The sequence below is a fragment of the Tabrizicola sp. genome, assembly GCF_030694085.1.
Taxonomy (GTDB): Bacteria; Pseudomonadota; Alphaproteobacteria; order Rhodobacterales; family Rhodobacteraceae; genus Tabrizicola.
In genome coordinates, this window is sequence record NZ_JAUXZE010000073.1 from 1 (window position 1) to 110478 (window position 110478).

General features: G+C 65.0%; 114 protein-coding genes, 3 tRNA genes and 2 pseudogenes (1 of these 119 only partly in view). 62 read left to right on the top strand and 57 right to left on the bottom strand.

Going from position 1 to position 110478, the window contains the following annotated elements:
- A partial coding sequence (locus Q8M85_RS16825; protein ID WP_305546707.1) for an MFS transporter occupies positions 1-574 on the top strand: 574 nt, incomplete at its 5' end.
- 369 nt (positions 575-943) lie between these two features.
- Here Q8M85_RS16825 and Q8M85_RS16830 read toward each other — a convergent pair.
- On the bottom strand, positions 944-2218 hold the full coding sequence (locus tag Q8M85_RS16830) for an Hsp70 family protein (protein ID WP_305546709.1): 1275 nt from the start codon (positions 2216-2218) through the stop codon (positions 944-946).
- 304 nt (positions 2219-2522) lie between these two features.
- On the opposite strand from Q8M85_RS16830, the gene Q8M85_RS16835 reads away from it, so the two are divergent.
- From Q8M85_RS16835 to Q8M85_RS16850, 4 genes are all read left to right on the top strand, one after another.
- The gene (locus tag Q8M85_RS16835) at positions 2523-3311 is read left to right on the top strand and encodes an AraC family transcriptional regulator (RefSeq protein WP_305546710.1); all 789 of its coding nucleotides are present in this window, start codon (positions 2523-2525) and stop codon (positions 3309-3311) included.
- Positions 3312-3393: 82 nt separating this feature from the next.
- Positions 3394-3840, top strand: coding sequence for a FixH family protein (locus Q8M85_RS16840; RefSeq protein WP_305546712.1), 447 nt, complete (start codon positions 3394-3396; stop codon positions 3838-3840).
- Between the two features lie 13 nt (positions 3841-3853).
- Complete coding sequence (locus tag Q8M85_RS16845) at positions 3854-5077, top strand: cytochrome-c peroxidase (RefSeq protein ID WP_305546714.1); 1224 nt, start codon at positions 3854-3856, stop codon at positions 5075-5077.
- Complete coding sequence (locus tag Q8M85_RS16850; protein WP_305546716.1) at positions 5074-5829, top strand: hypothetical protein; 756 nt, start codon at positions 5074-5076, stop codon at positions 5827-5829. Before Q8M85_RS16845 ends, Q8M85_RS16850 begins: the two co-directional genes overlap by 4 nt.
- Before the next feature lie 98 nt (positions 5830-5927).
- Here the strand turns inward: Q8M85_RS16850 and Q8M85_RS16855 are convergent, their stop codons facing one another.
- A complete protein-coding gene (locus Q8M85_RS16855; RefSeq protein WP_305546718.1) occupies positions 5928-6878 on the bottom strand; it encodes an alpha/beta fold hydrolase in 951 nt (316 codons plus the stop codon).
- A 56-nt stretch (positions 6879-6934) separates the two neighbouring features.
- Positions 6935-7912 (bottom strand): NAD(P)-dependent alcohol dehydrogenase, encoded by a 978-nt coding sequence (locus Q8M85_RS16860; RefSeq protein WP_305546720.1) that lies wholly within the window; start codon positions 7910-7912, stop codon positions 6935-6937.
- 206 nt (positions 7913-8118) lie between these two features.
- Between Q8M85_RS16860 and Q8M85_RS16865 the strand changes: the two genes are divergently transcribed.
- The 5 genes from Q8M85_RS16865 (at position 8119) to Q8M85_RS16885 (ending at position 12878) form a co-directional block, all read left to right on the top strand.
- A complete protein-coding gene (locus tag Q8M85_RS16865; protein ID WP_305546722.1) occupies positions 8119-8700 on the top strand; it encodes a hypothetical protein in 582 nt (193 codons plus the stop codon).
- Positions 8701-8705: 5 nt separating this feature from the next.
- Entirely contained in the window at positions 8706-10067 is a 1362-nt protein-coding gene (locus Q8M85_RS16870) for a GAF domain-containing protein (RefSeq protein ID WP_305546724.1), read from the top strand.
- Between the two features lie 368 nt (positions 10068-10435).
- Positions 10436-11839: an FAD-binding oxidoreductase gene (locus Q8M85_RS16875; protein ID WP_305546726.1), complete on the top strand. Its 1404-nt coding sequence runs from the start codon at positions 10436-10438 to the stop codon at positions 11837-11839.
- 22 nt (positions 11840-11861) lie between these two features.
- The gene (locus Q8M85_RS16880; RefSeq protein WP_305546728.1) at positions 11862-12407 is read left to right on the top strand and encodes a cytochrome c; all 546 of its coding nucleotides are present in this window, start codon (positions 11862-11864) and stop codon (positions 12405-12407) included.
- 234 nt (positions 12408-12641) lie between these two features.
- Positions 12642-12878: a hypothetical protein gene (locus Q8M85_RS16885; RefSeq protein ID WP_305546730.1), complete on the top strand. Its 237-nt coding sequence runs from the start codon at positions 12642-12644 to the stop codon at positions 12876-12878.
- Positions 12879-12948: 70 nt separating this feature from the next.
- On the opposite strand, the gene Q8M85_RS16890 is transcribed toward Q8M85_RS16885, so the two are convergent.
- From Q8M85_RS16890 to Q8M85_RS16905, 4 genes are all read right to left on the bottom strand, one after another.
- Positions 12949-13464, bottom strand: a complete 516-nt coding sequence (locus Q8M85_RS16890; protein ID WP_305546732.1) for an MATE family efflux transporter — start codon at positions 13462-13464, stop codon at positions 12949-12951.
- Positions 13465-13467: 3 nt separating this feature from the next.
- On the bottom strand, positions 13468-14367 hold the full coding sequence (locus Q8M85_RS16895) for an MATE family efflux transporter (protein ID WP_305546734.1): 900 nt from the start codon (positions 14365-14367) through the stop codon (positions 13468-13470).
- A gap of 104 nt (positions 14368-14471) precedes the next feature.
- On the bottom strand, positions 14472-15863 hold the full coding sequence (locus Q8M85_RS16900) for a hypothetical protein (protein WP_305546736.1): 1392 nt from the start codon (positions 15861-15863) through the stop codon (positions 14472-14474).
- A 17-nt stretch (positions 15864-15880) separates the two neighbouring features.
- On the bottom strand, positions 15881-16108 hold the full coding sequence (locus tag Q8M85_RS16905) for a DUF1127 domain-containing protein (protein WP_305546738.1): 228 nt from the start codon (positions 16106-16108) through the stop codon (positions 15881-15883).
- A gap of 120 nt (positions 16109-16228) precedes the next feature.
- Between Q8M85_RS16905 and Q8M85_RS16910 the strand changes: the two genes are divergently transcribed.
- The 3 genes from Q8M85_RS16910 (at position 16229) to Q8M85_RS16920 (ending at position 17968) form a co-directional block, all read left to right on the top strand.
- Positions 16229-16711, top strand: a complete 483-nt coding sequence (locus tag Q8M85_RS16910; RefSeq protein WP_305546740.1) for a DJ-1/PfpI family protein — start codon at positions 16229-16231, stop codon at positions 16709-16711.
- A gap of 17 nt (positions 16712-16728) precedes the next feature.
- On the top strand, positions 16729-17259 hold the full coding sequence (locus Q8M85_RS16915) for a GlxA family transcriptional regulator (protein ID WP_305546742.1): 531 nt from the start codon (positions 16729-16731) through the stop codon (positions 17257-17259).
- 310 nt (positions 17260-17569) lie between these two features.
- Positions 17570-17968, top strand: coding sequence for a helix-turn-helix domain-containing protein (locus Q8M85_RS16920; protein WP_305546744.1), 399 nt, complete (start codon positions 17570-17572; stop codon positions 17966-17968).
- A gap of 250 nt (positions 17969-18218) precedes the next feature.
- Here the strand turns inward: Q8M85_RS16920 and Q8M85_RS16925 are convergent, their stop codons facing one another.
- The 5 genes from Q8M85_RS16925 to Q8M85_RS16945 form a co-directional block, all read right to left on the bottom strand.
- Positions 18219-18440, bottom strand: a complete 222-nt coding sequence (locus Q8M85_RS16925; protein ID WP_305546746.1) for an AlpA family transcriptional regulator — start codon at positions 18438-18440, stop codon at positions 18219-18221.
- Between the two features lie 221 nt (positions 18441-18661).
- A tRNA-Ser gene (locus Q8M85_RS16930) sits at positions 18662-18751 on the bottom strand.
- Between the two features lie 81 nt (positions 18752-18832).
- Entirely contained in the window at positions 18833-19546 is a 714-nt protein-coding gene (locus Q8M85_RS16935; RefSeq protein WP_305546747.1) for an alanyl-tRNA editing protein, read from the bottom strand.
- Positions 19543-21978 (bottom strand): DUF3772 domain-containing protein, encoded by a 2436-nt coding sequence (locus tag Q8M85_RS16940; RefSeq protein ID WP_305546749.1) that lies wholly within the window; start codon positions 21976-21978, stop codon positions 19543-19545. Before Q8M85_RS16940 ends, Q8M85_RS16935 begins: the two co-directional genes overlap by 4 nt.
- Positions 21975-23009 carry a cysteine synthase A gene (locus Q8M85_RS16945; protein ID WP_305546751.1) on the bottom strand — a complete coding sequence of 345 codons (1035 nt, stop codon included), beginning with the start codon at positions 23007-23009 and terminating at the stop codon, positions 21975-21977. Before Q8M85_RS16945 ends, Q8M85_RS16940 begins: the two co-directional genes overlap by 4 nt.
- Positions 23010-23250: 241 nt before the next feature.
- Here Q8M85_RS16945 and Q8M85_RS16950 point away from each other — a divergent pair, with 241 nt between their 5' ends.
- The gene (locus Q8M85_RS16950) at positions 23251-23571 is read left to right on the top strand and encodes a hypothetical protein (protein WP_305546753.1); all 321 of its coding nucleotides are present in this window, start codon (positions 23251-23253) and stop codon (positions 23569-23571) included.
- Between the two features lie 37 nt (positions 23572-23608).
- Here the strand turns inward: Q8M85_RS16950 and Q8M85_RS16955 are convergent, their stop codons facing one another.
- From Q8M85_RS16955 to Q8M85_RS16980, 6 genes are all read right to left on the bottom strand, one after another.
- Positions 23609-24625: a GlxA family transcriptional regulator gene (locus Q8M85_RS16955; RefSeq protein ID WP_305546755.1), complete on the bottom strand. Its 1017-nt coding sequence runs from the start codon at positions 24623-24625 to the stop codon at positions 23609-23611.
- Between the two features lie 244 nt (positions 24626-24869).
- A complete protein-coding gene (locus Q8M85_RS16960) occupies positions 24870-25952 on the bottom strand; it encodes an ABC transporter ATP-binding protein (RefSeq protein WP_305546757.1) in 1083 nt (360 codons plus the stop codon).
- Between the two features lie 3 nt (positions 25953-25955).
- Complete coding sequence (locus Q8M85_RS16965) at positions 25956-26777, bottom strand: ABC transporter permease (RefSeq protein ID WP_305546759.1); 822 nt, start codon at positions 26775-26777, stop codon at positions 25956-25958.
- 16 nt (positions 26778-26793) lie between these two features.
- Positions 26794-27639, bottom strand: a complete 846-nt coding sequence (locus tag Q8M85_RS16970; protein ID WP_305546761.1) for an ABC transporter permease — start codon at positions 27637-27639, stop codon at positions 26794-26796.
- An 82-nt stretch (positions 27640-27721) separates the two neighbouring features.
- Positions 27722-28846, bottom strand: a complete 1125-nt coding sequence (locus tag Q8M85_RS16975) for a spermidine/putrescine ABC transporter substrate-binding protein (protein ID WP_305546763.1) — start codon at positions 28844-28846, stop codon at positions 27722-27724.
- A gap of 127 nt (positions 28847-28973) precedes the next feature.
- Positions 28974-29867 (bottom strand): LysR substrate-binding domain-containing protein, encoded by an 894-nt coding sequence (locus Q8M85_RS16980; RefSeq protein WP_305546765.1) that lies wholly within the window; start codon positions 29865-29867, stop codon positions 28974-28976.
- A 99-nt stretch (positions 29868-29966) separates the two neighbouring features.
- Between Q8M85_RS16980 and Q8M85_RS16985 the strand changes: the two genes are divergently transcribed.
- Positions 29967-30743 carry a creatininase gene (locus tag Q8M85_RS16985; RefSeq protein WP_305546767.1) on the top strand — a complete coding sequence of 259 codons (777 nt, stop codon included), beginning with the start codon at positions 29967-29969 and terminating at the stop codon, positions 30741-30743.
- Between the two features lie 162 nt (positions 30744-30905).
- On the opposite strand, the gene Q8M85_RS16990 is transcribed toward Q8M85_RS16985, so the two are convergent.
- A complete protein-coding gene (locus tag Q8M85_RS16990; RefSeq protein WP_305546769.1) occupies positions 30906-31295 on the bottom strand; it encodes a VOC family protein in 390 nt (129 codons plus the stop codon).
- Between the two features lie 63 nt (positions 31296-31358).
- Here Q8M85_RS16990 and Q8M85_RS16995 point away from each other — a divergent pair, with 63 nt between their 5' ends.
- A complete protein-coding gene (locus Q8M85_RS16995) occupies positions 31359-31916 on the top strand; it encodes a TetR/AcrR family transcriptional regulator (RefSeq protein WP_305546771.1) in 558 nt (185 codons plus the stop codon).
- Positions 31917-32137: 221 nt separating this feature from the next.
- Here the strand turns inward: Q8M85_RS16995 and Q8M85_RS17000 are convergent, their stop codons facing one another.
- The gene (locus Q8M85_RS17000; RefSeq protein WP_305546773.1) at positions 32138-33352 is read right to left on the bottom strand and encodes a M24 family metallopeptidase; all 1215 of its coding nucleotides are present in this window, start codon (positions 33350-33352) and stop codon (positions 32138-32140) included.
- Positions 33353-33487: 135 nt separating this feature from the next.
- Positions 33488-34381, bottom strand: coding sequence for a LysR family transcriptional regulator (locus Q8M85_RS17005; RefSeq protein ID WP_305546775.1), 894 nt, complete (start codon positions 34379-34381; stop codon positions 33488-33490).
- A gap of 113 nt (positions 34382-34494) precedes the next feature.
- On the opposite strand from Q8M85_RS17005, the gene Q8M85_RS17010 reads away from it, so the two are divergent.
- The 11 genes and pseudogenes from Q8M85_RS17010 to Q8M85_RS17060 all read left to right on the top strand — a co-directional run.
- Complete coding sequence (locus Q8M85_RS17010; RefSeq protein WP_305546777.1) at positions 34495-34902, top strand: DoxX family protein; 408 nt, start codon at positions 34495-34497, stop codon at positions 34900-34902.
- Between the two features lie 53 nt (positions 34903-34955).
- The gene (gene ygiD, locus Q8M85_RS17015) at positions 34956-35783 is read left to right on the top strand and encodes a 4,5-DOPA dioxygenase extradiol (RefSeq protein WP_305546779.1); all 828 of its coding nucleotides are present in this window, start codon (positions 34956-34958) and stop codon (positions 35781-35783) included.
- 1 nt (position 35784) lies between these two features.
- Entirely contained in the window at positions 35785-36750 is a 966-nt protein-coding gene (locus Q8M85_RS17020; RefSeq protein ID WP_305546781.1) for a glutathione S-transferase family protein, read from the top strand.
- Positions 36747-37307 carry a dienelactone hydrolase family protein gene (locus tag Q8M85_RS17025; protein WP_305546783.1) on the top strand — a complete coding sequence of 187 codons (561 nt, stop codon included), beginning with the start codon at positions 36747-36749 and terminating at the stop codon, positions 37305-37307. The genes Q8M85_RS17020 and Q8M85_RS17025 overlap by 4 nt, the downstream gene beginning before the upstream one ends.
- A 230-nt stretch (positions 37308-37537) precedes the next feature.
- Entirely contained in the window at positions 37538-38788 is a 1251-nt protein-coding gene (locus Q8M85_RS17030; protein ID WP_305546784.1) for a sugar ABC transporter substrate-binding protein, read from the top strand.
- 63 nt (positions 38789-38851) lie between these two features.
- The gene (locus Q8M85_RS17035) at positions 38852-39724 is read left to right on the top strand and encodes a carbohydrate ABC transporter permease (protein WP_305546787.1); all 873 of its coding nucleotides are present in this window, start codon (positions 38852-38854) and stop codon (positions 39722-39724) included.
- Entirely contained in the window at positions 39721-40590 is an 870-nt protein-coding gene (locus tag Q8M85_RS17040) for a carbohydrate ABC transporter permease (protein WP_305546789.1), read from the top strand. The genes Q8M85_RS17035 and Q8M85_RS17040 overlap by 4 nt, the downstream gene beginning before the upstream one ends.
- Positions 40587-41597 (top strand): LacI family DNA-binding transcriptional regulator, encoded by a 1011-nt coding sequence (locus Q8M85_RS17045; RefSeq protein ID WP_305546791.1) that lies wholly within the window; start codon positions 40587-40589, stop codon positions 41595-41597. The genes Q8M85_RS17040 and Q8M85_RS17045 overlap by 4 nt, the downstream gene beginning before the upstream one ends.
- 11 nt (positions 41598-41608) lie before the next feature.
- Positions 41609-43495 carry a glycoside hydrolase family 127 protein gene (locus Q8M85_RS17050; RefSeq protein WP_305546793.1) on the top strand — a complete coding sequence of 629 codons (1887 nt, stop codon included), beginning with the start codon at positions 41609-41611 and terminating at the stop codon, positions 43493-43495.
- Between the two features lie 3 nt (positions 43496-43498).
- Positions 43499-44503 (top strand): ABC transporter ATP-binding protein, encoded by a 1005-nt coding sequence (locus Q8M85_RS17055; RefSeq protein WP_305546795.1) that lies wholly within the window; start codon positions 43499-43501, stop codon positions 44501-44503.
- Positions 44504-44814: 311 nt separating this feature from the next.
- Positions 44815-45274, top strand: a pseudogene (locus Q8M85_RS17060) (IS5 family transposase); the annotation flags it as partial.
- A gap of 132 nt (positions 45275-45406) precedes the next feature.
- Here the strand turns inward: Q8M85_RS17060 and Q8M85_RS17065 are convergent.
- From Q8M85_RS17065 to Q8M85_RS17095, 7 genes are all read right to left on the bottom strand, one after another.
- Positions 45407-46198, bottom strand: coding sequence for an SDR family NAD(P)-dependent oxidoreductase (locus tag Q8M85_RS17065; RefSeq protein WP_305546797.1), 792 nt, complete (start codon positions 46196-46198; stop codon positions 45407-45409).
- Positions 46195-47439: a Tm-1-like ATP-binding domain-containing protein gene (locus Q8M85_RS17070; protein WP_305546799.1), complete on the bottom strand. Its 1245-nt coding sequence runs from the start codon at positions 47437-47439 to the stop codon at positions 46195-46197. The genes Q8M85_RS17065 and Q8M85_RS17070 overlap by 4 nt, the downstream gene beginning before the upstream one ends.
- On the bottom strand, positions 47436-48401 hold the full coding sequence (locus tag Q8M85_RS17075) for a phosphotransferase enzyme family protein (RefSeq protein WP_305546801.1): 966 nt from the start codon (positions 48399-48401) through the stop codon (positions 47436-47438). The genes Q8M85_RS17070 and Q8M85_RS17075 overlap by 4 nt, the downstream gene beginning before the upstream one ends.
- A complete protein-coding gene (locus Q8M85_RS17080; protein ID WP_305546802.1) occupies positions 48398-49675 on the bottom strand; it encodes an aspartate aminotransferase family protein in 1278 nt (425 codons plus the stop codon). The genes Q8M85_RS17075 and Q8M85_RS17080 overlap by 4 nt, the downstream gene beginning before the upstream one ends.
- On the bottom strand, positions 49668-51167 hold the full coding sequence (locus Q8M85_RS17085) for a tripartite tricarboxylate transporter permease (protein WP_305546804.1): 1500 nt from the start codon (positions 51165-51167) through the stop codon (positions 49668-49670). Before Q8M85_RS17085 ends, Q8M85_RS17080 begins: the two co-directional genes overlap by 8 nt.
- 7 nt (positions 51168-51174) lie before the next feature.
- Positions 51175-51714 carry a tripartite tricarboxylate transporter TctB family protein gene (locus tag Q8M85_RS17090; RefSeq protein ID WP_305546806.1) on the bottom strand — a complete coding sequence of 180 codons (540 nt, stop codon included), beginning with the start codon at positions 51712-51714 and terminating at the stop codon, positions 51175-51177.
- 114 nt (positions 51715-51828) lie between these two features.
- Positions 51829-52764, bottom strand: coding sequence for a tripartite tricarboxylate transporter substrate-binding protein (locus Q8M85_RS17095; RefSeq protein ID WP_305546809.1), 936 nt, complete (start codon positions 52762-52764; stop codon positions 51829-51831).
- A 119-nt stretch (positions 52765-52883) separates the two neighbouring features.
- On the opposite strand from Q8M85_RS17095, the gene Q8M85_RS17100 reads away from it, so the two are divergent.
- The 5 genes from Q8M85_RS17100 (at position 52884) to Q8M85_RS17120 (ending at position 57844) form a co-directional block, all read left to right on the top strand.
- Positions 52884-53675: an IclR family transcriptional regulator gene (locus Q8M85_RS17100; protein WP_305546811.1), complete on the top strand. Its 792-nt coding sequence runs from the start codon at positions 52884-52886 to the stop codon at positions 53673-53675.
- Positions 53676-53802: 127 nt separating this feature from the next.
- On the top strand, positions 53803-55284 hold the full coding sequence (locus tag Q8M85_RS17105) for an aldehyde dehydrogenase family protein (protein WP_305546813.1): 1482 nt from the start codon (positions 53803-53805) through the stop codon (positions 55282-55284).
- Positions 55269-55931: an HAD-IA family hydrolase gene (locus Q8M85_RS17110; RefSeq protein WP_305546815.1), complete on the top strand. Its 663-nt coding sequence runs from the start codon at positions 55269-55271 to the stop codon at positions 55929-55931. The genes Q8M85_RS17105 and Q8M85_RS17110 overlap by 16 nt, the downstream gene beginning before the upstream one ends.
- A gap of 4 nt (positions 55932-55935) precedes the next feature.
- A complete protein-coding gene (locus Q8M85_RS17115; protein WP_305546818.1) occupies positions 55936-57288 on the top strand; it encodes an aminotransferase class III-fold pyridoxal phosphate-dependent enzyme in 1353 nt (450 codons plus the stop codon).
- Between the two features lie 58 nt (positions 57289-57346).
- The gene (locus tag Q8M85_RS17120; protein WP_305546820.1) at positions 57347-57844 is read left to right on the top strand and encodes a MarR family winged helix-turn-helix transcriptional regulator; all 498 of its coding nucleotides are present in this window, start codon (positions 57347-57349) and stop codon (positions 57842-57844) included.
- On the opposite strand, the gene Q8M85_RS17125 is transcribed toward Q8M85_RS17120, so the two are convergent.
- Together Q8M85_RS17125 and maiA are read right to left on the bottom strand one after the other, a co-directional pair.
- A complete protein-coding gene (locus Q8M85_RS17125; RefSeq protein WP_305546822.1) occupies positions 57786-58250 on the bottom strand; it encodes a MarR family winged helix-turn-helix transcriptional regulator in 465 nt (154 codons plus the stop codon). The two genes, Q8M85_RS17120 and Q8M85_RS17125, sit on opposite strands and share 59 nt — an antisense overlap.
- A 58-nt stretch (positions 58251-58308) precedes the next feature.
- Positions 58309-58938 carry a maleylacetoacetate isomerase gene (gene maiA, locus Q8M85_RS17130; RefSeq protein ID WP_305546824.1) on the bottom strand — a complete coding sequence of 210 codons (630 nt, stop codon included), beginning with the start codon at positions 58936-58938 and terminating at the stop codon, positions 58309-58311.
- A 126-nt stretch (positions 58939-59064) separates the two neighbouring features.
- Between maiA and hmgA the strand changes: the two genes are divergently transcribed.
- The 5 genes from hmgA to Q8M85_RS17155 are packed head-to-tail and all read left to right on the top strand — an operon-like array spanning position 59065 to position 64538.
- On the top strand, positions 59065-60426 hold the full coding sequence (gene hmgA / locus Q8M85_RS17135) for a homogentisate 1,2-dioxygenase (RefSeq protein ID WP_305546826.1): 1362 nt from the start codon (positions 59065-59067) through the stop codon (positions 60424-60426).
- Between the two features lie 59 nt (positions 60427-60485).
- Positions 60486-61742, top strand: a complete 1257-nt coding sequence (gene fahA / locus Q8M85_RS17140) for a fumarylacetoacetase (RefSeq protein WP_305546828.1) — start codon at positions 60486-60488, stop codon at positions 61740-61742.
- 3 nt (positions 61743-61745) lie between these two features.
- Positions 61746-62696, top strand: coding sequence for an MBL fold metallo-hydrolase (locus Q8M85_RS17145; RefSeq protein ID WP_305546831.1), 951 nt, complete (start codon positions 61746-61748; stop codon positions 62694-62696).
- 21 nt (positions 62697-62717) lie between these two features.
- Positions 62718-64334 (top strand): FAD-dependent oxidoreductase, encoded by a 1617-nt coding sequence (locus tag Q8M85_RS17150; RefSeq protein WP_305546833.1) that lies wholly within the window; start codon positions 62718-62720, stop codon positions 64332-64334.
- Positions 64335-64337: 3 nt separating this feature from the next.
- Positions 64338-64538 (top strand): DUF2783 domain-containing protein, encoded by a 201-nt coding sequence (locus Q8M85_RS17155; RefSeq protein ID WP_305546835.1) that lies wholly within the window; start codon positions 64338-64340, stop codon positions 64536-64538.
- Positions 64539-64551: 13 nt separating this feature from the next.
- On the opposite strand, the gene hpaH is transcribed toward Q8M85_RS17155, so the two are convergent.
- From hpaH to Q8M85_RS17175, 4 genes and pseudogenes are all read right to left on the bottom strand, one after another.
- Positions 64552-65349, bottom strand: coding sequence for a 2-oxo-hept-4-ene-1,7-dioate hydratase (gene hpaH, locus Q8M85_RS17160; RefSeq protein ID WP_305546837.1), 798 nt, complete (start codon positions 65347-65349; stop codon positions 64552-64554).
- Positions 65346-66200: a fumarylacetoacetate hydrolase family protein gene (locus tag Q8M85_RS17165; RefSeq protein ID WP_305546839.1), complete on the bottom strand. Its 855-nt coding sequence runs from the start codon at positions 66198-66200 to the stop codon at positions 65346-65348. Before Q8M85_RS17165 ends, hpaH begins: the two co-directional genes overlap by 4 nt.
- A gap of 11 nt (positions 66201-66211) precedes the next feature.
- A complete protein-coding gene (gene hpaD / locus Q8M85_RS17170; RefSeq protein WP_305546841.1) occupies positions 66212-67192 on the bottom strand; it encodes a 3,4-dihydroxyphenylacetate 2,3-dioxygenase in 981 nt (326 codons plus the stop codon).
- A 52-nt stretch (positions 67193-67244) separates the two neighbouring features.
- Positions 67245-67561 (bottom strand): annotated as a pseudogene (locus Q8M85_RS17175) (aldehyde dehydrogenase family protein); the annotation flags it as partial.
- A gap of 11 nt (positions 67562-67572) precedes the next feature.
- Between Q8M85_RS17175 and Q8M85_RS17180 the strand changes: the two are divergent.
- Positions 67573-67902, top strand: a complete 330-nt coding sequence (locus Q8M85_RS17180) for a MarR family transcriptional regulator (protein ID WP_305546843.1) — start codon at positions 67573-67575, stop codon at positions 67900-67902.
- A 15-nt stretch (positions 67903-67917) separates the two neighbouring features.
- Here the strand turns inward: Q8M85_RS17180 and Q8M85_RS17185 are convergent, their stop codons facing one another.
- Both Q8M85_RS17185 and Q8M85_RS17190 read right to left on the bottom strand, forming a co-directional pair.
- Complete coding sequence (locus Q8M85_RS17185; protein WP_305546845.1) at positions 67918-69156, bottom strand: Tm-1-like ATP-binding domain-containing protein; 1239 nt, start codon at positions 69154-69156, stop codon at positions 67918-67920.
- A 10-nt stretch (positions 69157-69166) separates the two neighbouring features.
- The gene (locus Q8M85_RS17190; protein WP_305546847.1) at positions 69167-71623 is read right to left on the bottom strand and encodes an FAD-dependent oxidoreductase; all 2457 of its coding nucleotides are present in this window, start codon (positions 71621-71623) and stop codon (positions 69167-69169) included.
- A gap of 101 nt (positions 71624-71724) precedes the next feature.
- Between Q8M85_RS17190 and Q8M85_RS17195 the strand changes: the two genes are divergently transcribed.
- The gene (locus Q8M85_RS17195) at positions 71725-72516 is read left to right on the top strand and encodes an IclR family transcriptional regulator (protein ID WP_305546849.1); all 792 of its coding nucleotides are present in this window, start codon (positions 71725-71727) and stop codon (positions 72514-72516) included.
- A 349-nt stretch (positions 72517-72865) separates the two neighbouring features.
- On the opposite strand, the gene Q8M85_RS23435 is transcribed toward Q8M85_RS17195, so the two are convergent.
- Both Q8M85_RS23435 and Q8M85_RS17210 read right to left on the bottom strand, forming a co-directional pair.
- Entirely contained in the window at positions 72866-72934 is a 69-nt protein-coding gene (locus Q8M85_RS23435) for a hypothetical protein (protein WP_371135301.1), read from the bottom strand.
- A 290-nt stretch (positions 72935-73224) separates the two neighbouring features.
- Positions 73225-73314, bottom strand: a tRNA-Ser gene (locus Q8M85_RS17210).
- 295 nt (positions 73315-73609) lie between these two features.
- On the opposite strand from Q8M85_RS17210, the gene Q8M85_RS23440 reads away from it, so the two are divergent.
- Genes Q8M85_RS23440 through tmk form a run of 3 tightly spaced genes read left to right on the top strand, consistent with a single transcriptional unit; the run spans position 73610 to position 76574 of the window.
- Entirely contained in the window at positions 73610-74785 is a 1176-nt protein-coding gene (locus Q8M85_RS23440; RefSeq protein ID WP_371135296.1) for an SPOR domain-containing protein, read from the top strand.
- 10 nt (positions 74786-74795) lie between these two features.
- Positions 74796-75950: a D-alanyl-D-alanine carboxypeptidase family protein gene (locus tag Q8M85_RS17225; protein WP_305546850.1), complete on the top strand. Its 1155-nt coding sequence runs from the start codon at positions 74796-74798 to the stop codon at positions 75948-75950.
- On the top strand, positions 75951-76574 hold the full coding sequence (tmk, locus tag Q8M85_RS17230) for a dTMP kinase (RefSeq protein WP_305546851.1): 624 nt from the start codon (positions 75951-75953) through the stop codon (positions 76572-76574).
- Positions 76575-76857: 283 nt separating this feature from the next.
- Here tmk and Q8M85_RS17235 read toward each other — a convergent pair whose 3' ends face one another.
- Entirely contained in the window at positions 76858-77277 is a 420-nt protein-coding gene (locus tag Q8M85_RS17235; RefSeq protein WP_305546852.1) for a VOC family protein, read from the bottom strand.
- A 348-nt stretch (positions 77278-77625) separates the two neighbouring features.
- Between Q8M85_RS17235 and Q8M85_RS17240 the strand changes: the two genes are divergently transcribed.
- From Q8M85_RS17240 to Q8M85_RS17255, 4 genes are all read left to right on the top strand, one after another.
- Entirely contained in the window at positions 77626-78756 is a 1131-nt protein-coding gene (locus tag Q8M85_RS17240) for a DNA polymerase III subunit delta' (protein WP_305546854.1), read from the top strand.
- A gap of 5 nt (positions 78757-78761) precedes the next feature.
- Entirely contained in the window at positions 78762-79574 is an 813-nt protein-coding gene (locus tag Q8M85_RS17245) for a TatD family hydrolase (protein ID WP_305546856.1), read from the top strand.
- The gene (locus Q8M85_RS17250) at positions 79574-80377 is read left to right on the top strand and encodes an MBL fold metallo-hydrolase (protein ID WP_305546859.1); all 804 of its coding nucleotides are present in this window, start codon (positions 79574-79576) and stop codon (positions 80375-80377) included. The genes Q8M85_RS17245 and Q8M85_RS17250 overlap by 1 nt, the downstream gene beginning before the upstream one ends.
- Before the next feature lie 72 nt (positions 80378-80449).
- Positions 80450-81388, top strand: a complete 939-nt coding sequence (locus Q8M85_RS17255; protein ID WP_305546861.1) for an AEC family transporter — start codon at positions 80450-80452, stop codon at positions 81386-81388.
- 157 nt (positions 81389-81545) lie between these two features.
- Here Q8M85_RS17255 and Q8M85_RS17260 read toward each other — a convergent pair whose 3' ends face one another.
- The 5 genes from Q8M85_RS17260 to Q8M85_RS17280 all read right to left on the bottom strand — a co-directional run bounded on the left by Q8M85_RS17260 (position 81546) and on the right by Q8M85_RS17280 (position 86440).
- The gene (locus Q8M85_RS17260) at positions 81546-82517 is read right to left on the bottom strand and encodes an ABC transporter permease (RefSeq protein ID WP_305546863.1); all 972 of its coding nucleotides are present in this window, start codon (positions 82515-82517) and stop codon (positions 81546-81548) included.
- 11 nt (positions 82518-82528) lie between these two features.
- On the bottom strand, positions 82529-83782 hold the full coding sequence (locus Q8M85_RS17265) for an ABC transporter permease (protein ID WP_305546865.1): 1254 nt from the start codon (positions 83780-83782) through the stop codon (positions 82529-82531).
- A gap of 59 nt (positions 83783-83841) precedes the next feature.
- The gene (locus tag Q8M85_RS17270; RefSeq protein ID WP_305546867.1) at positions 83842-84909 is read right to left on the bottom strand and encodes an ABC transporter substrate-binding protein; all 1068 of its coding nucleotides are present in this window, start codon (positions 84907-84909) and stop codon (positions 83842-83844) included.
- A 55-nt stretch (positions 84910-84964) separates the two neighbouring features.
- Positions 84965-86065, bottom strand: coding sequence for an ABC transporter ATP-binding protein (locus Q8M85_RS17275; RefSeq protein ID WP_305546869.1), 1101 nt, complete (start codon positions 86063-86065; stop codon positions 84965-84967).
- A 288-nt stretch (positions 86066-86353) separates the two neighbouring features.
- Positions 86354-86440: transfer RNA gene (locus Q8M85_RS17280), tRNA-Leu, on the bottom strand.
- Between the two features lie 118 nt (positions 86441-86558).
- Here Q8M85_RS17280 and lipB point away from each other — a divergent pair.
- Together lipB and Q8M85_RS17290 are read left to right on the top strand one after the other, a co-directional pair.
- The gene (gene lipB / locus Q8M85_RS17285) at positions 86559-87269 is read left to right on the top strand and encodes a lipoyl(octanoyl) transferase LipB (protein ID WP_305547127.1); all 711 of its coding nucleotides are present in this window, start codon (positions 86559-86561) and stop codon (positions 87267-87269) included.
- A gap of 93 nt (positions 87270-87362) precedes the next feature.
- Positions 87363-87773 carry a cytochrome C gene (locus Q8M85_RS17290; RefSeq protein WP_305546871.1) on the top strand — a complete coding sequence of 137 codons (411 nt, stop codon included), beginning with the start codon at positions 87363-87365 and terminating at the stop codon, positions 87771-87773.
- A gap of 59 nt (positions 87774-87832) precedes the next feature.
- Here the strand turns inward: Q8M85_RS17290 and Q8M85_RS17295 are convergent, their stop codons facing one another.
- Positions 87833-88282 carry a nuclear transport factor 2 family protein gene (locus Q8M85_RS17295; protein WP_305546873.1) on the bottom strand — a complete coding sequence of 150 codons (450 nt, stop codon included), beginning with the start codon at positions 88280-88282 and terminating at the stop codon, positions 87833-87835.
- Positions 88283-88353: 71 nt separating this feature from the next.
- On the opposite strand from Q8M85_RS17295, the gene Q8M85_RS17300 reads away from it, so the two are divergent.
- The 3 genes from Q8M85_RS17300 to Q8M85_RS17310 all read left to right on the top strand — a co-directional run bounded on the left by Q8M85_RS17300 (position 88354) and on the right by Q8M85_RS17310 (position 91907).
- On the top strand, positions 88354-89067 hold the full coding sequence (locus tag Q8M85_RS17300; RefSeq protein ID WP_305546876.1) for a YafY family protein: 714 nt from the start codon (positions 88354-88356) through the stop codon (positions 89065-89067).
- A gap of 134 nt (positions 89068-89201) precedes the next feature.
- Entirely contained in the window at positions 89202-90884 is a 1683-nt protein-coding gene (locus Q8M85_RS17305) for a cytochrome c oxidase subunit 1 (RefSeq protein ID WP_305546878.1), read from the top strand.
- Positions 90885-90959: 75 nt separating this feature from the next.
- Complete coding sequence (locus tag Q8M85_RS17310) at positions 90960-91907, top strand: alpha/beta hydrolase (RefSeq protein ID WP_305546880.1); 948 nt, start codon at positions 90960-90962, stop codon at positions 91905-91907.
- Here Q8M85_RS17310 and Q8M85_RS17315 read toward each other — a convergent pair.
- Positions 91904-92593, bottom strand: coding sequence for a gamma-glutamylcyclotransferase (locus Q8M85_RS17315; protein ID WP_305546882.1), 690 nt, complete (start codon positions 92591-92593; stop codon positions 91904-91906). The genes Q8M85_RS17310 and Q8M85_RS17315 overlap by 4 nt on opposite strands.
- A gap of 99 nt (positions 92594-92692) precedes the next feature.
- Here Q8M85_RS17315 and Q8M85_RS17320 point away from each other — a divergent pair, with 99 nt between their 5' ends.
- A complete protein-coding gene (locus tag Q8M85_RS17320) occupies positions 92693-93178 on the top strand; it encodes a DUF2244 domain-containing protein (RefSeq protein ID WP_305546885.1) in 486 nt (161 codons plus the stop codon).
- 64 nt (positions 93179-93242) lie between these two features.
- Positions 93243-93647 (top strand): hypothetical protein, encoded by a 405-nt coding sequence (locus Q8M85_RS17325; RefSeq protein ID WP_305546887.1) that lies wholly within the window; start codon positions 93243-93245, stop codon positions 93645-93647.
- 4 nt (positions 93648-93651) lie between these two features.
- Here Q8M85_RS17325 and Q8M85_RS17330 read toward each other — a convergent pair whose 3' ends face one another.
- The gene (locus Q8M85_RS17330) at positions 93652-94005 is read right to left on the bottom strand and encodes a hypothetical protein (RefSeq protein ID WP_305546889.1); all 354 of its coding nucleotides are present in this window, start codon (positions 94003-94005) and stop codon (positions 93652-93654) included.
- Positions 94005-94463 carry a GatB/YqeY domain-containing protein gene (locus Q8M85_RS17335; protein ID WP_305546891.1) on the bottom strand — a complete coding sequence of 153 codons (459 nt, stop codon included), beginning with the start codon at positions 94461-94463 and terminating at the stop codon, positions 94005-94007. Before Q8M85_RS17335 ends, Q8M85_RS17330 begins: the two co-directional genes overlap by 1 nt.
- Positions 94464-94643: 180 nt before the next feature.
- On the opposite strand from Q8M85_RS17335, the gene carA reads away from it, so the two are divergent.
- Together carA and Q8M85_RS17345 are read left to right on the top strand one after the other, a co-directional pair.
- The gene (gene carA / locus Q8M85_RS17340) at positions 94644-95795 is read left to right on the top strand and encodes a glutamine-hydrolyzing carbamoyl-phosphate synthase small subunit (protein ID WP_305546894.1); all 1152 of its coding nucleotides are present in this window, start codon (positions 94644-94646) and stop codon (positions 95793-95795) included.
- 63 nt (positions 95796-95858) lie between these two features.
- Positions 95859-97730 (top strand): glycosyltransferase, encoded by a 1872-nt coding sequence (locus Q8M85_RS17345; protein ID WP_305546896.1) that lies wholly within the window; start codon positions 95859-95861, stop codon positions 97728-97730.
- Positions 97731-97792: 62 nt separating this feature from the next.
- Here Q8M85_RS17345 and Q8M85_RS17350 read toward each other — a convergent pair whose 3' ends face one another.
- Positions 97793-98428, bottom strand: coding sequence for a GntR family transcriptional regulator (locus Q8M85_RS17350; protein WP_305546898.1), 636 nt, complete (start codon positions 98426-98428; stop codon positions 97793-97795).
- A 95-nt stretch (positions 98429-98523) separates the two neighbouring features.
- On the opposite strand from Q8M85_RS17350, the gene Q8M85_RS17355 reads away from it, so the two are divergent.
- The 4 genes from Q8M85_RS17355 to Q8M85_RS17370 all read left to right on the top strand — a co-directional run bounded on the left by Q8M85_RS17355 (position 98524) and on the right by Q8M85_RS17370 (position 101294).
- Entirely contained in the window at positions 98524-99171 is a 648-nt protein-coding gene (locus tag Q8M85_RS17355) for a pyrimidine 5'-nucleotidase (protein ID WP_305546900.1), read from the top strand.
- Between the two features lie 72 nt (positions 99172-99243).
- Positions 99244-99486, top strand: a complete 243-nt coding sequence (locus Q8M85_RS17360) for a hypothetical protein (protein WP_305546902.1) — start codon at positions 99244-99246, stop codon at positions 99484-99486.
- Positions 99487-99562: 76 nt separating this feature from the next.
- Positions 99563-100786, top strand: a complete 1224-nt coding sequence (locus Q8M85_RS17365) for a UbiH/UbiF family hydroxylase (protein WP_305546904.1) — start codon at positions 99563-99565, stop codon at positions 100784-100786.
- Positions 100787-101042: 256 nt separating this feature from the next.
- The gene (locus Q8M85_RS17370; protein WP_305546906.1) at positions 101043-101294 is read left to right on the top strand and encodes a hypothetical protein; all 252 of its coding nucleotides are present in this window, start codon (positions 101043-101045) and stop codon (positions 101292-101294) included.
- A gap of 69 nt (positions 101295-101363) precedes the next feature.
- Here Q8M85_RS17370 and Q8M85_RS17375 read toward each other — a convergent pair whose 3' ends face one another.
- From Q8M85_RS17375 to Q8M85_RS17390, 4 genes are all read right to left on the bottom strand, one after another.
- Entirely contained in the window at positions 101364-102488 is a 1125-nt protein-coding gene (locus tag Q8M85_RS17375) for an aminotransferase class V-fold PLP-dependent enzyme (protein ID WP_305546908.1), read from the bottom strand.
- Position 102489: 1 nt separating this feature from the next.
- The gene (locus Q8M85_RS17380) at positions 102490-103593 is read right to left on the bottom strand and encodes a mandelate racemase/muconate lactonizing enzyme family protein (protein WP_305546910.1); all 1104 of its coding nucleotides are present in this window, start codon (positions 103591-103593) and stop codon (positions 102490-102492) included.
- 102 nt (positions 103594-103695) lie between these two features.
- Positions 103696-104190: an Lrp/AsnC family transcriptional regulator gene (locus tag Q8M85_RS17385; RefSeq protein ID WP_305546913.1), complete on the bottom strand. Its 495-nt coding sequence runs from the start codon at positions 104188-104190 to the stop codon at positions 103696-103698.
- Positions 104187-104645: an Lrp/AsnC family transcriptional regulator gene (locus Q8M85_RS17390; RefSeq protein WP_305546915.1), complete on the bottom strand. Its 459-nt coding sequence runs from the start codon at positions 104643-104645 to the stop codon at positions 104187-104189. The genes Q8M85_RS17385 and Q8M85_RS17390 overlap by 4 nt, the downstream gene beginning before the upstream one ends.
- Before the next feature lie 128 nt (positions 104646-104773).
- On the opposite strand from Q8M85_RS17390, the gene ilvC reads away from it, so the two are divergent.
- Positions 104774-105796, top strand: coding sequence for a ketol-acid reductoisomerase (ilvC, locus tag Q8M85_RS17395; RefSeq protein WP_305546917.1), 1023 nt, complete (start codon positions 104774-104776; stop codon positions 105794-105796).
- 45 nt (positions 105797-105841) lie between these two features.
- Here ilvC and Q8M85_RS17400 read toward each other — a convergent pair whose 3' ends face one another.
- Entirely contained in the window at positions 105842-106108 is a 267-nt protein-coding gene (locus Q8M85_RS17400) for a hypothetical protein (RefSeq protein ID WP_305546919.1), read from the bottom strand.
- 207 nt (positions 106109-106315) lie between these two features.
- Here Q8M85_RS17400 and Q8M85_RS17405 point away from each other — a divergent pair, with 207 nt between their 5' ends.
- Both Q8M85_RS17405 and Q8M85_RS17410 read left to right on the top strand, forming a co-directional pair.
- Positions 106316-107098, top strand: a complete 783-nt coding sequence (locus Q8M85_RS17405) for a hypothetical protein (RefSeq protein WP_305546921.1) — start codon at positions 106316-106318, stop codon at positions 107096-107098.
- Positions 107099-107206: 108 nt separating this feature from the next.
- Positions 107207-108247 carry a glycosyltransferase 61 family protein gene (locus Q8M85_RS17410; RefSeq protein ID WP_305546923.1) on the top strand — a complete coding sequence of 347 codons (1041 nt, stop codon included), beginning with the start codon at positions 107207-107209 and terminating at the stop codon, positions 108245-108247.
- Positions 108248-108255: 8 nt separating this feature from the next.
- Here Q8M85_RS17410 and Q8M85_RS17415 read toward each other — a convergent pair whose 3' ends face one another.
- The 3 genes from Q8M85_RS17415 to glmM form a co-directional block, all read right to left on the bottom strand.
- On the bottom strand, positions 108256-108726 hold the full coding sequence (locus Q8M85_RS17415) for a hypothetical protein (RefSeq protein WP_305546925.1): 471 nt from the start codon (positions 108724-108726) through the stop codon (positions 108256-108258).
- Positions 108723-109535 carry a hypothetical protein gene (locus tag Q8M85_RS17420; RefSeq protein WP_305546926.1) on the bottom strand — a complete coding sequence of 271 codons (813 nt, stop codon included), beginning with the start codon at positions 109533-109535 and terminating at the stop codon, positions 108723-108725. Before Q8M85_RS17420 ends, Q8M85_RS17415 begins: the two co-directional genes overlap by 4 nt.
- A 173-nt stretch (positions 109536-109708) precedes the next feature.
- Positions 109709-110478, bottom strand: the 3' portion of a protein-coding gene (glmM, locus tag Q8M85_RS17425; protein ID WP_305546928.1) for a phosphoglucosamine mutase. 574 nt of this gene lie beyond the right edge of the window; only the last 770 of its 1344 coding nucleotides appear in the window; its start codon lies beyond the right edge, outside the window — the gene reads right to left on this strand; it ends in the stop codon at positions 109709-109711.

The window sequence follows — 110478 nt, forward strand, 5'->3', positions numbered from 1 at the left end:
GGGTGCCGCCTGGATCCCGCTCTGGTTCTTCCTGAACCTCTATCTGCAGACCGTGCTGAACCTGTCGGCCTTCGGTTCGGGCCTGGCACTTCTGCCGATGACGCTGGTCATCATGGTCATGATGGTCCGGCTGACCGGCCCGCTGATCGGCCGTTTCGGGGTCATGCCGGTGCTGGTCACAGGCCTTCTCGCCCTCGCGATATCGCTGGCCCTGTTCTCTGCCCTGCCGGCTGATGGGACCTTCGTCGCGAACGTGCTGCCGGTCTCTCTCCTGGCCGCAGTCGGCATGTCGATGGCCTACATCCCTGTGACGATGACCGGCATGGGCGGAGCGGCCCCAGAGGACACCGGTCTCGCCTCGGGCCTGATCAACACGACCTACCAGGTCGGATCGGCCCTTGGTCTGGCGGTGATGGTCTCACTGGCCGCCTCGATGCAAGGCGAACCCGAGGCCATGCTGGCGGGCTATCAGACGGCGTTCCTCGGTGGGGCTGTGGTCGCCGCTTTGGCCGCCCTTGCCTCTCTGGTCCTCGTGCGCGGCGGCGCTGCAGCTGCCGACGTGCCGGTCGGCTGAACCGAGTTTCCCGTGTCCGGGTCCTGCCTGGCACGGGGTCTTCCGAAACCTCCATCCAGACACCGACCGCCTATCCGCGGCTTGGTCAACCCCATCGAAAGGACACCAAAATGCTGACCTCCCTAGCGCGCGCCTGGCGCAACTACTCGGACGAAAAGGAGAAAACTGCGCTTGCCAACCGGCTCGGCCCGCATCTTGCCCGCGACATTGGACTCGACGGTGCGAGGGCCCCGCGTGTCCTGCCTACTCTGCGAAGCTGAGCGACCACGAAGCCTTGGGGTGCCCTTTCGAGCCGGGGCATCCCACCCTGCAAGCACCCGGACGGAAGTCAGAAATGCTCGACGATCAGCCTGCGCTCGCTTCTGATTGCTAGGGATCAGGGCGATTGATCGACCTCGCGTCACCCGCAGCGATGGCCAGCCCGTCCGCAACAGCCGTGAACACTTCGCTGTAGGAGTGCACTGCCTGCGGGAACTGGATCTTCATGGTCTGCGAGACGAGTGCCATCAGGCTCGACCCACCCACATAGACCACTTTCTCGACGCTGCTGACATCCAGACCGGCGATCCGCAGCGTTTCGCGGGCCCCCAATGCCAGCGCGTCGGCATGGCGGGCAAGACTTTCGGTCAGGGCATCTGCCGAAAGGGGAATGACAAGGCCAGGCTCGATCCGGTCCAGTTGGATGGACGCCCTCTCCGCCCCGCCATTGGCCGCGATCTTGCCCCGCTCGACGGCAAAGCTGAGGTCATGCCCCAATTCACCCTCCAGCACCTTCGCCAGACGGGCCAGCTTTTCCGGCTGATGGGCCAGCCGCACCATCTCGGCGGCCAGCCGACGGTTCTGCGGCTTGTAGAGGAACGCGATCTTCTCCCAGGTCGCCAGATCGTTGAAGATATGGTTCGGCGTAGGCGTGCTGCCGGAGCCCAGGGCCTTGCGCAGCTCGGTCCCCTTGCCCAGATGCGGCATCACCCAGTCGATGTTGATGGCGCGGTCGAAATCTGTCCCGCCGATGCGGACTCCGTGATTGGCTAGGATCGTCACTCCGTCGCGGCCCGAGCGGAACAGCGAGAAGTCCGAGGTTCCGCCGCCGACATCGACGATCAACCCGGTCACGCCCTGTTCCTCCAGCGCGCCGCTGGCGATGGCGGCGGCCTGGGGTTCCGGCATGAACTCCACCTCTCGGAAGCCTGCAGCCAGATAGCAGGCGCGCAGATCGGCCTCGGCGGCGGCTTCGCGGGGGTCGCCCGCGCCATGAAACACCACCGGCCGTCCCGACAGGACGTGATCGAAGGTCACCCCAGCCTCGGCCTCTGCCCGCGCCTTCAGCTGGGCCAGGAAGCGGGCGATGATTTCGACGAAGGTGACCTGCTCGTTCAGAAGCTGCCGTCGCTCGTGCATGAGAGGGGTGCCCAGGATGCGCTTGAGCGCCCGCATGAAACGCCCCTCGGTGCCATCAAGCAGCGCCTGATTGGCGGGTTCGCCGATCAGCATCCTGCGCGTGTCGAAGTCAAAGAAGAAGGTCGTCGGGATCGTGGTCTGGCCGGGCGCAAAGGAGATAAGGCGCGGCCGGCCGTCCAGCATGAAGCCAGCGGCGGTGTTCGACGTGCCGAAGTCCACCCCAAGCCCAGGTGCCAATTGCGCCATGCCCATTTTCCTTGTGCCCTGCTGGGTTGGCGTCAGTAGGCGGCGCGCAGAAGGGTGTCAAGCACGCGGTGTGGAGCCAGCTGCCGATCCCGGGGGGCATGCTGCCATACGCCTGAGCGATCGGTTTGGAGCAACTGGAATGCCCACCCCCAACTACTCAGCGGGTCGTTGTTCATCACCATACCAGGTGAGAACGGGCGCGCTTTAGTGGTTGCCGCCCTCTGCAGGCTGCAGCGTGCTCGTGGACTGAACGCTTCCCCTGAATCCTGTTTGACGAAATCCAGGCTTGCCGTAGCATTTTCCGATGGAAGCGGCAGGCATTGGCAGGGTCTTGTTCTGGGAAGGTGGCAGCCTTTGGCTGGCGCTGGTCACCGGAACCATGGGCTGGCATGAGCATCATGCCATCCAGCTTTGCCTGCCGATCCGCGGGACTGCCCAGTTCAAGACAGATCCGGAGGGTGAGTGGATCACCTGCGAAGGCGCGGTGATTGCGCCGGATGTGCCACATGTGTTTCATGCTCCCGGCAGCGTGGTTGCAAACATCCTCTTCGAACCTGAGTCCTTTGTCGGCCGGGCCGTCTTGGCAAGGTTTGGCAACACCGGTCTCCATCTCCTGTCCGGATCAGAGGCCAAGGCGCTCGCACAGCCGATAGGCCAAGCCTACTTCGCCGGTGCCGATGACGCGTCGATGATCGCGCTGGCTAGGCAGGCGGTGACCAGGTTCTCAGGTGTCGATGCGCCACGCGACGTGGCCGATGTGCGTGTTCTGCGGACCATTTCCGAGATTCGGGCGCATCTGGACGAGCCTGTGACCCTGCCTGCGCTGGCACGCAAGATTGGCCTGTCACCGGGACGACTGCGCCATCTGTTTGTGGCCGAGACCGGAGTATCCTTCCGCCGTTACCTTCTTTGGGAACGGCTGAACCTTGCATTGTCCCTTGGCTTTGGCGGGACGTCCTGGACCGAGGCGGCCTATGCAGCGAACTTCGCCGATTCCGCTCATCTGTCCCGCACCTGCCAGCGGATGTTCGGCCTTGCTCCGACACGGGCAAGGATCGAATCCCCGCAAGCCCACGGCTCTCTGACGGCCTGAAGTCAAGATTAGCCCCTTCGTTCAAGCGATGTACTCGACACCTGCGTAAGTCTCTGGTCATCGCAAACGTATGGAGCCCTTCATGTCAAACCTCATCACCCGTCGGCGCCTCTTATGGTCCGTGCCGGTTGCCCTTCTTGCAGTCGGTGGCATTGCCGTCGCGAAAATGATGCAGCCCCCACCGGCCGACCTTGACCTGTCGCTTGCCAAGCCCACCGAACAGGGTCTTTACACGGCATCGGTCGAACCGGGCCTGTCGCCCATCACTGTCGGAACGATGCATGGCTGGGTGGTGCAGATCACCACTCCGGATGGGCGTCCTGTGGACCAAGCCAGCATTACCGTTGATGGCGGGATGCCGCAGCACGGTCATGGCCTGCCGACCGAGCCGGACGTCAGCGCCGATCTTGGCGCGGGTAGGTATCAGGTCGATGGCATGAAATTCAACATGCCCGGCTGGTGGGTGGTCAACCTGTCGGTCGACGGCCCGGCCGGGCCCGACACCGTAACCTTCAACCTTGTCCTGTAGGGAGGGTCAGGCAATGCGCACCTCGACCGTAATCGTTGCGGCCCTTGTCATCGGATCGGCAGCGGCTGCCTGGTGGACACTGGCCAAGCCGCAGCCGTGGACCGAGGAGGAGACCAGGCTTGTCCAGTCGCTTGGGCTGGCAAGCCTGCCGCCGCTGCCTGCCGACCCGTCCAATGCCGTTGCCGTTGACCCGGATGCCGCGTCGCTGGGCAAGGCCCTGTTCTTCGACACCCGGCTCAGCGCGAACAACAAGGTCGCCTGCGGAACCTGCCACCTGCCCGACCGCCAGTTCCAGGACGATCTGCCGCGCGCGAAGGGCGTGGGTGAGACGGCGCGCCGGACGATGCCGATTGCAGGCACCGCCTACAGCCCCTGGGTGTTCTGGGACGGGCGCAAGGACAGCCAATGGGCCCAGGCCCTTGGACCCCTGGAAAGCGCGGTCGAGCATGGCACCGACAGGGCCTACATCGCGCATCTGATCGAGGCGCACTATGCCGATCAATATGCCGCCCTTTTCGGACCCTTGCCGACGCTTGACGCGGTGCCTGACCACGCCAGCCCGAACGGTCTTGGCGCGGTGCTGGAGGACTGGCTTGCGCTGGACGAAAGCCAGAAGGACGCGATCAACCGCGTCTTTGCCGATGTGGGCAAAGCAATCGCCGCCTATGAACGCACGATCACCCCGCAACCCTCGCGCTTTGACGCCTATGTCGACCACCTGGCCGCGGGCGAGGACACCTCGGGCATCCTGAGCGACCAGGAAGAAGACGGGCTGCGCCTCTTTGTCGGTAAGGGCGAATGCACCAAGTGCCACAACGGTCCGCTGCTGACCGACAACTTCTTCCACAACACCGGCGTCACCGCCGTTCCCGGCCTGCCTGGTGATCTGGGACGAAGCGTTGCCGTCGAACAGGTCCTTGCCGACCCTTTCAACTGCCTCGGCCCCTACAGCGATGCGGGTCCCGGCGACTGCGCCGAACTGAGGTATCTGGGTCAGGCCGGACACGAGATGATCCGGGCCTACAAGCCGCCGTCGCTGCGCGGGGTTGCCAGCCGCCCGCCCTACATGCACGCCGGTCAGATCGCGACCCTGGGCGAGGTGCTGGTCCACTACAACACCGCGCCTGCCGCCCCGGACGGCCATAGTGAGCTTGCGCCCCTGAACCTGAACCCCACCGAGCTTGCAGCCCTGGAGGCGTTCCTCGGCGCGCTTGATCCGATCGAAGGCCAGCCATGATCAGCCGCACTGTCATCAAAGAGCATCTCGCGCTTGACCGTCGGACCTTCACCGAACTCGCCGCCGGGTTCACCGCCATCGCAGTTGCCGGGGCCACGCTTTACAACCTCGGCTTCTTCGCACCGATCGAATGGAGCCTGATTTCCCTTCTCACGGTCCAGGACCTGCTGATCGGGTCAGCCATTGGCGCGATCCCGATGTTGGTATCGGCCGCCGTGGCAGTGGTCTTCGGCCGTCTGATCATCCTTGCACCGTCGCACAGGGCCACCGCGTTGGCTCTGGGTATCCCGGCGTTGGCGGTCTCCGGTTTCGGGTTCTTCCACTTCTACTCTGGCCCCAGTCAGTCAACCCTTGGACACATGGCATGCGGATACCTTGTGCTTGGGCTGATCGCTGCAGGCGCAAATGCCGTGATCAATTGGCGACACACGGCGAACGTCTGGCTGGTGGTGTCGCTTCTCTATATCCCGACGGTCCTAGGGATGACCGACAGCGCCACCGCGACCGATCCAGCCCGCGCCATGTCGGAAATCGAAACCGATCGCGGCGTCATCCAGGGTCGGATCGTGCGGGTGACCTCCGCCTATGTGCTGATCGCGCAAGACCATGCCATCGTCACCATGCCGATGAACAAGGTGCGCGAGATCCGCTGGTTTTTCGTCGACTCCCCAGCGGCAGACTTCCTGGATGGAACTCCGCAGTCTGCCGATCAAGTTCCGGCGACGGACACGCCGGGTAAACCCCAATCCTGATCGCCGCGCCCGTTACATTCATGCAAACGCGGGACTTCAATCCCGCGTTTTCCATGTCGCCTTTCTGTCTGTCAGGTGCGGCCAGGTCTCTGCACCGCTCACTCACCTTTGCGCGCCACGTCCAGCACCGAGAGGACTGCGTCGATCACGATCTCGGGCTGATCGATCTGCACCAGATGCGAACTGCCTTCCGCCACCACCAACCGCCCCTCGCGGCTCAACGCCGCAAGCTCCGCCTGCGCCTCGGCCCAGCCTGGGATGCTCGCCATGCTGTCTCCCGCCGCAATCACGACCAGAGGGATTGCTCCCAGGGAAGCGCCGTTGAGTGCCGCATCGTCCAGTGATCGCGCCAACCCTTCGGCTATGGTGGCCCGCAGCGATTGCGGCTGGGTCTGCAACAGCGCCATTTCCGTCGCAACGCCCGGCGGCAGGCGCGGCTCATCCGTCAAGATCGACCCAAGGAGCCGCACCAGCCCCAACTTGCGCGCCAGCGTCAGCAACATGGCCTGCCGCTTCAGGGCCGCAGCAAATGCCTCGGTCTCTTCCGGAGGCTTCGCGGAGTCGATCTTCTCGCTTCGCGTGTCCACCAGGACCATGCCCGCTACATCTTCGGGATGTGCGGCGGCAAACAAGCGTGCGCTCTTGCCGGACAAAGAGTGCGCCAGAAGGACGTAGGGGCCAGGGACACCGGCAGACTTAAGAAGCCTGCGCAGTTCGTCTGAGATCCGGGCGGGTGAGCGTGGCTCCGGCCCCGGATCGCTGTGACCCATACCCGCCCTGTCGTAGGCGCAGACCCGCGTCTGGGCCGCAAGCCTGGCCTGGACCAGCACCCAATCCCGCGACGTGCCGCCAAGCCCCGCGTCCACAATGACAGTGGGGCTCCCCTGGCCGAGGCAGGTGATATGCAGGCTAAGGCCGTCGATATCCACACTCAGTCCGGGCACGGGATAGCGCTCCGCATCTCCGGCCTCTGCAAGCAACTCATACACCGCACCAGCGGAGGACAGGGCCGCCACGGCAAGGGTTGTGCCCTTCAATATCCGAAGCATCCTGCGCCACCGACGCTTGGGACGGGGAAAGTCGACGGTGCTTCCGACCCCAGTCATCAACCCGCCACCCGGAGCACGACGCTGCCGCGTTTGCGGCCGGTATCGACATAAGCATGGGCCTTGGCCGCATCTGCCAAAGGATAGGCGCGGTCGATCACCGGCTTCAGCTCGCCCTTCGCGGCAAGGTCTGCGATGGTGCGAAGATCATCGGGCGTTGGTGCGGCAACACCGGTGATCACGCGCTTGCCGCTCTTCCGTGACGGCCTGCCCAACCCAAGCCACAGCCCTAACGATCCTTGCACCGCGACCAGTCGCCCCCCGGGCTTCAGCGACATCTCGCACCTCTTGAACGGAACGGTTCCCGTTGTATCGAGGATGATGTCCCAGGTGCCTCCGGTCGTCGCGAAATCGACCTTGGTGTAGTCGATCACCCGATCAGCCCCGATCGACTGGACAAGAGCGGCATTCCCCGTGCTTGTGACCCCCGTCACGACCGCGCCGATATGCTTGGCAATCTGAACGGCCGCGGTCCCGACAGCACCCGAAGCGCCGACCACCAGAACATGATCCCCGCGCCTGATCCGTGCCTTGTCGCGCAGAAAGGGCAGCGCATTCATTGCACCGAACGACAGCGACGCGGCCTCTTCAAAGCTCAGGTTCGCCGGCTTGAAGGCAATCATCCCGTCTTCAGCTATCGCGCGGTATTCGGCATGGCAACCGAACCGGCCACCGGCAAACGCAATCACCTCATCCCCCACCCGAAAGCGCGTCACCGCAGAACCGATGGCGTCGATAATCCCCGCCAACTCCGTTCCCAGGATCGGCTGGCGCGGTCCAAGCAGTCCGAACACCAGGCGTCCAAGCAGACCGAAGCCACCCGGCATGCTCAGGCTTCGCGCCCGCCAGTCGGCAGTGGTCACGGTCGTGGCGAGGATGCGGACCAGAACCTCGTTTGGCTTGGGAGTTGGCTTCGGGACGTTGGCGAGTGTCACGACATCAGGGCCGCCATACCTACGATAGATCATCGCCTTCATTTCGCTCTTCCTGGTCTTGGCCCGTCGCCCGTCGGGGGCCATGGGATGTGGAACGGGGCGAAGGAATAGTCACGAAGCGCAGTCCAGGCTTGAACGAAGAGGCTATTCTTTGTCCGCAGCGCCGTAAGGTCGCTGGGGGCTTTCCCGGCGGATATTGAGGTGATCAGGAAAGAGTTAGCGGTCGGAATTGGATGCTACGACAGTGTTTGCGATTTCCGGGCAGTGTCGTAAATTCCGGCGATCCACGGGGCGCTGTCACGATGCACCACAAGACTGAGGAAGGCATAAACCAAACCATGGTATCGGCCGAGACACCCGGCACCATATTGCTGTCGGATGAGGTCGTGGACTTCATCGAAAGCGGCGTCAGCATCATTGTAGGCGTGGTAGGTGCGGATGGACGGGCACGGGGCGGGCGGGCGCTGGCATCGCGGGTTCTGGCGGGCGGTGCGATCCGCCTGATCTATCCCGCCGAGGGCAATTCTGCGATCAGCGACACGGCGCAGTCGGGCGGGCCTATTGCCGTGACATTCAGCGCGCCGATGTCGCACCGGACGATCCAGCTGAAGGCAATGTCCACCCGGGCCGAAGAACCTGAAGCAGATGACGTGAACAGCCTGACGCAACAGACCGATGCCTTCGCAGCTGTTCTTCGTGCAATCGGTTATGCGCCATCGTTCGTCAGGGCGTTCTGCGCGCGCAGATCTCAAAGCTTCTGCGTGCTGAGCTTCTTGCCGAATGCGGCTTTTGAACAGACGCCGGGACCGGGTGCGGGGCGCAAACTGTGATGGAAATGTCTGGCAGGTCCGAAGACGACGCCACGCCGGTCCTGACGCTGGATGCCCTGCGCGATTGCTTTGAGGGTGCAGTGCCCGCTGTGCTGGCAACCGTTGATCCCGGCGGCACTCCGAACGTGTCCTACATCAGCCAGATCCAGTACGTCGATCCGGGCCGCGTGGCACTAAGTTACCAGTTCTTCAACAAGACGCGGCGCAACATCCTGGCGACCCGCACCGCCGCGGTCGAAGTTGTCGACACTCTGACCACGGCGTTCTACCAGCTTGATCTCGATTTCGAGACCACCGAAGCCCAGGGGCCGCTCTTTGAGACGATGAAGGCAAAGCTGGCAGGCATCGCCTCGCATACCGGAATGGAGGGGGTGTTTCGCCTGATGGGTGCCGACATCTTTCGCGTCCGGGCGATCCGTCAGATGCTGCCGCCGGTGGTTCCGCGTCCCGTGCCGCAGGTTGCCGTACTTCCCGCGTTGTGCCGCGTGCTTGCCGACATGGCGCGGGCGGGCACATTGGGCGAGCTTTACGACACTGCGCTCGATGCCATCGCGCGTCATCTGGGGATCACCAATCTGATGATCCTCGTCCCCGACAATACCCGTGGGGCACTGGACGCTGTTGCAACATGGGGCTACGCGGCGTCGGGCATTGGGGCCGAGGTGCGGCTTGGTGATGGGGTCATCGGTGTGGCCGCGCGCGAAAGGGTGGCAATCCGGATTGACCACATGTCGACCGATTATCTTTACGGGACGGCAGTCCGCGACCGCGTTCGGGCCGAGGCGGGACCGGGCGCGCCCGAAAGCCGGGGTGTCGCCTTCCCGGGCCTGGTGCATCCGGAAAGCCAGATCGCGCTGCCGATAATTTGGCAGGGCAGGCTGACCGGCGTCCTTTTCGCGGAAAGCCCACTTCCCTTGCGGTTTCGGCACGAAGAAGAGGACACGCTTTCCTGTATCGCCGCGGCGCTTGCCGCCCATGCAGCGGCGCTTGCGGCGGATGACGACCCTGCCGAAACACCCAAGGCACTCGCGCCCGGTAGCTTCGACACCACTCTGATGATGCGGCATTTCGCGGCCGATGACAGCGTCTTTGCGGGCGGCGACTATGTGATCAAGGGTGTCGCCGGGGCGATCCTGTGGAAGTTGCTGCGCGCCTATGTCGCGACGGGTGCCTGTGAGTTTTCCAACCGGGAGCTTCGACTTTCGCCGGAACTGCGCTTGCCAACCCATGCCGAGAACCTTGAGGCCCGGCTCGTGCTACTCGAGCGGCGGCTGCGTGAGAAGGCCTTGCCGATCCAGATGGAGAAGACGGGGCGCGGGCGGTTTCGACTGGCTGTTCAGGCGAACATCAGCATGCAGGAAGAGTGACAGGCTGACTGTCCCGGACCCAGTATCCGCATTTTAAGAAGCTTTTACGATTCCGCGAGGGAACACTTAGCGAGCGTTCGACATCTGCGCACAGTAGATGTGCACTCGTTCACTAGAACACCAAGATGCGGACAGCGAACTGCCAGAAGGGAAAGACCCGGCTGGCGATGGCTCCCTCCGTTTCCAAAGTCTGCGTCCGACGAAAAGCGGACAATTTTTAAGTGATCCGACGCCCCGATGGGCGCTTTCGGCGGTGTGTTTGATTTTGCGGTGATGGTGAGCCTGTGGCCGACAAAGGTTGCAGACACAGCAAGCTGGCCGGAGCGATCTCGCCCGGCACCAAGAATTTGAAACGAAGGAACAAGACCATGCATATCGAAGATCTCCGCATTCAGGTCAGCGGTCGCGTCATCGCTGAGGGAGAGGCGGGTTTCACCGCCGCACGTGAGGGGTTCGTCTGGAACGGGCGCAAGCCCGAGGCGACCCCTCGCGTGATCGTCCAGGCGGCCTCGTCTGCCGACGTTCAGGCCGCCGTGCGGTATGCCGCTGCGAACGGTTATCGCGCCTCGGCCCGGTCAAGCGGGCACAACTGGTCGGGCATTGCCCTGCAGGACGGCGTCGCAATCGACCTGAGCGCGCTGAACACCGTGTCCATCGACCGCCTGGCACGCATCGCGGAAGTGCAACCTGCGGCAAAGAACCTTGCGCTGGCCGTCGCCTTGACCGCCGAGGGTCTTGCCTTCCCAGTTGGCCATTGCGGTGACGTGGCGATGGGCGGCTATCTTCTGGGCGGCGGCTTTGGCTGGAACGAAGGCACCTGGGGTCCGGCCTGCCACCTGATCGAGAAGGCCGAGGTCGTTCTGGCGGACGGTCGCATCATGATCGTCAGCGAAACAGAACATGCCGACATCTTCTGGGCGCTGCGTGGTGCCGGTCCGCTCTTCTTCGGGATCGTCACGCGCTACTGGCTGCGCCTGATGCCGCTGCCCCCGGCGATGGCAGTCACGACCTGGACCTACCCTCTGGCGCGGGTGGCCGAGGTGACGGCCAGCATGAAGCGGCTGGCGAATGTCCTGCCCAGCTTTGCCGAAGCCTCGCTGTCGCTTGCCGCAGCGCCGCCCCATTTGGGCATGGGCGACGCGAAGTTCGCAACGGTGATCCTGACCGTCTACGGCGGCTCGTTGGCCGAGATTGCAGGGATTGCCCGCAATGTCGGTGATCTGCTGCCTGACGGCGCAGTCGTCCACACGCCGACCACGCCCATCACCTTTGCGGCGCTTTACGGCATCGTCGACCAAAGCTTCCCCGATAGTGGACGCTACGGCGTGGACTGTGTGTGGAGCGAGGATGCCGACGCAACCTTTGCCGGCCTTGCCCGGATGGTCGCCGAGGCCCCGTCGGTCCAGTCCAACGCCATCTGCGTGATCTACGGCCGCAACTCTGCCATCCATCGCGAACTGCCGGATGCCGCCTTGTCCGTCATCGGTCCGGTCTGTGGGATCATGCACGGGACCTGGACCTTGCCCGAGGACGATGCGCAGAACCTGGCCTGGTTGCGGGCCGGAATGGACACGCTCGATCCTGTGACCAAGGGCCGCTACGTCGGCCACGCCGATCTGGCCCGCCCCGGACGGATCGACGACTGCTATAGCGCTGAAGCCCGCAGCCGCATCGCATCGCTTGCCGCGACCCATGACCCGCAGGGCATCTTCGGCAATCGCACCGTGCAGGACGCTGCCACCCACGGCTCCGCCGCACTAGCAGCTGAGTGAGCCAGAGAAGGAGGCTAAAGCCATGAACAACAGACTGAAAAGATCCCTCCGTGGCGCGATGGACATGCGTCCCGAACTGACCGCCACGCTGATCTCGGTGCTGCTCGCGACGCTGGTTCCCGCCAGCGCCCGGGCCGACGAGACGCAAATCGAGCGCGGTCGCTACCTTGTCCAGATCGCCGGGTGCAGCGATTGCCACACGCCGGGCCACTTCCTCGGCAAGCCGGATCAGGCCCGCTTTCTTGGCGGGTCGGAGGTCGGGTTTGAAATCCCGGGTGTCGGTGTTGTCTACGGGCCGAACCTGACCCCTGACGACGCTACCGGCCTTGGGACCTGGAGCGAGGATCAGATCGTCGCCGCGATCCGCACCGGGGCAACACCCGAAGGTCGCGGCCTGGTGCCGGTCATGCCCTGGCCGAACCTCTCGGCGCTGAGTGACGACGACGCCTACGCCATCGCGGCCTACCTGAAGTCACTCGATCCGGTGGCCAATGATGTTCCTGGGCCGGTTCCACCAGGCGAGCCAGCGCCATCCTTCGTGATGCGAGTCGTCCCTCCGGGCGGATGAGCAGCTGGCGGCCCGTTCGTCGATGATCGGTCGGGCCGCTGGATCTACTGGATCGACCGGAAGTATGGTAGCAAGGACCGAACTGTCTTTGACCGGCACGTAGCCTTTCCAACAAAGGCAAATCCAAGCTGGAAAAGATGTTCCGGTGCACAGATTCGTGAACCGGAACCGCCCTTCGAAATGGTATCCTCGTGGAACTCGTTCTCCGACCCAGGACTAGAAGGAGTATGCCCCATGAAAATCTTGATCGCTGCCAGTCTTCTTGCCGTTCTCGCGTCGCCCGTGCTTGCTTTCCAGTGCCCGGCCGACATGAAGGCTATCGATGCCGCTCTGGAAGCTGCCGACCTCACCGATGAAGAACTTGCTCGCGTGACGGAGCTGCGCGCCCTTGGTGAGAGCGAACATCAGGCAGGCAACCACCAAACTTCAGTGGACGCGCTTGCCGAGGCGAAGGCCCTGCTCGGTATCTAGAGGAATTGTGGCCGACTGGATTGGTCCCGACAGGCTGGGTCGCCTGCCGGGTGAGCTTGGCTAAATTGCTTCACTCTTGACCCTGAGATGCAGGTTGCGACTGCGGATGTTGATTTGCTCCGGCCAGCCTTGCCAGCATCAGGCAAGTCGTGACCAGTGTCCCGACAGTCAGACCTGTCCAGACGCCAGCAATGCCGAGGTGCAGCACTTCGCTCAACCAAAGACCAAGTGGCGCGCCGACACACCAGTAACCTGCCAGCGTGTAAAGCATCGGGACACGGGTGTCTTTCCGTCCGCGCAAAAGACCCGCCGCACCCAGACCCGGGTTGGCGACAAGTTCCATCACTCCCAAAAGGACAAGAAGCGTAACCGCAAGGCCGGCCGCTACGGCACCAGCGGCGGTTGGCTCAAAGAAGGCCTGAGCCAGCGGCGCGGCGGCCGCGCAAAGGCAGACGAACAACAGCGTGCCAGAGGTTGCCGCAAGTGATAAGGCACTGGCAATCACCCGGCGGCAAATGACCGGGTCGCCGGTCGGCTCTGCCCGCGCCATCCGCACCATCGCGGCCTGCAGCAGTGCGGCAGGCACGGCCTAAGCAACGCCTGCCACTCGCAAGGTCAGGGTATGGGCCGCCACGTCTGCCGAACTTAAGGTTGCAGCATATAAAGTCGCTCCCAGAAAGATGCCGAGTTCAGCTACGGTCGCGATCCCGATGGGCAGGCCCACGCGCAGGACCGGGGCGAGATCGCTCCAGGCGATGCGGCCAGTCCCCGGTCGCGCCTGCGGTGCGGACCGGCTGGAGATCACCTTAAGAGCCGCAAGACTGGTGACTGCAACGATCAGTGTCGACAGTCCTGCTCCGGTTGGACCAAAAGCAGGGATCGGGCCGAAGCCGTGCATCAAAAGGTGGTTGCCGACAGCGTTCAGCGGCAGCATCGCCGCAGTGACATAGAGAAACACCTTGGGGCGCTCGGCCGCCATCAGGATCGTGCGGTAAAGCGTCATTCCAAGCATCGGGACCAGCGTCAGCGCCATCGCGCGGGTATAGCCGCGCCCCGCGTCGAGAAGGCCCTGGTCAAGACCGAGGAACACCAACCAGTCCGGCGCTGTCCAGACAATCGGCACCAGCACGGCGGAGAGGAGAAGGACGATGGCGCGGCCCACCTGCACCAGCCGCGCCCGTTGGAAGTCGTCGGCTCGGGCAATGGCGGCCGTATAGAACGGGACAAGCCCGCCGATCGTGCCTGCCCCAAGATAGAAAAGGATCGAGTAGAAATCGCTGCCAACGGCCACAGCCGCAAGTGCTTCTGGACCAAAGCTGGAGGCGACCATGAGCGTGTCGGTGATGCTCATGCCCATGTTGATGAGGGCGATGAGCATGATCGGCACGGCCAGCCGCAGCATCGCGATAGGTTCGGCGAGGACGTCCCGAAACGGGGCGATCCGTGCTGGATTGCGCCCACGCACGGGGGGAAGGGTTGTGTAGGTCATGGCTAAGGTCCTGAATGAGAATGCCCCGGGGCCTGCCCCTTGGAGACAGACCGGATCAGGGGAAGCGCCCGGCGCAGGCATGCCGCCCGCGCCGGTCCGTTGGGTCAGCCCCAGTTCTGGTCGTGGTTTGCGTGGGTCCGCAGATAGGCACCCGGTTGGAAATGCGTGTCGTAGAACCCGGTATCCAGCCGGTGCGCCTGCAGGTAGGTGTTGATGAACACCGCCGGAGCCGTGGCCGGAAACCGCCCGAAGGTCGAGAACACATAGCCCGCCATGATCGTGGCGATCTCGACCGCTTCATCGTCGATCTCGGCCCCCGAACTACGCACCGCGGCATTCTCGCGGTATTGACCGCCCTGTCCGGGGTCGAAGGGTCCGCCCTTGCCGAACTTGCGCGCGACGACGGCCCTCACTGCTGCGCCCATGTCCGCGTGATGCGGCGGGACATGCGCCTCGAACACGCCGGGCAGACCGGTGACGTAAGGCAGCGGGTTGCCTTCCAGCATCTGGAACTGGAAGCCGAGGCCTGGAACAGCCGGGTCGCCGCTGGCACCAAGGACGACGAAGGGGTCTATCCCGGTATACATCCATCCACCCAGGCCCAGGGCCTGAAGCATCAGCGCCCCCGCGTAGCACGCCGTTCCCGTCTCGGTCGCCACATCGGTCATCGCGACCTGCTCCAGGAAGGTCATCGGATAAGCGACGGACATGTCCAGTCGGTGCGAGAACTTCTCCAGCCCCGGGATCTGCCGGCCGTTCACGTCGTCATAGATCCCCGTCCCGTTCTGGATCAGATACAAGAGCAGCAGGATCACATGCTGCGCTACGTCGGCCACCGGCCAGATCAGGGTCGAACCCGGCACGTTCGCGCACCAGGTGTTGTGCCCTTCCATGAAGGGCATCGCCGCCGGAATGTTCAGCCGCCCGTCCGCCAGCTTGACGATCCGTGCCCGATGCGTCTCGGTCCAGGCCTTCAGGTCGATGCCATCGGTGGGGGCCGGGGTCATGTCACGCGTCGGCAGGAAGTAGACCCCGCTGTCATCGGTGAAGAAGAACTCGGTCGTGTTGAACCCCGCCGACGACGGAAAGCTGCGCCCGCCTGCTGCCGCCGTGTAGTTCGGCAGCTTGCCCGCATAGCTCGGGTGATGGGCGAACAGGTTCACCCACCCGGTGTTTCCCGCGACAGTCGAGATCAAGAGCATCTGTTCGGTCGGGTCCAAAGCTTCCGGCGCCTCTTTCGAAGTATAGGCCAGCGGTCCGTTCGGAATGCTGGCCCCCTTCGCAAAGCGACGGGACCGGCGGCCTTGGATCGCTTCGATCAACGGGAATGTTGCAGCCTCGACAAGGCCGCGGGACAGGGGTGAGTAGGAATCAAGCATGATCTTGCCTTTCGAGGTGAGGGTCTGGCCCTGGGCGAAGCCAAGGCCGGTCAGGATCGCGCCGGTCGCAGCAAGGGTGCTGCCGAGAAGGCGACGCCGGGTGAATGGAAATGTCATGATCGCTGCCCGGCCGCTCAGCCGGAGTAGCGCATGGCGTCGTGCAGCGTTCTTATCGCCATCCGGTCAAGCGGATCGCGCTCGATGCCGATGCCGATGCCGATGCCGATGTCGCGCAGCATGTGATCGGACAGGGTGTCAAGGTCCGCAGCAGGTGTGCGGCGACGGCCCAGCGAAGCCAGCCAGAGCCGAAGGCGCTGTGCAAAGCGGCGCTCGTCGCGAAGTGTCAGAGTGATGTCAGTCATGGATCAAGCCTTTCGATGGATGCGGCCCCAGTGGCCGTGTGGCAGCCTGATCGCATGTGCAGCCTTCCGGCGTGAGGCACGGACTCGACAGAAACGGTCCAAATGTGCCACTCTTTGGGAATGCCCACGCCTTATGCTCCGACGAAGATCTCCGTCTGCCTGCTTGCGGTGCCCGAGACGGCTACCGGAGTGCTGCACGGCCTTTATGAGGTCTTCACCTATGTCGGCTCGGGCTGGGAGATGCTGACCGGCTGGCCTCCGGGACCGCGCCGCTTCAAGCCACATATCGTCGCCGAAACTGATGAGCCGTTTCGCAACTCGGCGGGCATTCCGATCGCGCCGGACCTGTCACTGGCCGAGGCAAAACGGGCAGACATCGTGATCGTAGCTGACCTTGCAGTGGGGCGCGACGAAGAAACCCTCGGCCGCTGGCCGGAGGTGGCCGATTGGCTACGGCAGCAACATGCGCAGGGCGCACTGGTCTGCTCGGTCTGCACCGGGTCGCTTCTCCTCGCCGAGGCCGGGTTGCTGGACGGCGAAGAGGCGACCTGCCATTGGGCCGCAGCCGACCAAATGCGCAGCCGCTACCCTGCGGCCGCCTGAAGCCGGAGCGTGTGCTCGTGTCATCCGGCGTGGATCATCGCCTTGTAACGTCAGGCGGCAACGCCTCATGGACTGACCTTGCATTCTATATCGTAGCCCGCTTCTGCGGTGAGGATGAGGCTCGGCGCACTGCCAAACTGTTCCTGTTCGGTGATCGCAGCAACGGCCAGGCCCCCTTCGCCGCGCGCGTGCGCCCTCCGCTGCATGACGATGCTGCCATCGCCGCGGCGCAAGTCTGGATCGCCGAGAACTATGCGGCCCCCAATCCCGTAGCAGGAATGACGGCCGTTTCCGGGTTGACCGCGCGGACCTTCAAGCGTCGTTTTGAGGCGGCAGCGGGCTACGCGCCGCTCGACTACGTGCAGTCGCTGCGCATGGAAGAAGCGAAGCAGATGCTGGAAGCTTCCGACACGCCAATCGACGCAGTTGCCGAAGAGGTTGGTTACACCGAGCCAGCCGCCTTCCGACGCCTGTTCAAGCGATCAACTGGCATCTCTCCGCTGCAGTATCGGCAGCGCTACCGGCAGATGACTGTTCCGAAACAGTGAGGCCGCAGAGCGTTAGTATCGACAGGTCTTTCGCAAAGTGGACTAGAGACCACATTGTTCGGCGGGAAAGATGGCTCCCAAATTCGTTCAAACAGCTCCCAAGATTTACGACCAAAGGTTCAGCGCTGAAGGCAGTGGAAAGTTCGGACATCCCCGACCGGCTGGGGCAAAATGCATCCCCATCGAGGTAAGCACCTTTCTCTAGGACTTTGCGTTCGCAGAAGTCCCAAGGCTCAACATCTAGGCCCCACCCGACCGCACCGATGCGCTCAGGTAAATATCTCATGTGACCAACCACATGAGAGAACACATGACCAACCCCTATCAAAACACCGCAACCGCACGACTCATCGCCGAACGTATCCGCGACCTTTCCCACAAAAAGACCCAGGCCGAAATCGCCAGCGAGGCGGGCTTCCCGAACGCGAACATGATGACCTTCCTGAAGAACGGGCGGAACAAGGTGCCGATCGACCGCGTGCCCTCACTCGCGAAGGCGCTGGAAGTCGATCCGGCGTATCTCATGCGTCTTGCACTTGACCAAGCGGTGGGCGCGACGGCGGCGAAGGCGATCACCGACATCTTTGGCACGCCCGCCACCGAGAATGAGTGCGGATGGCTAAACGAACTTCGCGATGCGTCGGAAAACAGCGATCCACGGATCACCGCGCGATCACGTGCAACACTTCGGGGTATCTTCGGTAAATGAGTGCGGAGGAGGACAAAACGGTCTTCACGTTGCCCACCGCCCCGGCGGGACAGTGGGACCACCTAACGAGGAACGAGCAGACTTGGATCGAGTTCATCCGCGTGATCTCCTGCGGCGGTGACCCTCGCCTCACCCCGAACCATGTTCGCGCGCTGCGCGAACTCTTGGACACGGGATGAGGCGTCGGATGTGGATAGTCAGCCGTTCCCCTTTTCGCTACGGCGACCCACAGTCGGACAGGTGAAATTGGTCAGGCTGCGAACATGCCTTCAGCAAGGCAGGCCTTCAACTGGCCCTCGTGCGCGATCAGATCCGAAAGCCGCCAGCGGGTGCAGTTAGGGCCGATGGCGAAAGCTTTCGGGAAATCACCCTGGCGCTTCCAGCGCCAGATACTGTCGGTGGAAACGCCGTAACGTTGGGCGACCTGATCGACCGAGAGGTAGAGGCTGTCTTGGTTGGCAATAGTGTTCATGGTTGTGCTTCTCATGCTGATGTGGCGCGCGACCATCGCGTCCGTCACTGCCTTTACGCACGAGATCAGAATCTGTCGCTTGGCATTTTCAGAAAATCAGGCGTCACTGTCATCATCATTATCGACCAGATTTCCAGCGCTCTGAGGAAGTTGGTTTCTATGTTGGTCTTGATCCGAAGGCGAAAATTATGGCAATAAAATCAGCTAGATATGAGACGATATGGCGGACAGTGAGGGATTCGAACCCTCGAGACGGTTCCCCGCCTACACACTTTCCAGGCGTGCGCCTTCGACCACTCGGCCAACTGTCCGTCGGAGGGCTGATACCCCGGCTTAAGTGGCCTGTTCAAGGGGATATCTTGCCGTGCCTCGAAAAACCGGATGGATCGGGCTCAGGCCAGAGTGATCGTCACCCGGCGGTTCTGGCGCCCCTTGTTCTCGATCTTGCCGATTTCGATCCGACCGATCTCGGAGGTTCGACGGACATGGGTGCCGCCACAGGGTTGCAGATCCACCAGAGTGTCGCCGTCCGTAATCCGAACCAGCCGCACCCGGCCCTGCCCCATTGGTGGACGGACGGACATGGTCTTGACGAGGCCCGGATTTGCCAGCAGTTCTGCGTCGGTGATCCATTCGTCACTGACGATCAGGTCGCGGGCGATCAGGCTGTTCAGCGCCTCTTCCAGCGCAGCCGCATCGCCAGGCGGTTCAGGCATGTCGAAGTCGAGCCGCCCCTTGTCAGCGCCAATCTGGCCGCCCGTCACCGGCAGAGGGATCACCACAGACAAGAGATGCAGCGCCGTATGGATGCGCATGTGGCGGTGACGACGGGTCCAGTCAATCAGCTGGCGGGCCGCAGCACCCACGGGAGGCATTGCCACCGGCTCGGCCGGGACCAGCGCGATACCGGCGTCGACCTTCAGGGCCGTGGCGATCGGCACCCGCGCAGCCCCCCAGTCAAGTAGGCCACTGTCGCCCGGCTGTCCCCCGCCCGTGGCATAGAAGATCGACCGGTCTACCACGATCCCGCCTTCGGGTGTGTGGCCGATGACGCAGCAATCAGCGGCGGTCTGGTAGGCATCGTCACGAAAGAGCAGCTCGGTCACCGTTCGGCCCCTTTCACATCGACCGCAGGCGCCTGCGGCTTGGGTTTCCTGGTATTCAGCAGATCCCGCTCCTGTGCTACCAGCTCGGACAGCGCCAGCACCGCGTCAGCCGCCTTCATCGGGTCGGGCGGCGCCGGGGGTGCCGGAGGCGGGACGATGTGGATGCCCTCTTCGGCCAGCCGTTGCAGCAGACGGTGATTGATGTCGCTGCGCACCTGCACGCCGAAGTTCACGTCGCGCAGGATCACCCGCATCTCGAAGGTCAGCTGGGTGGCGGTATAGCCGGTGAAGACGATGACCGGCGGCGGATTCAGAATGGCAAGCGGCTGCTCCTCTGCGATCTCGCGCAGAAGCTTCTCGACTTTCCGCGTATCCGATCCCAGCGCCACCGCCACCGGCACGATGATCCGGCCAGAGAGGTTGAAGCGGGTCCAGTTGGTCACGCGGCCGGTGATCAGGTCGGCGTTCGGGACGATGACATCGTTGCGGTCGAAAGTCTCGATCCTGGTCGAGCGAACGCTGATCGACCGGACCTTGCCTTGCACTGTGCCGACCTCGATCCAGTCGCCCTCGCTAACCGGGCGTTCGACCAGAAGAATGATCCCCGAGATGAAGTTCGAGACGATATTCTGCAGGCCGAAACCGATACCGACCGAAAGGGCACCGGCGACAATCGCCAGGCCGGACAGGTCCAGCCCGGCCGCGTTGATGGCGATCAGCGCGGCGAGAAAGACGCCGACATACCCGACTCCCGCGACAAGGGCGGTCTGCCCGCCCGGTTCCATCTTCGTCTTTGGCAGGATCGTGGTGCGCAGCGCCCCCTGGAACAGTCGCGTCAGCATGTAGCCGATCACGAAAACCGCCGCGAAGATCATGAAATTCGACGGCGAGATCGTGGTGCCGCCGATGCGGAAGCCTTCGGTGAACCGGTTCCATATCTCGGTCAGGTCAGAGAACCGCGCGCCCCAGATCAGCGCCAGTACCGGCAGCGCGGCAATCGCAAGAAAGAAGCCCGCCAGGACCGGAACCAGGGCGTCCTGGGCAGTCTCCTCGGACCGGGTGATCAGCGCCCAGGCATCTCCGATCAGGCGTTGAAGGATGAACAGGAAGGCCACCAGCGCGAAAGACATCATCGCAGGATAGATCACCGCCTCGGCAGCCTGGACATAGCCCAAGGCGGCCAGAACCGGCCCGAGTATGCCCAGCACCGTCAGCGCGCGCGCCAGAAGCTGGATCAGCCGCAGCGAATAGCTGGAGGACCGGTCCTCGGCCTCGCGCGTTCTGCGGAGTGTTCGGCCCAGACGTAGCAGCACAAGTCCACCAGTCAGCAGGATCGGGAAGGACATGACCGAGGTCGTTGCGTCGGAGTAGGCCTGCGCATCCATCGCCGCGCTGCGCAGCATGTCGGCGGCGATCACCAGGCCCATCATCACCGACAGGAAGCGTCCCTCGGCCCGGCGCTCCGGCGACAGGGGCAGTACCGCTCCATCGCCCTGGATACGTGGGAATGCGCGCGCTCCAAGCCACGCGGCTGCAAAGGCGACGAAACCCGCAGTTGGCAATGTCACCGCGATCTGGCTTCCAACATCGCCCAGCATGCCACTGGCGATCAGCGCCCAGGACAGCAGGACGACCCCGATCGTTGGCAAGACAATGCCGCCCATCGAGGCAATCAGCGCCCAGAAGTGCCGCCCCCGGACCGAAGCGCCTTCCTGCAAACGTTCGGCAAAACGCTCGATCCAGCGGCGGACATAGATCACCAGGGCCAGAGCCACGATGACCAGGCTGACGATCAGCGGCAGGTTGTCGAACAGCTCTTCCCGCGCCTTTGGGTCATCCCACGCCTCGATGGCCTCGTCCCAGAGGCGTTGCACCGTGTCGGCGAAACCGATGGCGGCCTCGGGCCAGTTGCCGGGGTTCAACGGTGAGGGCCAGAGCTGCAGAAGCTGGTCGGCCTGACGTTCGCGCAAGGTGCGGTCGATCTCGTCGATCAATCCGTCGGCGCGGCGATAGGCCTCTTCGGCGGCGATGCCGGGGGCCTGGAGCTTGACCAGTTGGCTCGCCAGTTCCTGTCGGCGGACCGATATCTCGTCGGCCTCGGTCGCTCCGTCCGCAGGCGGAAGCCCCAGCGCGTCGATCTGCTGACGCACTGTCGCTATACGTGCGGAGTTGGCACTTTGCGCGTTCAGAAGGGCTGCGCGCCACTTCGCCAGCTGCGCCCGGATTTCCTCCATCCGCTCGGACGAGGTGTAGCGGTTGCCAATCTCGGCCTCGGCCCGCTGGGCCATCCGCTCCCACAGCGCATAGTCAAGTTCGCCCCCGTCCGCGACCGGTTCCACGGCCGGGACCGGCGTCCCTGTCTGGTCCTGGGCCAACCCTGGCGCAGCCGCCAGCGCAAGGGCCAGGCCCAGCCAGAGAAGCAGCCGCCTCATGCGTCTTCGTAGACCGGCGGGATCGGACGGGCGGGACGGTCCAGCCAATCGGGGACCGGCAAGCCCTTCTCGCGCAGGAAGGTCGGGTTGTAGATCTTGGACTGGTAGCGGCTGCCGTAGTCGCACAGGATCGTGACGATGGTCTTGCCAGGCCCCATGTCCTTGGCCATCCGCATTGCGCCCGCGATGTTGATGCCGGTCGAGCCGCCCATGCAAAGACCTTCGTCAGTCAGAAGATCGAAGATGATTGGCAGCGCCTCGGCGTCCGGGATGCGGTAACTGAAATCGGGGGTGAAGCCTTCCAGATTCGCCGTGATCCGCCCCTGCCCGATCCCTTCGGTGATCGAGGTGCCGGGGCTTTCCAGCTTGCCGGTGGTGTAGAACGAATGGAGCGCCGCGCCTTCGGGGTCGGCCAGACCGATCTTGACGCCCTTCGACTGCAAGGCCTCGGCCACACCGGCCAGCGTGCCGCCCGACCCAACCGCGCAGATGAAGCCGTCGACCTTGCCGCCAGTCTGCTCCCAGATCTCGGGCCCGGTGGTTTCGATGTGGGCCTGACGGTTCGCCACGTTGTCGAACTGGTTTGCCCAGATCGCGCCGTTGGGTTCGGTCTTGGCCAACGCCTCGGCCAGACGGCCCGAATAGCGGACATAGTTGTTCGGATTGCGGTAGGGTGCCGCCGGGACCTGCACCAGTTCGGCCCCTGCCAGCCGCAGCATGTCCTTCTTCTCCTGAGATTGTGTCTCGGGAATGACGATCACCGTGCGGAAGCCCATCGAGGCACCGACCAGCGCAAGGCCAATCCCTGTGTTGCCCGCCGTCCCCTCTACGATGGTGCCGCCCGGTTTCAGAAGACCCTTCGCCACCGCATCCTTGATGATGTACAGCGCCGCCCGGTCCTTGACCGACTGGCCGGGGTTCATGAATTCAGCCTTGCCGAGAATGGTGCAACCGGTCAGTTCCGAAGCCTTCTTCAGCTTCAAGAGCGGCGTGTTCCCGATCGTGTGGGCCAGATCCTGATGAATGCGCATGGGCAGGTCCTTCCTTGGTCCCTGATGGTGTATTGGGGTCGGGGGGCAAACTCAAGGCGTGAGGGAAGCCGCCGGCAGCCGCGTGCAGCCACTTGTTGACAGACACTTCTCTCCGTCCGAAGCTCCTCCTGTCATCTCTGGAAAGATCCCGGCCACCGCCAGTCCCCCTTCGACCATTTGCAGCGCGTCTGCACGGCCTTCGGGCCGAACCTCGCAGAATGGTCAAACGAAGGAGATTACCATGATCGATGACGATGACATCCCCGCCGAAGGCGTCTTCACGGACCAACGGATCTGGGGCCTCCCCGCGAAGCTCTGGTGGCAACAAGAGGTGATGCGCGCCTTCCCGAAGGTTGAGGACCGGCTGAAAGTGCTTGAACCGCTGGAGGCCGCGATGATCAGATACGGGACAACGACGCTTCTCTACCATCTCGAAGAGGTTGCAGGGCACTACGTGACCTTCGATTCCGCGGAGGATGAAGAGTTCATCTACGTCAATGTCAGCCTCGGCGGGCCGATCCTCATCGACTTGCCCGAGGAGCTTCTGCGCGAGCTGAACTAGGCCATCACTACCGGGTGGGGCCATCGGCCCTACCCTCCTATCTCAGGCTGGACGGGCTGACCTTGAAGCGGTTCTTGTATGCCTTCGAGAAGCTGGACCGCGAATTGAAGCCGGTCGCGATGGCAATTTCCAGGATCGACAGCGTCGTCTCGCTTAGAAGGTTGCGGGCTTCCTGCAGGCGCAGGCCAAGGTAATAGCCCTTGGGCGTTTCCTGCATCACCGTCTTGAAGATGCGCTCCAGATGGCGCGGCGTCCGACCGAAGATCGCGGCCAGCTCTTCCTGGGTCAGCGGCGCGGAGATGTTCTCCTTCATCGCGGCGATCACCTTGGCAACTCCGGGGTGCCGGGTCAGCATCGCCTTCGGATAGATCGCCTTTTGCACGACGTCCGCCTCGCGATGACGCCCGTGCAGGCACATCTCGGCGACCGCGTCGGCAAGCTTCTTCCCGTGATCTTCCGCGATCAGGGCCAGCATCATGTCCACGCCGGCTTCGCCCCCTGCGCAGGAAAAGTGCTTCTTGCCGATGACGTAAAGCTGTTGCAGCGGCTCGACATCGAAAAGTTCGCGGAAGGCGGGGCGGTTCTCCCAATGCACGGCAGGGCAGTCTTCGCCCAAAAGACCCGCCCGCGCCAGCGTATAGGCCCCGGTACAGATCGCGCCGATCCCCCCACCCTGCCGGACATGAGCACGCAGCCAGCTCAGCACGCTGCGGTCGGCCGCCTGCGCATCGGTGCCGGAACAGACGATCACCGTCGTCTCGCGCCGCAAGGGCATCAGGCCGTGATCCACCTCGATCCGCACCCCAGCCGAGCTTTCCACCGGCGCGCCATCCATGCTGAAGAGGCTCCAGCCGTACAGAGGCTGCTGGGTCAGCTGGTTGGCGATGCGCAAGGGTTCGATGGCCGAGGAGAAGGCCAGAAGCGTGAATTGCGGCAGGGCAAGGAAGGCGAACTCGCGCGTTTTGACCGTGCCGGACACCGGTACATAGGCCACCCCGCGCGGGATGACCGCTCGTGCCTCATGGAAGCGGCGTCCATCGACGTAAAGTGTCATGGTGCGTTCCTTCTGGATAGCCAGTGGTCAGTCATCTACTGGAACCCTGCGCTGCTGCGTCAAGATTGCCACTATCCGCTTCGCAACCCGCGACATTGCATTTCGGCATAGCGGCACCTGGTTCAACTGCTGCGACGACAGGCCACCACCCTGAAGGAGTACAAGGCGCATGGTGCAGTGCTCAGTGGCAAGATCGACGGCGACCGGCCCGAGACGGGCGCTTGGAAACGGATAGACCCCGGGATCAGGCTTCGGCGACAAGGTGGCCATCCTGCGGGTTCCACCAGGCATAAAGGCTTTGGCCGATGTCCGTGGGCAGATCGGCGATCTCGTCATGCCCTTTCTGGACGCGGATTTCCTGGCCCTGCGCAGTTTCCAGATACAGCGTCGCGGTTGCGCCGACGAATTCCTCGCCGATGACCCGGACCGGGACGACGTTGACCGCGCCCGCAGGTTTTTCCACGCTAAGATGGGTCTTGGTGTCCAGAACGGTCAGGGTGGCGGCCTCGCCCACCGCAGCAACTTGCCCGTACAGCACGAACTGTCCCGTCGGCGTCTCCAGAACCTGGCCCTGCCCGCCCGCGCGGACCTTGCCACTGAACAGGTTCGACGACCCCAGGAAATCGGCCACAAAGCGCGTGCGCGGAGTGCGGTAGATTTCCTGTGGCGTGCCGATCTGCTCGATCACGCCCCGGCTCATGATGACGACCCGGTCGGCCATCGAGAAGGCTTCAGACTGGCTGTGGGTGACATAGACGAAGGTGATCCCTGTCTCGCGCTGGAGGTTCTTCAGGACCGACTGCATCCGCACCTTCAGCGCGGCGTCCAGTGCCGACAGCGGTTCGTCCAGCAGCAGGATTTCGGGTTCCACCACCAGCGACCGGGCCAGTGCCACGCGCTGCCGCTGGCCGCCGGAAAGCTGGCTGATGTTGCGCTCGGCGAATTCTGTGATCTGCATCCGGTCAAGCCATTGCTCGGCGCGCTTGCGACGTTCCGCCTTTCCCACCCCGCGCATCTTCAGCGCGAATTCCACGTTTTCGCGGACGTTGAGGAACGGAAACAACGCCAGGCTTTGCCAGACCATCGGGGTGTCCCGGCTCCAGGTCGGCAGGTCGTTGATCGGCTTGCCCGACAGGCGGATCACCCCTTCCGTCGGAGCCTCAAGCCCGGCAAGCATCCGCAGCGTCGTGGTCTTGCCGCAGCCCGAAGACCCCATGATCGCCAGGAACTCGCCCTTCTTGATCTCGAAATCCAGCTTCTGCACGGCCACGAACGAGCCGAAGGTTTTCACCACACCTTCAAATGAAACGAGTGTGTCGCGGCTCATGGCTTACTCCTTGTCGGCGGGCTTGGCGCCGCGACCGGACAGCAGAAGCTGCGCCAGGATCACAAGCGTCATGGAGAGGATGAAGACGAAGGTGCCGATCGCATTGATCCGCGGGCTGACCTGGCCTTGCAGGAAGCCCAGAACCTTGACCGGCAGCGTCTCGTTCAGACCCGAGACGAACCAGGCCACGGCGAATTCGTCGAACGACACGGCCATCGTGATGAAAAGGGCACCGAAGATCGCCGGAGCGCAGAAGGGCACGATAACATGGCGCATCGCCATCCATTCGGATGCGCCCAGGTTCCAGGCCGCAGGTTCGAGCGCCGGGTCCATCTGGCTAAGGCGCAGCCGGATGATCGCCATTGCAAAGGGCGCGCAGACAACGACGTGGCTGATGATGACCGACAGCGCATTGCCCGACAGGTTGATGCGGCTGAGGTAGGCCAGCATGGCGAGACCCAGGATGATGACCGGGATCGTCGGCGGCAGCAGCGCCAGGGCCAGGTAGACCTGCTTGCCCGCGAACTTGTAGCGGTAGTCCGTATAGGCCGCCCCGAAGCCAAGCGCGGTCGAGACGATGCCGACGATCAAGCCGACGAAAAGGGTGTTGCGCGCGCCGTCCCAGACCAGCGGATCGGTGGCGACGGCGCGGTACCAGTCAAGGGAGAACTCGCCCAGCGGGATCGAGGGGAAGCGGTCCGAGTTGAAGCTGAAGACGAAGCTGGCCGCGATGGGCGCGAAGACGAAGGCATAGGCCAAGACGACGTACAGCATCAGCGCCCAGTCAACGGTCCGGCTGCGGTTCAGTTCGGCAGAGCCGCTCATTTCGACTTCCCCCAGATCATTTCGACTTCCCCTTGTAGGCAAACTTCACCGCTGCGAAGGCCACGACCATCAGTGTGCCGATCATCGTCAGCGCGATGACGGCCGCTCGGGGCCACTGCTGGCCGGATTTCGTGGTATCGGTGATCAGGATCGACAGCGTCGTCGGCTCACCCCCGCCCAGGTAGACCGGGCTGACGAAGTCACCGAACGCAAGGATGAAGCAGAACAGCGCCGCGATCACCAACCCGGTTCGGGCCGAGGGGATCACCACCTCGAACACGGTGCGCAGCCGCCCGCAGCGCATGTTGTGCGCCGCCTCGATCAGGGTGCGGTCGATGAAAACCAGGCTGAAGAGCTGCAACAGGACCACCAGCGGGAAGGCCAGCGTCAGGTAGCCGATCATCGTGGCACCCACGGTGTTCAGCATCTGGAACGGCCCCAAGCCGATCCCGCCTAGGATCACGTTGATGATCCCGTTGTCGGACAGGAAAATCTGCCAGGAATATATCCGCACAAGGTAGCTGGTGAAGAACGGGATCACCATCAGGAACACCGCCCAGCGCCGCGCGGTGTCGCTTAGCTTGAAGGCGATGGCGTAGGAGGCCGGGAACGCCAGCGCGCTGGTCAGCACCGCAGCAGCAGCAGCCAGCGTCAACGTCGTGCCGTAGGCCTGCCAGAAGACGGCACGTCCATAGATCGTGGTCCAGTTCACCGGGTCGAAGTCCGGCTGCATCACGAAGTTCTTGACCGTCCAGAACGACAGCGCGACCAGGAACAGCAGCGGGAAGACGAAAAACAGGACCTGCCAGATCAGAAGCGGCAGCGAGAAGGTCAGACCATAAAGGGTAATCGGACGTCTCATCTTCAGACTGCGCTCCGGATGGGGGCAGATCGGCAGCAGAAGCGCCGCCGGTCTGCAAAGTCATTGGATCGGCAAGGCTCCGTCAGGACCCTTTGTACTCGGACCAGAAGTCGTTCCAGGTCTCAAGGTCCTGCTGGACCGGCCACTGACGATACTTGATCCGGCCCGCGCGGATCATGTCCATCGCGTTCCCGGCATCCTTGGTCATGCCCTGGCGCTTGGCTTCGTCCGGGTTCTCGGACTGCAGGACCTCCCAGCCCTTCGCGTTCGGGATCAGCGCCGGATAGGCTGCCATCTGCGCCGACTTCGCCTGACCCTTGGCCGAGGTGATGTACTGGATCCACTTCTTCGCGAGATCCGCCTTGGCCGAGCCCTTGCCGATCGAGAAGCATTCCGACCACTGCAACCCGCCCTGCTCCGGGATGACCGACTTCACCTTGGCGCCGGACTTTTCCAATACGCCGGTGATCCAGTCGCCGATCCCGCAGAACGCCAGCATCTGCCCGTCGTTCAAGGACGAGAAGGTGCCACCATAGTCGAAGAACCCGCCGACTTGGCTGCGCAGCGACATGGTCTTTTCCTGCACCGCAGCCCAGGCGGCCTCGTCGATGTCATAGGGGCTGGCGTTGCCGGTCAGAAGGCTCATCTGCCCCAGGTTCGGCAGGTGCCAGTCGAAATGCCCGACCTTGCCGGTCAGTTTCGGGTCCCAGAAGACGTCGTAGCTGGAGGCTTCCGCTTCGGTCAGAGCGTCGGTGTTGTAGGCGACACCCAGAAAGCCGAAGCGGGTGACCAGCGAGAACAGCTTTCCGTCAGCCCAGTTGCCGGGAAACTGCTGGAACTCGGGGAAATAGTCGTCCAGCGCATAGTCGGCGGGGTCCAGTTCCTCGACATATCCGGCTGCGTTCAGTGCCTGGACGTATTCGGCGTCGGACAGGATCACGTCAAAGGTGCCGGGCGGAGACTGCGAGATCAGGCCCAGCATGTTGTCGCCGCCGGTATAGTATTTCGGCACGAACTTGACGTTCATCTCGGCCTCGAACTCGGCGACGATGTCCGGCTCGGCATGGCCATACCAGGCCAGCATGGTCAGCTCGGTCGGCGCAGCGAAGGCGCGGCGCGACAGCATGGGCGTGGCCAGCGCGGCCGCCCCCGTGGCAAGCAGCGAGCGCCGGGTCAGGCCCTTCGCAAGCGGATCGATCCTGGTCATCTTTGCATTCCCTATCGTCGTTGTGTTGGCTTTATTCTTGCCGCGACGTTAGGGGAATGTATCAGGCAGACAAAATCGGTTCTTGAAATCCATTGATAAGCACCCGTTATGCCTGCCTGCATCTTGATCAGTTTGGTAACGGCTTCACCCCTGAACCGACACTTTCCAGGCTTGCCACAAGGTCGCTGACCAGTTGCAGACCTGCAGGCGACAGGCGGGGATGCTTGTAAAACAGACCCACGCGCAGAGGTTCCAGGTTGGGCAGTCCGTCCGCTTCTCCTAGTTCGCGCATCCCGGGAAGCAGCGTGGCGCGGGTCAGCGCCGTCACGCAAATCCCGTTCAGGACCGCGTTCTGCAAGCCCGAGATGCCCGGACCTGTATAGACGATGCGCCAGCGCCGGGCTGCGCCATCCAGCGCTTCGATCATGCGGGATCGATAGTCGCAGCCTTCTAGGTGCGCTCCCAAGGGAACCGGCCTGTCGGGGGCCAGGACCATCGACTCGGCCGCCGCCCAGATCGGCTGCTCTGTCCAGGACCGCGACAGGTAGGGCATCCGCGCCGACGGCATGGTGGCGACGATGATGTCCAGATCGTCGGAGCGCATCTGCTGGTGCAACTCGCGGCTGAGGTCGCAATGAATTTCCAGGTCGACGTCTGGGTGGTTGCGCAGAAAGCCGGTCAGCGTGTTCTGCAGGAAGGCAACGGCATAGTCGGTGGGCAGGCCGATCCGCAACACGCCGGTCATGTCCGAGCGATGGAAATACCGCACCGCCTCGTCGTTGATCCGCACCATCTCGCGCGCATAGGACAAAAGCGCCTCGCCAGCCGGGGTTGGGTGGATCGCCCTGCCCTCCTGTGCCAGCAGCGGCGTTCGAACAAGCTCCTCAAGTCGTCGGATCTGCAGCGAAATCGCGGGTTGGCTGCGACCCAGTACAGCCCCGGCCTTGGAGTGACCGCCAAGCTCCACCACCGCGATGAAGGTGCGCAAGAGGTCGGTCGGAAGGTTCGTCAGAAGTGCCATTGCATTTGCCCCGCCAATGGAGCCATTGCGACTATATATTTTCCTTATGCACCTCTGGCAACGTAATTTCGATCATCCCCTTTGCAGGTTATGGTCCAGATGAAACATACCACCGCCTTCGCGTCAGAACTCACCTGGCCCGACTACGATACCGCCGTACGCGGCGGGCAGACACCGATCCTGATCCCCATCGGGTCGATGGAGCAGCACGGCCACCACATGCCGTTGCACGTCGACGTCCTGCTGCCCACCGAATTCGCCCGCCGCGTCGCGCTCGAGATAGGCGCCCTCGTGGCCCCCCCATTCACCTACGGCTACAAGTCGCACCAGAAATCGGGCGGCGGGAACCATCTGCCGGGGACCACCAGCCTGGACGGCGCCACGCTGGTTGCGGCGCTGAAGGACGTGGTCAAGGAGTTTGCCCGCCACGGCGTGCGCAAGATCTGCCTGGTGAACGGCCATTTCGAGAATTCGTGGTTCATCGTCGAAGGCATCGACCTTGCCCTGCGTGAGCTGCGCTGGGACGGGATCACCGATCTGAAAGTGGTCGTGCTGTCTTACTGGGATTTCGTCCACAAGGAGGCGATCGCCAAGCTTTACCCCGGCGGCTTCCCCGGCTGGGATGTGGAACATGGTGGTGTCCTTGAGACGTCGCTGATGCTGGCACTTTATCCTGAACACGTCCACCTTGACCGTGCCGTTGACCACGCGCCCGCGACTTTCCCGCCCTATGATGTCTACCCGGTCAAGCCGGAATGGACGCCCTGTTCCGGCACTCTCTCCTCGCCCAAGGAAGCCTCGGTCGAAAAGGGGCATATCCTCCTGGATGTCTGCACGACGGGAATCGTCAGCGCCTTGCGGGCCGAGTTCGGCTGATAAGGTTCATCATTGCCTCCCTGCGACTAGAGGGGCCGCTTCCGGCCCCTTTTTCTTGATCCACCACCCCCGCCGCAAGGAGAGTGGGGATCGCGGTCTTGTAGGGGCCGATGGGCAGACGGAGCGCATGGACGCATAGTCTGTGGTGCAATGGCGGGGCTGTTACCTGATCGGCGAGCTTACATCGACCAAGGTGCCAGCGGGATCGCGCAGCAACAGGCGTCTTTGTCCGTAAGGCAAATCTGTCGGCTCTTGAAGGATCTCGACCTTCATCGCAGTCGCCTGACTATAGGTCGCTTCGACGTCGGTCACGACGAAGGTCAGCATGACACCGGACGGGCCGCCAGACACCCCCGCAGGACCAGACACCCCCGCAGGAATTGTGTCGTGATCCTGGTCCAGCACACCCAGCTCGAATCCGGGCATGTCATGGTGTGACAGAATGACGAACCAGCCGAATTCACCCGTCCGCTTCATCCCGATCAGATCCTGATAGAACTGGGCCGTCCCCGCGACATCAGTGCAAAGTATGTTCGTGAATGCTCTGTTCATGTGCTCTCCTGATCTGCGCCCGGCGCCACATACACTGGTGTATGTTGCCTATCGCATGCACTGGTGTATGTCTACCTGATGGATTCGCCCCCGCTTACACCCGCCGACTGGCTGAACATGGCGGTGAAGGAACTGAAGGAGCGTGGCCACGGTGCGCTCAAGGCGCAACCCTTGGCGAAAGCGCTCAACGTCACGCGGGGAAGCTTCTATCACCACTTCGACAACCTCGAAAGCTTTCACGCCAAGGTGATTGCACACTGGTCTGAGATTTCGAGCGGGCAGATCATCCGCACCGCGCGGGAAATGGCACCGCCCGAACAGGCGCTTGATGACCTCTTGCAGAAGACTTTTCAGTCCGGTGAGGCCTTGGAACGCGCGGTCAGGGCATGGTCAACTGTCGATCCTGCCGTCGCCGCGGCAGTCGCGAAAGTAGATGTGGCGCGCATCGGAGTTGCCGAAAATATCCTGATCGATGGCGGGGTTCCGCAATCTGCAGCCAAATCTCGGGCACAACTGATGTATTGGGCAGCAATTGGACGGCTGATGATGCCATTCCCGGCTGAAAACGTTCTATCGCAAGCCGAGATTACAGAGCTTGCGCGCCTGATGTTGCGGCCTTGATGCCGGGCCGATCACTCAATTCCTGAACAGTTCGCTGCGGGCTTGATCCGGCCTTGTGATCATGTCCTGCGCGCGTTTCAGACAGGTTGCCCGAGGCTGTCCGTAGCCCGCGACGGGTGGCAAGCGCATGATGGAGCCGCGCCCCCTGACCTGATTGCATTGGTGCCTGAACCAGAACCCGCCAAGACCGGGACTTGGTCCAAAGCAGTTCAGTGATCGCATCAGTTCCTGATGATGTTGTGCTCGGGGCCGAAGGGGAAGCCAGTGATGTTCTCGGCCCCGTCCTCGGTGACGATCAGGATGTCATGCTCACGATAGCCCCCAGCCCCCGGCGCGCCTTCCGGCAGCATGACCATCGGCTCCATCGACACGACCATGCCAGGCTTCAGTTCCGTCTCGATGTCCTCGCGCAGCTCTACCCCAGCCTCGCGACCGTAGTAGTGTGACAGGACCCCGAACGAGTGCCCGTAGCCGAAGGAGCGGTACTTGAGCAGGTCCCACTGGCGGTACATGTCGTTCAGCTCCAGCGCGATCTCGTTGCACTTGGCGCCGGGCTTGATCAGCTCCAACCCGCGGCGGTGGACGGCGACGTTCTTCTCCCAGATGTCCAGACTTGCGTCATCGACATGGTCGCAGAACAGAGTGCGTTCCAGCGCGGTGTAATAGCCGAAGATCATCGGGAAGGTGTTCAGCGACAGGATCTCCCCGGACTTCACCTTCTTGTTCGTCACCGGGTTGTGGGCACCGTCGGTGTTGATGCCAGACTGGAACCAGGTCCAGGTGTCCATCAGTTCGACAAAGGGGAAGGACGCGGCGATCTCGCGGATCATCGCGTTGGTGCCGGCGATGGCGACCTCATGCTCGGGCACGCCTGCCTTGACCGCGCCGGCCACCGCCCAACCGCCCACGTCGCAGATGCGCGCGCCGGTGCGGATCAGGGCGTGTTCCTCGGCCGACTTGATCGACCGCATCCACATCGAGGGCTGCGCGATGTCCACGAACTCCACCCCCGGCAACGCGGCTTCCAGCGCCTTGCGGTAGTCCAGGTTCACATGGTCGAACTCGATCCCCAGCCGACGCACGCCCGGGGTCAGTTGCCGCACCGCGCGGTAGAAGTTGTCACGCCGCCAGTCGGTGTAGGTGACGTTGTTGCCAAAGCTGCGCCGCCAGGGCTGGCCGCCGTCGATCCCGGCAGAAATCGTGGTCGCCGCGTCTTGCGTGATCACCATGCCGTACTTGCGGCCGAAATAGCAGTAAAGCCAGCCCGAGTAATAGTTGATGCAGTGGTAGGACGTGAACAGCGCCGCGTCGACGTCGTTCGATGCCATCCAGCCGCGAACATCGTCCTGACGGCGTTTCATTTCGGCATCGGAGAAGGGGGAATAATTCTTGTCCCCGTTATGCCACTCCATAACATGCAGCATGTCATCAAGCATGGTTTCACCTTCCTGGCAGGTCGAAGTTCGTGGAATAGACCTTACCGCCCGGCCAACCCGGTCAGAAATTTGTTCTGGAAATCCCTCCATTTGCGACACGTGCAGGCCCAGCGCGCTCCGCCCTGGACGACGGGATCACAGCAGATCCGCGCCCCGGATATCGTCCGCCGCAAAGTCGATCAGCGCCCGCACCTTGCGCGGCAGGACGCGGCCTTCCAGGTAGACCGCGCTTAACGGGCTGACCTCTCCGGGCTGGTCGGGCAGCAGCCGGACAAGCCCCGCCGCCAGCGCACCGCCCAGCACAAAGCGCGGCGCATAGGCGATGCCCAACCCTTTTGCTGCCAGGTCGACCGCCGCCCGGGCCGAGTTCACCTGGAAACGGCCCTGAACCGTCACCGCCTCTGCCGCGCTCTCGGCCCCCAGGACCCAGCGCCGGGGTGTGCGGCGATTGGTGTCGATGATGCAGTCATGCGCGACCAGGTCGGTGGGCACCTGCGGCGTTCCCCGGCGCGCCAGGTAGTCCGGGCTTGCGACCAGCACCGACCGGAAACTGCCCAGCTTCCGCGCCTTCAGCGATTGCGTCTCGGTCCGGCCCAGGCGGAAGGCGACGTCGATCCCCTCGGCCGCAAGGTCGACGTGGCGGTCGTTCAGCCGCAAATCGAAGGACAACGCCGGATGGGCGCGTCCGAAACGCTCCAGCATCCCCGCCACCCAGATCTCCCCGAAAGTGACCGAAGCCGAGACCCGGATCACCCCGGCAAACCCGCGGCTGCCTTCGGACACGTCGCCGATCAGCGCATCCAGATCGTCCAGCAGCGCAGGCGCGCGCGCCAGCAAGTCCTCGCCCGCCGGGGTCAGCCCCACCTTCCGCGTCGTCCGCTGCAAAAGCCGGACGCCCAGCCGCGCCTCAAGCTCGGCCACGTATTTCGATGTCAGCCGGTTCGACACGCCCAACTGCCCTGCCGCCGTCGTGAAGGACCCGGTCTGCGCGGTGGCCACGAAGGCCTTGAGTTCGTCGATCAGGTCCATCTTATTCAGAACATTTTGTGGATAGTCATTCTACAACGTCTTCATTTCATGTGGCTCCGTCAAGCCTTACCTATGGGTCACCGGAACCTCTGCCGTCCCGAAAGGACCAAGCCATGACCCCCAATGCCGACTACGCCGCTCTCCTCCTCCGCGTCAGCAGTGGCGCGCTCTTCGTCGCCCACGGACTGATGAAGGTCTTCGTCTTCACCATCCCGGGAACCGTGGGCTATTTCGAAAGCCTGGGCCTGCCGGGCTTCCTGGCCTACCTGACCATCCTGGTCGAAGTCGCGGGCGGTCTCGCCCTGATCCTGGGCGTCGCCACCCGCGCGGTGTCGCTGGCGCTGATCCCGGTCCTTCTGGGCGCGACCTGGGTCCATGCTGGCAACGGCTGGGTCTTCTCCAGCGAAGGCGGCGGCTGGGAATTCCCGCTGTTCTGGGCCATCGTGCAGGGCGCCATCGCGCTGCTGGGCAGCGGCGCTTATGCGCTGAAGCCTTCGGCCCGCGGCCTTGTGACCGCCTGACACCCTTTCAGGCCGCCCAGCACCGGGCGGCCCCTTTGACAGGAGAGACAACCATGAGCGCGATCACCGATCTTCATGCCCTGCGTGACCGGCTGGCACCCTCGGCCCGGATGCCGGTGGTGTTCCTGGGTCACGGCAGCCCGATGAACGCGCTGGAAGACACGCCCTACAGCCAGTCATGGACCGCCTTGGGCCAAAGCCTGCCGGAACCCGCGGCGATCCTGGTCGTCTCGGCCCACTGGATGACGCGGGGGACCACGCTGGTTGATGTATCGGCCCTGCCGAAGACGATCCACGACTTCTATGGCTTTCCCGACGCGCTGTACGCGATGGACTACCCCGCCCCCGGCAACCCGGGCCTCGCGCGGGAAGTGGTCAGCCTTCTGGCCAGCCACCATTCCGCCGAGGATGACACCTGGGGCCTGGATCACGGCGCCTGGACGGTGCTGCGCTTTCTTTACCCGCAGGCCAAGGTGCCAGTCTTCCAGGTCTCCATCGACATGGCGCGCGGGCTGGAGCACCAACTTGAGGTCGGCCGCACACTGGCGCAACTCCGCGACCGTGGCGTCCTTATCCTGGGGTCGGGCAACGTCGTCCACAACCTGCGCGCCATGCGCTTTGGCGGTCAGCCCTTGGACTTCGCGCTGGAGTTCGACCGGCTCTTCGCTGACCGGCTGGAAGCACGCGACCTGAAACCCCTGGCCGATGCCAACGGCCTTGGCGCACTCCTGCGCATGGCCCACCCGACGGTGGACCACTACATGCCCGCGTTGACCATTGCCGGGGCGTCGGATGCCCGCGACCAGCTATCCTTCATGACCGACGCGATCGACCTTGGATCGGTGTCGATGCGGTCCTTCGTCTTTCATCAGGGGGTCTGAGATGCTTGTGGATGGCAAATGGGTGGCTGACTGGCAGCCGGTGCAGAAGGCCGACGAGAAGGGCCGTTTCGTGCGGCAGGCCTCCAGCTTCCGCAACTGGATCACGCCCGACGGCAGCCCCGGCCCAACGGGTCAGGGCGGCTTCAGGGCCGAGGCGGGTCGTTACCGGCTTTATGTCGCACTGATCTGCCCCTGGGCCTCGCGCACCCTGATGGCCCGCAGCCTGAAGGGGCTGGCCGACCTGATCCCAGTGACGGTGGTCAATCCGGTCCTCACGGCGCAAGGCTGGCAGTTCGGCGGCCACCCCGGCGCTGACTCGGACCCCCTTTTCGGCGCCACCTACATGCATCAGATCTACACCCGCGCCGATCCGCACTTCACCGGGCGCGCCACGGTACCAGTGTTGTGGGACATGCAGCGCGATGTGATGGTGTCGAACGAAAGCGCCGACATCCTGCGGATGTTCGACACCGCGTTCGAGCATCTGGCACCCTCAGACCTGCGCCTCTACCCCGAAGACCTGGCTGCCCAGATCGAAAACATGAATCCGCGCCTCTACGACGCCCTGAACAACGGCGTCTACAAGGCCGGCTTCGCTTCGACCCAGGCGGCCTATGACGAGGCGGTGGCGGGCGTCTTCGACATGCTGGACGAGTTGGAAGCCCGCCTGACCGGCGACTACCTGTTTGGCGACCGGCTGACAGAAACCGACGTCCGCGCCTTCGTCACGCTCATCCGCTTCGATTCCGCCTACCACGGACTATTCAAGACCAACCGCCGCCAGATCGCCGATTACCCCCGACTCTCGGCCTATATGGAGCGTATCCTGCGTCTGCCCGGTGTGGCCGCGACCGTGGAGATCGACCACATCAAGGCGGGCTACTATTCGATCAAGGCGCTGAACCCCACCGGCATCGTCCCCGCCGGACCGGAGCATGTCACAGCCCTCCTGAAGGCTGCCCAATGACCCGGATCATCTTCCTGCACGGCGTTGGCAGCAGCGGAGCTGCGATGCGGCCCCTGGCCGAGGCGCTTGGCGTCGCGGGCGTCGCCCATGTCCCGGATGGCCCGCAACCCTTCGACATGGGGCCGGGGCGGCAGTGGTTCTCGGTCAATGGGATCACCGAAGAGAACCGCCCCGCCCGGATTGCCGCCGCCCTGCGCACGTTCTGCGCGATGATCGAGTCCTTCGGCGACCCGCAACAGACCGTGCTGATCGGCTTTTCCCAAGGTGCCATCATGGCGCTGCATGCCGTAGCCGCGGGCCTTCCCTCGCGGGCCGTCTTCGCGCTATCCGGCCGCCTTGCCGGGCCGGTGCCTGCCCGGACCGACTGGCCTGCGATCACGCTGCTGCATGGCGACGCTGACCCGGTGATCCCTGCGGCACATGCGACGGCTACGAACGCCTGGCTGCACGCGGCGGGCGCGGCACCCGAACTCAAGGTATTCGACGTCCTCGGGCACGGCGTGGATGACCGGGTGCTGTCCTTCCTGCGCTCTGCACTTGCCACTACGATAGCCTGACGACCCAGCACCAAGGCTGGGCAAGCCCCTCGCTTCAACCGCATTGACGCGACTCGTCCGCTGTGTTTCGATGCGATAGGAAAACGTTTTCCGACTCACCTGTTGTCGCAGTTTTCGCCTTGGGCCCAACCCGGGCGCAACATCGGGATTGTCAGGAAAACCTTTTCTGATACCGGGGAGGAGACCCCGCCAGTCACCGTGCCCAAACGGCACACGAGGGAGGATCGACGATGACCAGACCCAGATCCCGGATTCCGGGAACGTTGACTGCTTGCCTGTTCGCGGCCTTGACCGCACTTCCTGTCCACGCGGAAGACCTGACGATGTGGGTCCGCGAAAGTGCGGCCGACCCCGGAAAGCTGATGGTCGACCTGTGGAATTCCAGCCACGACAGCAAGATCACCCTGACGGCGATCCCCGACAACCAGATGGTGACCAAGCTTGCCACCTCGGCGCAGTCGGGAGACAGCCCTGACCTTGTGTCCTTCGACCTGATCTACATGCCCGACTTCATGAAGGCCGGCCTTCTGACCGACCTGACCGAACAGCTGACCGCCGATCCGAACTATGCCACACACGTCCAGGCCTACAAGGACATCGCCACCTATGAGGGCAAGACCTACGGCGTCGGCTTCACGCCTGACGTCTCGGTCCTTGCCTGGAACAAGGACCTTTATCAGGCTGCGGGCCTGGACCCCGAGAAGGGGCCGACGACCATCGCCGAAGTTGTGGACCACGCCCGCAAGATCCGCGCACTGGGCGGCGATACCTACGGCTTCTGGTTCTCGGGCTCCTGCCCCGGCTGCAACATCTTTGTCACCTCGCCGATGATGGTTGCTGCAGGGTCCAAGATGCTGCCCCGCAATGGCGAGGACGAGGCCCTGACCGGCGATGGCGTCAAGCTGGTGCTGGAGGCCTACAAGACCATGTGGGACGAAGGCATGATCCCTGAAAACGCCGAAGTCGACACCGGGGCGAACTTCGTCTCTGCCTTTGCCTCGGGCAAGATCGGCATAGCCGGCACTGGCGGCTTCCTCATCAGCCTGATGAAGCGGGAAAACCCCGATTTCAACTACGGCCTGACGCTTCTGCCAGGTGCCGAACCGGGGCAGGTCTCGGCCTTCGTTGGCGGTGACGTGGTGGCGATTCCGGCGGGCGGCAAGAACGAGGCTGCGGCGCGGGAATTCGTGAGTTGGGTCCTGTCGGACGAGGCGCAGCTGCAGGGTCTGGCCAAGAACTCGATCCTGACCACCCGGACCGACCTTGCCGACAACGAGTTCACCAAGGGCAACGAAAAGGTGCTGACCACCGCCCAGGCGCTGTCGGTGGGCTACGTGCCTTGGGTCTTCCACTTCGCCGACATGGTGAACTCAGACTCGTCGCCGTGGATCACGATGGTGCAGACCGCGATCTTCGATGGCGACGTCGACGGCGCAATCGAAACCGCACGGGCCGAGATGCTGGCCATCGCGTCGAAGTAAGCCAAACCCGGGGGCCGGCCGGTCTGGCCCCCGTTCTTGCCCCGCCAATCCGGGAACGCATGGATGTCCACCCGCAGGAACGCCCTTGTCGGCCTTGCCTGGCTGACCCCGACTCTGGCCTTCGTCGGATTCTTCGTCCTTTGGCCGATGGTGCATCTGGTCTGGCTCTCGTTCACCTCGACCTCGCTTCTGGGCGGGGGCCAGTGGATCGGGCTGGAGAATTACCGCACCGCCTTTGGTGACCCGAAGTTCTGGGCGGCGTTCAAGTTCACCCTGCTTTACACCGTTGTCATCACGCCACTCCTGATGGGCCTCGGCCTTGCGCTGGCGCTGCTCGTTTCACCGAACACGCCACTTCGTCGCCTGACCCGATCGGTCGTCTTCCTGCCGGTGGTCATCGGCCTTGCCTCGTCCTCGCTACTCTGGTTCTGGCTCTTTGATCAGCAGGTCGGGCTTTTCAACCAGCTGCTCGTAGACCTGGGTGTCATCGATGCGCCAGTGGTCTGGTTCCGCAGGGCCGAGACAGGCCTCGCCGCCGTCATCATCTCGGTCACCTGGAAGGTCGTGGGCTTCGGGATGATCCTGATCATGGCCGGGATCCAGTCGATCGGCACCGACCTTTTTGAAGCCGCCCGCATCGACGGAGCCTCGCGCAGCCTGCAAGTCCGTCGGATCATCCTGCCACTCGCTGCCCGGTCCCTGGTCATGGCGACGGTGATCTCGGTGATCGGCTCGATGCTGGCCTTCGACCAGTTCTACCTGATGACCGGCGGTGGACCACGCGGCAAGACCTTCACCTCGGTCTACTGGATCTACCAGTCCGGCTTCGTCCGCTTCGACCTTGGCTATTCCGCCGCTCTGTCGGTGATCCTGATGGTCGTGATCATGGCCATGACCGTCCTGCAACTGCGGCTGCAGTCCCGGAGGCGGCGATGAGCGTGGCGACCCTTGCCCTGCCGCCAAAGCCATTGGCCCGCCAGGCGCGCGGCTGGCTGATGGCCGCGATCTGCATCGCCATCATCACGCTGATGCTGATGCCACTGGTGATGTCCTTCCTCGCCTCGTTCCGTCCCCTGGCCGAGACCTCGGCAGTGCCGCCGACCTACCTGCCCTCGGCGCTAAGCCTCGAGAACTACCAGAAAGTCGCGAACTACCAGCAAGGCGTCTGGACCTACGTCCGCAACTCCACCGTTGTCGCAGGGCTGACCATAGTCCTCTGCCTCGCGCTTTCGGTCCCCGCCGGCTTTGCTCTGGCTCGCTTCCCGGTGCCGGGGAAGGAAATCTGGTTCGTCCTGATCCTCGCCTCGATGATGATCCCCTACCAGGCGCTGTTGGTGCCGATCTACCTGATGTTCGCCAAGCTTGGCCTGACGGGCAACCACTTCGGCCTCGCGATCCTGCACACGATCCTGCAACTGCCGTTTTCAGTCTACCTGATGCGCAACAGCTTCGAATCCGTCCCGAAGGAACTGGAAGAGGCCGCCCGCGTCGACGGCGCCTCCACCGCCTTCCAGCTGCGCCGGGTCTTCATCCCGCTGGCCCTGCCGGGCATGGTCACCGTGGCCCTGTTCGCCTTCATCACAAGCTGGAACGAATTCATCGGTGCGCTGATCCTGATGAACACCGAAAGTGCCTTTACCGTCCCGATCATGCTGACTGGCGTCGTCTCGGGCGATTTCGGGTCGGTGGACTGGGGCGCGCTGCAAGCCTCAGTCGTGGTGTCGATGCTGCCCTGCCTGCTCGTCTACCTCGCCTTGCAACGGTACTACGTCTCCGGATTGCTGGCAGGAGCCGTGAAATGACCGAACCCGACAAGCCGCGCGGCGCTGCCACCATCCACGACGTCGCACGGGCGGCGGGCGTGTCGATCGGCACGGTGTCGAAGGCGCTGAACGCAACGGGGTCGCTGTCCGAGAACACACGGAAGCGGGTGATGGACACGGTCCGCAGCCTGAACTTCCGCCCGAACACCCTGGCGCGCAGCCTGCACACCGGGTTGTCGGGGTCCGTCGGCCTGATCTCCAACGACAGCTTCGGTCGCTTCACCATGCCGATCATGGAGGGGCTGGAGGGCGTCCTGTCCCAGTCCAGCATCGGCGTTTTCATGGTCAACGCCACCGATGACGCCGACCGCGAACGCGCGCACCTCGACCAACTGCTCGCCAAGCAGATCGACGGGCTGATCGTCACCGCCCGCCGCGCCGACCGTCGACCCTCGGTCGACCTGCGGGGTCTTGGCCTGCCGGTCATCTACGTCTTCAGCCAGGGCGACACCCCCGGCGGGCTGACGCTTCTTCCCGACGACCAGGGCGGCGCGTGGCTGGCGACCGACCACCTGATCCGGCGCGGCCGCCGCCGCATCGCCCATGTCACCGGCCCCCGCGACTTCGAGGCCGTCCGCCTGCGCGCGGAAGGCTGGCGCGAGGCCCTTGCCGCAGCGAACCTCGACCCCGGCCCCCTGATGCACGGCAGTTGGACCGAGGCGTGGGGCCGCGCCGCCACCGCGCAACTGATGTCCGGCCCAACGCGCCCTGACGCCATCGTCTGCGGCAACGACCTCATCGCTCGGGGCTGCGCCGATGCCCTGCGCGAAGCCGGGATCGTGTGCCCGACCGAGGTCGCCCTGACCGGCTTCGACAACTGGACCGTGATGGCCGAGGCCTGCCGCCCCGCCCTCACCTCGGTCGACATGAACCTGATCCAGCTTGGCGCCGAGGCCGGGCAGAAGATGACCCAGATGATCAAGGGCGCAGAGGCCTCTGGCACCCTGCGCCTGCCCTGCACGCTGGTCGTGCGCGACAGCACCTGACGGAGGACCCCATGCGCCGCTATTCATCCATCCCCTTTGCCGACGTCAAGATTACCGGCGCCTTCTGGTCCGAACGGCTGGAGACCGTGCTGCGCACCACGATCCCCAGCCAGCACGCCCAGCTGGCCAAGTACAATGTGCTTGAAAGCCTGAAACTCCCGAAACCCGTCCCGCCGTTGACCTTCAAGCCCCACGCCGACGGGTTCTCGACCCAGATCTTCTGGGACAGCGACGTCGGCAAGTGGATCGAGGCCGCGTCCTACGCCCTGGCGCACCGCCGCGACCCGGTGATCGAAGCGCAGATCGAGGCGATCATCGACGACCTGGAAAAGGCGCAGGAGCCCGACGGTTACGTCAACTGCTGGTATCTGGAACGCGAACCGCAGAACCGCTGGACCAACCTCCGCGACAACCACGAGCTTTACAATCTCGGCCACATCCTGGAAGGCGCCGTTGCCTACCTGCGCGCCACCGGCAAGGACCGGCTGATGCAGGTGATGGAACGCGCCTTTGACCATGTCGCCACCGTCTTCGGGCGCGGTCCGGGCCAGAAGCGCGGTTATTGCGGCCACCCCGAGGTGGAACTGGCGCTGATCAAGGCCTGGCACGCCACCGGCAAGCGCAAATACCTGGACCTTGCCACCTACTTCGTCGACGAACGGGGCCAACAGCCGCACTACTTCGACCAGGAACGCGACGCCCGGGGCGAGCCTGCGGGCAAATACGGTCAGGGGACCTACGAATACAGCCAGTCGCACCTGCCGGTCCGCCAGCAGACCAAGGTCGTCGGCCACGCCGTCCGCGCGATGTATCTTTACACCGCGATGGCCGACCTTGCCGCCGAACATGACGATACCGAGCTGAAGCAGGTCTGCGAAACCTTGTGGCAGGACGTCACCTCGACCCGGATGTATGTCACCGGCGGCTTCGGTCCTTCGGCCCGGAACGAGGGCTTCACCCAGGACTACGACCTGCCGAACGACACCGCCTATGCCGAGACCTGCGCCTCTTGCGCGATGATCTTCTGGGCGGCGCGGATGCTGAACCTGGACCTTGACGGGCAGTATGCCGACCTTCTGGAACTCGCGCTCTACAATAACGCGCTGGCGGGCCTGTCGCGGGACGGCGACACCTATTTCTACGACAACAAGCTGGACAGCGACGGCAGCCACCGCCGCTGGGACTGGCATCCCTGCCCCTGCTGCACGATGAACGTCGCCCGTCTGGTCGCGTCCATCGGCGGTTACGTCTACGGCCTGGGTGACAACGAGGTGGCCCTTCACCTTTACGGCGGGTCCGAGACCGAGGTTACGCTCGGCAGCGGCACGGTTCGCATCACTGAGACCTCCAGCTACCCCTGGACCGGCGCAATCCGGGTCGCAATCACGCCCGATACCCCCCAGGCCTTCACCCTGTCCCTCCGCATCCCCGCCTGGTGCGAAGCTCCCCGCGTCCGCGTTGCCGGGTCCGAAGTCCCCGTCACGACCGACCGCGGCTACCTGCGTCTTGCCCGCACCTGGGCCCCCGGAGACGTGGTCGAGCTTGATCTGCCGATGCCCGCCCAACGCCTCTGGCCGCACCCCGAGATCAAGGCCGACGTCGGACGCGTGGCCCTGCGCCGTGGCCCCCTCGTCTACTGCTTCGAAGGTCAGGACCAGAAGGCCTCGCTCCACCGCCTACGCCTGCCGCGCACCAGCGCCGTGACCGATGAATTCCGCAAGGACCTTCTTGGCGGCATCAGCGTTCTCACAGCCGAAGGCGCCGCCATCACCGACCATGACGCCGCCCTTTACCGCACCCACCCGCCCACAGAAGGCCCCTCGCCCCTCTTGGCGGTCCCCTACTACATCTGGTGCAACCGGGGGCCGAATCCGATGCAGGTCTGGATCCGGGAGTAGCCGATGCCCGACACGGCGCAACTCCGCCTCACCTCCCTGCGAAAAAGCTTTGGCGGATTCGAGGCGATCAAGGGCGTGGACCTGACCGTCGAGAAGGGCGAGTTCTGCGCTCTTCTCGGTCCCTCGGGCTGCGGCAAGTCCACGCTTCTGCGCCTGATCGCCGGGCTGGAGGAACCGACCTCCGGTCGGATCGAGATCGCCGGTCGCGACGTGACAATGGAGGAACCCTCGGCCCGGCAGATCGCGATGGTCTTCCAGTCCTACGCTCTATACCCGCACATGTCGGTGGCCGAAAACATCGCCTTCTCGCTGGAGGCCGCCGGGGTCGCCAAGGCCACCCGTCTGGCCCGCGCCGCCGAAGTGGCGAAGCTTCTGCAACTGGACAGCCTGATGAGCCGCCGCCCGGCGGAACTGTCCGGCGGCCAGCGCCAGCGCGTCGCCATCGGCCGGGCGCTGGTGCGCAACCCGCAGGTGTTCCTCTTTGACGAACCCCTGTCCAACCTCGACGCTCTTTTGCGCGTCCAGATGCGGCTAGAACTGTCCAACCTCCACCGCGACCTAGGAGCCACGATGATCTACGTCACCCACGACCAGGTCGAGGCGATGACGATGGCCGACAAGATCGTCGTGATGAATGGCGGCGAGGTGCAGCAGATCGGCGGCCCGATGGACTTGTACGAGACGCCCGCCAACCGTTTCGTGGCCGGCTTCATCGGCAATCCAGCAATCAACTTTCTTCCCGGCGTCGCCCTTGGACTGTCGGTGCAGGAAGTCGGCTTGCGGCCGGAACACGTCCGGCTGGCACCCGCTCAGGGGGCGCCGCTGACAGGCACAATCCGGCTGGTCGAGCGGCTTGGCAACCAGACGCTGGTGCACGTCGCAACCCCTGCAGGTCTGGTCTGCGTGCAAGGCGCCGGTCGGCTTCCTGCCGTGGTCGGCGACAATGTCGGCCTCACCTACGACCCGGATCAGACGCTCTTCTTCGACGCCGACGGTCGCCGGAAGTAGTCCGTCCCGCAAGAACCGCACAAACGCGTGATCCTTGGCGACAAAACCGCACAGCGCTGCAACCGGACTGTTGACGGCAACGGATGAGGCGGAGGGGATGTGTCTGATATCCAACCCCGCGGCGGCAGATCCTCGGGGCCCGGCAGGACAAAGCACAGCCCGTCATCCCGGATGCGCGCCTTGGCCGGGACCATCCGCTGCGCCATCTTCGGGGTCGGCACGAGGAAGGCGCGCGCGATGCGGGCGGCGTCGATCCCAAGCACCATCCCAGTGGGTTCTAAGGCACACCTTTGCGTCGACCAAGCTCGCAGAGCGGGATAATCTTCATCAATCGCAAGAACTTGCGGTGGCGTGATGCGCCCAGGAGTATGGACCGCCGAAGACCCTCTACAACCGCTGGAAGCCTGGAGCGACAAGGGGGTCTTCGCCCGGATGATGGAGGTGCTGGCCGCCGAGGCCGCCATTACGAAGACGGTGATGATCGACGCGACCGATCTCAAGCTGGCCGCGCGGCGATCATCCTGCGATCGAAACAAGGGGACCTGGGGACGAAAGGGCCGACTGATCGGCCGAACAAACGGCGGCATGAACACCAAGCTGCATGCCGTCGCCGACCCCGATGGGCGCCCCATCCGCTTCCTCATGACCGCAGGCCAGGTCAGCGACTACACCGGCGCGGCGGCCCTGCTGGGCAGCTTGCCAAAGGCGGACTGGCTGTTGGCCGACTGCGGCTACGACGCTGATTGGTTCAGAGAAGCGTTGAAAGACAAAGTCGCGTGGCAAGCCAGTGAAGCGAAACAAGCGCCGCAACCGGATGTGCCTAATGGCAAAGCCGAACCATTGATTTTATTGACTTTCGCATACCGGGCTACGCGACTGCCGGTCTAGCAGGCCGCGCGCATGTCAGCCAAAGGCCAGGGTCGGCACATCGACGATGGTCGACCCGCCGTCGACCGTCAGGATCGCGCCGGTGATCATCGCGGCCTCGGTCGAACACAGGAAGGCAATCGCCGCTGCCACGTCGTCAGGATGCGCCGGGCGTCCCAGCGGGACATCCCGCGTCACCACGGCATAGGCGTCTTCCCGGCTGGCAAGGTTCATGCGTGACCGCAGCTCGTCCATTTCCGCATCGGCCATTTCGGTCGTGACCCAGCCGGGACAGACCGCATTGCAGCGCACGCCCTGCCGCCCGAAATCCCGTGCGATGGACCGGACAAGCCCGATCTGCGCGTGTTTGGTGACCGTATAGCCAAAGGCGCTGGCAGGCGCGGCAAGGCTGGCGATCGAGGCGGTCACCGCGATTGCGCCCTTGCGGCGCACAAGTTCGGGCATCGCCGCGCGCAAGAGGATCACTGCCGTATCCAGATTGGCCCGCCGCGCGGCCTCCCAGTCGGCGTCGGTGGTTTCGGCGATGGTGGCAAAACCGTGACCCCCGGCATTGGCGACGACGACATCCAGCCCGCCGAAGCGGTCCACGGCCAGGGCCACCGCCGCAGCGGCATTGGCCGGATCGGCGGCATCGCCGACAAAGACCTCGGCACCAAGCGGACCAGCGATGGCCTCAAGCTGCGCCTGCCTGCGGCCCATGACGACCACGCCCGCGCCCTCATCCACCAGCCGCCGCGCAACCGCCGCCCCGATCCCGGTGCCGCCGCCCGAAATCAGCGCGACCTTTCCGCCGAACCGACCGCTCATGCCGCCACCCTCCCCGCAGCGACGATGCCCGCCGCGACCCAGTCATCCAGCTTTGCCAGCACCGCCTCGCAGAACAGAGCGTCGTTGATGTGGCACTCAAGGGCCGAGAACTCGACCCGCCCAGTCAGGGCGCGCTCGGCTTCATCGACAAAGGCGGCAAGCCCGTCGGGATCATGCGCTGCCTCTCCCGGGCGGTCCCATTCCTCGATCCCGCCTTTCGGCAGGAAGAAATGCGTGGGGCCTATCGCCCCGGCCAGCCTGTCCGTCATCGCGCGGGCGAGGGCACGGCGTTCCTCGGCGTTGAAGGCCACGTTCTTGATCAGCCGGTTGTGCTGGTGGAACGGACGATCCTGAAACCGCGCGGGGATGTCCTGCCAGCCGGCAAGGTCAAGGATATCCGCCGCCCCCGGCGCCACCAGTTGCGGCGTGCCGCTGCGACCGGCGCCGGTCAGCCGGTCGGCCCCGGCGCTGACCAGTGACCCATGCTGGACATTGACGAATTCCTGCAACGAGAAATCCATCACACAGGCAAACACCCCCTCGGCCGCCAGCCGTTCAAAGGCCATGCCGCCCATGCCGGTGGTATGGAACACCGCGATGTCATAGCCGCGCTTCGTCAGTTCGGGGTGCAGGCGCTTCATGTATTTCAGGCAGGACGACCCCAGCGAGGTCATCCCGATCATCGGCCGGTCGAAACGTGGCGGCTCGACCGCCCGCGCCGCCCCCAGCACCGCCCCCGCCGCCTGGCTGAGCGAGGATTTGCACAAGGGGTTCAGCCCGTACAGCCCCCCGGCCCACAGGATGAACTGCACGTCCGCCGCCATCCGTTCCGCCGCGATCAGCGGCGATCCGGCGACGGTCGAGACGATGTATTTCGGCACCCCGATCGGCAGGGCCTGCGCACAATCCAGCGCAAGGTCGGTGCCCATCGTGCCACCCAGCGCGATCATGCCGTGGACCCGGCCCGCGTCGTGCAGGCGCCGGGTCAAGAGGGCGGCGCCCGCGCTCATCCGGGCGAAGGCCTCGCCCTCCTCGCCCAGTGCGATCAGCCCGTCGATGGTTTCTCCGACAGCGGCCGCAACGTCGTGCTTGCTGACCTCGACCGGGATCTGCGCCTCGCCCAGAACGCTGACGTCCATCGCCAGCACGGCCCCACCCTGCGCCTTGATCCGGTCGATCAGATAGGCCAGCTCGTCCGCCTTGGTGTCGAATGTGCCGATGACCAGAATGGTTTTCGTCATCTCTCCCGCCCCCCTTGAAACGCCATGCTGTCCTGAAAGCAGGCCGCGCACAGGTCGCGCGCTTCGGCAACAAAGCGCGCGTTCCTGTCGGCCCCGCCGTCTTCGTGGATACGCGGCACGATCCAGCCGACATAGGTCAGCGCCCGGATCGCGACGAACAGGTCCAGAAGCGACAGGTCCAGCGGCCGCTGGCTGTGATAGCCGTCGATCAGCGAGTGCTTCAGCGCCCGGTAATCCGGTTCCCCGATGGTTTTCAGCAGGACCGTCGCCACGTCGAATTGCCTGAAGCCGAAGCCGCCATCGTCAAAGTCGATCAGCTGGATCGTCGGCCCATCCAGCAGCACGTTTTCGCGCACGAGGTCGGCATGGATCAGACCCGTGTCCAACGCGGCACCGGCGCTGGCAAGACGGTCCCGGGCCGCGTCGCGAAAGCGGGTGAAAAGTCCTTTCGTCTGCGGGTCCAGCGTCGGGTTGTCCCAGAACCGGCCCCAGACCGGCGCGTCCCCCAGAAGCCCGTCGATGTCCCAATGACAGCGCCGAAACCCGGCGGGCCGTTGCCACGCATCGCAAGCCGCATGCAGCCGCGCCATTTCCCGGCCAAGTGCAAAGAACACCGCTTCGCGGTTCTCCAGTATCAGGGGCGCACGGCTTTTGCCCATCGGCTTGCCCGGAAGCCATGCGACCACATCGACAAAGCCCGCCCCAAGGCGTTCAAGCAGCTTGCCCCCGCGCGACGGCAGCGGTCGTGGCACATGCAGCCCGGCCCGGTCCATCGCTTCCAGCCAGGCAAGCTCGGACAAAAGCTCATCCTCTTGCCGGTAGCCGGGCCGCTTGATCCGCAGCGCAAGGTCGCCGGTCGCAGTCCTGACCCGATACACCCGGTTCTCGCGGCCCGCGACAAAGCTGCACTCGGCCGTCTCAAGGCCCCAAAGCGACAGAGCCTGGCCGACCGGATCGCTCATGCCGCCACCGGGGTTTCCGCCAGAACCGCGTCCAGCGTGGTCATCAGGAGGTCAAGATGGTCCTCGCCGAACGGCATCGGCGGGCGGATCTTCAGCGTGTTCTTGTGGCGGCCAAGCTTGGACAGGATGATCCCGCGCTGGCGCATCCGGTTGACCACCAGATCGGCGTAGGCGGCGGCGGAGGCCTTGGTGTCGCGGTCCAGCACGAACTCGGCGCCAAAGACCATGCCCGACTGCCGGACATCGCCGATCACCGGGTATTTCTGCGCGAGTTCGGTCAGCCGCTGATGCGCCAGCCTGCCGATCCGCGCGGCATTGGCCTGCAGGTCCTTCTCCTGCAACTCGTCCAGTACGGCCATGGCCGCCGCGCAGGAGACCGGGTTGCCGCCGAAGGTGTTGAAGTAGCGGAACGACCCCCGGAACCGCGCCATGATCTCGGGCCGTGTCACCAGCCCGGCAACCGGATGGCCATTGCCCATCGGCTTGCCCATCGTCACCACGTCGGGGATGACCCCCTGCTTCTGATGGCCCCAGAAATGGCTGCCGGAACGCCCGAACCCCGCCTGCACCTCGTCGCAGATCAACAGACCACCGGCGCGGCGCACGGCCTCGGCTGCCGGACGCAGCCAGCCCTCGGCCTGCGCCGGAAAGCCTTCGTTCAGGAACAAGGGGCAGACGATCAGCGCGGCAAAGCCGGTGCCCGACCGTTCCAGATCGTCGATTGCCTCCTTCACCCTGGCGGCAAAGCGCTGGCCGTCCGGGTCGGGGATGCGATAGCTGTCCGGCGCTTCGACATGGCGCAGATACTGGCCAAGGCCAAATCCCACCTCGGGCACGTTCGACCGCGACAGGTGGCTGACCAGCGTCGTATTGCCGTGATAGGTTGCATCCGTCGCGATGATCCCGCGCTTGCCCGTCATCCCTTCGGCCATGCGCAGCGCGATGTCATTTGCCTCGGACCCGGTGCATGTCAGGATCGCGGTGGTCAACGGATCGTCAAAAGTTGCCGTCAACCGCTCGACATAGTCCAGGATGCCTTCGTGCAGATAGCGGGTATGGGTGTTCAGCGTGGCTGCCTGCTGGCAGATCGCCTGAACCACGCGCGGGTTGCAATGGCCGACATGCGGCACGTTGTTGTAGCAATCCAGATACTTCCGCCCCTCGGCATCCCAAAGCCAGACACCCTCGCCCCGCACGACGTGGACCGGATCGTCGTAGAAGGTCGATACGTTCGGCCCCAGAAGCGCCCGGCGCCTTTCCATCAGATCAGCCATTGCTGGCGCCTTTCCCTGTTGCGCGCCGCGCCTTCATCACTGTCCAGACCTGCCCGACGATGGCGACAACGATCATCAGGAACAGGACAAACGCGATCGGGCGGTCGATGAAATCCAACGGTTCGCGCACCCGGGCCATTGCGGTGCGCAGCCGGTCTTCCATCAGCTTGCCCAGCACGATGCCAAGGATGACGGGCGAGGTCGGCAGCTCCAGCCGCTTCAGGATGAAGCCGAAGAACCCGAAGGCCGAGGCGATGGCGACATCGGTCAGCGAATTGCGCAGCGTGTAGACCCCGATCAGGCTGAAGGTCAGGATCATGATCCCCAGAAAGCGATTGGGGATCAGCATCACCTTCATCATCGTCCGGGTCGCAAAGAACAGGAAGGCGACGACGATCACGTTCAGCAGGAACAGGCTGATGTAGAGCGCGTAGATGAAATCCATCTGCTCGGCAAATAGGCGCGGCCCGGGGACGACATTGTGGACGTAGAACACCGCCAGCATCATCGCCGTCAGTTCCTCGCCCGGGATGCCAAGCGCCAAAAGCGGGATCATCGCCGCCGCCGGCACCGAATTGTTCGCGGCCTCTGACGCGACGATCCCCTCCGGGTTGCCCTTGCCGAACAGCTCCGGCGTCTTGGATGTCCGCTGGGCATAGCTGTAGGACATGAACTGCGACATGAACTCGCCCACGCCCGGGATCATCCCGCAGATCACGCCGAACGTGGATGCGACCGTGGCAATGCGCTTGTAGACCCACAATTCGCGCATCTGGGTGAAGAAGCCGATCTTGTCGACCTTTGGCAGGACGATGGGCTTGTCCTTGCTCATCAGCAGGACCAGCGCCTGACTGACGGCGAACAGGCCCAGCACCACGACGATCAGGTCGATCCCCGATTGCAGCCAGGGCTGGCCAAAGGTGAAGCGCTGGGTATAGGCGCTTGGCTCGATCCCGATGGTCGACAGGAATATCCCCAGACAGGCCAGGATTGCAGCAGGCAGCACCTGACCGCGATGGGTGACCACGACCAGCACGATCCCCAGAAGGGCAGCCAGAAAGATCTCGCGCGCGCCGAACATCGGCGCCACCTTGGCCAGGACCGGCGCCAGCAGCATCAGCGCCCCGATGGACAGAACCGCGCCGTAAAAGGACGAGGAATAGGCAAGGCTCAGCGCCCGCCGCGATTCCCCGCGCTTGGTCATCGGATAGCCGTCATAGGTGGTCAGCGCGTTGACCGGCGTGCCGGGCGTGTTGACCAGAATGGCCGGGATCGCGCCACCGAACATGGACGACCCGTAGATGCCCAGAAGCAGGGTAAGCCCGACGATCGGCTCCAGCGAAAAGGTCACCGGCAGCGCGATGGCGATGGCCACGGCAGCACCGACGCCGGGCATCGCGCCCACCAGCACGCCGCCGATTGATCCGATCAGCAGGGCGGCAAGCACGTCCCAACGCGCAAGAAGGTCTATTCCGGCAATGAAGCTGTCCATCTGGCCCTCAGAAATAACGCATCAGGATGTAGCGAAGCTGTTCAGGCGCGAAGTCGTAGATCGCCCCCGACGGGATCTTCACGTTCATCGCCGTCTTGAAGAACAGGACCACGAACAGGCCAAAGGCGGCCGCGATCCAGACTGTCCTGCCGCGATAGCCCATCCGCAGCGCAAGGCCGGCGCAGAAGGCCAGCGTCGCGGCAAGGTAGCCGATCACCGGGATCGCCAGCACATAAAGCATGTACCAGCCGATGAACTCCAACGACCGCAGCCACAACGCCGCCTCTTGCCAGCGGCCGGGCGTGCGGGTGACGCGGACACGGGACAGAGCGTTGATCAGCCCGAACAGGACAACCCCGCCAAGCGAAAGGGCGGGCCAGAACCGCGGCTGCGCGGCCAGCCCCTTGCCCGGAAGCCAGGTCGTCTGCCAGGGGATCGCCGCAAGCAGCGCCAGCGCGATCATCATGGTGACGGTCACGAACAGGATCTCGCCCGGCCTCCGGCCTTGGGGGAAGACATGCGGATGATCGTCCTCTTGCCGGCTCATCAGGCCAACCTCCCTGCTTCACTTGGGCATGGTTTTTCCCGGCCAAAGGCGTTCGGGAATGGGTCGCAGGCCCCCGGCGCGCCATGCGACCGGGGGCCTGCGCTGGTGTCCCGTTTATTCGCCGATCATCGTCGCGATGCGCCCCGACACCTCGATATCCGAGGCGATGCGGGCGGCGGACTCCTCGGCGTCCATCCAGTAGATGATCGCCCCGGTCTGCGCCGCAAGCTCCTGCGCGCGGGCCGACGCCATGGTCTCCTTGGCCGAGGCAATGATCTTCTCGCGCACGTCGGCCGGCGTGTCCTTGTGGACGAACAGCCCGTTCCACAGCGAGATGTTCAGGTCCGGGGTGACCGACGCCAGCGTGGGCGCGTCCGGCACCACGGAAATCGGCCCTTCGGTGACGGTGGCAAGGATCTTCACGCTGTCAAGGCAGGGCAGAAGCTGCTGGATCGTGGTGTTGATCACGTCAAAGTCGCCCGAGGCCAGCGAATTGCAATCCAGCGTCCCGGACGAGGCTTCGCCGCCCCATTCGAAACCCAGCACCTTGGCGGCGGCAAAGCTTGCCTGGGTGGGCATCAGGAACGCGCCGAAATGGCCCAGAAGTTGCGGTTCGGATTGCGAATGTGCCGCAAGCTCGGCCATCGTCGAATACGGCTTGTCGGCGCCGGTCGCGATGACGAAGGGATAGGTCATGAAGATCCCCAGCGGCTCGAACGGGTCGGGGTTCAGGCCGGGGACGCCGACGTCGGGACCGACGACCGGAATATCGACGACAAACGACCCGATGGTATAGCCATCCGGCGCGGCGGCGGCGACTTCAGCGGCACCCGGGAACGGACCACCCTCGGAAGGCTTGTTCACCACGGCCGCCGCGACGCCATACTTGGCCTGGAAATCCTCGGCGATCATTCGGGTCAGCACATCTTCAAGATCACCCGGCGGAAAGGGGACGACGAAGCTGACAGGGCGGTCCGGGTATTCTGCGGCAACCGGGCCAGCCAGGCTGGCAGCAGCCACAGCCAGAACGGCGAGTTTCGAGTTAAGCATTGACGACCTCTCTGCGGTTTATTATTATCACCAGTGGTTCAAGAATAGTCTCCGGGCCGGGTTCCGTCAACGAATTTGACGCCCGCCGCCGGGTCGGTCAGGAAAGAAGACAGGCGAATATGTCCAGCACCGTAGCCAAAGCCTTGTCATTGCTTGACTACTTTTCGGAATCCGAACCAGAGATAGGCCTCTCCGACCTTGCCCGCCGGTCCGGGGTGGACAAGGCGACGGTGCATCGGATGCTGGTGGTGATGTGTGATCACGGGCTTCTGGAAAAGCGCGGCGATGCGCGGCTTTACCGGCTGGGCGCGGGCGTTCTGCGCCTTGCCCGGGTGCGCGAGACGGCCTTTCCGGTCTCCTCGATCTTTCAACATTCGCTGGAAACCCTGTCCGCCGCGATCGGGGAAACCGCGCATGCCTCGCTGATCGCCGGTCGGGCGCTGGCCACCATCGGCGTCAGTGAAAGCAACCGGGGCAGTCGGGTCTCGCTGGTCGCGGGCGAGATCCTTCCGATGCACAGCACCGCGTCCGGTCTGGTCGTCCTGGCCTTCTCGCGGCCGGAATTCGTGGATCGGGTGCTTGGCGAGCCACTGGTTGCGAAAACCTCGCGCACCATCACCGACCCCAATATTATAAGGGCGCGACTGCAGGAAGTCCGGCTGACCGGATATGCCGAAGCGGACCAGACCAACGAAGATGACGTCTATGGCATCGCCATGCCCGTCTTTGACACCGATGGCACGCCAGCCGGTGCCATCGCCGTGGCGATGCCCGCGCACCGGATGACCAATGACCTGCGCCGCCAGACGATTGCCGCGCTCTTCGCCGAGGCCGACAAGCTGACCTTCGGCACCGGGGGCCGTCCGCCCGCCGAATTCCGCGCCGCGGCCGCCCGGTTTTCGCCAAACTGATCCTTGCGCCTCTGGTCTTGCGTCGCGGGCTGGCGTGCGGGCCTGCCCCGGTTGCGGCGAATGTCCGGTTGACCCGTCATCCTGATCGGTGCATGATAAACACCAGTGGTGTAAATATAGAACCGACATGAGCCAGAACCAGATCGACGCCCTGCGCGCAGCGCCGCTGCCCGCGTTCCAGCACATCGTGGATGGACGTCGGGTCTCGGCCTCGGACGGGCGAACCATGGCGGTCGTGTCGCCGATTGACGGCGCTGTGCTGACCACCTGCGCACGCGGCACGACGGCCGACACCGATGCCGCCATCGCCGCCGCCCGCCAGGCCTTTGACGATGGCCGCTGGTCCGACCTGCCCCCCGCCGCCCGCAAGAAGATCCTGCTGAAATGGGCCGACCTGATCGAGGCCGACGCGCTGGACATCGCCGTCCTTGGCGTGCGCGAGAACGGGACCGAGATCGGCATGGCGCTGAAGGCCGAACCGCTGTCAGCCGCAGCGACGCTGCGCTACTACGCGGAAGCCATCGACAAGCTTTCCGGCGAGATCGCGCCCACCGATCCGGCCTTCCTTGGCCTTGTCCACCGCGAACCCGTGGGCGTTGTCGGCGCCATCGTGCCGTGGAACTTCCCGCTGATGATCGGCGCGTGGAAATTCGCCCCGGCGCTGGCCGCGGGCTGCACCATGGTGCTGAAACCGGCCGAGACAGCCTCGCTTACATTGCTGCGGGTGGCCGAACTGGGGCTGGAGGCGGGCCTGCCCCCCGGCGTCTTCAACGTCGTGACCGGCGAAGGCGCAGTGGTGGGCGCGCGGATCGCGGAATCGATGGATGTCGATGTGCTGGTCTTCACCGGATCAGGCGGCACCGGGCGGCGGCTGTTGGAAGCGGCGGCGCGGTCGAACCTCAAGCGCGTCTATCTGGAACTTGGCGGCAAGTCGCCAAACATCGTCTTTGCCGATGCGCCCGATCTGGACGAGGCCGCGAAGGTCGCAGCCCACGGCATCTTCCGCAACTCGGGTCAGGTCTGCATCGCCGGGTCGCGGATACTGGTCGAACGCAGCATCCATGCGGCCTTCGTCGAAAAGCTGGCCGCCCATGCCGCCGCGATCAAGGTGGGCGATCCGCTGGACAGCGCGACGCAGGCGGGCGCGGTGAATTCCGAACGCCAGTTGCTGCAGAACCTCGCCTTCGTCGATGAAGCTCGGGCATTGGGTCGCAAGGTGATCGGCGGCGCGCGCATCCGTCAGGAAACCGGCGGCTTCTACATGTCGCCCGCCATCGTGGCCGACGCCGCCCCGCAGGACCGCGTTTTCCGCGAAGAGGTCTTCGGCCCGGTCGTCACCGTCACCCCCTTCGACACCGAGGCCGAGGCGGTGGCCCTGGCCAACGACACCGCCTATGGCCTTGCCGCCGCGGTCTGGACCGCGAACCTGTCGCGGGCGCATCGCATGGTGCGCAAGATCCGCGCGGGGCTGGTGCATGTGAACACCTATGGCGGGTCTGATCTGACCGTGCCTCTGGGCGGGGTCAAGCAGTCGGGCAACGGGCATGACAAGTCGCTGCACGCCTTTGACAAGTTCCTCGATCTGAAAACCGCATGGGTAAAGCTGTGACCCGCGCGCTGGTGCTAGATTTCGGCGGGGTGATCTCGAAAACCCTGTTCGAGACGCATGCCATGTCCGAAGCCGCTCTTGGCCTGGCCCCCGGCAGCCTGACCTGGCGCGGGCCGTTCGATCCCGATCAAGACGCCCCCTGGCGCGCGATGCAGGCGGGCGAGATGACCGAACGCGACTACTGGGCGCTGCGGATGCAGGAAACCGGCGCGCTGGTCGGCGAGGTCTGGACCGAGTTTCCCCAGTTCGTCGGCCGGTTGCGTGGTGCCGATCCGGCGGCAGTGATCCGGCCCGAGGCGCTGGCGGCCATCGCCACCGCCAAGGCGGCAGGCTGCAAGCTGGCGATCCTCTCGAACGAGCTGGACCTCTTTTACGGCAAGGATTTCCGCAGCAAGCTGCCCTTCCTGGCCGATTTCGACCTGATCGTCGATGCCACCTATACCGGCATCCTGAAACCCGACCCGCGCGCCTTTCATCTGGTGACCGACGGTCTGGGCCTGCCCGCCGCTGCCTGTGTCTTTGTCGACGACCAGGCCAAGAACCTGCGCGGGGCCGCTGAAACCGGCATGCCCCATGTTCACTTCGATGTCACGCAGCCCGGCGACAGCTATTCCCGCGCGCTCGCGCTGCTTTGCCAAGGAGATTGACCCGATGAAAGACTCCAATTTCCTCAAGGAAAACAACGCGCGGCGGCTCTGGCACCCGATGTCGCACCCCGCCGAAAGCCTGGCCAACCCGCCCGACATCATCGTCGAGGCCGAAGGGGTGGAGATCATCGACATCGACGGCCATCGGACCGTCGATGCGGTGGGGGGCCTGTGGAACGTGAACCTTGGCTACTCCTGCCAGCCGGTAAAGGACGCCATCGCGGCCCAGTTGAACCGGCTGCCCTATTATTCGATCTTCCGGGGCACGACCAATGACAACGTCATCGAATTGGCCGAGATGCTGGCCGCCTTCTTCGCCCCCGACGGGCTGAGCCGCGCCTTCTATACCTCGGGCGGGTCGGACGGGGTCGAGGTCGCGTTGCGGCTGGCGCGTCAGTATCACAAGATCCAGGGCGAGGCCGGGCGGGTCAAGTTCCTCAGCCTCAAGAAGGGCTATCACGGCACGCACACTTTGGGCGCCTCGGTCAACGGCAACGCCAATTTCCGCACCCAGTATGAACCTCTGATGCCGGGCTGTTTCCACACGCCCGCGCCCTATACCTATCGCAACCCCTTCAACGAGACCGACCCCGAACGGCTGGCGCAGCTTTGCCTTGCCGCCATCGAGGACGAGATCAAGTTCCAGGACGCCTCGACCATCGCTGCCTTCATCATGGAGCCGGTGCTGGGCGCGGGCGGGGTGATCCCGCCGCATCCAAGCTTCATGCCGGGGGTGCGGGCGTTGTGCTCGAAATATGGAATACTGCTGGTTGCCGACGAGGTGATCACCGCCTTCGGACGCACCGGAAGCTGGTCGGGGTCGCGCCACTGGGGGGTGCAGCCGGACTTGCTGGTGTCGGCCAAGGCGATCACCAACGGCTATTTCCCCTTTGGCGTGGTCATGGTCGCCGATGCCGTGGCCGAGGTGTTCGAGAGTGACACCACCGGCAAGGGGGCCATCGGGTCGGGCTACACCTATTCCGGCCACCCGGTCGGCGCCGCCGCTGCCATCGCCTGCCTACAGGAAACCGAACGCCAGCAGGTCCACCTCAACGCCGCCGCGCGTGGCGACCAGCTTTTCGCGGGGCTTCAGGCGCTTATGGCGCGGCATCAGGTGATCGGCGATGTGCGTGGCGGGCACGGGCTGATGTGCGCGCTGGAACTGGTGTCGGACCGCGCCAGCAAGACGCCGATCGACAAGAAGACCATCGGCCGCGTGCATCGCGCAACCTATGAGGCGGGCGTGATGATCCGGGTCTCGGGCAACAACATCATCCTGTCGCCGCCGCTGGTGGTATCCGAGGCGGATGTGGCCAAGATCCTGTCCGCGCTGGAGGCCGGCTTCTCGGCGATTTGACCCAGATCAAGAAGTTGCGCCTGCAACCAGTCTAGCCTCCCGGAAACAGGAGGCAGGGATGCTTCAGGACTTCTTCCCCTACCGGCTTGCCGTCACCTCTGCCGCCTTCTCGCGGCTGCTGGTCGATGTCTATCAGCGGCGCTTCGGGCTTGGCCGCGATGAATGGCGGCTTCTCTATCTGCTGGCCGATGTTAAGGCGGAAACCTCGCTGGACCTTGGCCGCAACACCTCGCTTGACAAGGTGCAGGTCAGCCGCGCCGCCGACCGGCTGCTGCGCAAGGGCCTGATCCGGCGCAGCACCTCGGATCTGGACCGGAGGCTTTGGCTTTACGCCTGCACGCCAGAAGGGCGCGCGATGTTCCACGAGGTGCGCGCTCTGGTCGACCAGCGGTCCGAGGCGGTTCTGTGCAAGATGTCGGCGGACGACCGCGCTGCGCTGGGACGTGGGCTGGCGGCGCTGGACCTTGCCACGAAAAGCGTGGCGGCGGAAATCGAGGTCAATCGTCAAGCCCGTCCGTTGCCGGCGCGCCCCCGATCAGCCGGCGCAGAAGGGTGACCAGCGTTTCGGCCTTTTCCGGCCCGAGTGTTTCCCGCAGCTGCCGATCAAAGCCGACGGCCAGACTGCCCAGCTCGGCAAAGACCGTGCGCCCTTTTCCGGTCAACGACAGGACTTCGGCGCGGCGGTCGGTTTCACTGGGGGTGCGCGACAGCATCCCCCCCTGTTCCAGCGCCGCAACCGCCCGGCTGACCTTGGTCTTCTCGATATGGCTGATGGCGCAGATGTCGCGCGCCGTCATCGCACCGAACTTGCCCAGATTGGCCAGCACGCGCCATTGCGTGCGGGTAAAGCCATAGCGGTCACGGTAGACGGTCTGAAACCCGTGCGACGTGGCCTCGGCCGCCTGATTGAGAAGGTAGGGCAGGAAGGTTTCAAGATCGAAGCCGCTGGTTGGGTCGGTCATCGTCGGCGGGGTGTCCCTGTTGTGCGCGCGCCAGTATGGCACGGCAGCTTGTGCCAAGTCATCCTTGCGGCTTCACCTGATCGGGATGCGCCGCCTGAAAGGCGGGCAAGGGTTCCAGCGCCTCGGCAATCGCCGTCAGGCGCGGGAAGAGGTGCAGGTCCACCCCCCAGCGCCGGGCATTGTAGACCTGCGGGACAAGGCAGATGTCCGCCAGCGTCACCGCATCGCCAAAGCTGAACCGGCCAGCGGGGTGCTGCGTCAACAGACCCTCCAGCCCGGCGAACCCAAGCGCGATGAAATGCTGCATCCAGCCCTCCATCGTGGCGCCAAGGCTTGTGGCATGGCGGGCCACGCGCAGGTTGCAGACCGGGTGGATATCCACGGCAATCGCATGGGCCATCGCCCGGACGGTCGCCCGCTGGATAGGATCCCGTGGCAGCCAGCCTGCGGCCCGGGTCTCGTCCAGGTATTCCAGGATCGCAAGCGACTGGGTCAGGCTGGTGCCGTCGATCCTTAGCGTCGGCACAAGGCCCTGGGGGTTGCGCGCCAGATTGTCGGCCCCGCCCTGTTCGCCTTTCAGCAGGTCAACCGGCACCGACCGCCACGGCACCCCCAGCAGGTTCAGGGCGATCCGCACCCGGTAGGCCGCCGAGGACCGCCAGTAGTCGTAAAGTACAGTCTCTGGCATCCCGCCCTCCAGATCGTAACAGTTGCAACTTTATCTTGACTTGGTTGCATCCGCAACTATAAACCGGACCAAGCCAGCCCACCCCGCTGCGGGCCTGACCTGCATCTCATCAGTCTGGAGACGCCAATGACCAGCCATTCCTTGCCAAAGGGCATGATCCGGGCCGCATCGGTTGCCGGGCCGCATGAAGGCTACATGCCCGGCTTCGGCAATGATTTTGAAACCGAGGCCCTGCCCGGTGCGCTTCCGCAGGGCATGAACTCGCCCCAGAAATGCAATTACGGGCTTTATGGCGAACAGCTTTCCGGCACCGCCTTCACCGCGCCCAGCCACCAGAACGAACGGACCTGGTGCTACCGCATCCGGCCCTCGGTCAAGCACACGCACCGCTTCGCCAAGACCTGCGTGCCGCTGTGGAAATCCGCGCCCTGCATCGACCCCGACATCATCAGCCTGGGCCAGTATCGCTGGGACCCGCTGCCGGTGCCGGCCGAACCGCTGACCTGGATCACCGGCATGCGGACCATGGTCACGGCAGGCGATGTGAACACCCAGACCGGCATGGCCAGCCATGTCTATCTGGTGACGGAATCGATGCAGGACGCCTATTTCTCCTCGGCCGATGGCGAGTTGCTGGTCGTGCCACAGGAAGGCCGCCTGCGGTTCTGCACCGAGCTGGGTATCATCGACCTTGAACCGAAGGAAATCGCCATCCTGCCGCGCGGGCTGGTCTATCGGGTCGAAGTGCTGGAAGGCCCGGCGCGCGGTTTTGTCTGCGAGAACTACGGCCAGAAGTTCCAGCTTCCCGACCGCGGTCCCATCGGCGCGAACTGCATGGCGAACCGTCGCGACTTCAAGACCCCCGTGGCAGCCTTCGAGGACCGCGAGGTGCCCTCGACCGTCACCGTCAAATGGTGCGGCCAGTTCCACGAGACGAAGATCGGCCACTCACCCCTGGACGTGGTGGCCTGGCACGGCAACTATGCCCCGGTGAAATACGACCTGCGCACCTATTGCCCGGTTGGCGCGATCCTGTTCGACCATCCCGATCCGTCGATCTTCACCGTTCTGACCGCGCCAAGCGGCATCGAGGGGACGGCCAACATCGACTTTGTCCTCTTCCGCGAACGCTGGATGGTGGCCGAAAACACCTTCCGCCCGCCGTGGTACCACAAGAACGTCATGTCCGAACTGATGGGCAATATCTACGGCATCTACGACGCCAAGCCCAAGGGCTTTGTCCCCGGCGGGATGAGCCTGCACAACTGCATGCTGCCACACGGGCCGGACAAGAACGCGTTCGAGGGTGCATCCAATGCCGACCTCAAGGCTGAAAAGCTGGACGATACCATGTCCTTCATGTTCGAGACCCGCTTCCCGCAGCACCTGACGCCCTTCGCGGCGCAGGCGGGACACCTGCAAGAGGACTACATCGATTGCTGGGGGTCGCTGGAGAAGAAGTTCGACGGCACGCCGGGCGTGAAATGAACCAGCGGGGGCCAGCCCCCCCACCCCCGGGATATTTGGGCAAAGATGAAAGAGGGCAGATGCCGCTGATCCGTTCGTGGGTCCAAAGCGCCAACGCGCCGGACCATCCGTTTCCCCTGAACAACCTGCCGTGCGGGGTGTTCTCCTCCAGCGCCGACGAACCGCGCTGCGGTGTGGCCATCGGTGATTTCGTGCTGGATGTGGCCGCGCTGGAAGAGGCGGGGCTGCTGGCCTTGCCGGACGGCCCGCTGCTGGATGTGCCCTTCTGGAACGATGTGATGGAGGCCGGCCCCGATGTCTGGTCGGCGCTGCGGTCGCGGTTGACCGCGCTGCTGGCGGAAGGCGCGGCCGATCGCGCAGCGGTCGAACCCTGCCTTGTCCCGCTGGCCGATGTGACGCTGCACATGCCCTTCCTGGTCAGCGAATACACCGATTTCTACGCCGGACGGCACCATGCCTTCAACGTCGGCACCATGTTCCGCGGGGCCGAAAACGCCCTGCCGCCGAACTGGCTGCATATCCCCATCGGCTACAATGGCCGGGCCTCGTCGGTCGTGGTCAGCGGCACCGAGGTGCGCCGCCCCTGGGGGCAACTGAAGGGGCCGAACGACGACGCCCCGCGCTTTGCGCCCTCGGCCCGGTTTGACATCGAGCTGGAGATGGGGGCCGTCGTCGGCACCCCCTCTGACGGGCCGGTGACCGTGGCCGAGGCCGATGCGATGATCTTCGGCTATGTCCTTTTGAACGACTGGTCGGCGCGCGACATCCAGGCCTGGGAATACCAGCCGCTGGGTCCGTTTCAGGCCAAGGCGACGGCCACGACCATCAGCCCCTGGATCGTGATGCGCGCAGCACTTGAACCATTCCGCACCCCGACCCCGCCGCGCGAGGTGCCGCTCTTGCCGCACCTTCAGGAACCCGGGCCGATGCTGTACGACATCGCCCTTGAAGTCAGCCTGACGCCCGAGGGCGGCACGGAAACCGTCATCTCGCGCACCAATTATGCCGAGATGTATTATTCCGCCGCGCAGCAACTGGCGCAACACAGCACCTGCGGCTGCCCGATGAACACGGGCGACCTGCTAGGGTCCGGCACCATTTCCGGCCCCACGAAAGAGTCTCGCGGCAGCCTCTTGGAACTGTCCTGGGGCGGCAAGGAGCCCTTCGCCATCGCAGGCGGCACGCGCAGTTTCGTCGAGGACAACGACACCCTGACCTTGCGCGGTCGGTGCAAGGGTGACGGCTACACCATCGGCTTCGGCGACTGCACGGGCCGCGTGATCCCGGCGCTGGCCGACCCCTACAAAAGGACCTAGACCATGGCCAAGGCTTTCGCGTCGCAAGGCGACCTGAGCGACAAGACAATCAGCTTTGTGGAAATCGGCGACGGCCTTTACGCCTTTACCGCCGAGGGCGACCCAAACTCGGGCGTCGTCATCGGCGACGATTCCGTGATGGTGGTCGAGGCGCAGGCCACCCCGCGCCTGGCGCAGAAGGTGATCGACTGCATCCGGGGCGTGACCGACAAGCCGATCTCCCATGTCGTCCTGACCCACTACCACGCCGTCCGCGTTCTGGGCGCCAGCGCCTTCAACGCGCCGCAGGTCATCATGTCCGAAGCCGCCCGCAACATGGTGGCCGAGCGCGGGCAGGAAGACTGGGACAGCGAATTCCAGCGCTTTCCGCGCCTGTTCCAGGGCCATGAATCGATCCCCGGCCTGACCTGGCCGACCACGACCTTCAACGGCAAGATGTCGGTCTGGCTGGGCAAGCGGCGGGTCGATCTTCTGCAACTGGGCCGCGCCCATACCGCCGGGGACGCGGTGATCCATGTGCCCGATGCGAACGTGATGTTCACCGGCGACATCGTCGAGGCCCATTCCGCCTGCTACTGCGGTGACGGCCATTTCGCCGACTGGGGCACCACGTTGGAAGCGATCCGCGCCTATGACCTTGACGCCATCGCCCCCGGTCGCGGGGATGCCGTTGTCGGGCGCGCTGCGGTCAACGCAGCACTGGATCGCACCAAGGATTTCGTGGAAAGCACCTACCGGCCCGTCGCCCGCATCGCCGCGCGCAACGGCAGTCTCAAGGAAGCCTGGGACGCCTGTCGCGCCGAATGTGACCCCAAGTTCAAGGACTATGCGATCTACGAACATTGCCTGCCCTTCAACGTCGCCCGCGCCTATGACGAGGCGCGCGGGATCAGCCACCCCCGGATCTGGACCGCGCAGCGCGACCTGGAGATGTGGGCGGCCTTGCAGGGCTGAACGGACCATCGGGAGGAAGCCATGACCGACCTCGTTGCCGAACGCTACCGGCTGGCGTTCCGCCTATATCCCTATGCCCGGTCGCCGGATCAGGATGCGCCTGCACCCGCGCGCCACAAGGTGATCATCGCGGGCGGCGGGCCCATCGGCCTGGCCACGGCGCTTGACCTTGGGCGGCGCGGCGTGCCGGTCGTGCTTCTGGACGACCACGAAGGCGCGGGTCTTGGCAGCCGGGCGCTGTGCTTTGCCAAGCGCACGCTGGAAATCTGCGACCGTCTGGGTGCTGCCGGGCCGATGCTGGACAAGGGGGTCCAGTGGAACGTCGGCAAGGTCTTCCACGACGACCGGCTCTTGTATGAATTCAACCTCTTGCCCGAGGGCGGCCATGCCTTCCCGGCCTTCATCAACCTGCAGCAGCCCTGGTTCGAAAAGTTCCTGCACGACGCCATCCTTGCCGCGCAGGCCGAAGGTGCCCCGATCGAGCTGCGCGGCCGCAACCGCGTCGATGCCGTCACCCCTTCGGCGGACCACGTGACGCTGGACATCATGACGCCCGATGGCCCCTACCAGCTTCAGGCCGACTGGCTGATCGCCTGCGACGGCGCCCGCAGCCCCCTGCGCGGCATGCTGGGCCTGTCCTTCGACGGGCGGGTGTTCGAGGACAACTTCCTGATCGCCGACGTGAAGATGAAGGCCGATTTCCCGACCGAACGCTGGTTCTGGTTCGAGCCGCATTTCAAGTCGGGCGATTCTGCGCTGCTGCACAAGCAGCCCGACGACATCTGGCGCATCGACTTTCAACTGGGCTGGAACATCGACCGCGCCAAGGAACTTGAACCCGCGAATATCCGCGCCCGCGTCGATGCGATGCTGGGGCCGGACGTCGCCTATGAACTGGACTGGTGTTCGATCTACACCTTCCAATGCCGCCGGATGGACAGGTTCCGCCATGGCCGCGTGCTGTTTGCTGGCGACAGCGCCCATCAGGTCAGCCCGTTCGGCGCACGCGGCGCGAACTCGGGGATTCAGGACGTGGACAACCTGGCCTGGAAACTGGCGCTGGTGCTGGACGGGACGGCACCGGACAGCCTGCTTGACAGCTATGATGCGGAACGGGTTCACGGCGCGGACGAGAACATCCTGAACTCCACCCGCGCCACCGATTTCATCACGCCGAAGACCCCGGTGTCCAAGCTCTTCCGCAACGCGGTGCTGACGCTGGCCGAGCATCTGCCCTTTGCCCGAACCGTCGTGAACTCGGGGCGGCTGTCGCTGCCCTGCACCTATGACGGATCGGCCTTGAACGGCCCCGATCACCCGGACATGCCGCCGCGCACCCGCCCCGGCAGCCCCTGCCCGGATGCGCCGCTGGCCGGGGGGTGGCTCTTGCCCCATCTTGGGCGGGGCTTCACGCTTCTGTCCATCAACCAGACCGTCCCCGACAGCCTCTCTGCCCACGGCCTTACCGTGCCGCGCCTTGCCCTGGACGCCACGCCAGAGATTGCGGCCCGGTATCTGGGCAACGCCAAGGGCGCGGTCTACCTGATCCGCCCCGACCAGCACGTCGCCGCGCGGTGGGATCATTTCGACGAAAGCGCCATTGCGGCGGCGCTTGCCCGTGCCATCGGAAAGGTCTGACACATGCTGATCACCGCGCCGAACCTGACCAGGCCCGACGAAACCTACGAACGCCTGATCGCCATCCATGACGGGTTGACCGAGGCGGAAAGCCACGCCCTGAACGCGCGGCTGGTGCTGATCCTGATGAACCACATCGGCGATCATCAGGTGCTGGACCAGGCCCTTCGTCTGGCGCGCGACCCGTCCCGTGCGCCGGACTGATCCTTGCCGGGCCTCAGACGTTCAGGGTGACGCTGCCGAAGGCGCCGAAATCGGCATGGAAGCGACTACCCGGCGTCGCCTCGACCGGGCGGATGAAGCTGCCGGACAGCAGGACTTCTCCGGCGCTGATCCCCTGGCCATAGCGGGCCAGGCGGTGCACCAGCCACAGGATCCCGGTCACCGGATCGTTCAGGACCCCGGCACCAAGTCCGGTTTCCTCGACCACCCCATCACGGGCCACGATGGCCCCGACCCAGCGCAGATCAAAGGCATCGACGGCATGGCGCTGTTGCCCCAGCACGATCCCCGCATTGGCGGCATTGTCGCTGATGGTGTCGGTGATGATGCGGGCCTTGCCACTTGCCGGGTCCACGCGCTGAATCCGGGTATCCAGGATTTCCAGACTGGGGGCAACGTAATCGGTCGCGGCCAGAACCTCGTCCCGTGTCACCCCTGCCCCCCTCAGCGGGGCTTTCATGACAAAGGCGATTTCCGCCTCGATCCGCGGCTGGATGAACCGGCCCGGAGGGATGGTTGCGCCGTCGGGAAACAGCATGTCATCCAGCAGAACCCCCGAATCCGGCGTGTCGATGTTCAGCGCCTGCTGCATCGCGCGGCTGGTCAGGCCGATCTTCCAGCCGATCACCCGTGCCCCCGCCGCACGCTTCAGCGCAACCAGCGCCGCCTGCACCGCATAGGCCTCGTCCAGGGTCATCCCGGGATGGCGCAGCGACAGAAGCCCGCACTGGCGGCCGGTCCGTTCCGCCTGATACAGGTCCGCCGCCGCCGCATGGATCTGCTCTGGCGTCATTCGTCGGCCACTCCGTTCCGCAAGGTTCCGATCCCCGGCACCTCGACCTCGACCACATCGCCGGGCTGCAGCCAGACTGGCGGATCGAACCGCGCGCCCGCGCCCGTGGGCGTCCCGGTCACGATGATGTCGCCGGGCACCAGCGTGGTAAAGGTCGAGATATAGGCGATCTGCCGCGCCACCGGGAAGAGCATCCGCCCGGTCCGGTCCTGCTGGCGCAGCGCGCCGTTCACGCGGGTCTCCAGCGCCACATCGACGATCTGCGACGGGTCGCGCCAAGGCACCAACCAAGGCCCCAAGGCGCCCGAGCGGTCCCAGTTCTTGCCTTGCGTCACGTTGAACTTGGCGTGCCGCACCCAGTCGCGGATCGTGCCTTCGTTGCACAGCGTCAGCCCGGCGATATGCGACAGCGCCGCGCTTTCGGGGATGCGGCGCCCCCCCTTGCCGATGATCACGGCGATTTCGCCTTCATAGTCCAGTTGCGGGCTTTCCGGGGGCCGGATCAAGGGCTGGCCATGGCCGGTAAAGCTGCGGGCAAAGCGCGGGAACAGCGACATGTTGGGCGGCGCGTCCTGCCCGTCCCTGTATTCGGCGTTGCGGTCGGGAAAGTTCACGCCCACGCAGATGATCTTTTCCGGGTCCGGCACCGGGATGTCATAGGTGAACGACCCCTCGGCATGGCTGGCCGTCCGGCCTGCCCCCGCCGCCAGAACCTGACCGATCGCCCCGGCCTCGATCACCCGGCGCAGGGTCCGCCATTGCGGAAACTCGGGCGACAGCGCCAGAACGCCCCCTTTGGCGGTCACGCCCCAGAACTGCGTGCCATGGGCGGTGAAGGTGACAAGGTTCATCCCGGCCCCCGTCATGGCGCGATGATCGGGCTGGCCTTGAGGTCGCTTTCCACCGGCGCGGCCCCGTCAAACACCGAGCCCAACTCGAACCACGACCGCGGCGCCGGCGCGCCCCACAGGGTCTGGCGCTGCGGGTCCTTCAGGTCCCATTTGATCGGCTCCAGATCCGGGTCGCAGGTCTGGTAGTCGCTGCAATAGATCTCGGTCCGGTGCCCGCCCTGGTCGCGGATATACAGGAAGAAGGCGTTCGAGATGCCATGCCGCCCCGGCCCGCGTTCGATATTTGCAAGATAGCCGGTGGTCGACATCAGGTCCAAAAGGTCGATGATGTTCAGCGGCGTCGGCACCCAGAAGGCGGTATGGTGCAGGCGCGGGCCGGTGCCGTTGGTAAAGGCGATGTCATGCACGCCGCCCTTGCGATGCATCCAGGCCGCCCAGGTGCGCCCGGTTTCCTCGTCGGCGGTGTATTCGGTCACGCGAAAGCCCATGTCGCCATAAAAGGCCACCGCCTGATCGACGTTCGACGCGAACAGGTTGAAATGGTCGATCCGCAAGGGCTTTACGCCACCATAAAGCTTGTACTGCTGATGGATCGGCTCCAGCCGGTCCATCCGGGCATAGAACTCCAGCGGCACGCCCCAGGGGTCGCGTGTGGCAAGCACACGCCCCATGAAGGGCCGTTCGATCCAGTCCACCGGCAGGCCGCGCCCGGCGAACCAATGCGCGGCGCGGTCCAGGTCGTCCTCGGACCAGACCTTGAAGCCCAGCACACCGACCGAAGCCGCCTCGGCCCGCCGCAGGATCATCGAATGGTGGCCGCGCTCCTCCATCGCGCGAAGATAGAGGCTGTCCTTGTCTTCATGCGTGACCCGCAAGCCCAGCGTGTCGACGTAATAGGCGCGGCTCCAGGCCAGGTCGGTGACCCGCAGTTCGACATGGCTTAGCCGGACGATGTTGAAGGGCGGGTTCAGGTTCGCGGCGGGAAGGGGCATCGGGGCCTCGCTGGACTGGAAAGGGGACGATGGACGGGTTCGGACGGGCCGCTCAGGCACCCAGCCGCTGTATCTTGTGCTGGCCAAGGGCAAAGGCCACGTTCTTCTGTTCCATGTAGAATTCAAACGACCAGTCGCCGCCGTCGCGCCCGATGCCGCTGGCCTTGACCCCGCCGAAGGGGGTGGGCAGGTGGCGGACGTTCTCGCTGTTCACCCAGATCATCCCGGCCTCCAGCGCGTTGGAAAAGCGCAGGGCGCGGGTCAGGTCATTGGTCCAGACATATCCGGCAGCCCATATTGCACCCCGTCGGCGATCGACAGCGCCTCCTCCTCGCCCTTGAACCGGATCGAGGTCAGGAAGGGGCCGAACCTGGGGGCGCGTGCTGCGTGTCCTGCACGAGCAGGGGCCGCTTGAGCTTGGCCAGCTTGCCACCGAATCCTGCCTCTTGCAGTCCAGCCTGACCCGGATGATCCAGCCGCTCGAGGACGAAGGCCTGGTCGCCCGCCACACCCCACCAGAGGATCGCCGCAAGACCGTGCTTGGGATCACCGAAGCCGGTGTCGCGCTGATCCAGCGTCATTCGGCCGAAAGCGCCGCCATCTTCGCCCGGATCGACGCCGAATTCGGGGCCGAGCGGGTCGAACAGTTGCTGGACCTGCTGGAGGACCTTCAGCGTCTGGACCTGCGCCAGACCAGCACGGCGTCCTGATCCTGGCCAGCCCTGTCACCCCGGCTGCGCGCCCAGGGTTCCGTCGGCGATCCAGCCGTCGAAGATTTCCAGAACCGTCCGGCAGAAGGCATCGTCGTTAATGTGCGCGTCGATCTCGGACAGGGTGACGGGCGGCCGGATGACGGCCCGGACCTCGGCGATCACCGCGCGCAGCGCCTCAGGGTCATGGAACGCCTCGCCGGGGCGGTCCCAAGCTTCGATCCCCTGCAAGGGCATCACGAAATGCACGGGTCCCTTGGCCCCTGCCAGACGCGCACCGATGTCGCGGATCAGCGCCAACCGTTCCTCGGTCGAAAAGCCGGCGGACTTGATCAGGCGATTGTGGGCGTGGAACGGACGGTCGGCATAGGCCGGAGGCACCTCTTGCCAGCCGGCAAGGTCGAAGATGTCGGTGCAGCCCGGCGCCACGATCTGCGGGATCCCGCGCTGCCCCGCATTGGTCAGGCGGTCAGCCCCGGCATGCGCCACCGAGCCCACCATCAGGTTGCCCAGTTCGGGCAGCGAAAAGTCCATCACGCAGACGAAATGCCCGTCCCGCGCCAGCGCCTCGAAGGCCATGCCGCCCATGCCGGTGGTGTGAAACACCGCAACGTCGAACCCCCGCGCCTCCAGCGGGGCCTTGAGCCGCGTCATGTAGCTCAGGCAGGATGACCCAAGGCTGGTCATGCCGATCAGCGGGCGGTCGCGGCGCAGGGGCATCGCCCCCATTGCCGCGCCCCAGACCGCCCCTGCCGCCTGCGCCAGCGAGGCCTGGCAGATCGCGTTCAGCCCGTAAAGCCCGCCCGCCCAAAGGATCATCTGGATGTCGGGGGCAAGCCGGTCCGGCGGGATCAGCGGCGAAAAGCTGACGGTCGAGACCACGTATTTCGGCACGCCAAGCGGCAGAGCCTGCGCGCAGTCCAGGACCAGGTCGGTCCCCAGCGTCCCGCCCAGCCCGATCATCGCATCAATCCGGCCTTCCGCGTGCAGCCGGGCGGTCAGCAAAGCCGCCCCCCGCGCCATGATCTGCATCCCCGAGTTTTCGTCGCCCGACGCGATCACCTGGGCAATTGTCGATCCTGCCGCCGCCGCGACATCATGTTTTGACAGATCGGTCGGTTTTTCAGGGTCGCCCAGAACGCTGACGTCCATCGTCAGAACCGCGCCGCCCAGATCCCGGATCCTCTCGGCCACAAAGCGCAGTTCGGCGTCCTTGGTGTCATAGGTGCCGATCAGCAGAATGGTCTTGGTCATGGTCGTCTCCTCAGCCTCGCATGATCGTGCCTGCCGGATCGTAGAATGGCGCAAGCTGCGCATCGACCGGATAGTGCTGCCCGGCGATCTGCACGGCAAAGCCGCCCGCGTCGATCCAGTCGCGCGTCACACCCGCCGCGCGGTGCAGCGTCGCCAGCCCCACCATCGCGCCCAGCCGCCACCCCCACCCGCCCGAGGTCACATGGCCGACCAGCGCGCCGTCCTTCCAGATCGGCTCGTTGTGGATCAGGTAGGGACCGGCTTCCGCCGTCGCACCGGGAACGCGGATCGCCACCATGCGGTCGCGTGTCGCGGCGCCGAATTCGGCCTTCTGCGCCAGCAAGGCCGCGCGCCCGACGAACTCTCCCTTGTCCAGCGCGACGGCAAAGCCAAGTCCGGTTTCGAACGGCGTGTCCTCCTCGGCGATGTCGTGGCCAAAGTGGCGGAACCCTTTCTCCAGCCGACAGGCCCCCAACGCGAACATCCCGGCATGGCGCAGCCCCTGCGCCGCCCCCTGCCGCAGCAATGCCTCGTAGACATGGGCGGTGAATTCCACCGGGATCAGCAGCTCATACCCCAGCTCGCCAAGGAACGACCGCCGGATCGCCCAGACCCGGGCATGGGCCAGATCGATCTCGCGCGCGGCCCCGAAGGGAAAGGCGGCGTTGGACAGATCATCGCCCGACAGGGCCTGCAAGATCGCGCGCGACGCCGGGCCGTGCAGCGTCAAAAGACCATAGGCCCCGGTTGCGTCAAAGATCTCGAACCGCCAGTCCGGGTCGGCATGCGCCCGGATATGGGCCTGGTCGCGGGTCTGGCTGGGATGGCCGGTGACGACCATGAACTGCTGATCCGCGATGCGGGTGACGGTCACATCCGCCTCGATCCCGCCCTTGTGGTTCAGGAACTGCGTGTAGACCGAGGTTCCGACCGGCACATCCATCCGCGCGCCTGACACCCGGTCAAGCGCCCGCACTGCATCCGGCCCCTGCACCAGGATCTTGCCATACATCGACTGGTCCAGAAGCACCGCCGCATCGCGGGCGGCCAGACATTCGTCGCGCACCAGACCCGACCAGTCCTGCCAGCCCAGCGAGGGCCGGTCAGGCCAGCCCTTGCCCGTCGGGTCGAAATACATCGGCACTTCCCAACCGATGCGCTCGGCCAGCGTCGCCCCCGCTGCGACCAGCCTGTCATGCAACGGCACCCGCCTGATGCCACGCGCGCTTTGCACCTGCCGCCCCGGCCATTGCAGCCCGTAGTGAAAGCCGATCGACTCTGCCGCCCGTTCGGCATTGTAGGCGGCGTTGCGCTGGAAGGGATGCGCGCGGGCCGCCAGCAGGGACCCCACGGCGCGCACGGGTTCCCCCTTGGCGATCCAGTGCGCCATGGTCAGCCCGAACCCGCCAGAGTTCAGGATGCCGTTGGAATTCAACCCCGCCGCGATGAACAGCCCCGGCATTTCGGGCGCCGGTCCCAGATAGGGGCGGCCATCGGGCGTAAAGCTTTCCGGCCCGTTGAAGAAGGTCTGGATGCCGGTCTCGGCCAGCAGCGGAAAGCGCGCGAACATCAGTTCCAGCAAGGGTTCGACGTGTTCCATGTCGAAGGGCAGCTCGTCGAACTCGAACTCTGGCGGTATTCCGCCCTGCCCCCAGGCCTTGCCCTGCGCCTCGAAGCCGCCGACCAGAAGCTTGCCCGCATCCTCCTTGGTGTAGATCCGCTCCTCCGCGACAACCAGCGCCGGCGCGGATCGCGCCAGACCCGACAGCGGCTCGGTGACGATGTAGAAATGCTCGGTCGCGTGCAGCGGCACCGTGACGCCGTGGTCGGCGGCGAAACGGGCGCTCCACATCCCGCCCGCAAGCAGGACCTTGTCCGTCGCGATCACCCCCTGCGCGGTTTGCACGCCGCAGACCCGGCCCTTGGCCGTCAGGATCCGCAGCGCCGGGGTATTCTCGAAGATCAGCGCACCGCGTGCCCTGGCCCCCTTGGCCAGCGCCTGCGTCACGTCCAGGGGGTTCACCTGTCCGTTCGACGGCACATGGAACCCGCCGCGCACGTCGGACACCTCGACAATGGGGCAAAGCTCGAGGATAGCGTCGCGGTCCAGAAGCCGCGCCTCGACCTCCATCCGCTTGGCATGGTCGGCCTGCCGCAAAAGCTGTTCCCAGCGCACGTCGGACAACGCCAGATGCAGCGTGCCGTTCTGCTTGTAACCCGTGGCCTGCCCGGTCTCGACCTCAAGCTCGGTGAACAGCCGCGCGGTGTATTTCGACAGGTCGGTCTGCGCCCCGCTTTCGCGCAGCTGCCCGACAATCCCCGCCGCATGCCAGGTTGTGCCAGAGGCCAGTTGCTTGCGCTCCAGCAGCACCGGCCCCTCAACCCCCAGCTTCGCCAGATGGTAAAGCGTCGAGACGCCGATGATGCCGCCGCCGATGATGACGACCGGGGCCGAGGTGGGAAGCATCGCGGTCTCCTGATGGTTCAAATAATGGACCTTGTGGTTCTATTTATGATCCTATAACCTTGAGGCACCTGTCAATCCAGCCGCATCACAGGCACCGGAAGATGAGCACAGTAGACAAGACCCTGAAATTGCTTGGCTATCTGAAGACCACCTCGCCCGAACTTGGCCTAAGCCAGTTCACGCGGCTTTCGGGTGAAGACAAGGCCTCGACGCATCGGCGGCTGACAGAGCTGACAAGGGCGGGGTTTCTGGAACAGGATCCGGTGACCCGGGCCTACCGGCTTGGTGCCGCCCTGACCCGCCTTGCCCTGACGCGTGAGCAGTCCTTTCCCCGCGCCGAACACGCGCGGCGGGTGCTTGAACGCCTTTACGACAGCGTCAGGGAAACCGTCCATGTCTCGGTCATCCAGGGGACTGACGGTCTCAGCACGCTGGCGCATATCGACGATCACAGCCACGGCAACCGCGTCTACATCGAGCCCGCCGATCTCCTCCCGTTCCATGCGACAGCCTCGGGGATCGTCACCCTTGCCTTTGCGGTCAAGCCGTTCCGCGACACGGTTCTGGCCCGCCGGTTCGACAGGCTGACCAGCGAAACCGAAATCGACCCGGCGGTTCTGGCCCTGCATCTGGAAGATGCCCGCCGCAGCGGGTTCGGCCGCTCGGAAGGGGCCTATGAACCCGATGTGTTCAGCGTCGCCGCCCCCCTTTTCGCCAGCGACGGCACCTGCATCGGTGCCATAGCGACGGCCATGCCTAAAGCCCGCTTCACTGAAATGTCCGAGAACCGGATCCTCTCTGCCGTCGCCAAGGCTGCCTCGGACCTCACATCGTATTGGGGCGGTGAGCCGCCGGGCACGCTGAAAGCAACGTGGGACTCCATGATTGTCTAGCGTCACCGGGCCTGAATGCGCTCATGCGTACGGCGAACTCGCCATCCAGCCCCGCGTCCGCCAGTTGCTCCTGGTCTGGCACGTCACGCAAGGTTTCCGCCTGGTTCGCAGTATCCACCCTTCGCCCGCGTAGGCCAGCTCATAGGGGCGCCCCCCAGATCCACCGCAAGATCGACCGATGCTCCCTTCCCCACCAACCTCGACAGATCGGCACGCGGCACCGGGCTCGCCCTCGCAAACAGCAACGCCTCGATCCGGCGCGTCCAATCCCGCCACCGCAGATCGGGCGGCAGGTCAGCCAGATCACGGTCAGGCTCTGCCTCGTCGCGCCGCGCCATGCTCAGACCCCTTAAAGCCGGAACCTGTCCCGCCCGGTCAGCTCTCGCAGCGCGCCCAAGGCAACCTGCCGCTCACACAACCGACGCGCGGCACGATCCGACAGGCTGTCAGCCGCAGATCGTTCCCGCGCAGACGCAGATCACGCGCCTACAGAAGCATAGACGAAAGCGGCAGAACATGGGTCCACCCCAGTGACCTTGCCAGCACTGCATCGGCAAGGATCAAGGCCACCTCCTCGGAAGCCTGACTCACGCCGCAAGTGGAAGATAAATGGGTGCTGACCCTAGGGAGCGTCACGCCGCGCAACCCTCGATGATCTCGCCACAACACGCGATGCATGAATTTATTTGATATCCGGGACTTATGTGGTGGCGGAAGCGGTGGGATTCGAACCCACGGTGGGGTTCCCCCCACGCTGGTTTTCAAGACCAGAGCCTTAAACCACTCGGCCACACTTCCGTTCTGACCGGCTTGGCCGGACCACGACGGCCCGAATACGCGTCGCGGATCGATTCTGAAAGACGCTCGCAGGCGAAATCCGCTGATCGTGAGTCCAAGTGCAGCCCTCTGCCCTTCCCTAGGGCGTAGCAACCCTGTATGTTGTGGCAAAAGGCAGGCGGACATACGTGGGGTGGAGGGCGGCAAACGCTCCGGGCGAACGCTCCGGGCTGGCCTCCCGATACCACGGACAGGATCGTCGACAAGCACGGCGACAAGCACGGCGCTTCAGACCGTGCGACTTTGAGGGCGGAACATGGCACGAGTGGGACTCAGGACGATTGTTTTCGGCTTGGCGGCAACGGGGTTGCTGATTGGCTGCGTGGAAGGTGGCGGACAGACCGGCGTGGAGGGGTCCCAGGTTTCACCTTCGACCAGGTCGGCGAAAGGCGCCCGCGACATCGAAGCGCCCGAGGTCTATCAGTCCAACGACAGCGCGCTTTGGGATGGGCGGCCCTCCCTGGGCGGGATCTGGGTGGCGGCGCCGGACGCGGTCAATCCTGAACGGGTCGCGATCTTCAACCCGACGACCGGCAAGACAGTCACCGGCGCTCTCTTCAAGCGCGAACGCGAGAATCCGGGTCCTCGCCTGCAATTGTCATCGGATGCTGCCGAAGCGCTTGGCATCCTGGCCGGCCAGCCGACCCAGATCCGCGTCACCGCGCTGCGCAAGGAAGAAGTCAAGGAAGTCGCCCCAGCCAAGACCACCGCCGTCGCGGCGGCAGCCGATCCGGCCACGGCCCCCGCGGGTGCAGGCACTGAAGCGGCCGCCATCGCCTCGGCAGCCCTGGACGCGGTCGATTCCAAGACGACGAAACCGGCCCCAGCCGAAGGCTCTGCCGGTCTTTCAGGCGAAGCGGTCGCCGCGGCAGCCGTCGCCATCGATGGGGCGGACGCCACCGCCGCCGACGCCGCGCCGACGAAGAAGACCTGGAAAGAGCGCCGGGCCGAAGCCAAGGCCGCACGCGAAGCCAAGCGCCGCGCCGCCGCCGATGCAAAGGCCGCCGCAGCGGCCGCAGCCGCCGGAAGCGCCGCTGTCGAGGGCGAGGCGCCGACGACCTCCCCCGATGCCGCCGCCGCAGCCCTCGCCCCGATCGAATCCGCGCCCCTCGACGCGCGCAGTCCCAAAGCCGCCGAACCGACGCGATCCACGCGCAAGACCATCGGCGACACCCCTGCCCCTGCCGTCAAGCCCGCCGTCGAAGTCCCGGCCGCCAGCGGCCCCGCGCGTCCGATCCAGGTCGCCTCGTTCTCGAAAGAGGACAACGCCAAGCGTGCCGCCGAAGCGCTGGCCAAGATCGGTGTCACCGCCACGCCGCAGAAGTCCGACGCCAATGGCAAGGCTGTCTGGGGCGTCGTGGTGATGGGCGACGATGCGGTCCTGAAGAAGATCAAGGACGCCGGTTTCGCCGACGCCTACTACCTGAAGTAAAGGCCCGCCAATGCTGAACAGTCTGCGTCTTGTCCTGACCCTCCTGGCTTTCGCGATTGCCGCTTTGCCCGCGCGCGCCTTCGAGACCGCTGCCACTGCCGCCTGGGTCTACGACATGACCACCGGCACCGTACTGATGGACAAGAACGCCGACCAGCCGCTTCCCCCCGCCTCAATGTCGAAGATCATGACCATCAACATGCTCTTCGAGGCGCTGCGCGACGGTCGCGTGACGATGGAGACCCAGTTCGCCGTGTCCTCCCGGGCCAGGGCAATGGGTGGCTCGACGATGTTCCTGCAGGAAACCGACCGGCCCACGGTGAACGACCTGATCCACGGCATGATCGTGAACTCGGGCAACGACGCCTGCGTGGTGGTCGCCGAAGGCCTGGCCGGCACTGAAGAAGCTTTCTCGGCCCAGATGACCGAACGCGGCAAGGCGCTCGGGATGACGAACTCGACCTTCGCCAATTCCTCGGGCTGGCCGGACCCCAACCACCGCATGTCGATGCGTGATCTGGGGATTCTCGCCCAGCATCTGATCACGGATTTCCCGGAATATTATCCGATCTTCGCCGAGACGGAATTCAATTACAAGGACCGCGCCCCGGCCAATTCCCGCAACCGCAACCCCTTGCTCGAGCTTGGCGTCGGGGCCGACGGGCTGAAGACCGGGCACACGCAAGAGGCGGGCTATGGCCTGGTGGGCAGCGCCAAGCAAGGCAATCGTCGAGTGATCTTCGTCATCACGGGCCTGTCGTCCGAAAAGGCCCGCGCAGAAGAGGCCGAGCGCATCGTCTCCTGGGCTTTCCGGCAGTTCTCCGAGAAGACCGTCGCCAAGGCGGGCACCCGTGTCGCCGAGGCCGAGGTCCACATGGGCTCGTCCGACACCGTCGGCCTTGTCCCGGCCCAAGATGTGCGCCTCCTTGTGCCCGCCCTCGTGCAGGACCGCGTCATCGCCGAAGTGGTCTACAACGGCCCCCTCCTGGCCCCGGTCACCAAGGGCACTCCGATTGCCGAGCTCATCGTCCACTCCCCTGACCTGCCCGACCGCCGCATTCCGCTGGTCGCCGAGGCCGATGTGGGCACCGCAGGCTACATGAAGCGGCTGACGACAGCGGCCAAGACACTCTACGCCCGCTACATCGGGTCGCCGGCCAGTTGAATGGCCGGTCTCTTCCTCTCGTTCGAAGGCATCGACGGCTCGGGCAAGTCCACGCAGGCCCGCCGCCTGACTGAAACCTTGCGCAGTAAGGGCCACGCAGTCACCTTGACGCGTGAACCCGGCGGCAGTCCCGGTGCCGAGGAAATCCGCCGACTTGTGCTCGAAGGTGCCACAGACCGCTGGTCGCCCGAAACCGAGATCCTCCTGTTCACCGCCGCTCGCCGCGACCATCTTGAAAAGACGATCCGCCCTGCGCTTGCCCGGGGCGAAATCGTGATCACCGACCGCTTTGCGGATTCGACCCGTATCTTCCAGGGGATCACCAGGGGCGACCTGACCGAAACCGTCGACCGGCTACACGCCCTGATGATCGGCATCGAGCCGGACCTGACACTCCTCTTCGACCTTGATCCTGCCAAGGGCCTCGCCCGAGCGACCGCCCGCGCCGGGGTAGAACTTCGGTTCGAGGACATGGGTCTTGCCTTCCAGGAGAAGGCCCGCGCGGGTTTCCTGACCCTTGCGGCGCGCCATGACCGCTTCCGCGTGATTGACGCCGACGCCAACCCCGATGCGGTGGCTGAAAGTGTCTGGGCCACCCTGGCCCCACATCTCGCAACAGGCTGACGCCCGCACCATCGGCCCGAAGGTGGCGGCTGCCGCAGCTCCCTGCCCGCAGGATGCACCCCCGTCCCAGTGCGGATTTCTGTTTCACTGATCCGACTGAGGCATTGATCCTCCCGCACCCTGTCAGACACTTGCGCGGGCGTAAGGTGGGTGATTCACCCACCCTACGCTCTCACTCCACAGCCAACCAGAAGCTCCCCTCCCCCACTCAATCGCTACACCCCTCGCGCATACACCAGACACCAGCGCGGCCCTGATCTGCGCCAGTCACAATTTTCCCCAATCACTCCGGCAGCATCGCCGGGTTCCAGGCGATCTCCCAAAGGTGGCCGTCAGGGTCCTGGAAATACCCGGCATAGCCGCCATAAAATGTGTCTTGCGGCGGTTTCACCACTCTTGCGCCGGCCCTAAGCGCCGTAGCCATGACCTCGTCAACCTCCAGCCGCTGATGGACGTTATGGGCAAGGGCGATGGCCGTCGGGCTGGCTGGCTGCAGGGACAAACCCGTGTCATGGGCCAGATCGATCTGCGCCCAGAGCGCCAGTTTCAGCCCACCTTCCAGCTGAAAGAACGCCACCGCTCCATGCTCGAACTCGCGCCCGACGATCCCATCCGTCGGCAGACCCAAGCCGTCCCGGTAAAATGCGACCGAGCGGTCAAGGTCCGACACGCCCAACGTGATCAGCGACAGTCTTGGCTGCATCATATCCTCCACCACTTGAACGTGGTCCAAGCGCCCCACAGAATTCGGTCCGACCACCAGGCAAGGGAATGTGTCCGACCCATCTCGTCCGGCCTTGAGAAACACGAGACCCGACACGCCCGTTCTTCGACAGCATGCCGCCCGATCAAACCCCAGGTCAATCGCGCCAGCCACTTCCTGTTGCGCACGGCGGACCTCCGCTTTGCTCTCTGTCCCCGAAAATCATCCCTAAAGCAAGGTAAACGCCCACGTCCAACCCGTTGATTTTCCCGGCCCATGACCCAGCGTCCAGCGTGGACAGTCTGCACCCCCTTCCCCTTCCGGCCCTCGCCGTGCAATCTCCCCCGCATGGCTGCGACCGACCCCCTGCCCGAACCAGACCGCCTGGAAGGCGCCCCCCACCCGCGCGAGACACGGGTCCTGTTCGGCCATGCCGCGCAGGAAACCGAATTCCTCCGCGCCTTCACATCCGGCCGCCTCCACCACGCCTGGATGCTGACCGGCCCGAAAGGCGTCGGGAAGGCGACGCTGGCCTGGCGCCTGGCCCGGTTCCTCCTAGCCACGCCCGTCGACGACGGCGGAATGTTCGCAGCCCCCCCGCCCGACACGCTGGACATCGACCCCGCAAGCCCCGTCGCCCGCCGCCTTCTCCAGCTGGCCGAGCCGCGCCACTTCCTTCTGCGCCGCGCCCCGAATGACAAGGAAACCGCGCTTTCCCAGGTCATCTCGGTGGACGAAGTGCGGAAGATGAAATCCTTCTTCGCCCTCACCGCCGCCGATGGTGGTCGCCGCACTGCGATCATCGACGCGGTGGACGAGATGAACCCCGCCGCCGCCAACGCGCTTCTGAAGCTGCTCGAGGAACCACCTCCGAACGTCACCCTGTTCCTGATCGCCCATCAGCCCGCCCGGCTCCTGCCCACCATCCGCTCCCGCTGCCGCGAACTGCGCCTGACACCGCTTGCCCCCCAAGATCTCGCCGATGCCCTGACGCAAGCAGGCGGCGACATCGCCCCCGAAGACCGCGCCGCGCTCGCCGAACTGTCCGGCGGTTCCGTGGGCGAGGCCTTCCGCCTCACCAACCTCGACGGCCTCAAGCTTTACACCGCCCTCACCAGGCTTTTCGCCACCTTGCCCCGACTGGACCGCCCGCAGGCCCTTGCCCTCGCCGACCTCGCCGGGGCCCGCGGTGCCGCCGAGACCTTCGATCTGATCGTCACCCTGATCGACCTCTTCCTCGCCCGCCTCGCCCGCTTCGGCGCGACCGGCCAGACACCGCCCGAGGCCGCCCCGAACGAAGCCCAGCTCCTTGCCCGCCTGGCCCCCCATCCTCATGCCGCCCGCGCCTGGGCGGAACTGGCCCAAAGCCTCTCGGCCCGCGCCCGTCGGGGCAAGGCCGTCAACCTTGACCCTGCCGCGCTTCTGATGGATATGCTCCTGAAGGTCGACGAGACGGCGGGGAGCCTCGCCCTGAGGTAGCCGGAATGACATCTCCCAATTTGCCCGACCTGGTCGACAGCCACTGTCACCTCGACTTCCCAGACCTGATCACCGAAACCGAGGCCATCATCGCCCGCGCCCGCGCCGCCGGCGTCAACCGGATGGTCACGATCTGCACCCGGCTGAAGAACGAACCCAAGGTTCGCGCCCTGGCCGAGGCCCACCCCGAGGTCTTCTACGCCGCCGGCACCCACCCGATGAGCGCCGCCGAGGAACCCCTGGCCACGTTGGACCAGTTGGTCGCCCTCGCTGCGCATCCCCGCTTCGTCGGCATCGGCGAGACCGGCCTCGACTACCACTACACGGCCGAATCGAAGGCGATCCAGCAGACCAGCCTGCGCATCCACATCGAAGCCGCGCAGGAAACCGGACTGCCCCTGATCATCCACGCCCGCGATGCGGATCAGGACATGGAGACGATCCTCGCCGAGGGCATGCGCCTCCGCCCCTACACCTGCGTCATGCACTGCTTTTCCTCGGGTCCCCGACTGGCCGAAGCCGCGCTGGAAATGGGTTTCACGCTCTCGATCTCCGGCATCGCCGCCTTCCCCAAAAGCCAGGACCTGCGCGACATCTTCGCGCGCGCCCCGCTTGACCGGCTGATCCTGGAAACCGACAGCCCCTACCTCGCCCCGCCGCCCTTCCGCGGCAAGCGCAACGAACCGGCCTACGTCGCCCATACCGCCCGCGCACTGGCACCGGTCTTCGGTCTCAGCCTCGAAGACTTTGCCGCAGTCACCACCGCCAATTTCGACCGGCTCTTCCCCCGCGCCGCGCGCGCCGCAAGGGCTGCGTGATGGCGCGGCTTACCTTCACCATCCTCGGCTGCGGCTCGTCCGGTGGCGTTCCCCGCCTCGGAGGCGTCTGGGGCGACTGCGATCCGACGAATCCGAAGAACCGCCGCCGCCGCTGTTCCCTCCTCATCACCCGCGAGACGGCCGAGGGCACCACCCGCGTCCTGATCGACACCTCGCCCGACATGCGTGAACAGCTTCTCGATGCCGGCGTCGGCGCGCTGGACGGTGTGGTCTACACCCATTCCCATGCCGACCACATGCACGGCATCGACGACCTGCGCCAGGTGGTCTTCAACCAGCGCCAACGCCTGCCGGTCTGGGCCGATGGCCCCACGCAAGAGGCGCTTCTCTCCCGCTTCGGCTACGCCTTCGTCCAACCCGAAGGCTCGCCCTACCCTCCGATCCTCGACCTGCACACCATCGACGGCCCGGTCGCTGTCCCGGGCGCGGGCGGGCCGGTCACCCTGACCCCGTTCCGCGCCGACCACGGCAGCATGGACACACTTGGCTTCCGCATCGGCCCCTTGGCCTATCTGCCCGATGCCGTCGACATCCCGGCGGAAAGTTGGCCGGTGCTGGATGGCCTCGACTGCTGGATCGTCGATGCGCTGCGAAGAAAGCCGCACCCGACGCATGCCCATCTCGACATGACCCTCGGCTGGATCGCCCGCGCCAGACCCGCCCGGGCTGTCATCACCAACATGCACATCGACCTCGACTACGAGGTTCTGAAGGCCGAGCTTCCGCCCAACATCACCCCCGCCTTCGACGGTATGACCGTGACCTATGACAACCAGCCCTGACCCCGGGCTTTCATCTTTGTCCAAATATCCCACGGGGGTCCGGGGGTGTGAAACCCCCGGCCAACGCCTGCCATGAGCGCCCTTCTCGACGTCATCCTCCCGGTCTTCCTGGTCATCGGTTTCGGCTATGCCGCCGTCCGCGCCAAGCTTCTGTCAGAGCCCGCCATCGACGGCCTGATGCGCTTTGCGCAGAACTTTGCCGTGCCGTGCCTGCTGTTCCGATCCATCGCGCATCTCGACCTTTCGGCGGCCTATGACCCCGGCCTGATGACCAGTTTCTACGCCGGGGCCTTCGCCGGCTTTTTCGCCTGCTTCTTCGGGACGATCCTGGTGTTCCGCCGTGCGATGCCGGACGCCGTCAGCATCGGCTTTGCCGGACTGTTCTCGAACTCGCTGCTCCTCGGCCTTGCGATCACTGAACGCGCCTACGGGTCCGCAGCCCTGCAGGGCAATTATGCGATCATCTCGCTGCACGCGCCGATGCTCTACGGTTTCGGGATTGCCCTGATGGAATGGGCGCGGACGCGGGGGCATGGGTTGTCGGGTGGGGCGCTGACCCGTCAGATCGGCCGGGCAATCCTGTCGCAATCGCTGGTGATCGGGATCCTTGCAGGCTTTGCGGTGAACCTGGCGGGCAACCCCTTGCCCGACTTCTTCTGGTCCGGCGTCGACATGCTCGCCCGCGCGGCGATTCCCGTGGCGCTTTTCGGGCTGGGCGGGGTTCTCGTCCGCTACCGGATCGAGGGCGACATCGGTCCGGTCCTGATGGTCACCACCGCCTCGCTGGTCCTGCACCCCACGGTGACCTGGCTCCTGGGGACCCGGGTCTTCGATCTGGGAACCGAGGCGCTGCGCTCGGCGGTGGTGACCGCCGCCATGGCCCCCGGCGTGAACGCCTACATGTTCGCCCATATGTACGGGGTCGGCAAACGGGTGAACGCCTCGTCGGTGCTGGTCGCGACGGCCCTGTCCATCGTCACAACCTGGGTCTGGCTGCACCTGCTGCCGTGAGTGTGTCCACGGTGGACAAAACCGAAAATCCCTTCCAAATCAGAAGCTTGATTTCGGACGTTAAGGATTTCTCAACACCTGTACGAGCCGCTTCTCGATGACTGCAACACTCGTCGCCCCCGCGACGAGAAGACGAAGTCGCACGAGGAGCCGCCGATCAGCGCCCGGTCACGCCCCGCAGCCGGTCCGACCGTCGCCGCAGAAGCTCGACCGATGCCAGAAGCAGGGTCGAGATCACCACCAGAATCGTCGCCACCGCCAGGATCGCCGGGCTGATCGCCTCGCGGATGCCGTTGAACATCTGCCGCGGGATGGTCTGCTGGTCGGGACCAGCGATGAACAGCACCGCCACCACCTCGTCAAACGAGGTGACAAAGGCAAAGAGCGCGCCCGAGATCACGCCGGGCAGGATCAAGGGCATGATCACCTTGAAGAAGGTCGTGCGCGGGTTCGCCCCCAGCGACTGTGCCGCCCGGATCAGCGACTGGTCGAAGCCGGACAGCGTCGCCGTCACCGTGATGATGACGAAGGGGATGCCCAGAACCGCATGGGCCATGATCACGCCAAGATGCGAATTGGCCAGACAGCCCTTTTCCGACAAGGCCCAGCCGAAGATCAGCGCCATGGCACTGTCCGGTGCGACACAGGCCTTGGCGAAGAAGAAGCTCATCCCCACCGCGATGATGATGATCGGGACGATCATCGGGGAAATCAGCAGCGCCATGATCAACCGGCGATAGGGCATCTCGGGGCGGCTGAGGCCAAGCGCCGCGATGGTGCCCAGCGTCGTGGCCAGGATCGTGGCCCAAAGCCCGACCCAGAACGAATTCTTCGCCGCCTGCACCCAGGTCGCCCGTTCCCAGACCGTCGACCACCACTGACCGTCGCGCGGCGCCTCGGCGGTGGGATGGCCCAGCGTCAGCAGGGCATCATACCAGCGGGTGCTGTAACCCTCGGGATCAAGCGTCAGCATCCTTTCGGTGAAAGTGAAATAGGGCTCGACGTTGAACGATAGAGGGATCACCACCAGGATCGGCGCGATCAGGAACAGGAAGATCAGCGCGCAGGTCACCCGGAAGGCGTAGTACCAGATGCGTTCCAGCGGCGTGGCATAGGTGGGAAGGGCCATTTGCGGTGTCCTCAACCGAACTTCAGACGGTCGATGCCGACCAGTCGGTCATAAAGCCAGTACAAGAGCAGGATCGATACCAGCAGCATCCCGGCAATCGCCGCGGCCAGCGACCAGTTCGATTTGGTCATGTGGAAGGCGATCAGGTTCGAGATCAGCTGCCCATCCGCGCCGCCGACAAGGGCGGGGGTGATGTAGTAGCCGACCGCAAGGATGAAGACGAGAAGCGAGCCCGCGGCAATGCCCGGCAGCGTCTGCGGCAGGTAGATGCGGCGGAAGGTCGTCCAGCTTGTCGCGCCCAGGCTGCGTGCGGCGCGGGCATAGCTGGGCGGGATCACCCGCATCACGGAATACAGCGGCAGGATCATGAAGGGCAACAGGACATGGGTCATCGCCACGATGGTGCCGGTCATGTTGTACATCATCTGCAACCGGCCGTCGTTTCCGATCAGCCCGGCACTGACCAGAAGGCTGTTGACCACCCCCTGCTCCTGCAAAAGCACGATCCAGGATGTCGTCCGCACCAGCAGCGAGGTCCAGAACGGCAACAGGACCAGGATCATCAGCAGCGACGACTTCGCCATTGGCAGCGTTGCCAGGAGATGCGCCACCGGAAAGGCCAGCAAGAGGCAGAGCACGGTGATGATGCCGGAAATCAGGAAGGTCTTGAAGAAAAGGTAAAGATAGATCCGCTCCTTGTCGCCCCCCCGCGCCCAGCCGTCATCCGTCAGCTTGCGGTCCGAGGCGACCAGATAGAACTCTGGGGTGTAGACGTGGCTTGCGGATTCCATGCCACGCCACAGGGCGGGCCTGGCCCAGTTCTTGTCCACCGCCAGAAGGGCTTCCTTGAAAGGTGGCTGCAGGTCCGCGGCCGCCCGCGCGCCAGCCTTGAACAGGCTGATCGTCCCGGCGACGGAATAGTTGATCCGGGTCCCGGAGGTGCCGGTGGTCTTTTCGTCCTGCATCCGCGCCAGATCCTGCACCAGGGCGGCATAGGCCTCTTCCGGCGGGTTGGCGGGGTCGTAGTCGGGATTGGCGGCGAACCACTGGACCAGCGCGGGGGCCGAGGCGGCAAACCCGTCATGTTCGAAGGACCGTTTCAGCATGTAGCCGATCGGAATCAGGAAGGTCAGCAGCACGAAGGCCAGCAGCGGCAGCACCAGCAAGAGCGCCCGACGCCGTGCCCGGGCCTGGGCCGCCTGAAGCGCGGCTTTCAGCGGGCGCCCGTCGGCGGTCGTCAGAAGTTCGGTCGCGGCCTCGGCCATCTCTGCCCTCGTTCAGATGGAAACCGGGCGCGGATCAGCTCCGCGCCCGGATCAGGCGGTTACTGGCTCAGCCAGGCCTGGAAACGCTCGTTCAGTTCCGAGTCGAAGTCGACCCAGAAGTCCGACGAGGTTTCCAGCGCGTTGCCCATGTTCTCGGGCGCGGTCGGCAGGTGCGGCGCCATCACCGTCTTGCCGTCCTTGAAGATGATCTCTTCGGCCATCGACGACTTGCGCGCCGGGCCGTAGGAGATCTGCTGGGCCGAGGCGCGCAGCCCTTCGGTCGAGGTGGCGAAAGCGATGAACTCCATCGCGTCGGCCATGTTCGGGGCGCCCTTCGGCACGACGAACATTTCGTTCTCGTAGATCTGGCCATCCCAGACGATCTGGAAGGGTTTGCCCTCGTTCATCGCCGCGGCAAAGATCCGGCCATTGTAGGCGGTGGTCATCGCGACCTCGCCATCGGCCAGAAGCTGCGGCGCCTGCGAACCGGCTTCCCACCAGACGACCGACGACTTGATCGTGTCCAGCTTGGCAAAGGCGCGGTCAATGCCCTCCGGGGTACGCAGAGTGTCGTAGACTTCCGATGCCGGAACGCCGTCGCCCATCAGCGCGAATTCCAGGACGGCCTTGGCGCCCTTGCGCAGCCCGCGCTTGCCGGGGAACTTTTCCAGGTCGAAGAAGTCGGCGACCGTGGTCGGGCCTTCCGCGAACTTCGAGGAGTCATAGGCAAAGACGTTCGACCAGATGTCGGTCGAGACGCCACATTCGGTCACGGCGCCGGGCAGGAAGTCTTCTGCGGCAGGGGTCCCATCGGCACCGGCGGGCAGCGTGGCCATGTCGATCGGCTCAAGCACGCCTTCGTCGCACAGGCGGATCGCATCGGCATATTCCAGCGAGGCGACATCAACGGTCACGTTGCCCGCCTCGACCATCGCCTTCACGGCCGGGGCCGGGTTGTCGCTGTCGACCATGATCGTCGGCTTGCCGGTCGCGGCCACGAAGGGCTTGACGAAGGCTTCGGTCTGGGCCTCGCCATAGGCGCCGCCCCAGGACATCACGGTGATGTCCGCCTGCGCGGCAAAGCCGAAGCTTGCCAGCGCGGTGGAAAGGATGAGGGTCTTCTTCATTTTTTGCTCCCTGTTTTCGGTTCACTGGTAACAGGCCGGTTCGCCCGGCCCTTCATCAAGGGTCCAGCGCGCGGGCATCCTGGGGATGCCAGCCCACCTTGATCTTCTGGCCGGGGGAAAGCCTGGTCTGCCCCAGCGTATTGCGCATTTTCATCACGAACCCGTCCGAGTCCGCGACCTTCAGGACGGCGCGCAGGATGTCGCCCATGTAGATCACCTCGACCACTTCCGCGTCGAGTGTATGGGCCCCCGCGGGCATCATCTCGGGCTTGAACTCCACCCGCTCGGGGCGGATCGAGACCAGCGTCTGCTGGCCCTTTTCCTTGATGTTGACGGCGGTCGCGTCGATCAGCTCTCCGGTCCGCAGCCGCACCAGCGCCTTGTCGCCCGACAGCTCCTCGATGGTGCCCAAGAGCTTGTTGTTCTCGCCGATGAACTGCGCGACGAAGCTGTTGTCGGGCCGCTCGTACAGGTCGGCGGGCGGGGCAAGCTGCTGGATCTTGCCGTCGTTGAACACCGCCACGCGGTCCGACATGGTCAGCGCCTCGCCCTGGTCGTGCGTCACGTAGACGACGGTGATCCCAAGGTTCTCGTGCAGGTGCTTGATCTCGAACTGCATGTGCTCGCGCAGCTGCTTGTCCAAGGCACCCAGGGGTTCGTCCATCAGGACAAGCTTGGGGTCGAAGACCAGCGCCCGGGCCAGCGCGATCCGCTGCTGCTGGCCGCCCGAAAGCTGCGCCGGCCGGCGGTTGGCGAAGGCCCCCATCTGCACCATGTCCAGCGCGCGCTTGATCTTCGCCTCGCGGTCGGACTTGCCCATGCCGCGCACTTCCAGCGGGAAGGCCAGGTTCTCGCCCACGGTCATGTGCGGAAACAGAGCGTAATTCTGGAACACCATCCCGATCCCGCGCTTGTGTGGCGGCACCTGGTTGATCGGAGTTCCGTCCAGCCGGATCTCGCCATTTGTGGCGGTCTCGAAGCCCGCCAGCATCATCAGGCAAGTGGTCTTGCCTGACCCCGAAGGGCCAAGCATGGTCAGGAACTCGCCCTTCCCGATGGAAAGGTTCAGGTCCTTCACGACCAGCGTGACGCCGTCGTAGCTTTTCTGGACGTGCTCAAACGCGACGAAGGCGTCGTTGCGGGGCTCAAGCGTCACCCGTGTCTCCCTGATGTGCTGGACGCCTTGGGCGTCTCTTCTGCTTGATTCGACTAAAGCGAAAGCTCCCCCTCAATGCAACGCACTTTTTCCGCGCGAAAGGGCCGTTATGCGACGGCTTTGGCTCCCTTTGCGCCCCTGCGGGAAAAACGGTCAGTTTCAAGGTCCATGGCGGTCGATCTGCCTGCGGACTGCGCAAGAAAAGGAGGCGTTCCGGCAAGGCCTGGCCCGGAAATGCGAAGGGCGCGAAGGTTTCCCCCGCGCCCTTTGGCTTGTCCCGACCGACCCTGGTGCGGATGAAAAGACTCGAACTTTCACTCCGGTTAAGGAACAGCGACCTCAACGCTGCGCGTCTACCAATTCCGCCACATCCGCACGGGGTCTGGTCTTGGACGCCCGCTATCTAGCGACAGTCGCGCAGGAAGGGAAGGGGCATTTTCGCCGCTGCCGCCAACCCCCGCGCTCACCCTCGCGCCCGACCGGCCAAGCGGATATAGAGCGGCAGGTTCAAAGGCATCCGACAAGGCGCATCATGGTGGAATGGACGCATATTCCGGGGCTCGCCCCCTACCCCGAGACCCTTGCCGCAATGGAGGCGCATGTTGCCGCCATGAACGCTGGCACCGCGGGCGAAGCGATCTGGCTTCTGGAACATCCGCCGCTCTATACCGCCGGGACCTCGGCCAAACCCGCCGACCTGGTCACGCCCGACCGATTCCCCGTCTACCCGGTGGGGCGTGGCGGACAGTACACCTACCACGGGCCGGGTCAGCGGGTGATCTACTGCATGCTTGACGTCAAGGCGCGCGGCGGCGACGTGCGCTGCTTTGTCCGCGACCTGGAGCGCTGGGTGATCGACACTCTGGCCGAGTTCAACGTCACGGGAGAGATTCGCGATGGTCGTGTCGGCGTCTGGGTCCAGCGCCCCGACCGTCCCGGCCCGGATGGACAACCCTCCGAGGACAAGATCGCCGCCATCGGCATCAAGCTGCGCCGCTGGGTCAGCTTCCACGGCATTTCGATCAACGTGGAGCCCGACCTCGGCCATTTCGACGGAATCGTCCCCTGTGGCATCCGTGACCATGGCGTCACCAGCCTGGTGGACCTGGGCCTGCCGGTGACGATGGCCGACCTTGATGCGGCGCTGGTGGCCACCTTCCCGCGCCGCTTTCAGGGCGATTGCGCTGCGTCAGATGTCGCATAGCACCAAGATGCTATTGCATATCAATCGCACCAGACCCCATGTTCCGCCCGTGGGGCTGCCAGTCTGCGGCGCTCCGGTTCACATGAGGACACCATGACGAAGTTCATCCTTCTTGGCCTGACTGTCGCCGCCTTGTCGGCCCCTGCCTTCGCGGGTGATCCGGCTGCCGGCGAGGACGCGTTCAAGAAGTGCAAGGCCTGCCATTCCATCGTCGCCCCCGACGGGACCGAGATCCAGAAGGGAGGCCGCACCGGGCCGAACCTCTATGGCGTCATCGGCCGCGGCATCGCGTCGGACCCCGACTTCAACTACGGCGAGTCGCTCGCGGCCCTTGGAGCCACCGGCGCCGTCTGGGACGAGGCGAGCCTTGCGGCCTACACGGCCAACCCGGCCGAATACCTGAAGACCGCGCTTGGCGACCCGGCAGCCAAGTCGAAGATGTCCTTCAAGCTGGCATCGGGCGGCGAGGACGTGGCGGCCTACCTGGCCTCGGTCGCGCAGTAAGCGCGCAGGGTCTCCTTGCGGATCGGGCGGCCCTGCGCCGCCCGATTCCATGTCGCGCCTCAGGGTTTCTGCAGCAGCCCGTCGCCGAACGGATGGTCGATCACCATCCGCCACTCTCCGTTCGCGTCCCGTGTCAGAACCGCGACTGACAGGGCGCGGAACATCGCGCCGTCCGGACCCTGCCCCTCCCAGTCCATCAGATGCAGCGCGATGTCGCCTGACACGACCACCTCATGCCCACCGGGCACAAAGGGAAATCCGGCCGCGACAAAGCCTGCGAACATCTCGGTCAGGGCCGCTTCACCCGTGACCGGTGCGCCGGGGCTGCCAACCACCACGGCACCGGGCCGGTAGGTCGCCAGAATCCCCGACACATCGCCCGCCGCAAAGGATGACATCATCCGCCCGATCACGGTCAGAACGGCCGTCTCGTCCGACGGTCCGGCCGAAACTGCCGTTCCAAGGGCCATCGCTCCTGCCAGCACTGCGGCTACGGTCTTGTCTTTCATATCTTGCTCCTGTGTTTGCAATGAAACCGTGATAGCGTCGGGCATTGTCAGAAAATGGCAGTGGCTTTTCGATGCGCCTGTTTCGCCTGCTCTCGCTTCTCGATGCGCTGCGCCTTCGGCACGGCCCGGTCACGGCGCGGCAGATTGCGGCGGACTGTGGCATCTCGCTGCGCACCGCCTACCGGGACATTGCCGATCTGCAGGCGATGGGCGCCCCGATCCGAGGAGAAGGCGGCGTCGGCTATGTGCTGGAGCCAGGCTATTTCCTGCCGCCCCTCGGTCTGGACGAAGAGGAACTTGAAGCACTGGCCCTTGGTGCGGGACTGGTGGCCGGGTGCGGCGACGCGGCACTTGGAGCGGCCGCCCAGCGGGCGCTTGCCAAGGTTGCCGGGGCGACCCGGTCGGAACGACGGGCCGTGCTGATCGATCCGATCCTCGACGCGGCGCCACCCGCCCCGGCACTGGCCGTGACGGACCTGGCGCCCATACGGCGTGCCATCCGCGAACGCCGCATGACCGAGATCGACTACCTGTCCCTGTCCGGTCAGGCCTCGCACCGCCGCGCCCGCCCGCTTGGCCTGACTGTTTTCAATCACGCCTGGCTTCTGACAATCTGGTGCGAGACGGCTCAGGATTTCCGCCACCTGCGCGCGGATCTGATCAGCCGATTCCATCCCCTGCCCGACCGCTTTCGCCCGGAATCCGGCAAGCGTCTTGCCGACTGCCACCGGCGCGAGGGCCGCAGACCTGAAACTGCCCCGCCACAACCCGAAAAACGCTGCTGAATATGCCTCCTGCGGCAAAGTCGTGCATTGCGACCTTTCGTCGGCATCGCTAAAGACGGGATCACAAGGGAAACCGGGCGGTCCGATAACGGGCCGCAAACGGCATCACGGAACGACCAAAGCGGAGGACGCCAATGGCGGACGCAGCCATCCACGGCCATGACGACCATCATCGACCCGGGTTCTTTACCCGCTGGTTCATGTCGACCAACCACAAGGACATCGGGATCCTCTATCTGTTCGTCGGCGGTTTCGTCGGCCTGATCGCGGTCCTGTTCACCGTCTACATGCGGCTTGAACTGATGCATCCTGGCGTCCAGTACATGTGCCAGGAGGGTGCGCGCTTCGTGGCCGACGCCGCGGCGACCTGTACGCCGAACGGGCACCTGTGGAACGTGCTGATCACCTATCACGGCGTCCTGATGATGTTCTTCGTCGTCATCCCGGCGCTGTTCGGCGGTTTTGGCAACTACTTCATGCCGCTGCAGATCGGTGCGCCGGACATGGCTTTCCCGCGGATGAACAACCTGTCGTTCTGGCTTTACGTCGCCGGGACCTCGCTGGGTGTGGCCTCGATGCTGGCACCGGGCGGTGGCGGTGATCTGGGGACCGGCTTCGGTGGCGGCTGGGTCCTCTACCCGCCCCTGTCGACCACGGCCGAGGGCGGCTATGCGATGGACCTCGCGATCTTCGCCGTCCACCTGTCGGGCGCCTCGTCGATCCTGGGCGCGATCAACATGATCACGACCTTCCTGAACATGCGCGCGCCGGGCATGACCATGCACAAGGTGCCGCTGTTCGGCTGGTCGATCTTCGTGACCGCCTGGCTGATCCTGCTGGCCCTGCCGGTCCTGGCCGGTGCCATCACCATGCTGCTGACCGACCGCAACTTCGGGACCACCTTCTTCTCTCCCTCGGGCGGCGGTGACCCGGTGCTTTACCAGCACATCCTGTGGTTCTTCGGCCACCCCGAGGTCTATATCATCATCATCCCGGCCTTCGGGATCATCTCCCAGGTCATCGCAACATTTGCCCGCAAGCCGATCTTCGGCTACCTGCCGATGGTCTACGCGATGGTGGCGATCGGTGTCCTCGGTTTCGTCGTCTGGGCGCACCACATGTATACCGCCGGCATGTCGCTGACCCAGCAAAGCTACTTCATGCTGGCGACAATGGTCATCGCGGTGCCGACGGGGGTGAAGATCTTCTCGTGGATCGCGACGATCTGGGGTGGGTCGGTCGAGTTCAAGACCCCGATGCTCTGGGCCTTCGGTTTCCTCTTCCTCTTCACCGTCGGTGGCGTCACCGGGATCGTGCTGAGCCAAGCCCCCGTGGACCGCGCCTACCATGACACCTACTACGTCGTGGCGCACTTCCACTACGTGATGTCGCTTGGAGCCGTGTTCGGGATCTTCGCCGGGGTCTACTTCTGGATCGGCAAGATGTCGGGCCGCCAGTACCCGGAATGGGCGGGCAAGCTGCATTTCTGGATGATGTTCATCGGCTCGAACCTCACCTTCTTCCCGCAGCACTTCCTGGGCCGCCAGGGCATGCCGCGCCGCTACATCGACTATCCCGAGGCGTTCGCCTACTGGAACTGGTTCTCGTCGATCGGTGCGTTCCTGTCCTTCGCGTCCTTCGTGTTCTTCATCGGCATCGTGTTCTACACGCTGCTCTGGGGCCGTCGCGTGACCGAGAACAACTACTGGAACGAATACGCCGACACCCTGGAATGGACCCTGCCCTCGCCGCCGCCCGAACACACGTTCGAGCAGCTGCCCAAGCAGTCCGACTGGGACAAGAGCCACGCGCACTAAGCGCCCGATCTGACCGAAGGCCCCGGGCTGCACCAGCGCCCGGGGCCTTTTCCTTTCCTGAAAGGCCTTGCCCCGATGCGTGTCGTCTTCTTCCTTGCCGTGCTGATCCTCGTTGCGCTGGTCGGGTATGTCGGCATCACCGGCTACTTTCTGGCCCATGCCGCCGTGGGCCTGCTGAAAGTCGGGGCCATCTCGACCCTGCTTGCCACCGCGGAACCGCCGACCAGCCCCTTCGGCCTTGGCTACCGCGGCGATCCGACGACGGCCCTCGCGTTGCCGTTCCAGACCGTTACCCTGGACATGCCACTTGGCCCGACCGAGGCGTGGCTCGTCCCCGCCGCCAGCCCCGAGGCGGGCCGCGCGATCTATGTCCACGGCATTGCCGGCGCGCGCGAGGACGGCTACCGCGCCCTGTCCATCCTGCACGCGGCCGGCTGGTCGGTCCTGCTGATCTCCTACCGCAACGACTCCGGCGCCCCCGCATCACCCGAGGGGACCTACGGCTTTGGCCTGACCGAATGGCCCGACCTGGAAGCCGCCGTCACGCAGATGGCTCCTGGCGAGGCCGACAGGGTCCTGGTTGTCGCCGAATCGATGGGCGGAGCGATCCTGGGCCAGTTCCTCGCGCAAAGCCCGCTTGCGTCCCGCGTGCAGGCCGTGGCCCTTGACAGTCCGGCCACAAGCTTCGCTGCCGTGATCGACCACCTTGCCACGCAAGGCGACAAGCCCCTGCCCGGGCTGGTCGCCGCCACTGCCAGACAGATCCTGCCCTTCAAGACCCCCCTGCCCCTTGCAATGGCCGAGGTCGCCGCGACCTACCGGGCCTTCCCGGGCCCGCTGTTCATCGCCCACGGCAGCACCGACCGCATCGTGCCCCAAGGCCCCTCACAGGCGTTGGCTGCCAGCCGCAGCGCCCCGACCGTCACCCTCTGGACCGAGGCGGACCACCTTGGCTCTTACGCCAAGGACCCGGTCGCCTACAGCGCCGCCTTCCGGGACTTTCTGGAACAGATCGGCGGCTAAAGCCGCTCGATCTCGGCCGCGACCCGGGCCTGCAGGTCCCAAAGATAGCGGTCGCGAATCCCCAGCGCCTCCAGGTGGCTGACAGTGTTGTAAAGGTACTCGGCGCAGCTGCCGACGTGACCCACCGCAAGCGCCAGTCGTTGGGCCTGCTCGTCCAAGGTCAGCCGCTCCACATCCGGGTCTCCCTCCGGCGCGCAGTAGAAGACCAGCGCCCTGATCGGCCCTTCCGGTGCCCGGACCGTCACCCAGCGCAGCCAGGGCAGGTCCTCGTGGTAGACGATCTCGCGCCTCAGCAGCCGCAGCATCCGGCCCCGCGGGTCATCCTCGGGCATCCGGTAGGCGACGCCCGTGCAGGCCCCGCCCCGCTGCAGGGCCAGCATCAGCCCGGGCTGATCGGGCGTCGCACGCCAGTTCAGGATGCGCAGGCAGAACGAACGACGCCAGCCATGCACCACCCCCCGCTGCGTCTCGACATGCTCGAAATCCGGCCGCCAGATCAGCGAACCATAGGCAAAAAGCCAGAACGCGCCGCCGGCCAGCTCGGCCACCAGCCGCTCTGCGACCGCTTCCATTTCCGCATCAGACAGCTTTGTCAGGCGCGAGACATGCTCACCCTTCGGCACCTGGCGCGCCACCTTCGCCAGATGCGCCGGCCCCAGTGCCATCACCCGACCCGTTCCAGCCATCGCGGCCCCCCGGTACCTGCCCCGATCAAGGATCGCAAACCTCCAACCCTGTGGCAAGCCGCCCCTTTCCTTTCGACCCGTGCCGATTATTCTTCCCCCATGCCCTACGAATGGCTTCCCCCCGAAGGCGACGCGGCCCGCCTGCATCTCTGGCCGCACCGCTCGCTGACCCAGCGCGGCTTCGTCTGGTTCATCGGCGCGACCGCCGCCCTGATCGCGGTGCCGCTGGTCGGTATCCTGGGCAGCCCGGTGCTCTGGGCGCTGCTCCCGTTCCTGCTGGCGACGATCTGGGCGATCTGGTTCGCCCTGCGCAAGAACGGCCGCGACCGCGATATCGTCGAGGATCTGCGGCTGTCCCCCGACCGCATCACGCTGGTCCGCCACGGCCCCAAGGGCCGCCGCCAGGACTGGGAGGCCAATCCCTACTGGCTGCGTGTCACGCTGCACGAAACCGGCGGGCCGGTGCCGAACTACCTGACGTTGAAGGCCGACGGACGCGAGGTCGAACTGGGTGCCTTCCTGACCGAGGAAGAGCGCATCGCGCTGCGCAGCGATTTGCAGTCCCGCCTGCGCGCGCTGCGCTGACTTGATCCCGATCAAGGCCGCCTGTCCGTGAAGGACGCAAACTACGTGCAACCGGAGGCCTGCGATGACCCACCCAATGACCCACCCAATCGCCCGCTGGACCCGCCCCGTCGCCCTTGCCGCCGCCGCTTTTGGCGCCCTGACCATCTTCAGCGGCAGCCTGGTGCTTTTCGGCCCCCGGGCTGCACAGGATGCAGCCGGGAATGCTGTGCCTTTTGTGGTGATCTTCAATACTGCGGCGGGGTTCGCATACCTGGCCGGGGCCGTGGCAATTTGGCGGAACCACCCGTCCGCAAGGTCAATCGCGATTGTCATCGGTGTGGCGACCCTGATCGTCCTGGCGGGTTTCGCCGCCACCGCCCTGACCGGCGCGCCGGTCGAGCTGCGGACCGCGCTCGCCCTGCCGTTCCGCGCGGCGTTCTGGCTGGTGATCGCCTGGGCCCTTGGACGCCAGACCCACGCTGCCTGAGCGCTTAGCCCAGCAAGGCGCAGCCGTATGTCTTTTCAAGATGGTTGGTTATCGACCACGCCCACGAACTCGTCCGGCGGTTCATCGCCAGCGCCGTGCCCAGCGTCGGCTCGCCCGCACTGACATCCTGCATCATCTTGCCGACGAAGACCTCGGCGAACTTCTCGACGTTCTCCTCGAAGGCTGCCTGCGCCTTTTCCGCCTGCACCTGCGGAGAGACTCCGTCGGACCCCGACTTGCAGGCATAGACATAGGTTTCACCGTTCGAGGCGACGATCTCCACCCGCTCGCGCCCCGGATACATCAGCGCCAGGACCGAGGTCATGTCGAACGCGAGCGCGACCGCAGCCGCCAGCATCAGCCCAGCCGCGCCTTGACCAGCGCGCCGACTGCGCCGAAATCCATCTGCCCGGTATAGCGCGCCTTCAGGGCCGCCATCACCTTGCCCACGTCGCGGATGCTGGTTGCCCCGGTCTCGGCCACCGCCGCATCGACAGCCGCCGAAACCTCGGCCTGGTCCATCTGGCGCGGCAGAAACTCCTGGATCACCCCGATTTCGGCCAGTTCCTTCTCGGCCAGTTCCAGCCGCCCACCCTCTTCGTAGGCGCGCGCCGATTCCTGGCGCTGCTTCACCATCTTGCCCATGATCTGCAGGATTTCCGGCTCTCCGACCTCGCCCGCGTCCTGATCGCCGCGCAGAGCAATCTCGCGGTCCTTGATGGCGGCGTTGATCAGACGCAGCGTCGAAAGCCGATCGACTTCCTTTGCCTTCATGGCCTCTTTCAGGGCCGTCTGCAGACGGTCGCGCAAAAGCATGGTCGGACTTTCCGATAGTTTCCCCAGGATCGTGACTTTACTCTGAACCAGCCCGAACCGCAACCGGGACTGATTTGGCCAAACCATTGATTCCCTTTGACAAACCTTTTCGCATCCGCCCTTGACCCTGCGGCCCCCGCCCCTTAGTTTCCGCGCAATTTGCCGAATGGGAGAGTCGCCATGCCTGCGCCGCAGAAGCCTACCGCCTGCCTCGCGCTTGCCGACGGCACCCTTTTTTACGGCCACGGCTTCGGCGCCACCGGCGAGACGGTGGCTGAACTGGTCTTCAACACCGCGATGACCGGCTACCAGGAGATCATGACCGACCCCTCCTATGCGGGTCAGGTCGTGACCTTCACCTTCCCTCACATCGGCAACACCGGCGTCACGCCCGAGGATGACGAGACGGCCACCCCTTCGGCCGCTGGAATGGTGGTCAAGTGGGACCCGACCGAACCCTCGAACTGGCGCTCGACTGGCGAGCTGACCCAGTGGCTGACCCGGATCGGCCGCATCGGCATCGGCGGCATCGACACCCGCCGCCTGACCCGGGCGATCCGCCAGCAAGGTGCTCCGCATGTGGCGCTGGCGCATGACCCCGAGGGCAAGTTCGACATCGAAAAGCTGGTCGCCCGCGCCCGCGCCTGGAAGGGCCTTGTCGGCCTCGACCTCGCCAAGGACGTGACTTGCGCCCAATCCTACCGCTGGGACGAAAAACGCTGGGCCTGGCCCGAGGGCTATACCAAGCGGACCGGTCCCGGCCTGCGCGTCGTCGCCATCGACTACGGTGCCAAACGCAACATCCTGCGCTGCCTCGCATCCGTGGGCTGCGAAGTGACCGTCCTGCCCGCCTCTGCCACCGCCGAGGACGTGCTGGCGCTGAACCCCGAAGGCGTGTTCCTGTCGAACGGCCCCGGCGACCCGGCTGCGACCGGCGCCTATGCCGTGCCGATGATCCAGGGCGTTCTGGCCCGCGACCTGCCCTTGTTCGGCATCTGCCTTGGTCACCAGATGCTGGCCTTGGCCCTTGGCGCCAAAACCCGCAAGATGAACCACGGCCACCACGGCGCGAACCACCCGGTCAAGGACCTGACCACCGGCAAGGTCGAGATCACCTCGATGAACCACGGCTTCACCGTCGACGCCGACACCCTGCCCAAGGGCGTGTCCGAGACCCACGTCAGCCTGTTCGATGGCACGAATTGCGGCATCGCCGTGGACGGCAAGCCGGTCTATTCGGTCCAGTACCACCCCGAAGCCTCGCCCGGCCCCCAGGACAGCTTCTACCTCTTCGAACGTTTCGCCCAGGCCATGCAGGCCCGCCGCGTCTGAGCGGCATTAACGACCTGTTAACCCCCCGCGCGCATGCTGGCGTTCGGAAATTGGGGAATGGGCATGGGTGCCGCCGAACGGATCAGCGTACTGGAATTGCCTCAGGCGGCAGCCCGTGGCCCACGCCGCACCTTTGCCGTCGGCGCCTCGCTGCTGCGCGAAGGTGTCGTTTCACCGGAAGAGATGCTGACCGCGCTCGCCCAACAGGGGCGCGAATCCGGGCGTCTGCCGGATGTGCTGCGCGCGCGTGGCCTTGTGGTGGAACGCGACCTCCTCGGGGTCGATGCGCGGAACTGGGGCCTGCGGCTGGTCGATCTTGATGCGGCCCTGCCCGATCCCCGGCTGATCGACGCGGTTGGCATGCAGGACTGCCTGCGTCACGGCCTTGTGCCCTGGCAGAAGGTCGGCGACGTCACCATCGTCGCGACCTCCCGCCCGGAGGAGTTTCGCCGCCTCCGCCCGATGCTGGAAGACCGCCTTGGCCCCGTTGCCGCCGGCATCGCCTCCTCTCGCGCGATCCTGGGGGCCATCCACGCCCGCCGCGGCGACCTGCTGGCGCGCGCCGCTGAAACCCGCGTGGCCCCTGCCGAAAGCTGCCGCTCCTGGCCGCGCCTGCACCAGTCGCCCCGCGCGATGCTGGTGCTTGGCCTGACCTTCGCCGCCCTCGCCCTTGCGCCCCTTGTCACTGGTCTTGCCGCCCTCGGCTTTGCCGTCTTCTCCCTCGCCTGCCTCGCCACGCTGAAGATCGCCGCCACCATCGCCGCCCTGCGCGCGCCGCTTCCCGGTCCGCAGCCCGCCTCGGACGCCATTCCCACCGTGGTTTCCATCATCGTGGCACTCTACCGTGAGGCGGACATCGCCCCCCGCCTCGTCCGCCGCCTTGCGCGCCTTGACTACCCGGTCGAACTTCTGGACGTCATCCTCGCGGTCGAGGCTGAAGATCACATCACCCTCGATGCACTTGCCAACGCCGAACTGCCGCCCTGGATGCGCGTGGTGATCGTGCCCGAAGGCCAGGTCAAGACCAAGCCCCGCGCCCTGAACCACGCGCTCGACCACGCCCGCGGTGCCATCATCGGGGTCTATGACGCCGAGGACGCGCCCGAGCCCGACCAGCTGATACGTGTCGTCGAACGCTTTCAGCGCTCCGGCCCCGAGGTGGCCTGCCTGCAAGGCATGCTCGATTACTACAACCCCCGCACAAACTGGCTAAGCCGTTGTTTCACTATCGAATATGCCGGCTGGTTCCGCTTGGTCCTGCCGGGTCTGGCCCGTCTGGGGCTGGTCGTGCCCCTGGGCGGAACCACCCTTTTCTTCCGGCGCGAGGTGCTGGACAAGCTGGGCGCCTGGGACGCGCACAACGTGACCGAGGACGCCGATCTCGGCATCCGCCTCGCACGCCACGGCTACCGGACCGAACTGATCGACACCGTCACCCATGAAGAGGCGAACTGTCGCCCGCTTCCCTGGATCAAGCAGCGCTCGCGCTGGATCAAGGGTTACATGATGACCTGGGCCGTCCACATGCGCCAACCGCGGCTTTTGTGGCGGCAGCTAGGACCCAGGGGCTTTCTCGGCTTCCAGGTCCTGTTCCTTGGTACGATCGCGCAGTTCCTGCTCGCCCCCTTGCTGTGGTCGTTCATGCTTCTGCCCTTCGGCTTCGACCACCCGCTTTACGCAGCACTTCCGGTGATCGCCGTCTGGGCCATCGCCGGGATCTTCTTCCTGTCCGAGGCCGCGAACATCTTCATCGGCGCTCTTGGTCTTGGCCGGACGCGGCACAGCCTCAGCCCGCTCTGGGTGCTGACGCTCAAGGTCTATTACCCGCTTGCCTCGCTGGCGGCCTACAAGGGGCTGCTCGAACTCGCGACCCGGCCGTTCTACTGGGACAAGACCACCCACGGCCTATTTGACCATGCCGAGTCCAAGGACTGACTCAGGCCATTCCGGGAAAGCCGCAGGCGGACGCAGGTCACCGACGCATTGGCCCCCAAGGCCTAGCGCATCCGCAACTCACCCGCGTCCACCCGCAACCGCGTCTCAAAGGCCTGGCTGATGTGCGACTTCAAGGCCAGATAGGCCGCATCACCATCCCCCGCCTCGATCGCGGCCACGATCTGCGCATGTTCGTCCAGCGCCACCTCGTCCCGACCTTCGGCGGCAAAAGAGGTGTTCGCCATCAGGGCCATCGACCGATGCACCAGATCCAGCTGCTGCACCAGAAACCGGTTGTGGCTGGCCAGATGGATCTGCTTGTGGAACCGCTTGTTCGCCCGGGACAAGGCGCGCGGATCGCCGCCCAGAAGCGCCCGGTCCTCGGCAACCATGCTTTTCAGCACCCGCACTTCCTCGGGCGTCGCATGGCGCGCGGCCAGACGTGCCGCCAGCCCCTCCAGTTCGGTCCGCACTGCGTAAAGCTCGGCCAGCTGGTTGTGGTCCAGCGAAGCCACGATCAGGCTCCGCCCGTCGCGGGTCAGCATCGCCTGGGTCTCCAGCCGTTGCAGCGCCTCCCGCACCGGAGTCCGGCTCACGCCCAACCGCTCGGCCAGTTCGCTTTCGACCAGCCGGTCGCCGGGCTTGTAGACCCCGGCCTCGATCGCTTCCATGATCAGCGTATAGGCGTCTTTCTGCACGTGCCGTCCCTTACCTTGTGCCGCGGACCATAAGCCGCCCGCCCCCCCGCGATCAACCCTTCCAAACGCCGCTGCCCTGCCCTACACCGAAGCCCATGCCGAAACAGGATTTCAGCCATGTCGCCACCTGGGTCTTCGACCTGGACAACACGCTCTACCCGCCCCACATGCGCCTCTTCGACCAGATCGAAGTGCGGATGACCGACTGGGTGATGCAGGCGCTGCAGGTCGACCGGGCGCGGGCAGACCACCTGCGTGCCTATTACTGGCGGACCTACGGCACCACGCTGGCGGGCCTGATGCGCGAGCATGGCGTCGACCCTGGCCCCTACCTGACGGACGTCCACGACATCGACTTTTCGGTCCTGTCGCCCGACCCCAGCCTCGCGCGATCCATCGCCCATCTTCCCGGCCGCAAGATCGTCTACACCAACGCCTGCGCCCCCTATGCCGAGAAAGTCCTTGCGGCGCGTGGACTTGCAGGTCTTTTCGACGGCATCTACGGCGTCGAGCATGCCGAGTTTCACCCCAAGCCGGACGCCCAGGCCTTCGCCACCGTCTTTGGCAAAGACGGCCTTGACCCCTCACGCGGCGCCATGTTCGAGGATGATGCCCGCAACCTTGCCGTGCCGCACGCACTTGGCATGCGCACCGTTCACGTCGCCCCCGCGCCCGAACCGGCCAACCACATCCACCACCACACGTCCGACCTCGCAGCCTTCCTGGCCCGTCTGGTGGAGTGACACTCCGCCACATCGCCCTCGCGCGACGAGGCCCTAAATGTGAACGCAGTCTCCCGTGACCAGGATGCCGCAATGACCCTTGCCACCGCCAATCCCCCCAGCGCCTTTGGCCGCCTTGCCCGCGCCACTCCGGTCGTAGGCCAGGTGATCCGTGACATCGAGCGCGACACCAGCAGCATCTACTACCTTCTGGTCATCGTCCTGACTGCCGTGGTGCTGGGCATCCAGACCTGGGGCCTGCCTGCCCTGGTCCTGACCGCGCTGGCGCTTGTCCCGGTGATGTTCGTCCTGTTGGTCCTGATCGCCCGGCCATAGCGCATCGGACCCTGAGGCGTCCTGTCCTCTGGTCCCCCGTGCCGCCACAGCCTATGCTGACCGATGGAGGGCCGACATGCGCGAAACCACCGATATCCTGATCTCTGGCGGCGGCGTTGCCGGGTTGACGGCCGCTTGCGCCCTTGGCTCTGCCGGGTTCCGCGTGATCTGCGTCGATCCCGCCCCGCCGATCACGGAAAGCGACGCTCACGGCGCAGACTTGCGCACGACCGCCTTCCTGCAACCCTCGATCCCGGTCCTGCAGGGCGCGGGACTCTGGTCCCGCCTCGAACCCCATGCAGCCCCGCTTCAGGTCATGCGGATCATCGACGCTGGTGGAGAGAATCCCGAGGCCCGACTGATCAAGGACTTCGACGCCGCCGACATCTCTGACGAGCCCTTCGGCTGGAACCTGCCCAACTGGCTCTTGCGCCGCGAGATGGTGGCCCGGCTCTCCGGGTTGTCCAACGTCGGCTTCCGTCCCGGCGTCGGCTTCACCCGCATGCTGACCCGCGATACCGAGGCTCTGGTGACCCTGTCCGACGGCACCCAGGTTTCGGCCAAGCTGGTGATCGGGGCCGACGGTCGCACATCTCCGGTCCGCGAGGCCCTGGGGATCGCCGCCAGGACCACCCGATATGGCCAGAAGGCGCTGGCCTTCGCCGTCACCCATGCGATCCCGCACCACAACGTCTCGACCGAGGTCCACCGCTCGGGAGGTCCCTTCACCCTGGTTCCCCTGCCCGACCGCGACGGCCGGCCGGCCTCGGCCGTGGTCTGGATGGAAAGCGGGCCCGAGGTCGCGCGTCTTGCCTCCCTGCCCGTGTCTGCGTTCGAGTCCGAGATGACCACGCGTTCCTCAGGCATCTTGGGTCATCTGACACTTGTCAGCCGCCGTTCGGTCTGGCCGATCATCAGCCAGATCGCTGACCGCCTGTCGGGACCTCGCACCGTCCTGATGGCCGAGGCCGCGCATGTCGTGCCCCCGATTGGCGCGCAAGGCCTGAACATGAGCCTTGCCGACCTTGCATCGCTTCTGGACCTGGTCCGCACTCACTCCGCCGACCCCGGCGTGCCCGCCGTGACCGAAGCCTTCCACCGCGCCCGGCACCTTGAGGTCAGGGGCCGTGTCACCGGCATCGACCTACTGAACCGCGCCTCGATGGCCGGGTCCCCTGTCCTGCGCGATCTCCGCGCCAAGGCACTGGACGCGCTTTATTCGGCCAGCCCCATCCGCCACTCACTGATGCGGGCCGGGCTCGGCGCTGGCGGAAAATCTGCTACGTCCACGCGCGACTGAAGTTTCGTGCATTTTTGCACATACCTCTGTCAACATCACGACGCGGCTCCTCCCGACTGAAACATGTGAACGATAAGCCGGCCACCTAACGCGATTGCTTCTGGAAATCGCGGGGTTCGCCGCACAAGGCGCACGTGAGTTCACATTCCAGAGACAGCACGCGACAAAGCCGTGATTTCCCTTTTCCTCGGCCAGACCCCAATTCTCCTTCACCGCCCCACGGTGGGGCAGGACGAAAGAAACCAAGGATTACAAGATGAAAAGCTTCGCTCTCGCCACCGCTCTCGTTGTCGCTTCCGCCTTCACCGCATCGGCCCAGGAGGCCGCCCCGGTCGCACTGTCGTCTGCAATCCAGTCGCAGATCCTGAACTGGGTGCCGGATGCCGATCTGTCGAACCTGACCAACTCGCAGTATGCCCGCATCGTCACGCTGTTCTCGAAGTCCGAGAACCTGCGCGCCGGCGAAGATCCCGTCAACCAGGTCAAGGTTATCCTGAACGCGCAGTGATCGCGAACTCTGCCGTAACGCACAGGCCGGAGAGCTCCCCTCCGGCCTGTGTATTCGTCTAGGGACCGTTCAAAGAACCGCGTCGACCGCCCGCTGCAGCCGTGCCACGGTCGCGTCGACGTCCTTCAGCTTGTCCAGACCGAACAGCCCCAGCCGGAAAGTCTTGAACTCCGGTCCCTCGCCAACCTGCAACGGCACCCCCGCTGCAATCTGCAATCCCTCGGCCCGAAACTTGGCACCGTTCTGCACGTCGGGATCACTGGTGTAGCTCACCACCACTCCCGGCGCCTGGAAGCCGTCGGCGGCGACCGAAGCCACCCCCTTCGCCGCCAGCATCGCCCGCACCGCGCGCCCCAGCGCCCATTGCGCGGCCTTCGCTTCCTCGAACCCCATCGCCTCCGTCTCGACCATTGCGTCCCGGAATCCGACGATGGCATCCGTCGGCATCGTCGCATGATAGGCATGGCCACCCTTCTCGTAGGCCTCCATGATCACGCGCCACTTCTTCAGATCCAGCGCAAAGCTGTTCGACGCGGTCTCGCCCAGCCGCACCTCTGCCGCTGGGGACAGCACCACGACACCCGCCGAGGGTGAAGCCGACCACCCCTTCTGCGGCGCGCTGATCAGCACATCGACCCCGGTCGCCGCCATGTCCACCCAGATGCAGCCCGACGCGATGCAGTCCAGCACCATCAGCGCCCCCACTTCATGGGCCGCTGTCGCCATCTGCGCGATGTAGTCGTCGGGCAGGATGATCCCCGCACTCGTCTCGACATGCGGGGCAAAGACCGCCTCTGGGCGAACCTCGCGGATCTTGGCCACCACCTCGTCGATGGGGGGCGGCGCATAGGGCGCACGGGCATCGTTCCCGGTCTGCCGCGCCATCACCACGGTCGTCTCGCCCGCGAAGCCGCCCGCTTCGAAGATCTGCGTCCAGCGATAGCTGAACCAGCCGTTTCGCACGATCAGCACCCGGCCCTTGCCGAACTGCCGCGCCACGGCCTCCATCGCGTAGGTGCCGCCACCCGGGACCAGCGCCACCGCCGAGCCCTTGTAGACCTCCGTCAGCATCCCCGACAGGTCGCGCATGACGTGCTGAAACCGCGCCGACATATGGTTCAGCGAGCGGTCGGTAAAGACGACCGAAAACTCCTCAAGCCCCTCGGGGTCGATATGGGCGTGCAATCCGGGCATCTCAGGTCCTTTCCGAAACTCGGTGGCGGGCCTTTGCCAGCCAGTCAGGGTTGATTTCGACGCCCCAGCCGGGCGCATCGGTCACGGTAACGTGGCCGCCGTCGACAGCATAGGGTGCTCCCAGGAAAAGTCCCTCCTGCCAAGGATAATAATCCGGCCCCTCGATCGAAAGCTCCAGATACTTCCCTGCATTGGGGATCGCGCGCAGAAGATGCATGGTGCACATCGTCACCAGTCCCAGGTTCGCCGCGTGGGGCGTGATTGGCAGACCGGCGCGTTCGCCCATCCGGCAGACTTCCAAGGTCCGATACATGCCGCCAAGATACATGATGTCGGGTTGCAGAATATCCACCGCCTGGTGCTCGATGGCCAGTTGCCAGGCGGACAATTCGCAATCCTGCTCGCCCCCGGCCACGTCAAGGGACAGCGCCGCGCGCACCTCTGCCGTCTGGTCGACCTCCCAATAGGGACAGGGTTCCTCGAAATGAGTGATGCCGTGGTCCTCCAGCATCCGGCCGACCGCGATGGCCCGCTTTGACGAATAGCAGGAATTTCCATCAACCAGTTTCTCAACACTGTCTCCGAGCGCCTTGGAAACAATGGGAATAACAGATTCCGTCCGCCCCGGCCATTCATCCTGGTCACGCCCACATTCCGCACCGACGCGCCACTTGAAGGCATCAAAACCGAAGTCATCCCGCAGCTTGACGAACCGCGCAGCCTCGTCCTCGGGCGTGATGTCGCGCTTCATCGATGAGGCATAGGCCCGCACGCGGCCGGGCGAGCCGCCCAGAAGCGATACGACAGGCTTGCCCGCAACCTGCCCCCGCAGATCCCAGACTGCGGTGTCCAGCCCCGCCTGCGCCCGCCGCAGGTAGCTGCCGGGGAACTTGTGCTCGCGCTCGTAGATGCGGCGCAGCGTGTCCTCAAGATCCTCGACGCAGGTGCCCAAGGCATGGGGGGCGACCTGGCGGTGGAAGATTTCTGCTGTCAGGTCCGCCTGATAGGTAGATGTCTGGCCCCAGCCCACATCGCCCGTGTCAGCCGTGACCTTGACGAAACAGACGAAGGGCGTGTCGAAGGTTTCCAGCTTGGCGATCTTCATGGTCTCTCCCGGACTGCTCGTCGTGCGACTTCGTCTTCTCCTCGCAAGGCGACGAGCGCATGAAATGCGACGAGGAGCGACCCCGATCCTAGACGCGGAAGATCACGCTTTCCCGACCGTTTCCGCCATGCCAAGAGGTCCAGGGCGACGCTCCTCGGTCAGAAGAACATTCGCCTCGACGTTCCCCACCCCCGGCAGCGTCATGATCCGGCGTCGCAGGACCCGCTCGAAATCCGCGATGTCGCGGGCGACGACGCGCAGGCGATAGTCGAAAAGCCCCAGCACGTGCTGCACGACCTGCACCTCGGGAATAGCCTGCACCGCCCGCTCGAAATCCTCCAGACTGACCCGGCCCTTGGTCGCGAGCTTCACGCCCAGAAAGACCGTGACCCCAAATCCCAGCTTCTCTCGGTCCACGTCCACCACCAGGCCCTGCAGCACCCCCGCCTCCTCCAACCGGCGCACCCGCCGCCAGGCTGCGGGCTGCGACAGGCCCAGACGGCGGCCAAGTTCCCCGGCCGACAGCGTGCCCTCGGCGGAAAGCGCCCGCAGTATCGCCCGGTCGGTATCGTCAAGGTCGAGCGCGCCGTAAGTCACAGCGGCAGCCCTCCGGTTTCCTTGATGGTCGACACCAGCATCAGCGCCTCGACCTCGGCGATATGCGGCAGTGTCAGGATTCGGTCGCGGTAGATCCCGGTCCAATGTCCCATGTCGCGGGCAATCACGTTCAGGCGGACATCGACCCGGCCCAGGAAGGTCTCGATCGAGGTCACTTCGGGCACCCCCCGCGCCGCCGCAATGAACTCGTCGAAGGCACGCTGGTTGGTCTTGTCCAGCGTGAAGCGGAGGCTGACCTCGACCTCATACCCCAGCGCCCGCCAATCGATCCGCGCCCCCTCGCTGCGGATCACCCCCGCCTGGCGCAGTCGATCCAGCCGACGCCAGAGCGTCGCCCCGGTGACCCCTGCACGGTCCGCCAGCACGGCCCGCTCCAGCCCAGGCTCGGCCAGCCAGTGACGCAGGATGCGGCGGTCGGTATCGTCCAGCTGCATGATTTAGCCGACAAATTTGATTATGACGCATGATCTTTTGCAGATTGCGGCAATAATGTCAAAGATTGCACGGTCCTGTTGGCAAAAATCCCTACTTTGCCCCCATCAACAGCAAAGGGAGACGCCAAATGCGCGTTTACTACGACCGTGACTGCGATGTGAACCTGATCAAGGACAAGAAAGTCGCCATCCTGGGCTACGGCAGCCAGGGCCATGCCCACGCGCTGAACCTTCGCGATTCGGGTGCGAAGAACGTCGTTGTCGCCCTCCGCCCTGGTTCGGCCTCCGCCAAGAAGTGCGAAGCCGAAGGTCTGAAGGTCATGGACATCGCCGCCGCCGCCGCCTGGTGCGACCTGATCATGTTCACCATGCCCGACGAGCTTCAGGCCGAGACCTACAAGAAATACGTCCACGACAACCTGCGTGAAGGCAGTGCCATCGCCTTCGCCCACGGCCTGAACGTGCATTTCGGCCTGATCGAGCCGAAGAAGGGCGTCGACGTCATCATGATGGCCCCGAAAGGCCCCGGCCATACCGTCCGCGGCGAATACACCAAGGGCGGCGGCGTGCCGTGCCTCGTCGCCGTCCACCAGGACGCGACGGGCAAGGCGATGGAAATCGGCCTGTCCTACTGCTCGGCCATCGGCGGCGGGCGGTCCGGCATCATCGAGACCAACTTCCGCCAGGAATGTGAAACCGACCTCTTCGGTGAACAGGCCGTGCTGTGTGGCGGACTTGTCGAGCTGATCCGCATGGGCTTTGAAACCCTGGTGGAAGCCGGCTATGAGCCCGAAATGGCCTATTTCGAGTGCCTGCACGAAGTGAAGCTGATCGTGGACCTGATCTACGAAGGCGGCATCGCCAACATGAACTACTCGATCTCGAACACCGCCGAATATGGCGAATACGTCTCCGGCCCGCGCATCCTGCCCTACGCCGAAACCAAGGCCCGGATGAAAGAGGTTCTGACCGACATCCAGACCGGCAAGTTCGTGCGCGACTTCATGCAGGAGAACGCCGTCGGCCAGCCGTTCTTCAAGGCGACCCGCCGGATCAACGACGAACACCAGATCGAACAGGTCGGTGAAAAGCTGCGCGCCATGATGCCCTGGATCTCCAAGGGCAAGATGGTGGACAAGGCCCGCAACTGAGCCTCAACCAACACCGAAAGGGCGCCCCAGCGGGCGCCCTTTTTCCTACGGCTCGTCGCGGCGCAGCATCTGCCGCCGCACTTGGGCCACCGGCACCCGCGCCAGTTCCATCCGCCGCACGACCCGCAGCCGGTCTTCCAGCGGCAAGAGGAACGCCACCCCGCCATATTTGCCGTCCTTCGCCAGGCTGGACACCGGCGCATTCGGATCGCGCATCCGGTCCTTGGTCCTCTCCTTGCTGATCAGCGCCAGGACCCCAACGGCCAAGAGAGTGAACAGCGAAAGGAAAGGCACGATTCCACCATCGAACATCCTTGCCTCCTAGGTCAAAAGGCACCCCACGGTGCCATCGAAAGACCAACCGCCCTGGGCCCACCCCGGTTCCCTGGCCACCGTTTTCCTTTGTATTCCCGCCCCGCCTTTGGCACCTTTGCGCCGGCAGGGCGCAGGGGGCAGGATGCGGATCAAGGACTTGGCACGGCGGGTCGCGCATGATCCGTCAACAGGACGCAGCACCTGATGGCCACCGTTCTCATCCTGATGCCGACTGGCGGCCAGGTCGACACGCCCGCAATGCTCAGCCTGATCGGGCTGACCCAGGCGATGGCCCGCCGCAAGGTCGCCTTCGCGATCAAGACCTGGGAATGGTCCGACCTCGTCATCTCGCGCAATTACCTGATGTCGTACTTCCTGGCGCAAAAGCAGTTTACCCATGCGCTGCTTCTCGACAGCGACATGAGCTACCCGGCCGAGCTTTTCTTCGACCTCCTGGACTTCGACGCCGACTTCACCTGCGCACCCTACCCCCAGCGACAGATGCGCTGGCAGGCCTTCCGCAGCCTGATCGAAGCCGAAGCGTCAAAGCCCGAGGCCGACCGCGCCGCGACCGCCGACCTTCTGGCCCGTTCGCTGCGCTACAATGTCGCCGAGACCTTCGAAGCGGGCCAACCCTGGCCGCATGAGGCACGGGGCGGCTTCCGCAAGGTCCCCGGCGTCGGCACCGGCTTCCTCCTCCTCCGCCGCGCCGTGCCCGAGCGCATGGTCGACACCGGCACCGCGAAAGCCGTTCCCGGCTTCAACGGGCCCGGCTACCCCGGCGCCGATTTCCACGACTTCTTCAGCCACCTGCGCGGGCGCGACGGCCAGGTCATGCACGGCGAGGACACCTCGTTCTGCCGCCGCTGGATCGAGGGCTGCGGCGGCGAGATCTGGTGCCACGAGACCGCGAAGATCACCCACCACGGCAGCCTCGCCTATCCTGGTGACTATGCTCTTGCCCGGAAAATGGGCAAACCGGACTGAATTTCCCGGCGTGGCGGGGCGGCTCCGGCTTACCACAGTCGAAGACTCCCCGAATCCCTCGAAATGTGGCAGTTTTCTCGAAAGAGGGCTTCGTGAGGGATGTAGTTGGTGCGACTGGTTGCCCGGTTTTCTCCCCTGACCGCCCCGGTGCTGCAACGACTGCTTGGACCCGGCCAGCCCGAGACGCAGGTCCTGCACCCCGCCGAAACCGTCCCGGTGAAACCGCCCGCATGCCTTGACGGTATGTTGGAGCGCGTGACCGGAACCGACGAACATTCGACCATCGCCTATCACATGCAAGTGGCCCGCGAGACGACCGTCACCCATGCCCCCGTCCTGCGGCATGTCTGGCGCGCGGCGCTGGTCCGCCGGCACGGCTTTGCGACCTGGCGCAAGCATGAACGCTACGGCAAGAGCTTCGGACTGTCCGACATTGTCCGGCCGGTGGCGCAGGTGCCGGTCCTGCGCTATTGCCACAGCTGGGTCAGCTGGCGCTACTTCGGGCATTGGCTGACCGATTCCATCCCGACCGCCCTGATCGAACCCGACTCCGGCGCACTCTGGATGCCGCATGATCCGACCTGGGCGCATTGCCCCGGATATCTCGACGCGCTGGCGCTGCCCGCCCTGCCCGACCGGCCGGTTCTGACCGACCAGCTTGTCACCTACCAGGATTTCGGACAGGGAAGCCACAAGGTCGCCCGCTACAACCGCATCCGGGACCAGCTTCAGGCCCGGTTCGGCAGGCCTGGGGAAACGGCTGTCTATCTCCGCCGTGGCCGGACCGGGGCGCCACGCTGGATCGCGAACGAGGACGCCCTTGTCGAAGCGCTGCTTGCCCGGAACTGGCAGGTGATCGACATTGCCGGCACCTCGGTCGAGACGATGCAGCGTGCGCTTTGCCCCGCGAAGATCGTGGTCAGCATCGACGGCAGTCATCTTGACCACGCCCACCTGTCGCTTCGGCCCGGCAGCAAGATGGTGGTCCTGGTGCCGCAGGACCGCTTTACCATGCGCCAGGTCGGACTTTCCCGTGCCCATGACGTTGCCCCTGGATTCGTGGTGGTGAATGGCTCGGTCCAGACCGGCTATCACGCCGATCTCGACGAAATCCTGCGCACCCTGGACCTGACGGATGCAGCGGCCTGATCACCACGTCATTCGGCCTGACCCGACCAGCCCTTGCCGGGCGTCCAGGCCCAGACCTCCCCGGCCTCGCCCGTTGGATCGGCTTCCAGGACCGCCATCCCCGGGGCCGCCCCGGGCGTCAGGGCCTGGCAGGTCGTCACCGGCCCGTCGGACATCGGCGGGTCGTCCAGCGTCACCGCCCAGTAGGCCCGGGCATCGCCTGTCTCGCAGCTATGCGTTCCCGTGACCTCGACCAGCAGCACCGGCTGGCCGACCAGCGCCACGCTGTCCGCGTCGCCCGGAAAGCCCAGGATGGCCACATCCGCGCCCGAGAGGACCGGGATCTGCTCCTCGTCCAGGCCGACGGTCATGATCTCGATCGTGCCGACGACAGCGATTTTCACCTGCTTGCCACTGATGATGTGCGTCTCGTCCCGCATCTCGGCCTGGGCCGCGGGTGCCAAAGCAGCCAGACCCGCTGCCAGTAAAGTCGCCCTCATTCCCCGACCGCACCGCGCAGCGCCGCCATTGCCTCGGCCGGCCAATGCGTCGTGTCTGCAGGCCAGAGCCGCGGTTCGATCTCGCCCGCGACATGCCAGACCGCAAAGACACCCTCGGTCGCCGGATGCAGGTAAAGCAGCGCCCAGTCGGCATCGCAGGTGAACTTCAGGCACGCCTGGCCCAGATAGCCCTCGGCCGTCAGATCCCCCGAACCAAGGTCCGAGATGCGCTCGGCAAAGATGGGATAATCCGCGCCCAGGCCCGTCTCCAGCGCGGACAAGACCGGCCCGACCTTCATCGCATCGACCGGGTGCGATTGTGCGAGGTCCGCAACCGCCTGCCACCCCGCGCCTGGATCGGCGCTGAAGTCCTCGGGCAAGGCCTCGGTCAGGCCGGTCACCGGGTTCCAGACCCAGACCTCCCCCGGCTCGGACAGAGGCTCGGTTGCGAAAACCAACGCCTCGGGCTGCACCTGCACGGCAAACTCCCGACAGCTGTCCAGCGGGCCGAACAGCGCCGCGGAGGCGCCTTCGGGCAGCGCCAGCACAAAGGGCGCAGCCCCGCAGGCATTGCCGCCCGAACCGGCGACGCCGGTAACCACCGTGACTCCGCCCACGACCGGCACGGCCTCGTCCAGATAGATCACTCCGTTCTCGTGCAGCACCTCGCCATCGACGACCAGCGCCGCGCCGCCCATGCCGTCGTCCTTGATCGCGATCAGATGCCCGGCAACCGATCGTTCCTGCGCCAGACCGGCCTGCGCCCAAAGCACCGCCAGCACCCCTGCCGCCTGTCCCAGTTTCCGCATGTCCTGCCTCGCGTCGTTGCTTTCCCGCCGCAGAGTGCCCCCGACCCACGTCCTCGCGCCAGAGCGGAAAGCCTGACCTTTCGGCCTCCGGGCAATTCTTAAGACCAGATTAACGCGAAAAGGCAAACCATTGTTTCAACTGACAAAAGCAAAGATGTCCACCGTGGACAGCGTCAGACGGCCGCCTCCACCGCGCCCACGATTTCGTCGACCACGGCAGCCAGCAGGGCCTCGTCCTCACATTCCGCCATGACCCGGATCAGCGGCTCTGTCCCGGATTTGCGGATCAGGATGCGCCCCAACCCCTCGATCCGCTGCTCGCTCGCCCGGATCACCTCCTGGACCGAGGCGACCTCCAGCGGCTTGGCCCCGGCCGAGAACCGCACATTCTTCAACATCTGCGGGACGGTCTCGAACGACCGCGTCAGCTCCGACGCAGGCCGCCCGGTCCGCACCATCTCGGCCAGGAACTGCAACCCCGCGACCAGCCCATCCCCGGTCGTCGCATAATCGGTCATCACGATGTGCCCGGATTGCTCACCCCCCAGGTTGAAGCCCCCCTCGCGCATCCGTTCGACGACGTAGCGGTCGCCCACCGCCGTCCGTTCCAGCCGCAGGCCGCGACCCGCCAGGAACCGCTCCAGCCCCAGGTTGGACATCACCGTGGCGACCAGCGCCCCACCCGAAAGCCGCCCCTCCTCGGCCCAGCGGGCCGCCAGAAGCGCCATGATCTGATCCCCGTCCGCGACGCGGCCCGTCTCGTCCAGGATCATGATCCGGTCGGCGTCGCCATCCAGGCTGATCCCGACATGCGCCCCGTGCGACACGACGGCCTCGGCAGCGGTCTCGGTGTGCGTCGACCCGCAGCGGTGATTGATGTTTGTCCCATTCGGATGGACGCCGACCGGGATCACTTCGGCCCCCAGTTCCCACAGCACCTCGG

Excerpts from the sequence above, each read along its gene's own strand:
- Q8M85_RS16830 (WP_305546709.1), bottom strand. The coding sequence starts at position 2,218 with ATGGCGCAATTGGCACCTGGGCTTGGGGTGGACTTCGGCACGTCGAAC.
- Q8M85_RS16835 (WP_305546710.1), top strand. The coding sequence starts at position 2,523 with ATGGAAGCGGCAGGCATTGGCAGGGTCTTGTTCTGGGAAGGTGGCAGC.
- Q8M85_RS16840 (WP_305546712.1), top strand. The coding sequence starts at position 3,394 with ATGTCAAACCTCATCACCCGTCGGCGCCTCTTATGGTCCGTGCCGGTT.
- Q8M85_RS16845 (WP_305546714.1), top strand. The coding sequence starts at position 3,854 with ATGCGCACCTCGACCGTAATCGTTGCGGCCCTTGTCATCGGATCGGCA.
- Q8M85_RS16850 (WP_305546716.1), top strand. The coding sequence starts at position 5,074 with ATGATCAGCCGCACTGTCATCAAAGAGCATCTCGCGCTTGACCGTCGG.
- Q8M85_RS16855 (WP_305546718.1), bottom strand. The coding sequence starts at position 6,878 with ATGCTTCGGATATTGAAGGGCACAACCCTTGCCGTGGCGGCCCTGTCC.
- Q8M85_RS16860 (WP_305546720.1), bottom strand. The coding sequence starts at position 7,912 with ATGAAGGCGATGATCTATCGTAGGTATGGCGGCCCTGATGTCGTGACA.
- Q8M85_RS16870 (WP_305546724.1), top strand. The coding sequence starts at position 8,706 with ATGTCTGGCAGGTCCGAAGACGACGCCACGCCGGTCCTGACGCTGGAT.
- Q8M85_RS16875 (WP_305546726.1), top strand. The coding sequence starts at position 10,436 with ATGCATATCGAAGATCTCCGCATTCAGGTCAGCGGTCGCGTCATCGCT.
- Q8M85_RS16880 (WP_305546728.1), top strand. The coding sequence starts at position 11,862 with ATGAACAACAGACTGAAAAGATCCCTCCGTGGCGCGATGGACATGCGT.
- Q8M85_RS16885 (WP_305546730.1), top strand. The coding sequence starts at position 12,642 with ATGAAAATCTTGATCGCTGCCAGTCTTCTTGCCGTTCTCGCGTCGCCC.
- Q8M85_RS16895 (WP_305546734.1), bottom strand. The coding sequence starts at position 14,367 with ATGACCTACACAACCCTTCCCCCCGTGCGTGGGCGCAATCCAGCACGG.
- Q8M85_RS16900 (WP_305546736.1), bottom strand. The coding sequence starts at position 15,863 with ATGACATTTCCATTCACCCGGCGTCGCCTTCTCGGCAGCACCCTTGCT.
- Q8M85_RS16905 (WP_305546738.1), bottom strand. The coding sequence starts at position 16,108 with ATGACTGACATCACTCTGACACTTCGCGACGAGCGCCGCTTTGCACAG.
- Q8M85_RS16910 (WP_305546740.1), top strand. The coding sequence starts at position 16,229 with ATGCCCACGCCTTATGCTCCGACGAAGATCTCCGTCTGCCTGCTTGCG.
- Q8M85_RS16920 (WP_305546744.1), top strand. The coding sequence starts at position 17,570 with ATGACCAACCCCTATCAAAACACCGCAACCGCACGACTCATCGCCGAA.
- Q8M85_RS16925 (WP_305546746.1), bottom strand. The coding sequence starts at position 18,440 with ATGAACACTATTGCCAACCAAGACAGCCTCTACCTCTCGGTCGATCAG.
- Q8M85_RS16940 (WP_305546749.1), bottom strand. The coding sequence starts at position 21,978 with ATGAGGCGGCTGCTTCTCTGGCTGGGCCTGGCCCTTGCGCTGGCGGCT.
- Q8M85_RS16945 (WP_305546751.1), bottom strand. The coding sequence starts at position 23,009 with ATGCGCATTCATCAGGATCTGGCCCACACGATCGGGAACACGCCGCTC.
- Q8M85_RS16950 (WP_305546753.1), top strand. The coding sequence starts at position 23,251 with ATGATCGATGACGATGACATCCCCGCCGAAGGCGTCTTCACGGACCAA.
- Q8M85_RS16955 (WP_305546755.1), bottom strand. The coding sequence starts at position 24,625 with ATGACACTTTACGTCGATGGACGCCGCTTCCATGAGGCACGAGCGGTC.
- Q8M85_RS16960 (WP_305546757.1), bottom strand. The coding sequence starts at position 25,952 with ATGAGCCGCGACACACTCGTTTCATTTGAAGGTGTGGTGAAAACCTTC.
- Q8M85_RS16965 (WP_305546759.1), bottom strand. The coding sequence starts at position 26,777 with ATGAGCGGCTCTGCCGAACTGAACCGCAGCCGGACCGTTGACTGGGCG.
- Q8M85_RS16970 (WP_305546761.1), bottom strand. The coding sequence starts at position 27,639 with ATGAGACGTCCGATTACCCTTTATGGTCTGACCTTCTCGCTGCCGCTT.
- Q8M85_RS16975 (WP_305546763.1), bottom strand. The coding sequence starts at position 28,846 with ATGACCAGGATCGATCCGCTTGCGAAGGGCCTGACCCGGCGCTCGCTG.
- Q8M85_RS16980 (WP_305546765.1), bottom strand. The coding sequence starts at position 29,867 with ATGGCACTTCTGACGAACCTTCCGACCGACCTCTTGCGCACCTTCATC.
- Q8M85_RS16985 (WP_305546767.1), top strand. The coding sequence starts at position 29,967 with ATGAAACATACCACCGCCTTCGCGTCAGAACTCACCTGGCCCGACTAC.
- Q8M85_RS16990 (WP_305546769.1), bottom strand. The coding sequence starts at position 31,295 with ATGAACAGAGCATTCACGAACATACTTTGCACTGATGTCGCGGGGACG.
- Q8M85_RS17000 (WP_305546773.1), bottom strand. The coding sequence starts at position 33,352 with ATGCTTGATGACATGCTGCATGTTATGGAGTGGCATAACGGGGACAAG.
- Q8M85_RS17005 (WP_305546775.1), bottom strand. The coding sequence starts at position 34,381 with ATGGACCTGATCGACGAACTCAAGGCCTTCGTGGCCACCGCGCAGACC.
- Q8M85_RS17010 (WP_305546777.1), top strand. The coding sequence starts at position 34,495 with ATGACCCCCAATGCCGACTACGCCGCTCTCCTCCTCCGCGTCAGCAGT.
- ygiD (WP_305546779.1), top strand. The coding sequence starts at position 34,956 with ATGAGCGCGATCACCGATCTTCATGCCCTGCGTGACCGGCTGGCACCC.
- Q8M85_RS17020 (WP_305546781.1), top strand. The coding sequence starts at position 35,785 with ATGCTTGTGGATGGCAAATGGGTGGCTGACTGGCAGCCGGTGCAGAAG.
- Q8M85_RS17025 (WP_305546783.1), top strand. The coding sequence starts at position 36,747 with ATGACCCGGATCATCTTCCTGCACGGCGTTGGCAGCAGCGGAGCTGCG.
- Q8M85_RS17030 (WP_305546784.1), top strand. The coding sequence starts at position 37,538 with ATGACCAGACCCAGATCCCGGATTCCGGGAACGTTGACTGCTTGCCTG.
- Q8M85_RS17035 (WP_305546787.1), top strand. The coding sequence starts at position 38,852 with ATGTCCACCCGCAGGAACGCCCTTGTCGGCCTTGCCTGGCTGACCCCG.
- Q8M85_RS17040 (WP_305546789.1), top strand. The coding sequence starts at position 39,721 with ATGAGCGTGGCGACCCTTGCCCTGCCGCCAAAGCCATTGGCCCGCCAG.
- Q8M85_RS17045 (WP_305546791.1), top strand. The coding sequence starts at position 40,587 with ATGACCGAACCCGACAAGCCGCGCGGCGCTGCCACCATCCACGACGTC.
- Q8M85_RS17050 (WP_305546793.1), top strand. The coding sequence starts at position 41,609 with ATGCGCCGCTATTCATCCATCCCCTTTGCCGACGTCAAGATTACCGGC.
- Q8M85_RS17055 (WP_305546795.1), top strand. The coding sequence starts at position 43,499 with ATGCCCGACACGGCGCAACTCCGCCTCACCTCCCTGCGAAAAAGCTTT.
- Q8M85_RS17065 (WP_305546797.1), bottom strand. The coding sequence starts at position 46,198 with ATGAGCGGTCGGTTCGGCGGAAAGGTCGCGCTGATTTCGGGCGGCGGC.
- Q8M85_RS17070 (WP_305546799.1), bottom strand. The coding sequence starts at position 47,439 with ATGACGAAAACCATTCTGGTCATCGGCACATTCGACACCAAGGCGGAC.
- Q8M85_RS17075 (WP_305546801.1), bottom strand. The coding sequence starts at position 48,401 with ATGAGCGATCCGGTCGGCCAGGCTCTGTCGCTTTGGGGCCTTGAGACG.
- Q8M85_RS17080 (WP_305546802.1), bottom strand. The coding sequence starts at position 49,675 with ATGGCTGATCTGATGGAAAGGCGCCGGGCGCTTCTGGGGCCGAACGTA.
- Q8M85_RS17085 (WP_305546804.1), bottom strand. The coding sequence starts at position 51,167 with ATGGACAGCTTCATTGCCGGAATAGACCTTCTTGCGCGTTGGGACGTG.
- Q8M85_RS17090 (WP_305546806.1), bottom strand. The coding sequence starts at position 51,714 with ATGAGCCGGCAAGAGGACGATCATCCGCATGTCTTCCCCCAAGGCCGG.
- Q8M85_RS17095 (WP_305546809.1), bottom strand. The coding sequence starts at position 52,764 with ATGCTTAACTCGAAACTCGCCGTTCTGGCTGTGGCTGCTGCCAGCCTG.
- Q8M85_RS17100 (WP_305546811.1), top strand. The coding sequence starts at position 52,884 with ATGTCCAGCACCGTAGCCAAAGCCTTGTCATTGCTTGACTACTTTTCG.
- Q8M85_RS17105 (WP_305546813.1), top strand. The coding sequence starts at position 53,803 with ATGAGCCAGAACCAGATCGACGCCCTGCGCGCAGCGCCGCTGCCCGCG.
- Q8M85_RS17110 (WP_305546815.1), top strand. The coding sequence starts at position 55,269 with ATGGGTAAAGCTGTGACCCGCGCGCTGGTGCTAGATTTCGGCGGGGTG.
- Q8M85_RS17115 (WP_305546818.1), top strand. The coding sequence starts at position 55,936 with ATGAAAGACTCCAATTTCCTCAAGGAAAACAACGCGCGGCGGCTCTGG.
- Q8M85_RS17120 (WP_305546820.1), top strand. The coding sequence starts at position 57,347 with ATGCTTCAGGACTTCTTCCCCTACCGGCTTGCCGTCACCTCTGCCGCC.
- Q8M85_RS17125 (WP_305546822.1), bottom strand. The coding sequence starts at position 58,250 with ATGACCGACCCAACCAGCGGCTTCGATCTTGAAACCTTCCTGCCCTAC.
- maiA (WP_305546824.1), bottom strand. The coding sequence starts at position 58,938 with ATGCCAGAGACTGTACTTTACGACTACTGGCGGTCCTCGGCGGCCTAC.
- hmgA (WP_305546826.1), top strand. The coding sequence starts at position 59,065 with ATGACCAGCCATTCCTTGCCAAAGGGCATGATCCGGGCCGCATCGGTT.
- fahA (WP_305546828.1), top strand. The coding sequence starts at position 60,486 with ATGCCGCTGATCCGTTCGTGGGTCCAAAGCGCCAACGCGCCGGACCAT.
- Q8M85_RS17145 (WP_305546831.1), top strand. The coding sequence starts at position 61,746 with ATGGCCAAGGCTTTCGCGTCGCAAGGCGACCTGAGCGACAAGACAATC.
- Q8M85_RS17150 (WP_305546833.1), top strand. The coding sequence starts at position 62,718 with ATGACCGACCTCGTTGCCGAACGCTACCGGCTGGCGTTCCGCCTATAT.
- Q8M85_RS17155 (WP_305546835.1), top strand. The coding sequence starts at position 64,338 with ATGCTGATCACCGCGCCGAACCTGACCAGGCCCGACGAAACCTACGAA.
- hpaH (WP_305546837.1), bottom strand. The coding sequence starts at position 65,349 with ATGACGCCAGAGCAGATCCATGCGGCGGCGGCGGACCTGTATCAGGCG.
- Q8M85_RS17165 (WP_305546839.1), bottom strand. The coding sequence starts at position 66,200 with ATGAACCTTGTCACCTTCACCGCCCATGGCACGCAGTTCTGGGGCGTG.
- hpaD (WP_305546841.1), bottom strand. The coding sequence starts at position 67,192 with ATGCCCCTTCCCGCCGCGAACCTGAACCCGCCCTTCAACATCGTCCGG.
- Q8M85_RS17185 (WP_305546845.1), bottom strand. The coding sequence starts at position 69,156 with ATGACCAAGACCATTCTGCTGATCGGCACCTATGACACCAAGGACGCC.
- Q8M85_RS17190 (WP_305546847.1), bottom strand. The coding sequence starts at position 71,623 with ATGCTTCCCACCTCGGCCCCGGTCGTCATCATCGGCGGCGGCATCATC.
- Q8M85_RS17195 (WP_305546849.1), top strand. The coding sequence starts at position 71,725 with ATGAGCACAGTAGACAAGACCCTGAAATTGCTTGGCTATCTGAAGACC.
- Q8M85_RS23440 (WP_371135296.1), top strand. The coding sequence starts at position 73,610 with ATGGCACGAGTGGGACTCAGGACGATTGTTTTCGGCTTGGCGGCAACG.
- Q8M85_RS17225 (WP_305546850.1), top strand. The coding sequence starts at position 74,796 with ATGCTGAACAGTCTGCGTCTTGTCCTGACCCTCCTGGCTTTCGCGATT.
- tmk (WP_305546851.1), top strand. The coding sequence starts at position 75,951 with ATGGCCGGTCTCTTCCTCTCGTTCGAAGGCATCGACGGCTCGGGCAAG.
- Q8M85_RS17235 (WP_305546852.1), bottom strand. The coding sequence starts at position 77,277 with ATGCAGCCAAGACTGTCGCTGATCACGTTGGGCGTGTCGGACCTTGAC.
- Q8M85_RS17240 (WP_305546854.1), top strand. The coding sequence starts at position 77,626 with ATGGCTGCGACCGACCCCCTGCCCGAACCAGACCGCCTGGAAGGCGCC.
- Q8M85_RS17245 (WP_305546856.1), top strand. The coding sequence starts at position 78,762 with ATGACATCTCCCAATTTGCCCGACCTGGTCGACAGCCACTGTCACCTC.
- Q8M85_RS17250 (WP_305546859.1), top strand. The coding sequence starts at position 79,574 with ATGGCGCGGCTTACCTTCACCATCCTCGGCTGCGGCTCGTCCGGTGGC.
- Q8M85_RS17255 (WP_305546861.1), top strand. The coding sequence starts at position 80,450 with ATGAGCGCCCTTCTCGACGTCATCCTCCCGGTCTTCCTGGTCATCGGT.
- Q8M85_RS17260 (WP_305546863.1), bottom strand. The coding sequence starts at position 82,517 with ATGGCCCTTCCCACCTATGCCACGCCGCTGGAACGCATCTGGTACTAC.
- Q8M85_RS17265 (WP_305546865.1), bottom strand. The coding sequence starts at position 83,782 with ATGGCCGAGGCCGCGACCGAACTTCTGACGACCGCCGACGGGCGCCCG.
- Q8M85_RS17270 (WP_305546867.1), bottom strand. The coding sequence starts at position 84,909 with ATGAAGAAGACCCTCATCCTTTCCACCGCGCTGGCAAGCTTCGGCTTT.
- Q8M85_RS17290 (WP_305546871.1), top strand. The coding sequence starts at position 87,363 with ATGACGAAGTTCATCCTTCTTGGCCTGACTGTCGCCGCCTTGTCGGCC.
- Q8M85_RS17295 (WP_305546873.1), bottom strand. The coding sequence starts at position 88,282 with ATGAAAGACAAGACCGTAGCCGCAGTGCTGGCAGGAGCGATGGCCCTT.
- Q8M85_RS17300 (WP_305546876.1), top strand. The coding sequence starts at position 88,354 with ATGCGCCTGTTTCGCCTGCTCTCGCTTCTCGATGCGCTGCGCCTTCGG.
- Q8M85_RS17305 (WP_305546878.1), top strand. The coding sequence starts at position 89,202 with ATGGCGGACGCAGCCATCCACGGCCATGACGACCATCATCGACCCGGG.
- Q8M85_RS17310 (WP_305546880.1), top strand. The coding sequence starts at position 90,960 with ATGCGTGTCGTCTTCTTCCTTGCCGTGCTGATCCTCGTTGCGCTGGTC.
- Q8M85_RS17315 (WP_305546882.1), bottom strand. The coding sequence starts at position 92,593 with ATGGCTGGAACGGGTCGGGTGATGGCACTGGGGCCGGCGCATCTGGCG.
- Q8M85_RS17320 (WP_305546885.1), top strand. The coding sequence starts at position 92,693 with ATGCCCTACGAATGGCTTCCCCCCGAAGGCGACGCGGCCCGCCTGCAT.
- Q8M85_RS17325 (WP_305546887.1), top strand. The coding sequence starts at position 93,243 with ATGACCCACCCAATGACCCACCCAATCGCCCGCTGGACCCGCCCCGTC.
- Q8M85_RS17330 (WP_305546889.1), bottom strand. The coding sequence starts at position 94,005 with ATGCTGGCGGCTGCGGTCGCGCTCGCGTTCGACATGACCTCGGTCCTG.
- Q8M85_RS17335 (WP_305546891.1), bottom strand. The coding sequence starts at position 94,463 with ATGCTTTTGCGCGACCGTCTGCAGACGGCCCTGAAAGAGGCCATGAAG.
- carA (WP_305546894.1), top strand. The coding sequence starts at position 94,644 with ATGCCTGCGCCGCAGAAGCCTACCGCCTGCCTCGCGCTTGCCGACGGC.
- Q8M85_RS17345 (WP_305546896.1), top strand. The coding sequence starts at position 95,859 with ATGGGTGCCGCCGAACGGATCAGCGTACTGGAATTGCCTCAGGCGGCA.
- Q8M85_RS17355 (WP_305546900.1), top strand. The coding sequence starts at position 98,524 with ATGCCGAAACAGGATTTCAGCCATGTCGCCACCTGGGTCTTCGACCTG.
- Q8M85_RS17360 (WP_305546902.1), top strand. The coding sequence starts at position 99,244 with ATGACCCTTGCCACCGCCAATCCCCCCAGCGCCTTTGGCCGCCTTGCC.
- Q8M85_RS17365 (WP_305546904.1), top strand. The coding sequence starts at position 99,563 with ATGCGCGAAACCACCGATATCCTGATCTCTGGCGGCGGCGTTGCCGGG.
- Q8M85_RS17370 (WP_305546906.1), top strand. The coding sequence starts at position 101,043 with ATGAAAAGCTTCGCTCTCGCCACCGCTCTCGTTGTCGCTTCCGCCTTC.
- Q8M85_RS17375 (WP_305546908.1), bottom strand. The coding sequence starts at position 102,488 with ATGCCCGGATTGCACGCCCATATCGACCCCGAGGGGCTTGAGGAGTTT.
- Q8M85_RS17380 (WP_305546910.1), bottom strand. The coding sequence starts at position 103,593 with ATGAAGATCGCCAAGCTGGAAACCTTCGACACGCCCTTCGTCTGTTTC.
- Q8M85_RS17390 (WP_305546915.1), bottom strand. The coding sequence starts at position 104,645 with ATGCAGCTGGACGATACCGACCGCCGCATCCTGCGTCACTGGCTGGCC.
- ilvC (WP_305546917.1), top strand. The coding sequence starts at position 104,774 with ATGCGCGTTTACTACGACCGTGACTGCGATGTGAACCTGATCAAGGAC.
- Q8M85_RS17400 (WP_305546919.1), bottom strand. The coding sequence starts at position 106,108 with ATGTTCGATGGTGGAATCGTGCCTTTCCTTTCGCTGTTCACTCTCTTG.
- Q8M85_RS17405 (WP_305546921.1), top strand. The coding sequence starts at position 106,316 with ATGGCCACCGTTCTCATCCTGATGCCGACTGGCGGCCAGGTCGACACG.
- Q8M85_RS17415 (WP_305546925.1), bottom strand. The coding sequence starts at position 108,726 with ATGAGGGCGACTTTACTGGCAGCGGGTCTGGCTGCTTTGGCACCCGCG.
- Q8M85_RS17420 (WP_305546926.1), bottom strand. The coding sequence starts at position 109,535 with ATGCGGAAACTGGGACAGGCGGCAGGGGTGCTGGCGGTGCTTTGGGCG.